Source organism: Pseudomonas sp. BIGb0381 (assembly GCF_024809815.1).
GTDB lineage: Bacteria > Pseudomonadota > Gammaproteobacteria > Pseudomonadales > Pseudomonadaceae > Aquipseudomonas.
The window spans coordinates 57,185-170,875 of record NZ_JANUEN010000010.1 but is presented as its reverse complement, the minus strand read 5'-3'; the positions used below and the strand labels follow the sequence as shown (position 1 = coordinate 170,875).

Sequence of the window (113,691 nt, the reverse complement as noted above, 5' to 3'; positions counted from 1 at the left end):
TTTTCAGCTCGTCTTGAAATGTTGCGGTCGGGCGTTGATGCCATTATTTGTTTTATGGATACGCCGTAATTATTGCCAATACATAATTCAGCATAAAGGACGAAATCTGGAGTTTTGGCGCGAAAGGTGTGATTCAACAGGTAGGGAGGTGAGGCCGGAAGGGGCTGATCGAGGATGAGTGTCCCAGAAAAAACAAAGCCGCTGCATTGCTGCAGGGACTTCGTCTTATATGGTGCGGCACCAGGAGTCGAAAAAAGAAATATTTTTCATATTTATCAATAGGATAAATGGTTGATATTTTAACTGTTACCTCCATTGCTACCCTTTTGCTTTCTCACACAGCTCGACGCCGTTACCTCTCAGTCCCGGACTCTCGCAGATCAAATCGATAAATGGCAAAAGGCTATGCTTAGGCTATATTGAAGCCATTCGATCTTTCGAAGCAGGCTCAAGGTACATTTAAAATAATATGTAAATAAAACTTTTGCGGGAAGATATTCTTGAAATTTATGTATCAAAGATATATTAACCTCCAAAGTGTTTGAAAGTGCTTAATCTTTGCTCTAAATGGATATAAGAGACCTACATGAAGATCACTAAAATCTCAGCTGTAAATTTTCGGGCTTTGCAGGATGTGACGTTAGATTTGCGGGATAGTTTATCTTTGCTTATTGGTAGAAATAATAGTGGTAAAACATCCTTGCTTGTGCTTTTTGAAAAGTTCTACGAGTCAGGTGTTGCCTTTAATTACCATGATTTTCCTTTGGCGATTCGTAAGGATCTAGTTGCGATAGATCACGGAACTGACGTTGTTCCTCTATCGATAAGTATGAGGATTGAAATTGAGTACGATGACGAAGACAATTTGCGACACCTATCAGAATTTATGTTGGATCTTGATAGTGAAGTAAACAAAGTAAATATTTTATTCGAGTGCGTTATAAACAAGGACTTATTGCTGAGAGATATAGAGCAATTCGATGGTGAGAGGGAGAGGTTTCTTCGAAAAAACCTTGATAGGTACTTACAGGTACATGTCTTTGCATATGTGAATGATGAAGATCTACTTCTGGAAAACCGGACTAGGCTTGTAAAGAAAGACATCACTTCGGTCAGGGATCTGATTAATTTCCAAATAATTCATGCTAAGCGAGATGTTGCTAGCAGCGAAGGCGGCAAGAAAATGCTTTCGAAGCTGACAACGCAATATTTCAATAAGGCCAATAAGGATGTCACGGACTTCGATCCGATTAATAACTTGCTCCTGCAAATTGATGAGAGTCTTGAAAACAGCTATAAGGATTTTTTTGAGCCATTCTTGAAGACGTCTAAAGCCTTTTTGGGGATTGAAGATATCAAGGTTGTATCCAATCTTGAATCAAATGAGGTTTTGGAGAATAGCTCGCAGGTGGTGTATGGAGAGCGCGCCGAATTTCTCCCCGAGACGTTCAATGGTCTCGGTCATATGAATATACTTTATTTGCTTTTGAGTGTTGAGATCAAGAAAGAGTCGTTTGCCAAAACCGGAAAAAATATAAATCTCCTTTTTATTGAGGAGCCAGAGGCGCATACGCATCCACAGATGCAATATATTTTTGCCAATCAAATAAAAAGTATCTTGAATGAGATTGACAATATTCAGGCCGTAATTACTACGCATTCATCTCATATTGTTTCGCAGTGTGATTTTAAAGACATAAGGTATTTGCAAAACTCAGAAGGTAGGATAAAAATAAAAAATTTCCATGCTGAGCTGAAAGTTAAGTATGGCGACGATGAAGATTCGTTTAAGTTTCTAGAGCAGTACCTAACTCTCAATTCGTGCGAGCTGTTTTTTGCAAGCAAGGTGATATTTATTGAGGGTGTTACTGAACGAATGCTCTGGCCTTACTTTGTAGAACTATTTGATAAGTCAAAGCTCCACAGTAAAGACCATATTTCATTGTTTTCCCAAAATGTTACAATTTTAGAAGTCGGTGCTAATGCCAAGGCGTTTAGGCATTTTCTAGAGTTTTTGGAGATCAAAGCTCTTGTCATCACGGATATAGATACAACCAAAAAGACCCTTGATTTAAGCAAAGATAAGCCCAAAACAACTTATCTCTCCTCCAAGGTTGTTGACGCAGATCACATTAGCAATGCCACGTTAAAACATTACTATGATGCTCCCGACTTCTCTGATGAAGCTAAGTTCGCCAGTTGGTTCTCTAGATTAGTTTCGCATGATCTAAAGCATGCTTACTCTAATATATATATTGCTTATCAGAAGGAGGAAGAGAAATATCACGCGAGGAGTTTCGAGGATGCTTTTGTGCATGTCAATAAGGAGTTGATTAAAAAGAAAATTGATAGCATAAATGGATTGAAGAACGTGCATGAGTTTGATGCAGGGCTAGATGCCTACGATTTGATTGATAAAGTATTGGATAAAAAATCTGCGTTCGCGTCCTCTCTGTTGTACTTGGCACTAACTGATGACCAAGTTACTTGGCGTATTCCCACCTATATTGAGGAGGCGTTGGAATGGATATCCGAATGACTCCGTTTGATCAGGTTTTGTCCTGCCTAGCGCGGGGGAAGAGTTTCCTACTCCAGGGGGGAGCAGGAAGTGGGAAGACCGAAACCTTGAAGAAGTTGTTAGACCACATTTCTAAAAATATGCCAGATAAGAGGGTGGCATGTATTACCCATACAAATTTGGCTGCTGATGAGATCAAGATGCGAGCAGGTGATCTGCATACCATCAGCACAATTCATTCGTTTATGAATGGAATCGTAAAAACCTTCCGGCTCGATCTGCATAAGGTCATACACGAAATTTTCCTTCTACCTGAATTCACGCGAGGGGAGGCCTTGGATGATGAGAAGGAATATAAGAAACGCGAGCATGCTCGCTATAAAAGGGCATACGAGAAATATGCCGAAAAGGCATATTTTATACTTAGAACAAAAGAGGAAAAAGTACTAGGTAAGCCTGTTTATGATAGAGACCCTGCTGCGGCAAACAAAGTTTTAAACGATAAGATTAAATATTTAAATTCCCATATATTGAAGCATATTGAAGGGGTTCCCGCTCATAAAGTTGTTTATAATGAAACCGTGTTTAATAGTCTTCGCGATCTAAGTTTCGGCCATGATGGGCTCATTAAGCTAGCGGTTTCTCTATTGGTGAAGCGCGCGAAATTGCGGAAAATTTTGTCTGACAAGTATGATTATATATTTGTTGACGAGTATCAAGATACATCTCCTGATGTGGTTAGAGCGTTTCTTAACTATGTTGCAATTGATCAAAATATAATATTCGGTTTTTTCGGCGATTCGATGCAAGGTATATATGAGGAGGGGGTTGGGGATGTAGAGTCATATGTACAAGCTGGTGCGCTAGAGAAAATTGAAAAGGAAGATAACTATAGATGCTCGGAGCAGGTTGTAAGGCTTATAAATAACTTGAGGAACGACGGATTAAAACAAAATGTTGCCTTGAGGGTTTTTGATGGCGGTCTTTTAGAAACTTTGGCCGAGCGCCAAGGTAAAGTGAAGCTGGTTTATGCGATTTGCGAAGAGAAGCCTAATCAGCAAAGCTCTCGTGAGGCAAAGGATTTATATGTCGAAAAACTTTATAAGTTGATTGAGAGAGCTCAGGGCTTTGATAACTACAAAATGCTAATGCTGACAAACAAAGCTGTAGCGTTAGAAGCAGGGTTTGGTCGTTTGTACGAGATTTTCAACTCTCGATTTGGTCAGTCAACGAATGAAAACCTAGAGAAAGTACTAACTACGTGCCATTTTTATGATTTGTATGAACTATATCAAGATGTTTCGTCTCGTAGACATTCTAACGTTATCCGCTCTGTAAAAAAATCTGGGTTTGTATTAGATTCAGTTCGTCAAAAGGATGAGTTGCTAGCCGCATTCAAGCAGGTTTTCGAATTGAACTGCTCTGGGCACAAGGCGATACTCGAATCTTTTCAGCTGAAGTTGATAAAAAGGTCGGAGTCCTACGAACGCTTCATAAAAAGAAGAGAACACTTCATTGAGCAAATGAATGGGGACGCCAGGTACACTGATTTTAAGAATCTTTACATCTCAGGTATTGACAGTTGTAGTAAATTAAATAAATCAGGATTCGATATTGATGATTATGAATTTGGAGATTTGGAGCGAGATGTAAAACGGGATTTGTTTTATGCCGATTTTTTTGGCGAAAAAATAACCTTGGGCGAGGTGTTTAATTACTACGATTATTTGTCGGAGAAAACAAATTTTATAACCATGCACAAGACGAAAGGCTCAGGGATAAGAAACGTATTAGTTGTAGTGGATGAGTTCTTTTGGCGAGACTATAAGTTTGCTAATATATTCTCAGCAGGCCCTGTGTCGGCTGAAAATCAGAAGATTATGTATGTTGCGTGCTCACGAGCTATTGAAAATTTGACCTGTGTACGGCTTATGGGTGAAGAGGAAGCTTCATCTATTGGAGACTATTTTGATGAGGTTGAAGTTGTAAAATTAGATTGATAGGTTGCAGGGGAGGTGATTAATTCTCTCCCCAATAAAATACCTAATGGGTCATGAAAGCCAACGGGGGTTTTTAAAATTTCCAAGTCTTTGCTCTTCGCGAGGCTATCAGGCGTACTGTTAATAAATAATAGTATTGAGTTGACTTGGAATGTTTTTCTAGGCCGTGGGTCAGAAACCAAGCTAAATGTTTACGCCTCCAAGACCACGGATTATTACGATGCCATCGTTCATATATCGCTCTTTGGATTTCGTTAGCTTGGCGGATGTGGCGGTTGCGTGTCGCGGGTGCGCCATTCAGAACTCCAGATAGAAAAAGCTCCATATTATACTCGCCTCTCATACTACACTTCCTATATAAGCCGAAGCCACGTCGATTCGACCGTGTCCTAGTTCATAGCTGAGTTGTAAACGAGCATGAGCTTGAAACTGCACAAGGTGCTGGCCATAAACGGCGAACCCGTTGCCCTGGTTAAAGAGGATGTCCGCTTGGAGCTGCGAAGCCCCGGCCGGGCATCTTTCACAGTCCAGGCATCGGCGCCGCTCAAGGGCCTGGTGACGCTGGACATCGGCTACAACGACAGAACGCTGCAGCGCCACTTCATCGGCTACGTGGAACGTTGCACGGCGTCGAACTCCCAGCAGCAGGTTCTGTTCTGCCGCGAGCTGGCCGCGATCCTGGCCAAGCCACTGCCGCTTAACCTGCGCCACGTCGATCTGCGCGCCGTGCTTGAAGAGATCAGCAAGCACACGGGGTTGAAGTTTCGAGTGCCGGACAGCTCATACACGCGGGTGAAAGCGCCGTTCTTCTACAGCCTGGCCACCGGTTACCAGGCGATGGACAGCCTGGCCCGGGTTTTCTCTATCGACGACCTGATCTGGCAGCAACAGGGCAACGGCGAAGTGTTCGTGGGCAAATGGGCCGATAGCTTTTTCGGCGCCCGGGCGCCCCTGCACCTGCCCACCGAGCTGTTCGACGGCTACCAGGATAACCAGAGCGCCATGATCGCGGCGCTCCCAGGCATGCGCCCAGGCGCGACAATCAACCAAGGCGAGCGGGTCACTTCGGTGACGCTGGCCGGCACTCAGATGGTATTGAAATGGAAGACGCAATAAAACGAGCGGTAGAACGCCAGTTTCCTGAACTCACTGGTGGCTATCACTTGCCACGATTCGCCAAGGTGATAGCCGTGCCTGATGCACCTGCCGGCGCTGGCGTCTGTGACGACTTCCGGCCGCGCTTTGGCGTTGATCTGCAGATGCTTGGACCGGATGGGGAGGTGGACTCCAGCCTGCCGGTGCTGTCTGGCGTTCCGCTGCCTGTGCCGGTCGGTGGCGATGAAATGGGCTTCTATGCCTTCCCGGAGGAGGGCTCCACGGTTGTGGTGTGCTTTGCGTACGGGTTGCCGCACAAGCCCTATATCCAGACAGTGCTGCCCCACGGTCTGACTCTGCCAAGCGTGCCGAAAGGGGACCAGGTGTGGCAGCACAGCGAAGCCTGCCAGCAGCGCGTCGATGCGGACGGCAACTGGCTACGCCAAACAGACGGCAAGATTCAGGACAGGGCGGTCCAGCGCGAAGTGGAGGCGATGGAGAACACTGAGAGCTTCCAGAGCCACACCAGAACGGTGGACGACCATTCAACCGAGTCAGTGGGTGGTATTAAGAAGATCGAGGCGTTGGGCGCACTCAAGCTGCTTTCGGGCGGATCTGCGAGCCTGGCGGCGGTGGCTGATCTGCACCAGGCGACCGGGCGGGATTTGAACTTGGTTGTGGGGCAGAAGCATAACGCCACGGTGGGTGGAGATATGGAGGAACGGATTGATGGACTGCGCAAGAGCTTGGTGGGAGTCAGCCTGCAGATGTTCGCACCAAAAAACCATGTTGGGTCTGAGAGTGTGAACATCTTTCAGGTGGTCTGTGATCTGCTTGACCTAGTGCAACACATGAACGTCCAACTAGCTTCTCACACTCACGGGCCAACATCGGTACCAGGAAATGCGTCGCTATTTTTAAGCAATTCTGGCATAGCCACTCGACTGGGAGCAGATCTCAAGCACATTACGTTCTGACTAAGGTAACCCGACACTGCTGCCTAAATTCAATGTGGAAGTTAGTCGTTTTTAGGTTCTAGAAAGTACGAGGGTCGGCCAAAAGCAGTCGGTCAATACTGGTCGATTGAATCAAGTGCAATTTAGACGGTTTTCCCTGTTTCTTATGAATCTCCTGAATACTTATCAGTCCATGTAGCCGACAAGCAACTCGCCGAGTTCCATATCATCCAATATGCACCAGCGGATAAAGGCAGAGTAAGGCGCAGATCTATGAATAAGCTTCTGCATTCGCTCCAAGCTTAGCTCTTTTTCCATGTCTGTAGCGACTGGGTTGTAATAGTTGTTAATCTGATCTAGTAACAGGTTGTATTGGTCAAAAATTTTTCTGCGGAGAAACGCCCCTGAGACTTTTTTGTTAACGGTATGATCGCTATTGTAAACGCGATCTAAAAGCCTCCTGCTTAGTTCGACCTTTGGGTTGGGGAGCATTGATAGCAGCTGTACAGATTTAGCGTATGGGGTGATAGGCGGGACATGTCTGATCGCACGAAATACATCAAGCTCGATATCGCAGCAATCTATAATGTCATCGAACTCCACGAGCTTTATATTGTTGCATCTGCTGCAAGCCAAATACAGATTTTGCCAGTCGAATTTTTTACTTTCATCACCCTTGTGAGGGCGAAAATGTTCTACGTTTATGTCGTGGGGCTCTTTTGTTTCGCAAATGTAGCACTTGTTAAAAAAAATGTTACATAGCTCCAAGTAAACATCGCTCCCGTCGTACTTTTGTTTCGCTGCAAGTGAAGCTGGAGCCGCCGATGCCCTCACGGTATTGAACATTTAAAATTCTCCCTTTTTGCTTTTGTTGATAACTAGTCTAGCTTTCTTAATGAAGAACGCCGATTCGCTATCCAAATGCTGTTCATGCTCGCCGATTTCACGAACGTAGTGCTCTAGCTTAGTGACGTCGATATTGGGCGACTGCATCATTTTGCTCAAGTCTACTATCATGTTCTGAAGTACTTCAGAAATAGGTGTGGTGTTGAATAGGCCGGACAAAATAGACTCGTATGAATACAAGGATAAGTCTTCGACTTGTTCAAGAGTTGATAGGTCATATATCACAGCGTCTCTTACTGAGGACACCACAAAGGGGGAGTGTGTAGAGACGATGAATTGAATGTTTGGAAAGGATTTAGTGAGAAATGAAAGAATTTTACGCTGAAGAGAAACGTGAAGGTGAGCGTCAATCTCATCGATTAAAACTACTCCATAGATTTCGTTAGTTGAATTTGAGCTCAGCTGGATTTTCGTGAGTAGCGTAGCGTAGATTGAAAAGATCGAAGAAAATCCGGATGACAGTTGCTGAAGGCTGTATGGAGATTTACCTTCTTGTTTAATGTAGAACGACTGGGACTCGTAAGCAAAATGTAATTTTAGACTAGGGTCTTCGAATAGCTCTTGAAGATCATCTTGAAGTTTTTCAAACCACGCCTTAATAGAGGCCGCCTCACTTGGGTTGTTGCCTATGTTAGGTGATTCGGCAAAAGCCTGGGCTGTTTTCTGACTCACCAAGTAATCCTCAAATAGCGTTGAGGTGTCATGGGTCGTAATCGCTTCTTGCCTCAACATATCCTTGCTTTTTGATGAGTTGCAAGGTCTTATACTAGCTTGGCGTGTAGCTTCAAACTTTAACAATACAGCGCTTTGCTTGTGGTAATCGATCGTAAATTTTTCATAGTTGTCGATTAGCGCTGGGGGGGATTTTGATATTTCTAGTTCCTTTGTGAGTCTTTCCAGTTCTCTTGCATAATATTGGTAGTTTGAATCTGCTTCGCTGCCCAGGCTAACTTGATGGGTATAGGATCTTATGGAGTTCTGTAAGTTTTCCTGTGAAGCGTTCTGTCTCGCAATAATTCTATTGGATAAGTAATCAAAAAGTCCGTTGATGAATTGTGTTTTGCCACAGCCGTTCACGCCGGTGATAATAAGGTTTCGATTTTTTAGATTTATCGATGCCAGTTTTCCGGAGCTTGGTATTATTGCGTTTATTTGGTAAACATTATTCGGCATTTTCTTCCATCTCTATATTGCTAAAAGTGGCCTAGAGCACATTCCCTCTGTCAGAGTGGGTCTAGGGTTGATATGTGAAATGAGTTTGATTGAACCTGCAACTAGATTCGATATCTAGCATAGTCGTCTTTAGCATGCAGCAGAACTCCCTTTCTTGACAATCACAGATTGCAGCTCCTTCACACACTCGACTCGAATTGTTTTATTAACACGGTCCTTGGACACAACGTCGGGACGTTATTTCGGAATCACAAGCAATTGTTCGATTCGCCCTGTCGGGACAGGCCGCAGTGCAGCACCTACCTACGATCGTTGCTGAAATCTAACCACCCGGTAGCTGAAAGAGTGCGGGCCAAGGAAAAATATGTCTAAAAACCACTTATCCCCCTCCCGCCGACGGGGTTTGCGTCCTTTTTTTGTGCAAACCCGGATGTAGTGCAAACGAACCCGCAGCCCAGGCGGGCTGGCGCTCTCTGCGGGCGACCGGCAGTTTCACAGATTGCAAAGTTTTGAAGAGAAGTGCAGTGCGGTTGCACAACGTTGCAGCAGACGACCACGAACGGGGCAGGGCTGGAGGCCCCGGTTTCATTGGGTCGAAAATTTAAAAACATTCGAACCAGGCGGTTTTCAGAATACCAACCGTTCGAAAGTGCACGTCATTGCAGGTACAGAGCGTGTCTCAGGCTATGCAGGGAGTTGCCCGCCGGCTGGGCCTGGGCAGGCTGATCGCATGGGGGAAAGGGGTTTCAAACTTTTGCAGCGGCGCCGCGTACATGAGGAAGGGCGGCGAGGCGCTCCAGGCGGGCGAATTCCGCTTCTACCAACGGGACCAGCAACTGGTTCAATGCTCCATAAAGTGTGTCGGCCTGATGTTGAGTCAGTCGTTTTACCGTGCCGGTCACGCCGCTGGCGCAGCACACGCAATCGGGGTCAATCCCAAGGATGTCCAGCGCACCATCTATATAGCCACGCAGGTAGTCAGCGCGGTTGAACAAAATCAGGCTGGCCGTTCCTTCCTGGTAGTCCCAATGGACCTCCCACAGGGCGCCTTTCTTGATGACTTCAATTTTTGGAATGGGAGCGACGGAGCTGGGCTTTGTCATGGTGTTCTCCGGATTAAAGTCACGAGGCGAGAGCAGTCTGGTGGGGCGTGCCTGAACGGCTGCTGAAAACATTTTCCAGGTCCACCCCCTCCTGACACGTAAGTGGCGTCAGCGGGTCGAGAAACGGCTGAAAAGCCCCGGATTCATTGGGGGGCGTCACTTACAGTCCCGTCGTCAAAAAGTGTAAGTCAGGAAAGGGTCTTAAAAAAACCCTTTAAAAACAGTAGGTTGAGGTCGGCCTCACTTACAGTCACAAACTGTTCGGCGCCGACACTGATCTAACAGTCTACTTACGGTTTAGAAATGGTTCTAAACTATTGAAATATAAGGGATAGAGATAGATAAAAAATCTCACTTACACTTCTTACGCACTTTTGATGGGTGCACCGGAAAAAAATCCCGTGTGTCGTAGGAGGGACACTCGACGTGTGCAGACACTTCCTTGGCGCTAGATTTTCGGGCTATTGGATATCCATACTTGTCGATCGCAGCCCGCGTGGCTCGGTGCAGATCTGTGCGCTGAAACCGATATAGAAGCTACAGCAGGTGACCGCCCAGGATTACTCGAGAGCTTCTGTATGGAGGCTCTTTGGATACTTGCGCCTATTCCAGAACCTGCTGTTGAGCCACATACCCACGACTACGCCCAGAAACGAGTAAAAAAGAAGCAAGGTGTCTGGGTTAGCAAGGAACGAAGGGCGCGGTCCGTAGATCGCGGTGAGAAAGCCAGATAGGGCCACACCAATCGGGAGTAGAGTCGAGCCGAGCGGATGCAGTTTCCCTGGCTTGCTCTTTTGGGGTTTAGGGCGAATGAATTGGCCAAGATTTCGAAAACCCTGTGGAAGACCTTTCAAGGTGCCTTTAACGCGAGGTTTCCGATCAGTACTGGTATGCAGAATTTCCACCACGACTCCATCGTCTTTATCGAGGAAGTTGAAGCTAAACGTGATTTCATTAGCGCCTATGTCTGGCGTCTTTAGGATCGAGAAGTCATTTACTGCCCGACTCGATTTCAGTATCGCAGCAGATAGGATTTGACCGTCGTCTCCTACTTGGAAGCGGAGCGGATCCTTCGCGACGATATCTTCACCATTGACTGTGTTCTCGCCGCTGTTCCAGAAAATCAGTATTGATTTGGTTAGGCGGGGGATACTGATGCCGTTGTACTGCACGACTATCTGCGATGGCAGAGCATCCGAAGCGCTCCCCAGAAGATGCTCTCCCAGGTGTACATACGCCAAGCTAGTTCGTTTGCGGGTCCATAGGTACGTACAAGCCGCGAAAACGATACCTGCGATTCCAAGCAACGTGCCCAGCCAGCTCTTGTCCAGGAGGCCCTGCGCATAGTCGATCCACGACATTACCGTATCCCTACAGATGATGAGGAAGCGAAAACTGGTTGCTTGTTACGTGCCTTGTTACGTATGACACAAAAAACAAAGGCCTGCATCGCTGCAAGCCTTTGTTTTTAAATGGTGCCGGCACCAGGAGTCGAACCCGGGACCTACTGATTACAAGTCAGTTGCCAAACTCAGTATTCTCAAGCCCTGAGGCGTTTTTTTTGTACGTCACCGCTCATAAGCAGGGGGTAAGAAGGTTGAGCTTGATCTTTTTTTGTACGTAGCTCTAGGCGGCCTCACCTCGACTGCTCTATAGTCAAACGCATGATAGATCTCGTGTTGCTATGAACGTTTGCCATCTGGCGCATGTCACAAGGATGTGAAAGAATGTGCACCCCATTTTTTAGCTGGTCTGGCTGGGTCCAAGGATGATTGAACGTTTCGATTCTTCGCCGCTGATAGAGCTAATCGCTGAAGTGCGTTGGTCGGTTGATGCTGTCATGGATTCTGGCGTGCCTTTTTTCCAAGGCGCAAGCGCTGAGTCCTCGGAAGAGTTTTTTGTCCGACTTCATGCGAGGTTATCGTCTCTTGGCTATGGCGCTGCTGAGCGAATGACGCCTCCAGGCTTTCCTTTGATGAATCAGGTAGCCGCATTTCGATACAAGAAAAACTCATCTGACGCATCGTCAACTGACCATACAGCCTCTACGATATTTCAGGCGGGTGCCGGTCTTTTCTCGGTTCATGCAGTTCAACCATATAAAAGCTGGGATCAGTTCAGGCCGGTTGTACAAAAAGGGATCGAGGCTCTAATCGGCTCGAATCCTCCTGCAGCAGGTGAGTTTGATCTGGTGCTAAGGTACGTTGATGCTTTTAAGGATGACTTAACCGGAGGTCGACCTCTCAAAGAGTTCCTTTCTGAGGTTATGGGGATCAACGTTACCGTGCCTCGTGCCTTAACTGAGTTGTCGGCAGACGGTACATCAATCGTTCCGATGATCCACGTGGTGATTCCACTTGCTTTTGGTTCTTTTCAGATCCAGATTGCAGAGGGGGAGTTGCAAGGTGAAAAAGTTTTCCTTATGGAGAACACCGTTAGCATCGCAGCAAGCCATGTCGCGAATGTTGAGCAGATGCTCGCATCGCTGGACCAGGCTCGCGCAGTGCTTCACAAAAGTTTTATAGAATTGACGCAACCCATCCATGCCGCGATGGGTCTTTCGGAGGGTACATAAATGGCGACTCTAGCAGCTAGCTTTAGCCCCAAGTATCAGTCATTCAACACTTCTACTCGGACCTCGATTGATCCTTTGGATTTCGACTTTAAGGCCCTTGTACAGTGGATAGCATCCTGCAGCGCCGAGGCCTTTCGAAGCGTTCAGGATCTGATTGAGCATCTGAAAGGTAAATGCGTCGAATATTATTTCCGTCCGACTTACGGAATGTCTCCGCCATCCGCCACCTTGGGAATGGCCGAACTTCATGAAGCTTTGGCTAGAGAGGCCTACATCGGTGCTATTGGACGTGCTTTGCATGAACAAGCTGCCGGTCGTCTTCGTATCCTTGCTGCATCTGACTATGGCTGGGACGGACACGATGCAGAGCCTATGTCGGTCGATTCTTTGGCGTGTATGCAAGAGTTTTTTGAGAGGGCAGGACCATTCGCTGAAGACTTTGGGTTCTTCTTGGGTTATGAGGGAGAAATCCTGATTAGCTGGACCTCTAAGTCTGGTGAGTTGATGGACATGGCCTTCTTCGATGGTCGAGCTGAGCTGTCTAGCGATGGTGGAGAGCTTGCGTTTGCCATTGATGATCCTAAACTTTACGTGATGCTTTCTAGCAAGTATTAAGGCTTAGATCAGGTGAAAGTTTGAGCGAAGGGATTCTGCTGGACTTGGTGAGGTTAACTGCGGTTGATGAGGGCGAAACCGTGGCGCGTGCGCTTTATCCGCCGGAGTGGGACGAGGCTGTGCGCCGCGGTAGTCCTGGGTGTTTTAAGCGTAATAATACGTCCGTCACCCGTAACGGGCATATGAAATTTGACCAACTTCTGGCTCGCTTGAAGAGCGACGTCGAGCGTCCAGGATCTGGAGTTTTAATCCGGGCGATTGGTTTAATTACTGTGGGAAACATCAAAGAAATCGGCCGTGCTAATCCGAAGCCTGTTCATTTTGAGGTTTGGGAGAAGGCTACGGACGGTAATCCTGATCATGCAGAGATTTCTCCTTACGATTGCGCGGCACAAGCTCATCCTAATAAAACCGTGCCTAGAGGGCTGAGCAGCCAGCTTTCTAAGGCTTTGAGTCTAGTTTTAGTTACTCCGGATGGAGAAATAGAAGCTCTTAGTCCACCCGTCTTATGATCCTGAGGGATCCACCAGCGGCAGGCTTAAATCGTAAACATCCATCATGGATTCGTCTTTATGGCCAGATGCTTGTTGTTTGTCTGCCCTGTTGCCCACCGTATCGGTGATGCCCTTACGCTTGAAGTCGTGCATTCCAAACCTCTGCTCTTCAGTGAGCACCTTCTTCTCAATCGCCTGCACTATCAGCCGTTGAAAGGCTGTATCAAGCCCTGACTTCGACAACTGCCGGCCGGTTGCGGCAATGATCAGAAAGCGCTGGTCTGCTCGGATCGGCACTGGCACACGCTTTCGTTCCCACGTCTCTGATCGGACGGCCTTGGCCGCATCCCAGGCGGCACGCAGCCGAGGAGTCCACCGGACGATATTGTCCCGGCTACCTTTACGGCGATTGGTGAGGACCCCTTCGTTGAGTTCGTTCTCGTCGGTGAGTGTGATCGTCTCGATCCCGCGCAGGCGGCATAGGTATCCAATCTCCATCACATACCACAGGTAGGGCGAGCAGGCCCCCGGCTGGCCGCTCTTGAGCTGGCCTTGCTGTTTCGCGAAGCTGATCAAGTTGACCATGGCTGTGTCTTCGGGCAGTCGGCGCTGCTTGCGCTCTTTAGGCGACTCAATGCCCTTGGCCGGGTTGTCCTTCACAAAACCACGGTTACGGCCCCACTGCATCACTCTGCGCAGGTAGCGCAGCGAGTGGGCGGCTTTGGAGGGGGTGCCATCTTGGGCTATCCTGTCGATGATCCGCTGGACCAGCGCCGGCGTGAACTTGAGCACCGCCAGTTCGCCCAGCGGCTTGCCAAGCTTCGTCGGGAACGCCAGAAGCACGTCGCGGGAGTAGACATAGTCGTCGTGGGTTTTCTCGCTGAGGACCTTGTACTGGTCGCTCTTGTGGAACTCATCACAGAGGTATTGCAGGCTGTCGCGGTCTACACCGTTACGCTCTTCGATGAGGCGGTGAAGCTCTGAAAGCGTCACGTTACCCGCGCAAAGGTTCTGACGCTGTCGCCGCCCGGCCTCATTGAAATATAGGATGTACCAGCACCCGGCGCCCCTATGGTCGAAATACACCGAGCGCGGCAAAGCCGCCTGGTCAATGTGCCTTGGGATGTTTGGATTGTGTTGGCGCTTTCGACCGCGTTTCATACGATGTCCGCACTGTAGCTATCGGTATCCACGGGTTTTAGCCCGCCCGCCTGGTTGATCAAATCCACTGTAGTCCAGGGCCCCTTTCGTCCACTAAAAATTCGAATGCCTTGGGAGCGCAACGCTTTTTCAACGTCTGCCCGGCGGCTATATCCGGTTACGCGTTGTAAGTCTTCAAACTCTAGTACACGGGCTGCGCTCATGCTGCCTCCACGGTTATTGGCTCCCAGGCCGATTCGCACAGCCCGTAGGCGCTGGAGCAGGCGGACGCGTCAGTAGCAATCAGTAGGTCGTATTGGATGCCGCCTCGGGCTGTCTTGGACCATTCAACGGCCTGGCGAATGCTTGCAATCTCCATGACTTCAATGGCAGTCATGTCCGCGATCGTGCCTTTCGGATGCTTGGCATTTGATCCGGCAAAGAACGTGGCAGCACCGCGCTTGCTGGCCTGCTGGACAGTTCGCTCCCAGCGATCGATACGGTCAATCGCTTCAGGGAATCGAAGGGCAATTTCGCGTAATTCATCCTTGCGGCAGTTGATGCAGGGCATGCAGCCGACGCGCCCCATGCCCTGGGAATAAAGCGGATTCGGTTTGATACCCATGTAGCGGTGAGCCTCGAACACTGCTGGAATATCCCACTTTAAGATCGGCCGGTAGTTAAATAGGCCGCCGCCCACTTCGTCACACTCGGGCAAATATCGCCTGTTAAGCGATTCTTCAGCGCGTACACCTTGCCAGCTCAGGGTCATGTCGCCGGCATCCATCAAAGGCATGACTACTTGTTCAAACATAGGGTCGCGTTTCAGCTCCATGGTGCAGAACTGGGCTTTGCGGCTAGGGAACCGGCCTTTCCAAATGCACAGGTCTAGGAACGGGTTACCGGTTGGCTGCAGCACGTCCAACGCTGCCAGCACTACCTCCTCTGCTATGCCTTGCGCCCGCCATTTCGATTCGATGAATCGGCGCTTGCCTTCAATACGCTGGGTGAAATCAGCACGCACGCGAGTTATTTTCGTGCGTGTAGCTTGTTCCAGGTAATCCAGGTACTCGTGGGTCTGTTGGTGCTCGTTGCCGGTGTCCGCGAAGACGGCCTGCAGGTTGGGTGCTTCTAAGGCAATTGCGACCAGTAGCGTCGCCGTGCTGTCTTTGCCGCCGCTTAGGCTGATGATGTTGTGCGTAGTCATTGATGCACCTCTTCCTGTTACATCCGAAACGATTGATGAGCGCGCGATGGCGGTAACTTCTGCTGGGTGGTTCGTGCGCCGTCGGACTGAGTTTCACAAACGAATCTGTGTCGTTTCCGGTTGGGCGCAGTCAGCGCCTTGGTCAGATCTTGCAGGACCTCAATGCATTGTTCGTAGGCATGAGGCCCCTTCCAGCTATCAGCCTTCACCACCTGGCAATCTGTACGGGTCGCGTCCGTGCACAGGTACAGCAGAAGGAAAACGGTCATACGCCAACCTCCTGCTGGCCCACACTCAGCGCAATCGCCACCGGCTGCACCCAAACCGAAATGTTGCTGAGCATGAACGTCTCTCCTGCCTCGGAAAGCAGCAGCGTCATGCCGAACACATCCGCCATTGCCCGTGCAGCTGCGCGTGGTACGGCGTTGCCAATCCGCTCCCGGTGCTGGCCGTCGTTGATTCCGTCCAGACGGAAGACTCCCGCCTGTTCAATCTTGCGAACGCGCTGCATGCGCTCGATCTCATGGGCGGTCTGTGGATCTGGTGACCAGTGATCTTCCGGGTCGAATAGTGATTGCAGCGCGGCCAACTCCAACGTGGTGAACGGCCGGTGCCAGGTCCCGTCGAGGCTGGTGATCATGCAGGTCAGTCGATCGTTGTGCGCCGGCATGCGCTGATCGGCAACTGACCAGCGGCCGTTATCGTGGCAAGCACTGGCAGATACGGCGCCGGCCGGTGCGCTGTATTCGACCACGCCGTAATGCCCGCCAGTCAGGTACGCATCGCCTTTGCTGCGCGACATTCCTGGGCGAGGATCTGCGATCGATAACGCGCCGCTGGCAACCTGTTGCGAGCCAGTCACGGTCTTGGCGCTCTCGCACCAGGGCGTGATCCGCAACTTTTGCGTGCTGGCATTCGGGTGCCATGTTTTATAGGCGGGATCTGCCACGGCGAAAGCGCCTTGCCCGGTGGTGCTGCCGGCGATGACGGTGCCGGCCGGCTTGCTGTAGTCGGTGACCAGGTACTTGCCGAAACCCTTGGACGGTTGCCGAGGGTCGGCCGCGGCCTGCCCGCCAGAGCTCGGCCCGTGTCCTGCAGTGACAGTGCCGGCGGTTTGGTCATTGCGTACCACGCGGAACACATTATTGTGGCGCTCGCCGGTCATGCGCGGGTCAGCAACGCTGAACGTCCCTTGCCCCGGGCTGCGCTGACCGGTTACGACACCGCAGTGGCGGTCATAGGGCAGTACGCCGAATTGGGTGTACTCGAATTTGTTGGTGGGTCGGGGATCTGCCACGGAAAACTTGCCGTTCATTGGGCGGCTCGCACCTGCAACCACCCCGGCTGTATCGTCCCAATCGACAACCCCGAGTACGCCGTTGTGGTAATCAGGCACGATCACAAAGTCGCGCAGGTGCCCGTCCTCGATCGCAAACCGGCTCAAGCTGCGCCAATCCTTCCCGGCCTCGACCAAGGCCAGGCGTACCCATGTTTTCCACTGCAACGCCGGCACGCGGTGCATCGGCCCAGCCTGATCTATATCGCCTGCCAGGGGCATGCGGCTCAGCACGTCACCGACGGCACGCAGGCTGCGTTTCTCTGGTTCGTACAGGAACGCCGGTACCTTCTCGACGTGCCTGGCCACCAGCAAGAAGCGCTTACGGCTCTGGGCTAACCCGCCAATTTCGCCACAGTCGTGGGTGGTTTCAGCCACCGCGTAGCCGTAGTGCCTTAGTAGCTTGGTGATCTGGTCCAGCAAGTACCGGCCACGAGTGGCCAAGCGCGGTACGTTTTCGAACACGATCAGCGACACCGGGTTGTGCTTCCAGGCTTCGCACATCAGCCATACGCAACGCAACGTCAGCTCATTGAGCGCCCGGTATTTGGGCGTCTGGCTCATGGTCTCGGACAAAAGGCCCGAGGCACCCTTGCAGGGACTGCTGATGAACACTGCATCCGGGTCTTCGTTGCCGGCAGCGCGGCGCAGATCCTCGGCGGTGGCTTCCTTCCAGCCGGCGGGAGGCTGCTGGCCGTGGAACGCCGTGAATTGCTCGCGTGTGAACAAGTCCATCAGCGTGCCAGGTACGCCGGTCATCATTTGGAAATCGCGTAACCCGGCGGGGTCGACGTCGACGCCGCCGAGGCAGCGCCATTCAGCTTGCACAGGTCCCAGGACCGGTTTGGAGTCGCTGAAACCAGCAGCGCCGCTGCCGAGGCCGCAGCAAAGATGGAAGTGGGTGAGGGTGCGCTTAAGCATGGGAGGCCTCCCGCGCGGCAAAGGAGCAATTTCCCAAAACGTGCATATACCCCACGACAGGCTGCGCGGGCGGGCGTCCCGAAGCGGTAAGCGTTGCATCACTGACCGCTGCCCCGCGCAGCTTTTCGTGGGGTATACGTGCCTCGGCAGTGGCGCTGGAAGGAGCAATAATGCCTGCTGCTGCGCAGCAGAGACTGTTTGTTTCTGACGTGTCGACACCACTGGTGCTGCGGAGCAAAGCGGGCAGGGCGCAGGTGTTTTCCTGTTGGTTCTTCATGCCGCTTTCCTCCGATGTTCGACAGCGAGTTGGTCCATCAGGCGCTGGTGGTAGGTGAGTCGGGCTTCTGCGGCAGGCCATGGACGGATGATTTCGGCCATAGGTTGTATGCTGACCAAACAATCCCAGATAGCCGGATCGGTTGGCATGAGGTCGCGACGTTCGGTGGCGAGCGCAATCAAGTCGGCCTGGTGAACGCAAGCAGGAAGTTCTGCAGCGATGTCGAAGCGCTGGCACACGCGTTGCCATACCCAGTCTTCGAAGTCTTGGTATGCATGTATCCACTGCTTAAGTGGCTTGGTCATGTCGCCCAGGTACGCCTCTGGCGCGTCGTGGAGTAAGGCGGCGAGCTTGTGTTCTTCCGGCACCAGCTCGGCGACTATGCAACTGTGTTGCGCCACGCTGTAGAACTCGCGGGTATGCCCGTTGAAGCGGCAGAGGTGTGCTAGTGAGTGGGCGATGTCCCGGGGATCGATCATGTCGGCGTCAGGCTCGAACAGATCAAAACGTTTGCCGGTGTGGGTGAGGATCCAGTTCATGCGGCCTCCTTCACGAGATCTGCCAGCAACAGGGCATTGTCAGCTGCCTTATGCAACTCGCGCAGGGCGTCGTAACCGATCAGCGCTTTCAACTGCCGGTCGAACTCTTTGTTATGGCGAGTCACTGCGCTCAGTTCCTTCATGGCCTTGGTGTACTGCTGTTGCAGTGTTCCGGCGGCCTGGGGCGTCAGACGCAGCACTGGGATTGGGTGGCTCATGCTGGATCCTCCTGGTGAAAGGAATCCAACTCGGCAGCCATGCTCAAAGCGTGGTCACGCAAAACGAGTGCTTGAGTGGCGTGGCTTTCCGATTTGATCGCTTGAAAGAAATCGGCGGCGAGTTTGAGTTTTCCCGCGATGGCCGTCAGGATCTGACGGTCCTGGGGTTCCCTGATCAAAATCAGTTCCAGGCGTGCGCATCGGCGCGTGGCCTTTTCAAGAGCGGTAGCACTCGACGACTCGCCCTCTTCAATGCCCTCGATGTAGCCATTAGTGTGGCCATCGTCGTAACCTTCGCTCCAGCCATCCTTCAGTCCGCCTCGATACCCGACCCAGTACAGAATGGCGAGTGCGATTACGAAGCTGATCAGGGCGAAAATTTCAAATGCTGTCATTTGGTTTGCTCCTTGGGTTGTATACCGCTTGGCTGGTGGTGCAGCGGTTGCGGTGGTGCAACTGTTATCGACGTGTGTCGGTCAAAAAGTCATCGCTCGTCTGGCTGGGGTTGAGTGTTTGTCAGCTCCTCGTCCGCAGCATCTGCCTGTGTATCAATGAAGATGGCCAGATGGCGGATGTCGATAAAGCGTGGGCGCTTGGCGCTGGTATCCAGAGTGGTGATGGGTAGCGCTACACGGCCGCTTGTCAGTGCACGAGTGAAGTTGTCCTGGTTGAGATTGCTGAAGTAGCGTTCACGTACCTGTTCGACGGGTACGAGCAGATCCCCGAGCGTTCGGTACAACAGGTCAACGGTCTGACTTCTGGGCGCTATCGGCAGGCGCAGTTCGCGCTGTACGGAGGCCGTCATGCTGCATTCGCCTTATCTACTTGCGCCTTGAGCGTGCCGAGCGTCAGCTTTCCAGATTTACGTTGCGTCGGTTCTTTAGTGCGGGGTTGGTGGCTCGCTCGAATGTCTCGGTTGATGGCTGCCAGTGCTGTACGTGCCGTGCTGGCAAACGCTACGAAACGCGGTAGTGGTGAGGTACTGTCTAGCGGTTCGAGAACGGCACCCAGTTCAACGCCTTCAATGCCATTGCCAAGGCGCAGCATGGCTCGAGCACGGTAGTTGGGGCCGAGATCGATCACGAGTTGGTCGAGAGCGGCCGCCAGTTGAAGGTGCTCGATTTGCAGCGGTGCGCCGGTGATGGTGAGGGAAACGTCGGCGGCAGCTGCGGCCAGGGTGAGGTTGGCAAGAATTTTCTCAGCCGTACGACGTTCTTCAGGCAGGTTCAGTAGTTCGATCAGTAGGGTGTCAATCAGTTTGCGGTCCATGTGTGTTCCCTCGGGGGTGGTTCCAGGCGATCTCAACGTGGGTACGTACCAGAGCGCGTAGGTGCTCCGGTACTTCTGCCAGCGCGGCGACGCGTTCCTCGCGGGTTCGCATCGCCGTGATCTGGCGGGCGTACTGGCGCGGCCATGCTTCGGGCTGTCTCATTACGCGACTTCTCGCGGATCAGGCACGGCGGGTGGGGCTGGGCGCTCAATACCGATCTGCCTGGCCAGCCAGGAAATGCCAACATCGGTCACGCGCGTAGTGCGCTTGTATTGCATGCCATGCTTCTCGTGAAACCAGCGACTTTCACGGGTGACCAAAAAGTCTTTGGTCAGGGCAGGGTTGGTTGGAAGGTTGCGTTGATCCAGCAGGCCTTTGTCGCGCATGCGTTTCATCAACTCGCGGTGCCCCAGGCCCAGGCGTTCGGCTACGCGTTTGAGGGATAGGCTCATGGCGGCACCTCATGCAGCGGCTGCGAGGCTATTGCGGTAGCCCTGCAGGAATTGGTTGAGGTAATCAGCCAGGATTGCGTGGGCACGCTGGTTGTCGGCGGGCAGGGTGAACAAGTAGCCGGCGTCGTCGAGTTCGAGCGTGGCGATATAACCGCCACGTGGGTTGCGCTGGATCTGAAGTGACGGCTCTAGTTCGTCGGCTATAAGGTGGTAGATGCCGCGCCCACGTCGGATAGCCAGACGTAGGGTGGCCTCTATGTCGCTGACAGCTTCATGCTCATCTACGTCGGGCACACCGGTAGGGCTGCGGCCATTGGCGATACCTTCAATAAAGCTCGCAACGCGCGTGGCGTTGTTTTTGCGGTGCTTATCAAGGGTGACGGAATTGAGCGTCCCGCAGATCTGCACCAAGACCGTGATGCCGGCATTGCACTGATCGATCTCGACCCGAGCCGCTACGGATTGGCAGCCATCACACGAATGCAGGGTGTGATTGAACGTGCCGCTAAGGTTTACCTGGGCCTGTAGACGGATGTAGGCGCTGGCATTGAGAGATAGTCTACTCATGCTGCACGCCCTCCATCGTCTGGATTGAAGGGGGCAGGAGTTGGGCTGGTGGTTGATTTGCGTTTAGTGGGGGCGAAGGCGCAGCCGTGGATTATGGCTAGGCGGCGCACCTCGAAAACGCGGCTTTCTGGGCACGTTGGTAGGACGTGCAAGGTTGCGGTTTGCATGGGAATTGCCTCGCTCTGTGGTAGGAGAGTGAGGCAATTAAAGTTCTCTTAACTTTTCAAGTCAAGCTTGCTTATGTATTTTGTTAAGAGAGCTAGAATTATAGAGATCCGGCGTGCCATACCGCCCGTCCGATGATGAGTAGATGGCCAATGCTTGTATCGGTAGCGCTCTCATCGGGATAAGCGCGCTTGTCCTCGTTGTCGCTGCGAATTATCCAACCGTTGGTGAGTGTGTGGACTAAGCGCTTGATGCTGATGTCTCCGTCTGGGCGCTGAATTGCATAAATTCTGCCGTTCAACGGCTCCCGCTGGCCTTCGTCAATCAGCAGCACATCATCGTCAGCAATGGTCGGGAACATGCTCATTCCTGTGCTGTAGATGACCTTGAGGTTCTTTTCCTTCAAGCCCATTCGGGTTAGCCAGTCCCTCCTAAACATTAGGCCGCCGAGGTCTTCTATGTGGTGGTTTGTGTGACCCGGGCCTGCACCCGCCTTGGCGGTGAATTGGGGAATCAGCACATGGCCCTCCTCGAGGGCACCGGCGTCATATTTGTCCCCTATGCCTTCGGCAAGCCACTGTGCTGAGAACCCGGTAGCGCGTGCGAATAGGAAAAGATTTTCAGCTTTGAGGCTCCCGTCTCCCTGGGCTAACTGGCTAATTCTGGCAGCACTCAGGTTGGACTCTATGGCCAAGACGCTGGCTTTCTTTCCGCACTTGGAAATGGCGTATGCGATTCTTTCTGCTGGAGTATTCATTAAGCTAGCTTAAGGCTTACTTTGTTTGGAGTCCTTCATTTGCTTGCCAAATAAGTTAAGTGTACTTACTGTATTGGGCAGGCAAACAGGAGAGCACCATGCTCACGACAGAAGTAATCGCCTTCTTCGGAGGGAAATCTAAAGTGGCTGCGGCTCTGAAAGTCTCCCCCGCTGCAGTATCGCAATGGGGTACTGAGCCGCCGCAGTCACGCCAATACCAGGTTCAAGTGCTTACAGATGGAAAGCTCCGGGCGACAGTTAAAGCGTCAACCCAGCAAGCCGCTTGAATGAAGTAAAGGGCAGAGCGGCGCGGAGCAAACCAATACCACGCGCCGTTCTACCACCCCCCTAGGGCACGGATGCCTTGGGTTGCCTGCTAACCCACCACGGTCTGCAGGCTGTAACGACAGGGCACATGCGGAGCGTGCGCCTTGCCATTGGGGTGCAGCCGGGTTTTCTACCACAGAGCAACCGGCTGCATGCGACCACCTGTGAGTGACCACGGCGCAACTGTACCAAACAGGCATGCGGCGGTCACTGGCAGAGTTTTTGGAGTTTTGCCATGAACCGTAAACAGTTCAATTCCATTGAGCGCGCACGGCGTTCGCTGTTGACTCTACCGCAAGCTTTGCTCCACGCCGCACGTGATTATCCGGGTGGCGCCACTGCCATTGCCGCTATCGACGGCGGCAACGCCACCACGCTCAATCATAAGCTGAGCCTGACCAACACCAGCCACACGCCTAACATTGGCGATCTTGAATTGGTGCTGGATGCCACGCGCGATCCGCGCATCGTAGACGCGTTGCTGCATCCCATCGGTTGGGTGGGAATCGACGTTTCCGAGTTGAGCGACACCGACACGGCGCAGTCGCTAATGGCAGGCATTGGCGAGTTGCTTTCTCGTGAGGGGGAGTTAGCCACGCATGTATCGACCTCATTGTCCGATGACAAATTGGACGATGACGAACTGGCTGAGTTTGAACTGCTGGCCGAGCGGATGGTGCAAGCGGTGTTCAAGTTGCGCGCAGTGCTCCGCAAGATGCATGCGGAGGATCCGCACTATGTCTGACAACGCAGATGTGGCTGATAACGTCATTGCTCTCAATCTCGCAGTGGCCATGGCCGCCCGACCTATTGCCAATCCAGGTCAATGTGCGCTCGAGTGCGTGGACTGCGGGGATGTCATCCTAGAGGCTCGACGATTGGCAATGCTTGATCGCGGCTGTACGCGCTGCACTGACTGCCAGGAGCTAGCAGACCGGCGTGGGGTACGGGCATGACCAATCACGAACTACTCGATGATGTGTTGGCCCAGTTGCAGGACTACGGGCTTAAACCAGAAACCCCATTGGTGATTGGTAAGCGAACGCGTTGCGAGTGCGACGGTGACAAGGCCCCGGAGAAAACGGGTTGGTATGTGATCTATGAGCATCTGACGGGGGATGGAAAAACACTGTATTGCGGCGCGTTTGGCGATTGGCGTCAGGGTGAAAAAGGCAGCTGGCAGAAGATCAAGCCTAAGGGCGGGCGGCTAAGCGCTGAAGATCGAGCAGTGATGCGCGCCAGGGCCGAGGAGGGTCAGCGCAAGGCCGCCTTGGCTGAGCACCGAAAGCACCGCACTGCCGCCCGGCGCGCTGCTGGTATGTGGAAACACCTATCTGAAAAGGGTGGTTCGCGTTACTTGGATACCAAGCGGGTAGTCGGTATTGGTCTGCGTTACAAGGCGAAGAGCGGTACTGCTTTCGTGCCGATGCGCAATGTGAAAGGCGATATTGTCGGGCTACAAGTGTTGTACCCGGAAAAGCAGGCTGCTACGGGTCGGAACAAAACCTACTGGCCGTACGGTTTGGCGAAGGAAGGCGCATTTCACCTGATCGGCCCAGAGCCCGAACCGGGCGATGTGATTTTGATCGCTGAGGGATACGCGACCGGCGCCAGCCTGCATATGGCAACCTCACTGACGGTGTGCATTTGCTTTGATGCCGGCAACCTGCTGCCGGTGGCACAAGCCATGCGCACAAAGTATCCCGGCCGGCAGCTGGTGTTTTGCGCAGATGATGATTGGAAGACTGTAGTGAATGGGCACCCGTATAACGCGGGGGTAATCAAGGCTGGCAATGCGTCGGTTGTGGTCGGTGGGCAGGTGGTTATGCCGGTATTCGACAACGACCGGGAAGACGGCTGGACGGACTTTAACGACTTGCACTGTGCTGAGGGCATGGACACGGTGCGTCGCCAGGTGTTGGCGGTGGTTCGACCCTCTACCGATGAGGGGTGGCGTGAGAAGCTGCAGTACTCTGAAAAAGGAGGATTGATCGTACACCCGTTCAATGTGGCATTGATTCTGGGTAATGATAAACGCTGGGTCGGAGTAATCGCCTGGGATTCGTTCAGTTCGAAGACGCGCAAGCTGCGTACACCTCCGTATGGCGGGGGAAAGGGGGACTGGACCGATCTTGACGACATCCGGGTAGCACTGTGGCTTGCTGATGTTTACGGGCTACGGGTGAAAACTGCCCACGTTGTTGAGGCTGTAAGTGCGGTGGCGAATGACAACGCCTACCACCCGGTGCGTGAGTATCTAGAAAGCCTTGAGTGGGATGGCGTGCGACGCCTTGAGCGTTGGTTGCAGGATCGGCTGGGTGTTATGGATAGTTCGTACACCCGCAAGGTGGGCAAACGCTGGCTGATTTCTGCGGTGGCACGCGTGTGTCGGCCTGGCTGCAAGGCTGACTCAATGTTGATTTTGGAAGGCTCGCAGGGCGAGGGGAAATCCACCGCTGCGCGGGTATTGGGCGGCGAGTGGTTCATGGATACGTCATTTGATCTGAGCAGCAAAGACGCCTATCAGGCGATCCGGGGCAAGTGGATTGTGGAGATGGCCGAGCTGGACTCACTGAACAAGGCAGAGTCGACCAAGGCCAAGCAGTTCGTCTCATCGCCCATCGACACCTACCGCGAGAGCTATGGCCGGCGGATGCTGGATGTTCCCCGGCAGAGCGTTTTTATCGGCACGACCAACCAGGATGAGTACCTGAAGGACGATACGGGCAACCGCCGTTACTGGCCGGTGATGTGTACCAAAGTGGATCTTGAGGGCTTGCGAGCCGACCGTGATCAACTCTGGGCCGAAGCGTTAGCCTGTTTTCGCGCGGGTGACATATGGTGGGTGGAGCGCGATGAGGCTGATGTTTTTGCCGCTGAGCAGGATCAGCGTTATCAGGCCGATATGTGGGAAGACCTTGTGGTCGGCTACCTGGCCGACAAGCATATTGGCGATACGGTGACAGGCGCGCACTTGCTTGAGCATGCGCTTAACATCGATCCAAGCCACTGGGGTAGACCCGAGCAAATGCGCATCGGCAAGATTATGCATCGGATGAATTGGCCCCGGCGGCGCAAGGGTAACTGTGTGCGTGGTGTGCGCAGCTATGAGTATGTGAAACCGCCGGAGTGGAAGCGAGGGTCGGCGGTGCCCAGACAGGAGACTGCATTTTGATCCCTGAAATGGATGAGATGTTGAAGCTTTGGGCGCTCGATATGCACGGTGGCGGCGGCCCTGACGGATCTGCCAGCAGCATGTTGGGTCAGTTGATCGATTGCCGGGGGGAATTGATTCGTGGCTCACGCGGCGGTTCAAAAATGCTGTTGCCATGGAGTGCAGACATTGAGGTGATCGTAAACAAACATCTGTCCTGGCATCTGGCCCAAGTGGTGCAGGAGCATTACCTGAACCGTGAAAGCGTGGAACGCCAGAAATGGGCGCACTGCGGGTGTGGTCGGACGCAGTTCTATGCGCGCTTGCACTCGGCACATCTGGAGATCGCAGGCATGCTGCTTGAGCGCGTAGCCTGATGGCGCGGCGCGTCCCTGTACGGCCTGCTAGTGTTTTGGCAAGTGGGCCATCTGCGCGCCGCGTGTTAATTGATGATGGCCCACCGTCCCACCTTTTTTGCATCTTTCCCCCATGCCACATACGCGCGCGCGTACGCGCAGCGTTTATTAATTCTCCCTTTACATGGAGAAAGTAATAAATAGTAGGACGGAGGGGCACCGCTTTGATTTATCGGTGTTTCAGACGTCGCGCCTGTCTTGTGATCAGTGGGACAAGAGGGTCCATGCCTGCGGCGCTAGAGCCAGTTACGTTATATGTCCGTTGATTGCCGGTGTATTGCCGTTGATTGCCGGGTGGCAGCGCCGAGCTCTTGCTGCCACCGGACTGGAGGGGTATAAATCAGTCATGTTCAAAGAGGTACGCAAACAGCGATCTCACCAAAAACCCGGCCTTTGCGCCGGGTTTTTTCATTTCTCCTCAGACGTACTACTTCGTACAGATAATTTTTCCTTTGGAGCTGAGAAATGGAACGAGATCAGAAGCTGTTGGTGAAAATCTTAGACGTCTGCATCAAGGACTTCGATGACTGGAAGCTCAATTTATCGGCGAAGGATATTCGCAGCAAATTCTCCAGCGCCGAGTGTGTCCATTGGTCCGGTGTAGTCGTGGATGGCCATATCGAGCTGCTTGTAGATTTGGGTTGTATCAATGTTGAAGGTGAAGCTCCGGATATACGTATCCAGCGCGTCACCAATGCGGGATATAACTATCTCGACAGAAGCAGAAGGTTGAGTTCGCGTAGCAGTGAACTCCCCATCCACTAGACAACAACGCTTTTGAGCCCTGCCTAGCGCAGGGCTTTTTCGTTTACGGAGTAGGCCAATGACGAACGAACAGCAAGCGCTGGCAGAAATGCCGATCTGGTTAGTGATCGTCCTGGCCCTGGTGGGCGGCGTGTCGGGCGAGATGTGGCGAGCGGACAAGGAGGGTGCCCGGGGTTGGGCATTGATACGGCGGCTGGCCCTTCGTTCCGGCGCCTGCGTGGTGTGCGGGGTATCGGCGATCATGCTGCTGTACGCGGCGGGCATGTCGATCTGGACATCCGGCGCACTGGGATGCCTCACCGCAATGGCAGGGGCAGACGTTGCCATCGGGCTGTACGAGCGCTGGACTGCCAAGCGCCTGGGCCTGCAGGAAGCAGAAGCCAAGGGTGAGGCCGGACCTTAAACATCCAGGGGCAATGAACATGATGCGACTTGAGATGCGTGACAACATCGACAAGATCGTCAGGGAGATGCGTGGGCTCAGCAAGTCGAAGGTGCCGATAGCCGCTGCCAAAGCGCTGACCTTCACCGCCGAGCGCGTCCAGGCAGCTGAGAAGGCCGAGCTTGAGCGAGTCTTCGATAGGCCCACACGGTGGACGCTTAACTCGGTCTTCAAGCGCAGTGCCACGACCAGCCGCCTGTTTGCCCGGGTGTGGGTCAAGGACGAAGCCAGCTCAGGTGTGCCCGCGTCCAAGTACCTGCCGGTGCATATTGACGGTGGCAACCGACCACACAAGCGATTTGAGAAAGCGCTGATCCACTACGGCTTGATGCCAGCGGACATGTACGCCGTCCCTGGTCGGCGCGCTAGGATGGATGGCAACGGCAACATCAGTCGCGGCCAGATCGTACAGATCCTGTCCGCACTCGGAGCAGCTGAGCGGGTGTCGGGCTTCATGGCCAACCGCACTCAGCGCAGCCGGCGCCGTAACCGCAACGCACCGGACTATTTCGTGGGTCGACCTGGCAACGGCACCGGCCCTTTGGGTATCTGGCAGCGGATCGGTAACGGGGCACGGCCCATCCTGATCTTCGTCAAGCGCCCGACGTATCGGCGGCGTTTTGACTTCTACGGGGTAGCCAATCGCGTCGCCGAGGCCGAGTTCGAGCCGCTGTTCCGGCGTGCCCTGGCACGGGAGATGGAGCGAGGCTGACCTCTTGTCGGCTTCGTGCATTTCTCCTCAAAAAATGGCGATTTTTCAATGATTTGTCGGGGTTTTGGCTTGACAGGTCGACCTTCGACCCAAAATCAATGGGTCCTTCCAGGCAGCGGGGCCATCGGGGTAATTCGAACCCCGACTTTTTTGCAGATTCAACCCGACATGGGGGGTTCCGCTTCCCTCCCAGCAACAGGACCAGACCATGCCAACCCAACATGAAATCGCCGAGCACCTGGACATGAGCGAGCGAAATGCCCGCGACGTGCTCAAGGGTCTGACTCTGGATTGGCAAACGGCAAGCATGGACGAGATCCGAACGGCCTACATCCGCGATTTGCGCGCGAAAGCCGCTGGGCGCGGGGGCAGCCAACTTGAGGAGCTCAACAGAGCGCGGATCGATGACCTGCAGCAGAAGTCAGCCAACGGTCGCCTGCTGTACCACGAAAAACTGCGTTCATTGATTCCCGCTGGCGAGGCCGATCGAGTGCTCATCGCCTGGGCCAGTTTCGCAAACCGGGAATACCTGGGCGGCCTTGAACGCATCATTCAGGAAATCGAGAACGTGCAGAAAGTCACGGTTGATCGATCAGTGGTGGCCAAAATTGCTGGACCTACAACCGAGCGAATTGCAGGCTACGCGCGAAAACTTGGCGAGAGGCTTGTTGGCAGCAGCGGGGGAATTCAACCCCCCGCGTGACATCCCGACCGCGCACTACCTGAGCTCCGAGTTTTACCTGCCGGCTGAAAGCGGCGTGCTGCACGGCCTCTACGATTTCCACTACACACCTTACTTCCTCGGCGTTGCCGCTGCCCTGGATGATCCCCGGGTGAGTGAGGTCGACCTGATGAAGGCGGCGCAGATCGGCTGGACATGGTTCTTGATCGGCTACCTGTTCAAGTTCATCCATCACCTGCCGCGCCCGATCATGATCCTGTTCGCCAAGGAAAAAGACGGCAAAAACTTCCACGATGAAAAGCTCAAGTTCGGTGTGACGGCGAACACCGAAGTCGCCAAGCTGATGCCGGTCGACGTCAGCCGCACCTCGGGCAACCGATGGGACCACAAAACCTTCCCGGGCGGGTTCCTAAAACTGGTAGCGTCGAACTCACCCGGCAACGTTAAGTCCACGTCGTCGGTGGGTTTGTCGGTGGTGGAAGAACCGGACGACACGAGCGACGACGTGAAGGGGCAGGGTGATGCGATCGCCCTACTGGAGGAGCGCGGCAAGCGCTACCCCGGCTCCAAGATGCTGGTGGGCGGTACGCCCGCGATCAAGGGTGCGAGCAAGACCGAAGCGCGCCTGGCCCAGACCGATTGCCGGGTGTTGCCGATCATATGTCACGCGTGCGACAAGTCGCATGTGCTGGATTTCGCCCATATCAAGTGGCTCGACATTGAAGAGGACGCCCAGCCACACGAGATCTACGGCCGTGCGGATCCTGAGACCGCCGGCTACGGTTGCCCGCACTGTGGCGAGATTTGGGACGACTACCAGCGCAAAGAGAACATCCGCAATACGGTGTTCAACGCGATTGACGCGGGCGACCCTTATTGCGGTTGGGTGCCCACCAAACCCTTTGCCGGTCGTGCCGGATTCATTGAGCTGAACGAACTATACGCGTGCCTGCCCGGTACCAGCCTGGCCGACATCGTGCGGGAGAAACTCAACGCCGAACACCAGGCGTCGATTGGCAATCTGTCGTTGCTGATCAAGTTCGTGAACCAGAAACAGGGCCGTGCCTACGAGTACAAATCCGACCTGCCTGAGGCCGATAAACTGGCTGAGCGAGCGGAGGACTACCCGGAAATGTTTGTGCCCATGGGGGGCCTGGTGATCACCGCCGGGGTCGACGTGCAGCACGATCGTCTGGCGGTGGTGATGCGGGCCTGGGGCCGAGGCGAGGAATCCTGGCTCATCTACTGGGGCGAGATCTACGGCGAGGTGGTGCTCCCTGACCAAGGCGTCTGGCTGGATCTGGAAAAGTTGCTGTTTGCGCCGATTTCACACGCCTGCGGCGCCAAGCTGAGAGTACTGGCTACTTCGCTGGATACCTCGGACGGCACCATCACTCAAGACGCGGCGTATGCGTTTTGCCGTAAGCATCAGCGCAATGGTGTGATGGCGATCAAGGGCGCGAGCGAGCGCGGCAACACACGCGACGATGAGCGTCGGGAGATCTTCAGCGCACCTCGGCAGGGCGTCGATACGGACAAAGAGCAAAAGGCCTCGAAGTACGGCCTGCGCCCTTACATCGTCGGCACCTCACGGGCCAAGGATCTTTGGATTGAGGGCCGTCTGCCATTGACCGGTGATGGTCCTGGTCGGATGCACTTTTACAAAACGGTGCGCCCGGATTATTTCCGGCAGATCACCGCCGAAGTGAAGGCGCCCAGCCGGCGACACCATTACCGCAAGGTCTGGCAGAAAAAGGCCGGCCAACCCAACGAAGGTACCGACTGCGAGACGTACGCGTTGCACGCGGCCCGCTCTCTGAAAACGCACTTGATGCGGGAGCAAGACTGGGCAGGGCTTGATGCGCAGATCCGTCAGGGTGCCTTATTTGACCCACCCGAGCAGGATCAATCTGAGGCAGAACCCGCTCCCGAAACGGACGGGATCAGTCCGGCCCCCGAACCACCAGTCGAACCACCCAATCTCCCGCCCTCTGGCGGGAGAGTTGTTTCTGGGCGCCGTAGTGCAATGCGCGTGCTCTCCCAACGCAGGAATTAATCAATGGCTATCACCCTGGAACAAGCGCAGGGCCAGCTGCAAGCCTGGCTCGATGCGAGCATGAAGGTCAGCCAAAAGCAGAGCTACCGCATCGGCACCCGGCAATTGGAATACGCCGACCTTGCCGAAATCACCAAGACGATCGACTACTGGCAACAGCAAGTTGATCGCCTGGAAAGTGGCCGTCCCCGGGGGATCGTGCTGCGTGGGATTACGCCGCGATGAGCCGCGCACCGAAAGTGCCAGAGCCGACGCTACTAGATAAAGCCATCAACTGGCTCAGCCCCGAGCGCGGCGCCAAGCGCATGCACGCCCGGTTGACCATGACCGCCTTGGGTGGTTACAGCGGCGCGTCGAAGTCCAAGCGCACGTTGAGCGCCTGGACCCCGACGGCAGGCAGTGCGGCAGCAGATCTGCTGCCCGACTTGCCCACGCTTCGCGAACGCTGCCGAGACCTTGAACGCAACAACCCCATCGGTGGTGGTGCGATCAATACGGTGACGACTAAAACGGTCGGCACCGGCCTGGCGCTTAAGTCAGTGGTCAATCGCTCGATTTTGGGCTGGGGCGAAGACCAGGCCAGGGAGTGGCAGCGCAAAACCGAATCGCTGTTCAAGTCCTGGGCGGAAACCACCAGCTGCGACATCACCCGCGAGCAGAATTTCTATGGCCTGCAGGACCTGACCTGGCGGTCGGTGCTGAGCAGCGGTGACGTCTTTACGTTGCTCACGCACAAAGAACAACCCGGCCAGCACTACTCGGCGTGCATCCAGCTGATTGAGGCTGACCGGGTTTGTAACCCTAGCAACAAGGCCGACACGGAAGCCCTCACCGCCGGCATTGAACGTGACGCTGATGGGGCGCCAATCAAGGCTCACATTTTGCGCAGCCACCCGGGGGCGCTGGGCGTTAAAGAGCGCGTCTGGGATGACCGCCCGTTCTTCAACGAGCGCGGCGGTCGGGTGCTGCTGCATGTGTACCGGCGTCGTAGGGTGGGCCAGCCACGCGGTGTGCCGTACTTGGCGCCGGTGATCGAGAAGCTCAAGCAGTTGGACCGTTATACCGATGCCGAGCTGGAAGCGGCGGTAGTGTCTGCGTTCTTCGCCGTGTTCATCAAGCCGGGGCAGGGCGGCAATCTGAGCCCTCTGGCATCGGCCGTCACCGGCAACACCCCGGTGGGTGGCGATAAACCCGCCGGGCGCGACCAGGGCGGTTGGGACGGCTCACTCAGTGGCGGCATTGTCGCCGAGCTGGACGACGGTGCGTCGATCGATACCGCATCACCTGGCCGCCCGAACATGGCGTTCGATCCGTTCGTGCTCGCCATGCTCCGGCAGATCGGCATGGCCCTGGAGCTGCCCTATGAGGTGTTGATTAAGCACTTTACCGCCAGTTACACCGCCGCGCGTGCTGCGGTGATGGAGGCTTGGCAATTCGTTCGCGGTTGCCGTGACTTCCTGGGCCAGCATTTCTGCCAGCCCGTGTACGAGCATTGGCTTGAAGAGGCCGTGGCACAGGGAGACATCGAGGCTCCCGGGTTTTTCGACCACCCGTTGCTGCGTTATGCGTACAGCGGGTCGCTATGGGTGGGTGATGGTCCTGGCACCGTTGATCCGCTCAAAGACATCAATGCCGCCGAAAAGCGCATCGATATTGGCGTCAGCACCCTCGCCAAGGAATCCATGCTTTACGACGGCAGCGACTGGGAAGAGAACCACGAACAGCGTGCGCTTGAAGTGAAGCGTAGGCGCGATGACGGCCTATCCGTCTCACCAACGGCTCGCCCCGAGGATGAGCCTGCGGCTAATCCTGATCTTCCTGAACGGACCTAACTATGAGCGACAACCCAACCGATGCACCTCCCGTGCACCGGGTGACGGCGTTCGACCTGGTATCACGCGAGCCCTGGGCCATCACCCCGGACATGCTGCAGACCATCACCGCCATCGCCCGCCGGGAGCATGAAGGCCCGGAAGCCTTGGAGGCTAGGCAGGGCAAACCCCTACAGAACAGCCGCGCGGTGACCCAACGCGGCAATGTGGCGTTGCTGCCCGTCACCGGCCCGGTGTTCCGCTACGCCAACTTGTTTACGGCGCTGTCCGGTGCGACGTCGCTGGATGTGCTGGCCAAGGAGTTCACCACAGCCGTCGACGATCCGCGCACCGACACCATCATCCTGGTGATGGACACGCCGGGCGGGATTGCCAGCGGCATCGCTGAATTCGGCCAGATGATCCGCGCCTCGCCCAAGCGGGTGGTTGCGTATGTGTCCGGTAATGCGGCCAGTGCCGGCTACTGGATAGCCGCAGCAGCACACGAAATCGTCATGAGCCGCACCGGCGCCGTGGGCTCCATCGGCACGGTGCTGACGGTGCGCAAAAGCGACGACGACGGCAGTTTCGAGATCGTCAGCAGCCAGAGCCCGAAAAAACGGCCTGACTTCGGCACCGAGTCAGGCCGAGCGGTGGCCCAGGCCCATGTCGACCGGCTGACTGACATCTTTGTCGAGGACGTCGCCAATTACCGTGGCCTCAGTGTTGAAACCGTTTTGGCCGACTTCGGCCAGGGCGATATGCGCATTGGCTCCGATGCCGTGGCATTGGGCATGGCCGACCGTGAATCCACCCTTGAACAACTCATCGCCGAGTTCAACAGCAGTTCTTCTGGAGAAAGACCTATGTCTACTACCACCAACAGTAACGCACCCGTTCCAACTGCAGACAAACCCGTCATTAACCGTGAATACCTGGCCGCGAATCATGCCGAGCTGCTCGCCAGCCTGGAACATGACGCGCACGCCGCTGGTGCCGCCGCCGGTGCCCGCGCCGAATGCGAACGCATCCAGGCGGTGGAAGCCGCCGCGCTGCCCGGACACGAAGAGTTGATCGCCACGCTCAAGTTCGATGGCAAAACCAGCGGCGCCGAAGCGGCGGCGCAGGTTATCGGCGCCGAAAAAACCAAACGTGCCGGTGCTCTGGCCGACATTCGTGCCCAGGCACCTGCGCCGGTGCCCAACGCGCTGACGCCACCGGCAGCCCCTGAGGCTGTGAAGGAGGATCCAGAGGCGCCGCTGGAGGAACGGGCCAAGGCTACCTGGGACGGTGACAAGGAGCTGCGCGCCGAGTTTGGCACCTTCGAGGCTTATCACGGCTACCGCAAGGCAACCGAGCGGGGCCTGGTCAAGGTCCTGAAAAAGTAAGTACCTGGTAACCCCTTTTCACCCATGGCTCCGGAGAATCCTATGCCTCTTACACTCGACACTCCCCGCGCTTATGAGATCGGGGACATCAACGATTTGTCGGTTGCGGCCGGCGTGCAAATTTTCGAAGGTTCGGCGGTCGGCATTGTCGCGGCCAACGGCCTTGCGCGACCTCTCGCGGCAGGCGATCTGTTCGTAGGCTTCGCCGATCGCGGCGTCGACAATCGAATCGGTGCCGCTGCAGCAGCGCGTGTGCGTCTTCGCGAAGAGGGCAAAGTTGAACTGCCCGTCACTGCGCTGGCAATCACCGACATCGGCAAACCGGTGTATGCCAGCGACAGCGGCACGTTTCTGCTCACCGCCGCCGGTAACAGCCTTATCGGGCATGTTCACCGGTTCGTGCGCACCGGCGTTGGCATCGTCAAGTTCACCGCCCAGGCCGTCCCTGTCGCGGCGTAACCCATCACTCAATCCGTTCTTTTTTTTGACCGTATCCTTCTTCAGGAGAATCACCCATGGGTGCTGAAGTACTTTCCAGCCGTGCCATCATCGGCATGTTTTACGAACTGCTCGAGCAGAATGTGGGGTCGAACTGGATCGACGCCGTGTCCAACCTGTTCGACTCCGACCAGGCCAAAGAAACCTATCCATGGATCGGCATGGTGCCGACCTTGCGTGAATGGATTGGTGGTCGCCACGCCAAGGGCTTTATCAGCGCTGATCTCGAAATCGAAAACCTGCATTTTGAGGCCACCCTCGAAGTGCTGGTCACCGAGCTGCGCCGCGACAAAACCGGACAGTTGCGCATCCGCCTGGGCGAACTGGCCGACCGCACCAATGCCCACTGGGCGCGACTGCTGTCGGTGCTGTTGCTCAACGGTGAAAGCCAGACCTGCTATGACGGCCAGTACTTCTTCGATACCGACCACGAAGAAGGCCAGAGCGGCGTGCAGTCCAACAAGATCACCACCGACATCTCCGAACTGCCAGCAACACTTCACGGGACGCCCAGTCGGCCGAGCGTTGAGGAGTTTCAGCAGGCAGTTGCCCGGTCGGTCACCCAGTTGACCAGCTTCAAGGATGACCAGGGCGAACCCATCAACGAACTGGCACGCGAGTTTCTGGTGATGGTGCCGTTCAACCTGCTGAGCGTTGCGCAGACGGCGCTCAGCGTGCCGCGCGGTACCAACATCAGCGAGATCGTCATGCCGGACAACGTGGTTGTCCGCGTGGTGGGTAACGTGCGCCTCAACGCCTGGGTCGACAAGTTCGTGACCTTCCGCACGGACGGTCGATTGAAAGCGTTCATCCGTCAGCAAGAGACCGACGTGGCCATGAAGGCCAAGGCCGAAGGCTCGGAGTTCGAGTTCGACAACGATGCCCATCAATACGGTGTCGACACCTGGCGCAATGTGGGTTTTGGGCGCTGGCAGTACGCCGTTCTTAACCAACTGGTGGCGTAAGCCTTTCGGCCTGACACCTCACTGAGGGCATTGATATGCCGAAATACCGTGTGGAACAGACGATCACCCTTTATGGCGGTGAACTGATCCTGAATGCGGCCCAGGCCAGTGCGCGTGCGCACAACCTGGAGCCGGTCGCAAACAAGAAGGGCCGCTACACCATTGTGTCGCCTGTTCAGTTCAAAGCCGGGGAAGTGATTGTGATCCCCGGCGAACCGGACAAGGCGTTGGGGCAGCGGTTGACGAAATTGGACAGGGTCGCAGGAGAGCGCAATGCCGAATAAATCCTACACGGTGCTATCCGGCTCCTTTCGCGGGCCAGATGACAAACTGACCGGTGCGGGGGGCGTGATCGAGTTGCCTGATGACGTGGCCCAGCGCTTTCGCCACCAGTTGGAAGTGTTGGTGGTCGAGCCAGCACCGGCACCTTCCGCTGCAGGTGAGGGCGGACGCAAGCCCGTCAAGGTGAGCCCCGATGCTTGACGAAGATCTCAGGGGCTTCCTTGAGGACTTCGACGTCGGCGGGATGGTTGATGGTCAGCCGTTTCTGGCCGCGCGGGATATGCCGGACGAGATCCACGGTATGGGTGGCACCAACAGCCAGTCCACCGGCTACGAGATCCTGATCATCACCGCCGAGGCCGAGCGCCTGGGCATCGACAACCCCAAACTGATCACCGTCGCCGGCGTGAATTTTCGCGTCCGTGACCGCCGAATGATCGATGACGGCGCCTTTAGCCTGGCCTCCCTCACCAAGGTTTAAGCCTCATGCCCTCGATTCAAGAACGCATCGTCGCAAAGGCGCAGGCGCTGATTTTGGCCGCCGGTACCTTGGCGGCAGACCGGGTGTATCGCAGTCGTACTGAGGCGATCAAACGGGACATGACGCCCGCGATAGTGCTGCGCCCTGACCTTGAAACCTGTGAGCGCGAAAGCGCGGCCGTGGATCGCAACCAGTTCGAGCTGACGGTGGAAATCATCGCCCGGGAGGACACGGTCACAGGTGCTGCCTGGGATCAGGTCGCCGACTTGGTCAAGGTTGCCGTGCATGCGGTCCTGATGGCAGAGGACGCCTTTGAGGAGGCGGATCGGGTGCAGCGCTTCTATATCGACTGGATCGAAGACGAGGGCGACAACACCGCCGGCAACTGCATGGTGCGCTACCGCTTCACCTACCTGTGCAACACCGGCGACCTGACGGCCGGACCTACCTTTTACTGAGGAACACATTATGCAAATCGCATTCGGCAGCGGGTTGTTTTACGCCACTCCGCTGATGGACGCCTATGGCAATGCCATTTCCGCGCCGACCCCCATCCTGCTGGGCATCATGCAAGAAGCATCGGTGGATCTGTCGTTTGATTCCAAGGAACTGTTCGGCAGCGAGCAGTTTGCGGTCGACGCGGCGCGGGGCCAGGGCAAGCTGACGGGCAAGGCAAAGTCCGCCCAGATCAGCCTGCTGCAGTGGAATCAACTGGTGTTCGGGCAGACCCTGACCAGCGGCCAGGTGTTAGTGCATCACTCCACGGAGCCCACAGTGGTGCCGGCAGGGGCCACCATCACCGTGGAGCCTCCAGCGGGCGGGACGCTCTCGGGCGATCTTGGGGTACGGGGCGCCGGTGCGATCCCGTACGTACGGGTACTGAGCGCGCCGGCAGTTGGGCAGTACACCTTTGATGCCGCCACGGGGGAATATGCATTTGCCGCTGCAGACGTGGCCAAGTCGGTGTTCATTGATTACCGCTACGCCGTTACGACGGGTAAAAGCCTGTCGGTGAAAAACCTGCCCATGGGTGACATGCCGGTATTTCAGGGCGAGCTCGTCCTGAAATACAAGGGCAAGACTGTGTACGTGCGCGTGCCGAACTTTGTCAGCAACAAGCTCGGGATCGCCACCAAACAGGACGACTACACCATCCCGGACTTTGAATTCACCGGCTACGCGGATGAGTTCGGAGAGGTGTGCTATTGGAGTGCCAACGAATGACGGTCGTGAATGTTCCCGGCGTTTCGTTCCCGTTTCCAGGGAAAACGCTCGTCATCCCACCCCTGGCGCTGGGGGATCTGGAGCAGCTGCTGGAGCGGATCAACGCGGTGATGGCCGGCAACATGGACCGGGACAGTATCGCGACGGTGATCGATGCCACGCACGCGGCATTGCGTCGGAACTACCCCGACATAGAACGTGCGGAAGTGGCCTCGCTGCTGGATCTTCGCAATATGCGTGAGGCGCTTGATGCGGTTATGAGCGCCTCGGGCCTCGAAGTTACGGAGCCGGCACCGGGGGAAGGCCAGGCCCCTTCGACTGGGGCCAACTCTACGCTCACCTGATCGCCAGTACAGGCCAAAGCCCAGTTACGCTGCGGCGTGATTGGGATATGGTCATGGTAGGCCATATGACCGATTATTGGCGTAGCCATCCACCAGTGCACATCCTTGTTGCCGGATACATGGGCTACAAGCCAAGCCGAGAAGTTACTGATGCACCTGACCTGGCCTGCAACCTAGAAGCAATAGCTGCAGATCTACGGAATGATTTGCCCGATCACCTGCGCAGTGCACTGGACGCCTTTATTGTTTCTGAGTGAGTAGACGGCGTTTCGTCTTGCAGGTAATTTCCTCCATATGACTAAGGAGGGTTCAAAATGCGTTTTATTTTTCTATGTGGTTTTTTGATGATTTCTTCACCTGCGTTTTCAGCAGATGAGTGTGTCGCTCTTACCGATGATAAAAAAAGGCTTGCTTGCTACGATATGAAGTATAAGCCTATCGAAAAGACCGAAAGAGTAGGTAAATGGATTGTGAGCAATGAGGTTTCGAAAGTTGATGATAGTCAGGCCGTATATCTGCAAGTTGTATCAAATGAAAGTATTGAAAAACGCTCTGGCGGTTCTGACACAGCAACGCTGACGCTTCGATGTCAAGAACGTGAAACTTCACTTTTGATCAATTTGGCGGGGGAGTTTTTAGCGGATATTAGTGGGTACGGTGATGTAACTTACCGCATTGATAACCAGAAGGCAGAGACACGAGCATTTACGGCATCTACCAATAACCAATCGCTAGGTCTGTGGTCGGGTAAGAAGGCTATACCCATGATCAAATCTCTGTTGGATCATGACGTTATGTTAGTGAGGGCAACCCCCTATAATCAGTCGCCTGAGACTGTAACATTTCCTATCACCGGACTTAAGGGGGTGATTGAACCTTTGCGAAAGGCCTGTGGATGGTGAATTTTTAAGTGAAAAAAGCCCCGTATTTACGGGGCTTTTTATTGCGTGTTATTTGGTGGGGTTGGTATGGATAGGAACATTGCTTACCAGTTTACGGCTGGCACTCAGGGTTTCGACCGTGCGGTTGAGAGTATTGAGCGCAATATGCGTGACGCTCGCACGACGTTCAGTCGCGAGCTTAGGGCGATCAACACTGAGATGGTCGGCAGTCAAACCCGGCTCGCTCGTTTTGGTCCGGCGGTGAATGAGGCGTTCTCCGGCGTCAGCACCATCATGCGCTCGGGCCTCGGTGGCGTGGCGGCAGGCATTGCGGGTGTGTTCGGTCTGGGCGCGTTCAAGCTTGGTCAGATCGTTAGCGATAGCAAGGACGCGGCGATCCAGCAAGAGGCGGCTTATCGTGGCCTGGAAGCGGTGGCCAATCATGCCGGCGTCGGCATCGGCCGTGCCATGGATGAGGCCAACAAGCTCGCGTCCGATGGCTTGCTCAGCGTCGGTGACGCGGCCAAAGCCCTGCAAAACCTGCTTAGCCGTGGCTACAACGTCGACCAGGCGGTGGCGGTGATCAATCGCTTAAAAGACGCTGCAGCATTCAACCGGCAAGCCAATCTCAGCATGTCGGAGGCTGTGGTGTCGGCCACCGAGGGCTTGAAAAACGAAAACTCGGTGCTGGTGGATAACGCCGGTGTCACGAAAAACGTTGCCAAAATGTGGGACGAGTACGCCAAGAGCATCGGCACCAGTCGTGACAAGTTGTCGGACTCGCAAAAGATCACGGCCGAATACAACGGCATCATGAAAGAGACCGAGGCCCAGGTCGGCAACGCCGCCAAAGCGGCCGATGGGTTGACTGGGAGCCAGGCCGAGCTCGACTCCAAAAGCAACCAGCTGCAGGTCACCATCGGCACCATCCTTGAGCCTGTCTTCATCAGCCTGAACAAGCGGCTTTCGGAGACCGCCAGTTGGTTTAACAACTTGCTGAAAAGCATGACGGGGGTTGGGGTGACCGTTGATGAGGTCGCTGCCAATGTCGCCCGCTACGAACAAATGCTGGCGAATTTTACGGCAGGTCCGCGTGCTGGAGGCAGTAAGGCACCGCTTGAAGCAACACTGGCCGAGGAACGCCTGCTGCTGGAAAACATGCAGTTGGTGTCCAACAAGCTGGAAGAAGTCGACGCGGGTATGCGCTCCCGTTCCGCTCGCATCGAAGAGCAGCGGCGCAAAGTGGCCGAGATGGCCGCGACCGGCAATACAGCCCTGACCAAGGCGCCACAGCAGGGCAGAGTCAGTCCTACGGCTTATGGCATTGAGATCGCCCAACTGACCAAGCTGGAGCAGGCTTACGCGGCAGCCGTCGAACATCGGAAAAAAGTGGTTGAATCCACTACTCCACCAAAAAAGACCGAAGACCCGGTAACCCCTCCAGCTAAGACCGCCTCGCGTGTCAGCCAGTGGGCAGAGGCATTGGACGCGCAAAAGGTCGCTCACGCCCAGCAGCAGGCCGAGCAGGGTACCTTCCTGCAGTTTTCTCAGCAGCAGGAAATGCAGTACTGGCAGGGCATTCTCAAACGTACGGATTTGAGCGCGGCCGAACGCTTGAGTGTTCAGCGCAATTACCTGGCGTCACTGAATGCGTTGCGCCGGCAAGACGAAGGCCAAGCCTTTGCCGATCTGCAGGCCCAGGCGCAGCAGTACCGCAACAATATGGACGCACGCCTGCAGATTGCTCAGCAGACCCTGGAGCGCAGCCGGCAACTCTATGGCCAGGACAGCCAGGAATACCGCAAGGCTGCGGCCGAGGTGGTTGCTGTCGAGCGCGAAAAGCAGCAGCAAATCACCAACATGAAACAGCAGCAGCTGGCTGCCGATCAGCAGGCGCGGCTTACCGATGTTGCCCATGCCGAACAGATGGCCCAGCTGGATCTGCAAGCCAACCTGATCGCCCAAGGCCAACTGTTGCAAGCCCAGGCTGAGTTTGAAAAGCAACGGTATGCGATTGAAGCCCAGGCATTGGCCGAGCGTAAAGCGCTGCTGGAGCAGGATCCTGACCGCAACCCGGTCGCCCTGCAGCAGGTCCAGCAGCAGATCCTGGCGCTGGAGCAAACCCACCGCAACAGCATGGCGGTGATTGGCAGGCAGCAAACCTTCGAGTCGCAAAGCAACTGGACGGGCATGGTCGACAGTCTACGTACCAGTTGGTCTAGCGGGCTTACTGGAATCATCAGCGGCACCATGAGCACTCAGGGCCTGTTGCGCGGGATCTTCACCAGCATCGGGACCGCGTTCGTTGAGAACATGGTCACCAAGCCGTTGATGGCCTGGATGTTCGGTGAGACGGCTAAAACCGGTGCGACGGTGGTGGGTGTTGGCGTTCGAACGGCTGCAGAGGCAGGCGGTGCGGCCATGTCCGTAGCGATCTGGGGCGCAGCCACAATCAAAAACATCATTGCCAGCGCCTGGCAGGCCATGGCCGGTGCCTTTGCAGCCATGTCGGCCATTCCGATCATTGGTCCGATCCTCGGCGCGGCGGCTGCAGTGGCTGCCGGCGCATTCGTATTTGGCTTGGTGAAAAACGTCGCCTCGGCCGAGGGCGGCTATGACATCCCTGCCGGTACCAATCCCGTGACGCAACTCCACGAGCAGGAAATGGTGCTGCCCAAGCAATACGCCAACGTCATCCGCCAGGCAGCCAGTGGAGAGGGGCAGTTGGGAGGGGCCGGTAACAGCTATCACTACCACGACAGCAGCGGCCGGATGTCACCTGCGGATATTCGGCGTGGCGCCCGGGTGCTGGCCGAGGAAATGCAAAAAATGCGGCGCAACGGCGCCATCAAAACTTAGGGGGCGAGATGTCGTTAGGACCTTTTTGGCCGGCGCGCTGGATCGCCAGTTACCCCGATATGGGCGCGGCGGTTGAAGGCGTTCTGCCGCGCCTGCCCGGGCAAACCCTGCTTTCAAAAAAGGCGCCTGAGTGGAGTACTGGTGTGCAGAAAGCTGCCAGTGGTCGACGCCGGACAACGGCGTACTACCCGGCACCGCTGTGGTCTTTCCAACTGAGCTACAACGCCGTGCGCAAGCGCCCAGGCTTGGATGAATGGTCGAGGCTGATTGAGTTCTTTAATCAGCGCAAAGGGCAATTCGGCGAGTTCCTGTTCTTCGACCGCAGTGATCACCTGGTAACGCTTCAGCGCTTTGGCACCGGGGACGGCACCACGCGAACATTTCAGCTTTCCCGGGAGATCGGTCACTGGGTGGAGCCGGTGTACGGCGTCGTCAATGTGGACGTCGTCACTGTCAGTAGTGCTCCTACTTCAGCCTTCACTGTGGATGAGTTGGGGCGCATCACCTTTACGGTGGCCCCACCCATCAATGCGGCGCTGGTGTGGAGTGGGGCGTTTTACTTTCGCTGTGCTTTCGAGGCCGATTCGCTCGACGGGGCTCAGCCTTATCGCGCGATCTGGGAACTCAAAAACATCGCGTTCTCGAGTATCAAACCATGATTGATGCCACACCTGAACTGAAAGCTTTTCTGGCCACGGCGCGCAGTTTCGTCATGGCGGATCTGTACACGATTGCCCTAGCCAGCGGCCAGGTGCTGCGTTACACCGATGCGGGTTTGCAGATTTTTTATGGCGGACAGAACTACTCGGCCAGCGGGCCCCTGATCAAGCGCACCGGCGTGCGTGCGGTGCGCGGGATTGAGGTCGACACGTTGAATGTGACCTTTACCGCCGGCATGGACGACACGGTGTTCGGTGAGCCCTTGCTGCCATTCATTGCCGGCGGCGGTTTTGACGGGGCCACGCTGAACCTTGTGCGAGCGTTCATGGCGGACTGGCGGTCGCCCGTGGTGGGCACGGTCACACGTTTTATCGGGCGTGTCGCCGAGGTGGATCCTGCCGACCGCGAGCAGGCGACGGTGACGGTGAAATCGCCGATCGAGCTGCTGGATACCAAGGTGCCCCGGGGCGTCTATCAGCCCTCCTGCCTGCGCACGGTGTACAGCGCCGATTGCGGAGTGAATCGCGCCCTGTTTGAAACTGTGGGTGTGGTCCAGGGCGCCAGCACGGCCCTGCGTGTGAACTCCAATGTGCCCGCCTCTCAGGGTTGGTTCGACCAAGGCGTGATTCGTTTTGTGAACGGTGCCAACGCGGGAGTGACAAGAACCGTACGCCGTTTCACGGCAGATGGCGCCGTGACGATGATCCTGGGACTGCCAGGTGTGCCAGTGGCGGGTGATCAGTTTCTGATTTACCCGGGTTGCCCACGGACGCTGGATGCCTGCACCAACAAATTCGGCAACCGAGCGCGGTACCGAGGGATGCCGTTCATTCCCGTTGCGGAGACATCGGTATGAGCCCGTTCGAAGTGCTGCAGCGTGATGCCGTGATCGCGCAGGCCGAGCGCTGGTTGTGCACGCCGTACCAGCACCGGCAGCACCTGCTAGGTGTTGGTGTTGACTGCGCCTGGTTGCTGATTGAGGTGTATCACGCCGCCGGGTTGATTCCCTCGATCGATCCCGGGGCTTATGCCCAGGACTGGCACCTGCATCGCAGTGAGGAGCGTTATCTGGGCTGGCTGGAGTTGTATGGCCGGCAGATCGATACGCCACAGCGTGGCGATGTTGCGGTCTGGAAATTCGGCCGCACCTTCAGCCACGGCGCGGTGGTGGTCGATGAGCACCGCATCATTCACGCCTATCGGGACATCGGCGTCGAGTTTGCAGACATGCGCGAGGAGCGGCTCTCCAGCCACACCGTGCGTTATTACACACTTAACCGATATGGAGTCAGCGATGGGGGGCAGCAGTAGTACTATTTCCAACAGTGCAACGCGCATCAACGCTCTGCAGATCCAGAGCAGTGCGAGTGGCAAACCGATCGCCTGGATCGCCGGCCGCAATCGCATCAGCCCTAACCTCATTTATTACAGTGACTTTGAAGCGGTCGCCAAAACCACGACGAAAAAGTCGGGGGGTAAAGGCGGGGGCGGCGCTACTCAAAAAGACACGACCTATACCTACTACGCGGCCATCATTTTGGCCGTCGGGCGAGGCCCGCTGGGTGCGATTCACCGCGTATTTCGTGACAAAGAGGTGTTTTCCTCACTGGCGCAGATTGGCTTGAACTATGCCAATGGCACTCATGATCAGGCGGTGTGGGGGTTTCTTCAGACTCGTCACCCGGCTGAGGCCATTGCCTATTCCGATACGGCCTACGTGTTTTCCAGCAGGTACCTGCTCAACGATAACGCCGGCGTCCAGAATCATACCTTTGAGGTGGACGGTCGTTATCAAGTGCCCGGGCTGCCGGATGCCAACCCGGGCGATTTCCTGCCCGGGTTGTTGCTCGATCCGTTGGACGGAATCGGTTTTACCCCGGCATGGGTCGCGGATATGTCGAACTACCGCAACTATTGCTTGGCGGAAAACTTACTATTGAGTCCGGTACTCGACGAGCAGTCGCCGGCGAATGAGGCGATCGCGCGCTGGTTGCAACTGACCAACAGCGAGATGGTGTGGTCCGCTGGTCAACTCAAGGTGATCCCCTACGGCGATCAGGCCGTCACGGGCAATGGCGTGACGTGGTTTCCGAACATCACGCCAGTGGCGGATCTGACCGATGACGATTTTCTTTCTGAGGACGGTGAGCCTCCGGTCTCGCTCAAGATCAAGAGCCAGGCCGACAGCTACAACGAAGTGTCGCTGGAGATCCTCGATCGCGACCATGAGTACAACACCGACGTGGTGCGTGCGCCTGATCAGGCTGCCATTGAGCAGTTTGGCTCCAAGCCGATGGACACTATCAAGGCGTACGAGATCTGCAATATCGCCATTGGAGCCCATGCGGCGCAGCTGTTGGTGCAACGCAAGCTGTATGTGCGCAATGAATACGAGTTCTCCCTCGGTTGGCAGCATGTGCTCCTCGAGCCTATGGACCTGGTCACGATCACTGAGCCTGGCTTGAACCTACACCAGCGCCTGGTCCGGCTGATTTCGGTTGAGGAGGACGAGCTGGGTAAGTTGGCGATTGTGGCCGAGGACGCGTTGCTGGGTGTCGGCAGCGCCCCCAACTATCCAGTGCAGAGCAAAAGCGGTTATCAGGGCAATCAGAACGTCGCGCCTGGTCCTGTTCTGGCGCCCATCATGTTCAACCCACCCGAGAGCTTGCTGCCCGCCGGCACATTGCAGATCTGGGGCGGTGTTGCCGGTGTGGGTGAAGCCTGGGGCGGTTGTGAGATCTGGATCAGTGCTGATGGCGACAGCTACCGGTTAGCGGAGACGATTTACGGCAGGGCGCGCATGGGGCAACTGACGACGGCGCTGGCCGCTGGAAGCGATCCCGATACGGTCAACACCTTGTCGGTGCAACTGGCAGCCGCGACCGAACTGGCAGCCGCCACTACTGCAGAGGCGGACAGTGGTGCCACGCTGTGTTGGGTGGCCGGTGAGCTGCTGAGTTACCGCGACGCAGTGCTCACCGGCGTCGGAGGGTATGAGCTGAGCTATCTGAGACGCGGGCGTCTGAGCACGGCCATCTCCAGTCACTCGGCCGGTTCACCCTTTGTGCGGTTGGATGATGCGGTCTGGAAGTACAGCTACACATCCGATCAGGTCGGCAAGACTGTTTGGGTCAAGTTCCGCTCATTTAACGTGTTCGGTCGGGCGCTTGAGGATCTAGCGGATGTCACGGCCTACAGCGTCACGTTATCGCCTGCCCGGGTAGCCCCCGATTCCGCGCAGAGTCTTGCCCTGGTGGGGGCCTTCGAGGCGCCGTACTTCACCGTCAGCTGGGTGGCCGGAGCTCGTGCCGAGGATCGCTTGGTACGTGTTCGTCACGCGGGCAGTAATGCCCTCCTGCGAGAGGTGGCGACCACCAGCACGGCATTCACGTACCAGCGTGAAGATGCGCTGGTGGATGGCGCGCTCATTCGCAGCTATCGGGTGGAGGTCATCGAGCGCAACGCTGCAGGCCAGGCTCAGTTGGTGTCGTTGTTGGTCACCAATACGGCGCCGGCGCCCGTTACGGGAACCGCCGCCACGGTCACTGGCACCACCGCGGATGTCAGCTGCGCCGCCAGTGCAGCTGCAGACGCCGCCGGCTATGTGTTTGTGTATTCGACAGAGGAGGACTTTGATCCGGCAACCGAAGGAACGGTCGGGTATCAAGGCGTATCACGCACCGGCCAGATCACGGGACTGACGCCAGACACCACGTATTACCTCTGCGCTGCAGCGTACGACACCTGGAGCAGTGTACGCAGTCAACTCAACTTCGCCCCGGCGATCACCTTCAACACCTGATAGAGACTCATCATGCAACCTATTCAATTCTTTGCCGCAAGGGCTGAAGACGGCGTGCTATTGCCCGGAGCAACGGTGAGGGTGCTTGTCTCAGGGAGTGAGACCTTGGCGCCGCTGTTTTCCGATGCAGCGGCGACCGTTGTCCTGGCCAACCCCATGCATGCCGATGCCAGTGCGCGGGTGTTCTTCTACACCACAGCGGCCCGCATCGATATTCAGATTGGTTACGCGGGGTACCGAGCGCCGCTGCTGCAGGGCATCGGTACCAGTGATCCGGTAGATATGATCAATGCGGAAATTGATCGCCTCAACCGCGATATGGTCGATGGAAAAGTGCATGCCAGCGTAGCCGCCGGTTTGTTGGCCACCGTCGACGGCCAGTCCTTTTACGTGGAACCCACCTCGCCAGATATATCGCGCAGTCTGTATGTGCGGGTCAGTGCCACGGAGGCCAGACACGTCTCCGATGACCCCTCTGTGGGTTACATCGCAGAGATAGACGTGCGCACCGCTGCGGTTGAAAGCGGCACGTTTAACGGTTTGGAGCTGCGCTTTGTTCGATTGGCCGTAGAGTCCGGTTACACCTGGGCGCTGGTGGATTCGGTTGGGCGCATGGCGCTGGGGTGCCGGGTGGATGGTTCACTCGTGGGCAAGTTCATGCTGCGCGACGGCACTGTCGATCGCAACACGCTGAAACTCGACCTCGACGGATTCATCGCCAAGGCGTTGGACCCTCAGTCGGGATACGCGTGGGCAGTGATCGATACCCTGGGCCGGATTGGGCTGGCTCTACGTGTGGACGGGACCGTTACCGGAAAGTTCTTGCTCGGCACCGGGGCTGTACCACGCAAAGCGCTAGGAGCCGATCTGTCGGGCTTCATTGCCGTTCAACTGAGTCCAGAGTCCGGCTATGTCTGGGCCGTCGTCGATGCGGTTGGCCGAATTGCCCTTGGCATCACCACAGCCGGCAAAACCGTGGGTAACTTTGATATTCATATCCCCGATGTCACAGGGATCGAGTACCTCAAACCGGTACACGACCTGCTCTGTGTGGGAGATTCTCTGACAGCCAACAGCAGCCAGGTCACCTGGCGGGAGCAACTGGCGCCACTGATCAGTGCGCGGACCATTGTGAATGGCGGAATTGGCGGCCAGACGTCTCGCCAGATCGCCGCGCGCTTCGGCGCCGGCAGTGCGCTGCTGACCGTGACAGACAATCAGATCCCAGCCTCGGGGTCAGTGACGGTTACAGCCTTGAGCACCTTGCTGTTGTCCACGCCTGCGACCAACTCGGGGACCTTCACGTTGACAGGTACCTTGGGCGGCATCCACGGCACGTTGACGTGCACGCACAGTGAGACAGGGGACTCGTCTGACGTTTACACGTTTGCTCGGGATACCGCCGGAGACGCCCGATACAGCGCGCCCAAGTCGCCGTTTGTACCCGACGTGCCCGGTGACGGGTTCTACACAGAGATTATCTGGATGGGTCGAAACAACCTCGACAACATCGAGCAGATCAAGGCCGACATTCGGGCGATGGTGGGTGTGCAGAAAACCGTTGAAAACCGCTACCTGATCATCACGCCGCCGCTTGGCGGCAACCCGACACCGGGCACGTCGACGGGGGAGGGGGTTGGTACCGCCACCTACAACAACTGCGTCGCGCTGGAAGATTGGGCCACCACCGAGTATGGCGATCGCGTGATCAAGATCCGCGAGTGGCTGATGCAGTTCAACGACGGCAGCGCCGATGATCTCGACGACGTGGCCAAGGGCGTGGTTCCGCGTTCGCTGCGGCTGGACATCATTCACAACACCACGATCAGCAACGGGCATATCGCCCGTCGCATTGCCTATGAAATTAACCGGAGGTCCTGGTAATGGCCGGACAAAAAACCGTACTGGATGGCATCACCTTTACCGATACGACGTTGCCCATTCTGCGTTCCGATGCGTTGCTGAGTGCGGGGTCGCTGTATCTGTTCGACTTGGGGCATAGCTTGGGTGGTGTGAGCGGAGTGCCGGCAGCGGGCGCTGTTATCCCCAATATCGCTTACGCCGAAGCGGCAGCGGTGCTTGGTGCGGGTACCGAGAGCAGCTTGGCGGGGTCGTTCAGCAGTAATGCGGTCGCAGCTGACGCTCTGTTCGAGCGGACGCCCAAGAAGGGCCTGCACGCCATTTACAGCCAGGTTAACAACACCGTGAGTGGCCATGGTTCACAGATCAATGTCGCAGCTGCGATCCGCGACTACATCATCGCTAACAAGACCCACCTGTTCTATTTCTCGGTGTGGGCGCACCGGACACGTGCAGCACTCGCAACCGGTCACCGATACATGGAGATCGGCAGCGGCGGCAACTTCCTGGGGTACATGAGTGGAGCCGGAAATACAGGCAAGGCTTCCGGGCTTTACAACGTCGTCGGCGGGGCCAACGCCGTGGCCAACCGATACTCCTCGATGCGAGTGTCTGCGGGTAGCGGTGATACGGTCGTGACAGCGGCCGGGAGCATCATTTTCGGTAATGGTGGATCTGGTTCCGCGCTGACCAATCAATGCCCCTCGGACATCTTCTATCGCGGCTACTGCGAGGATCTGACCGTGTCGGGGCGAACTTATGCAGACGTCGACGCCCTCGACAAGGCGCTATGGGATGCCGCTTTCGCGGCAGGTGGCCGGTTTGCTGGTGACACCTTTACGGCGCCGTCGACCTTCCCATAGCTGGCCAGGTAAATCTATGAACCCGCCGAAACACATGGTTAGCGGCGGAAGCGGAATTTTTCCCAGCCGTTTTTGAATCGGAAAGTTCCTGTATCTCCTGTGAGAACGTAACGGGTTGCTCTGTAACAAGCAGTAAACCGAGAGAATCCAAAGCGTCTGATTTTCTTATAGACCCAAACCCATCCGTGGCGATTGGTAGTTTTGGCGGGCCTTTGCACCATTTACGCGTTCCTTCGTGGCGAGATTTGGCGCAGATGATAGCGATGTGCTCCAGCGCAAAGGCTGTCATTTAATAACGGGGCGGAACTTCCTATCACAACGGGGTTTCTGGCCCCATTCGTTTGAGTACAGCACCTTATCCACCTCAGCCTATTGAGTTGGTTTTTACCTCTAATTCCCGCCGTTGTGCGGGTTTTTTTCGTCTGGAGAAAAGGCTATGGCACGACTTTCGACCATCCAGGCAGGCAGCCGCAATGCGCTGGCCTTCCTAGATATGCTCGCTTGGTCCGAGGGGACCAGCACATCGCCGGCCACTGCCCTAGATGGCTACGACGTCATCGTGACGGGCATCGACAGAAAGCCTGAGGTCTTCACAGATTTCAGTGATCACCCCTTCGCAAAGGGACGCCGCTCGAAGGTCATCAACAGCAAGGGCCTGACATCAAATGCCTCGGGCCGTTACCAGCAGATGCTCAAGGACTGGCCGTATTACCGAACGTTGTTGGCCTTGCCTGACTTCAGCCCTATCAGCCAGGACTTGCTGGCTCTGCAGCACGTCCGTGAGTGCCGCGCACTACCGGATGTGCATGCCGGCCGGCTCGAATCCGCAATCGCAAAGTGCCGGAATATTTGGGCAAGCCTGCCTGGTGCAGGGTATGGCCAGCGTGAACACCGGCTTGATGATCTGATCCAGCAGTACCGCTTGGCGGGTGGAGTGCTGTCATGACGGTATTACGGAAAGTGTCACGCTGCCTGGCTCAAGCCGAAGCAGATCGGCTGTATTTCGAATGCCCGGGATGCGGCATCGCGCATGGTGTTTCACATGGGAATGGACCAGGGCCACGGTGGGGGTGGAATGGCAATGTGGAGGCGCCGACGTTCACGCCGAGCATTTTGGTTCGATACAACTGGTCGGACGGCCCCCGGGTTTGTCATTCCTTCGTGACTAGTGGGCGCATTCAGTTTCTTGAGGACTGCACCCACCAGTTGGCAGGGCAGACCGTCGACCTACCCGATTGGGAGGATGATTAATGCTGACCACATCACAGAAACTGGCAGTCTTGTTGATTGCTATGGCCATCGCGTTCGGCGCGGCCTGGCAGGTGCAAGCATGGCGTTACGCTGGAAAGCTCGCGAGCCAGACGGCGCTGCAGGCAGATGATCTGAACAATCTGACTCAGGCCGCGCTACGCCAGCAGCAGACCGAACAGGACAAGCGCCTGGCCACAGAGCAACAACTCGCCGTCTCCGATCAACAGCACATCCGAGAACTGTCCGATGCCAAACGTAATCAAGCCCTTTTGCGTGACCGCCTTGCTACTGCTGATGTGCGGCTGTCAGTCCTTCTCGACTCCAAGGCCCCAGCCAGTGGTTGTAACGTGTCTGCCACCCCCGGCACCCTCGGCGTGGTTCATGCAGCCCGTCGAGCCCAACTTGACCCGGCGCATGCTCAACGAATTATCGGCATCACCGACGCCGGTGACCAGGGATTGATCGCGTTGCGGGCGTGTCAGTCGTACGTCAGATCTACTAATCGATGATATGCGTTACGATCAAAAAAATAGGTTTAATAGAAGCGGTAAGCTGTTAAGAGGCTCTATATAAATTGGAACAATAATTTCTGGTCTAGACTTAAAGCTATAATGTTATGAATTGTCAGTGTAATGAATCCCGATTGTTTGGCGCGGAGATATATTATGCTCATCCATAAAGGGCTGGCTCTACAGCTTGCCTAATTATTTATAGCTGAGTGGGCCGACCGTATGGATATTTCTGCTGATAAAAAGATTAGGATTCTACATGTAATACCATCTGCGAATCCTAAGGGAGGTGGGCCGATAGAAGGCGTAAAGCAGCTTTTTTCACAGTATTCAAGCTTGGGTATTGAAGCAGAATTGGCATGCTGCGAAGCTCCCAACAGACCATGGCATGATGATCCGGGTCTTCCAAAGGTGCATGCATTAGGTCCAGGTAAAACTAGCTACGCATACACTCCAAAACTAACAGAGTGGTTAATCGCTCATTCCACAGATTATGATGCAGTGGTTGTTGATGGTCTGTGGCAATATCATAGTCGGGCGGTTCATCTTGCTTTATCGAAAACAAGAGTACCTTACTTTGTTTTTCCACATGGAATGTTAGATCCATGGTTTAAAAAAACATATCCGCTTAAACATATCAAAAAATGGCTTTACTGGCCTTGGGCTGAATACAGGATGTTACGTGATGCCCAGTCAGTAATTTTTACATGTGAAGAGGAACGATTGTTAGCTAGGCAGTCTTTTTGGTTGTATAAAGTACGAGAATCTGTGTCGACTCATGGTACAGGTGTTCCGCCGGAAAATAAAAAAGAGTTGTCTGATGCATTTTTGACTAAGTATCCTGAGCTGCAGAACAAACGTATCATTTTGTTTTTGAGCAGGCTGCATGAGAAAAAGGGATGTGACTTATTGATTGAGGCTTTTGCATTAGTTGCTGCTAGGGATGAGCGATTACATCTGGTTATGGCTGGCCCCGATCAGGCTCTATTGCAGGAACGTTTGCAGGCAATGGCTAAAGAGTTAGGTGTGGATAATAGGATAACTTGGCCTGGAATGCTTCAAGGACGCGATAAGTGGGGGGCATTTTATGCATCTGAGGTTTTTTGTTTACCTTCACACCAAGAGAATTTCGGAATAGTTGTAGCCGAAGCTTTGGCGTGCGGAAAACCCGTGCTTATCAGCAATAAAGTGAACATTTGGCGAGAAATTGAAAAGGATGGTGCAGGTTTTATTTCTGATGACACGATTGCTGGTACTGAGGAAAATTTGACGCGTTGGTTGAACCTCACATTATCTGAGTATGAAGCTCTGAGCCAAAGATCTCTGCAGTGCTTTGATAGTCGCTTTCACATTCGGCGCGCAGCTGCGAGGTTGGCTGAGATTATAAGAGGTAGTGCTGAATTATCCGGTGCGAAGTCTAAATAGTTTCCCGAAAAAGGCTTATATGTGGATTTGCTAGTTTTCAGGATTCTTGATTTTGTGAGGTAGTATCGGGGTGCGTACTTCAGTCGCTGTTAGATGTTTTAGGGTGTGATGAATATCAATGGTCGAAAGCTGCTCGATTTTTGTGCTGGCTTTATGCAGTCTCTACTCTAAAACAACTATTAGCTTTGTGGTGTAATAACCGTAATTCCTGATTGAAACAAATAGGCGTTCATCATTAGTTGAGGTTTTGAATTTATTTCTTAGTCTGCTAATGCACATGGGTAGCCCTTTGTAGGTGTTTGGTTGTTTGTTTATCTGTCTGATAAGGAAATCAGTTTTTGCTTTGCGTTCGGGCTCTTGTGCAATTGCTTCAATTAGCTTGAGTTCTATTTTGCTCAGATTGACTCTGAATTCACCGTTAGTTAGTAATTTTGATTTCTTTACTAGTGTCCAAATTTCTAGTTTCATGTTGTGAGCAGCTTGTTGTCTTGGATTATACTAATTGCCTAGGAGGGGAATACTTTGGGGTGAGGATGCTGTTTCGCCCTCCTTGTCCAGCCACATCGCTATTTCTTCGAACGCCTCGCCAATCATCATTTGATTCAACTGAAGACTGGCAAGTACCGCCGAGATGAGTTTTGGATGTGACATGACTCGCACCTCAATTAATATTAATCAACAAGTCGTAATTTGTGAGGGTGTTTGTCCGTGCATTTTATAGCTGTGGTTGTATTCAAGTCGACGATCGTAAGACGGTGAAGCCCGCAGCACCCTGATTGAGATCGGAGAAAGTGCTAACTGACTCAATTTCGAGCGCTTGCAATTTTGTCTCGTTAGAGTTGGACATTTATTTTCTCGGCTTTCGCTTAAAAATGTATCGAAACACAACTGAGGGGATTTTGATAGATGGATACAGTCTATCCCTGCTCGAGGAGGAAAAATGCGTGACACGAGGATGGTGGAGTAGCAGGTAGCAAGTAGGCAATGAGTGAGCTATAAGCCTTAAAAATTGGTGCCTTCGAAGGTAGGGTTCACTTAAGTGTCTTCACAGTGCTACCGTTTAACTGGTGGGTCGATGAACCCTAAATTTCAATCACATGGAGTACGACATGGATATCAAGGTTGTCAGCGTCCACGGCCACGGTAAGGCTGATGAAGAGTATGTGCTACTGAAGGTAAGTAGTGACTGTGATTTGTCCTACTATGCGCTCGTTGACACCACGTATGCTGGTGAGAAGATCACGGATAAAAATAGACACGTATTTTGGTTTCCAAAACACGATGTCAAATCTGGGGACGAGATCGTTCTGAGGACTGCTGTGGGGAAAAACTCATGGTCCACTTCGACTACAAATCGCAGACATACGCTCTACTGGAACCTGAAGTCAGCGGTGTGGAATGACACTGGCGATGCGGCGACGCTGCTTAGGTTGGCTAGCTGGAAAGCCACAAAAGTGAAGTGATACATCTTCATATGCGGGTCAATTCTAATGTGAGCCTGAGGGTCTAGCCGTCGGCCCTGCATTCTTCCAGATGTCTTGCGGTCTCAATTCGTGGATCTGCGAATGCGATTCTGAAGTAGTGCTGTGCCCAGCGCGATGGTGTTGAAGGGTAGGGCGCGCCTACCTAATTGTACGTCTGTTTGTACGTACAACAGAAATAACAAGGCCCCGCATTGCTGCGAGGCCTTGTTTTAAATGGTGCCGGCACCAGGAGTCGAACCCGGGACCTACTGATTACAAGTCAGTTGCTCTACCAACTGAGCTATACCGGCGTGTTAGGGCGACGATTATAGCGATTGGCAACGTTCTGTAAACCCCTGAATTCTGACTATTTTTGCAGAGACCGAGCTTTTTCCACCAACGCCCCTTTTTCCGGCAAGCGCGGGTAGGATTCTTCCCTCGTCGCCGAGCGGTCTGGCCGGCGCGATCTTGAATTCATCTCTATCTAAGGAAGCCCCACGTGAAACGGACTCTCTCCCTGTGCTTCATCCTCCTCACCGCTGCTCTCAGCGCGTGCTCCACTACCAAGCCCGGCAACGACTCCGCGCTGGTCGGCACTTGGAAAGGCCTGCGTACGGAAACCGGCAAATGTCAGTTTCTGTCGTGGACCAACAACCTCAAGCCCGATGGCCGTTTCACCATTACCTTTTTCCGCGATGCGCAGCAGACGCAGGTGATTCAGACCGAGCAGGGTTCGTGGTCGGCGGCCAACGGTAAGAACGAGTTGCGCACCGATGGGGTGCGTTCGCCGGATGTGTACACCTATCAGCTGGTGGATCCGGACACGGTGCATTACGTGAGTGTCGCGGCGGACCCTACCAGCGATTGCCAGGATGGCTACGAATTCACCGAGCGGCGGGTTCGTTAACAAGCTTTACGGTGATCAGGAAGTCCCGTTCAGGGGGCGACCCCCGAGGAGCTACCGGGTGGTGTGGGCTCTCTCCTCTATCTATAGAAGCTGCCTCTATAGAAGCTGCGCAGACATACACCGGCCGTGCCTTTACGGGCGACCGCCGGGCGGGTTTTGCCTTGAATCCCGCCGCGGTTTGCGTATTCTGTCGCGCGATATGAATAGTAGGTTTAATCGCAAAATCGTGTAGGCAAATTTTCGAGACAGGTTTGAGCCAATCGATTATCTGTTTATGGGCATGTCAGATTTGTGCCGTTTCTGACCACTAGGCCAACAAAAATCACGATAAATCAGTGCAAGTCCATGTTCTTACGAGGGATGCATTTTTCTCGGCGAAATAGTCATAAAAATGGCGCCATGCCGTTCGTCGGATAATGACCGGGTAAAATCATCAAAATACTGACACTATCATTGTGATATCACAGAATACCTCGGCCAACACATAACTATAAAAATACAAGGTCAGCCCATTGCTGACCTTTTTATCGCCTTTAAAGGGCAAACCAGGTGGGGAGGGGCAGTGAGTGAGTCGAGCAGATGACATTTCAAAACTATTCAACAAGCTGGGTGCCAACCCGAATGGCTACCGCGAAATCGACTTTATCCATGAGTTCATCGAGGACGAAGTAGAGGTCCTGGAAAGCCCGGAGGTTGTTGCTCCCCTGCCTGCATTGGCAGCTCTTTTAGATGAAGCCCCATCGGCTCCGTTGTTGCGTTTGCTCGAAGAGCTGAACCATGGCGACGCCGACCACCTGCCCCTGCCCGAAGTGGTACAGGGGCCGCAAGGCGAGGTGTATTCGGAGCCGTCCACGCCGAAAGTGGTGGTGGTGGTTTCGGTCAAAGGCGGCGTCGGCCGTAGCACCTTGGCTGCTGCGGTTGCCAGTGGCTTGCAGCGCCAGGGTCACCCGGCGCTTGCCCTCGACCTGGACCCGCAAAACGCCCTGCGTCACCACCTGTGCCTGGGCCTCGACATCCCTGGCGTCGGCGCCACCAGCTTGCTTAACGAAGGCTGGGAAGCCCTGCCCGAGCGCGGCTTTGCCGGTTGCCGCCTGGTGGCCTTCGGTGGCACTGACCACGAGCAGCAGCAGAGCTTGAATCGCTGGTTGGGCCAGGATTCCGAGTGGCTTGGTAAGCGTTTGGCCAGCCTTAAACTGAACGGCCAGGACACGGTCATCATCGACGTACCGGCCGGTAACACCGTGTACCTCCGCCAAGCCATGTCGGTCGCCGACGCGGTGCTGGTGGTGGTGCAGTCGGATGTGGCGTCGTTCAGCACCCTGGACCAGATGGACAGCGTGCTGGCGCCATACCTGCAACGCGCAAAACCACCACGACGCTTTTATGTGATCAATCAGTTGGACGCCGCCCACCGGTTCAGCCTGGACATGGCCGAGGTGTTCAAGACGCGCCTCGGTACTGCCCTGTTGGGCATCGTCCACCGCGACCTGGCGTTCAGCGAAGCCCAGGCCTGCGGGCGTGACCCCCTCGACCCTACCGTCAACAGTATCGGCTGCCAGGACGTCCACGCCCTGTGCCGTACCTTGCTCGAACGCATCGACTCGGACCTCCCATGACCGACAATACGTCTTCCACGCCCTTCGTCGAAGGGCGCGCTGAACAGCGCCTGAATGGCGCCATCGCGCGCTTCAATCGCTGGCCTGCGGCGCTGCGTACGGTGCTGGTATTTGCCAGTTGCGTGCTCGGTGCCCTGCTGCTTATGGGCGTTATCAGCGCGCCGCTGGACCTCTACAGCCAATGCCTGTTTGCCGCCGTGTGCTTCATGGCGGTGCTGGTGCTGCGCAAGGTCCCGGGGCGCCTGGCAATCCTCGCGCTGGTGGTGTTGTCGCTGGTGGCCTCGTTGCGCTACATGTTTTGGCGACTCACCTCCACCCTGGGTTTTGAAACCTGGCTCGACATGTTCTTCGGCTACGGCCTGGTCGCCGCCGAGTTCTACGCCCTGATCGTGCTGATCTTCGGCTACGTGCAAACCGCCTGGCCGCTGCGCCGCACGCCCGTATGGCTCAAGGCCGAGCCGGAAGAATGGCCGACGGTGGACGTGTTCATCCCCACCTATAACGAAGCGCTGAGTATCGTAAAACTGACCATCTTCGCCGCCCAGGCGATGGACTGGCCCAAGGACAAGCTGCGCGTCCACGTGCTCGATGACGGTCGCCGTGACGAGTTCCGCGACTTTTGCCGCAAGATCGGCGTGAACTACATCCGCCGCGACAATAACTTCCACGCCAAGGCCGGTAACCTCAACGAAGCATTGAAGGTCACCGACGGCGAATACATCGCGCTGTTCGACGCCGACCACGTGCCGACGCGCTCCTTCCTGCAAGTCAGCCTGGGCTGGTTCCTCAAGGATCCGAAGCTGGCGATGCTGCAAACGCCGCACTTCTTCTTTTCCCCGGACCCGTTCGAAAAGAACCTCGACACCTTCCGCGCCGTGCCCAACGAGGGCGAGCTGTTCTACGGCCTGGTGCAAGACGGCAACGACCTGTGGAACGCCACCTTCTTCTGCGGCTCGTGTGCGGTGATTCGCCGTGAGCCGCTGCTGGCAATCGGCGGGGTGGCCGTCGAGACCGTGACCGAAGACGCCCACACCGCGCTCAAGCTCAACCGCCTGGGCTACAACACGGCGTACCTGGCTATCCCGCAAGCCGCGGGTCTGGCCACGGAAAGCCTGTCGCGCCACATCAACCAGCGGATTCGCTGGGCGCGGGGCATGGCGCAGATCTTCCGCACCGACAACCCGCTGCTGGGCAAGGGCCTCAAGTGGGGCCAGCGCATCTGCTACGCCAACGCTATGTTGCACTTCTTTTATGGTTTGCCGCGTTTGGTGTTCCTCACCGCGCCGCTGGCCTATTTGGTCTTTGGCGCGGAGATTTTCCATGCCTCGGCGCTGATGATCGTCGCTTATGTACTGCCGCACCTGGTGCATTCAAGCCTGACCAACTCACGCATCCAGGGCCGCTTCCGGCACTCGTTCTGGAACGAGGTGTACGAGACCGTACTGGCCTGGTACATCCTGCCGCCGGTGCTGGTGGCGCTGGTCAACCCCAAGGCCGGTGGCTTCAACGTCACCGACAAGGGCGGCATCATCGATAAGCAGTTCTTCGACTGGAAGCTGGCGCGCCCTTACCTGGTGCTGTTACTGGTGAACCTGGTCGGCATCGGTTTCGGTGTGCACCAATTGATCTGGGGCGATGCGTCCACTGCCGTGACGGTGGCGATCAACCTGACCTGGACCCTCTATAACTTGATCATCACCAGTGCGGCCGTGGCCGTGGCGTCCGAGACGCGGCAAGTGCGTTCCGAACCGCGGGTGAGTGCGAAATTGCCGGTCAGCGTAATCTGCGCCGACGGTCGTGTACTCGCCGGTGTCACCCAGGACTTCTCCCAGAATGGCTTTGGCCTGATCCTCGATGAGGGCCACTCCATTAGCCAGGGCGAACGGGTGCAGCTGGTGCTGTCGCGAAACGGTCAGGACAGCCTGTTCCAGGCGCGGGTCGCATTCAGTAAAGGTTCGCAGATCGGAGCACAATTCGAATCCCTGTCGCTGCGAGAACAAAGCGAGCTGGTCCGCCTGACGTTTTCCCGTGCCGACACTTGGGCAGCCAGTTGGGGGGCCGGCCAGCCCGACACACCGCTGGCAGCCCTGCGTGAAGTCGGTGGCATTGGCATTGGTGGCCTGTTCACCCTGTGCCGCGCCACACTGTATGAACTGCGAATGGCCTTGCGCCGCACTCCCTCACAACCGCTCGACACGTTGATGGACAAGCCATGACTTCCACACCAATTTTTGCGCGTGCCCACGTACGTGCGGCACTCGCGTTGATGACTGCCTCGCTGCTGGGCCTGAGCCCGCTGCTGCAGGCGGCCGAAAAACCGCCTGCCGCTGCGGTGGCCGTGCAAGGCGCCGACGATGGCTACAACCTGACCCTCAGGCAGTTGGGGCGTCGCGACGCCATGAACCTGCAAGGTGTGGAGTCGTCCGACAGCGTCAACTTCGATATCCGCGCCGACCAGGTGGTCACCGGCGCGCAAGTGCTGCTCAACTACAGCTACTCGCCGGCCTTACTGGCGGATCTGTCGCAGATCAACGTGCTGGTCAATGATGAAGTGGCCGCCAGCATCCCGCTGACCAAAGCAGGCGCGGGCACTGCGCAACAGACACTGGTGCAGATCCCGCCGCACCTGATCACCGAATTCAACCGCTTGCGGGTGCAGTTCATCGGTCACTACACCATGTCCTGCGAAGATCCGTTGCACAGTAGCTTGTGGGCAAAAATCAGTAACAGCAGCGAGCTGAAACTGCAGGTGTCGCAGATCCCGTTGAAGGACGACCTGTCGGTGTTGCCGCTGCCGTTCTTCGATAAACGCGATGCTCGCCAGGTCCGCCTGCCGTTCGTGTTTGCTACCGCACCGGACAATGCCACGCTGGAAGCGGCGGCTACCTTGTCGTCGTGGTTCGGCGCGCTGGCCAGTTACCGTGGCGCGACGTTCCCCACCACCTACGGCACGATACCGGCCAAGGGCAACGCCATTGTGCTGGTGCTGAGCCCAAGCGCGGTTGACGTCAACGGCATCAAAGTGGCGCAAGCCACCGGGCCGACCCTGAACCTCATCACCAACCCCAACGACCCGCAGGGCAAGCTGTTGATCGTGTCGGGCCGTGATGGCGCCGAACTCAAGCGCGCCGCCACCGCCGTGGCACTGGGTAGCCCGGTGCTGGCCGGCAGCAGCGTGGTGATCGACAAGTTCGAAAGCCTGGCACCGCGTCGCCCTTATGACGCGCCGAACTGGGTGCCCAGCGATCGTCCGGTGCGCCTGGGTGAATTGGTCGAGCTGAAAAAACTCAGCGTTTCGGGCTACAACCCAGGTGCGATCAGTGTCGACTTCCGCCTGCCGCCCGACCTGTTCAACTGGCGTGAAGAGGGCGTGCCGCTGCATCTTAAATACCGCTACACACCGCAGCAGGTGTCGACTAATTCTTCGCTGCTCGTGGGCATGGATGACCAGTTCATGAAGTCCATGCCGCTGCCGTCGATCACCAGCCTGGCGGACGGCAAGACCCTGCTGAGCATGATGCAGAAAGACAACACGCTGCCGCGCGAAGCCACTGTGCTGCTGCCGATCAGCTCGGCGTCGCCGATGTCCAAGCTGCAGCTGCGCTTCATGTACGACTACATCAAAGAAGGTGAATGCCGCGACATTATTGTCGACAACATGCGCGGCACCATCGACCCGGATTCGAGCCTGGACATCACCGGCTACCAGCACTTTATCGCCATGCCTAACCTGGGTGTGTTCAACGATGCTGGCTTCCCGTTCACCCGCCTGGCGGACCTTTCCGAGTCGGCCGTGGTATTGCCGGACACCTTCGGCACCGATGAGCTGAGTGCCTACCTCACCATCCTTGGCCGCTTCGGCGAGTCCACCGGCTACCCGGCCACCGCGGTCAAAGTGGTACAGGCCAAGGACGTGCAAAGCGTTGCCGACAAGGACCTGCTGGTGATCGCCACCGGTGCTGACCAGCCGTTGTTCAAGCAGTGGCAGCAGTATCTGCCGGCCAACGTTGACGGGCCGCGACAGCACTTCAAATTGTCTGACCTGCCGCGCTACGTGAGCAACTGGGTGAGTCCTGACGCCGAAGCCAATAAGCATGCAGCCAACGCCGCGCTCAGCTTTAATAGCTTGGCAACCAGTACCTGGTTTGCCGGTTTCGAGTCGCCACTCAAGGCTGGGCGCAGTGTGGTGTTGATCTCCAGCGTCAAGCCCGAAGGCCTGCAGGCCGCGACAGCCGTGCTGATCGGCGGTGACCAGTTCAAAGACACCATCCAGGGCAGCCTCGCAGTGGTACAGGGTACGCAAGTCAGTTCGCTGGTGGCTGACCAGCAGTACTACGTCGGCAAGCTGGGCCTGTTCAAGCAGGTGCAATGGCAGTTGTCACAGAACTTGGGCTGGATGCTGTTATTGACCTTCCTTGGCCTGGCGATTGTCACTTGCCTGATCTACCTGTCCCTGCGGGCACGTGCAAAACGGCGGCTGGCATGATGCGTCCGGCCGGTTGGGTTGCGCTGGGCATCGCGCTCTTCGCCGGCGCAGCCCAGGCGCAGACGTGCGACGCGCAGTGGCCACTGTGGCAGAACTACGCGAAGCGGTTTGTGCAGGATGACGGGCGGGTGCTGAATTCGTCCCTGAACCCCAGCGAAAGCAATTCTGAAGGACAGTCCTACGCGATGTTTTTTGCGCTGGTGGGCAACGACCGCGCGCGGTTTGACAAGCTCTGGACCTGGACCAAGGCCAATATGGCCGGCAACGACATCAGCCGCACCCTGCCGGGTTGGTTGTGGGGCAAGACCCAGAGCGGCGAATGGGGCCTGATCGACGCCAATTCCGCCAGCGATGCTGACCTGTGGGTCGCCTACGCGCTACTGGAAGCGGCACGTGTATGGAATGTGCCGCAGTACCGCGCCGATGCGCAGTTGGTGTTGGCCAATGTCGAAAAGACCTTGATCGTACGCGTGCCGGGCCTGGGCAAGATGCTGTTGCCGGGGCCGGTGGGTTACAGCTACCCAGACGGTTTGTGGCGTTTCAACCCCAGCTACCAAGTGCTGGCGCAACTGCGACGCTTCCACAAAGAACGCCCCAATGGCGGCTGGAATGAGGTGGCTGAGAGCAACGCCAAAATGCTCGCCGACCCCAAGAGCAACCCCCATGGCATCGCCGCCAACTGGGTGGGTTACCGCGCCACGGGTGCAAACACCGGGGTGTTTGTGGTCGATCCGTATTCCGATGACCTGGGCAGCTACGACGCCATCCGCACTTACCTGTGGGCTGGAATGACCGCCAAAGGGGACCCGCTGGCGGCGCCGATGCTCAAGGCGTTGGGTGGTTTTTCGCGTGCTACGGCGGCGTCTCCCAATGGCTTGCCACCGGAGAAGATTCACGTGCTCACCGGTGTGGCCGAAAAGAACAACGGCTATTCGCCGCTGGGGTTCTCGGCATCTGCTCTGGTGTTCTTCCAGGCACGCGGCGAAACCGCCCTGGCTCAACTGCAAAAACACAAGCTGGATGATGTGCTGGGCAAGGCTCTGGTCGCATCAGCGGCCGACGGCGATCAGCCGGTGTATTACGACTACATGCTCAGCCTGTTCAGCCAAGGCTTTACCGATCAAAAGTACCGCTTCGAACAGGACGGTACGGTCAAATTATTCTGGGAGGGCGCATGCGCCGTCACACGCTAGCCCTCGCGATACTGGCCACCCTGGCGTCCAACGTCAGCCTGGCCGCAACGACCGACCCACAAGCTTTGCTGATCGAGCAGGGTTACTACTGGCAGTCGAAGAAAAACCCGGAGCGGGCCACGGAATCCTGGCAAAAACTGCTGGGCCTGAGCCCCGAACAGCCGGACGCGCTGTATGGCATGGGACTGATCCAGGTGCAGAAGCAGCACCCGGAAGAGGCACAAAAATACCTGGCCCGTCTGCGCGCACTTTCGCCGCTGCCGCGCCAGGCGTTGCTGCTGGAGCAGGATATCGCGGTCAGCACGCCCACCAATGCCAAATTGCTGGAGCAGGCTCGTGAGCTGGGCGAGCCGGTCGAAGAACGCGAAAAGGCCGTGGCGCTGTATCGCCAGATTTTCCAGGGGCGCCCGCCTCAAGGCTTGATCGCCCGTGAGTATTACAACGCCCTGGCCTTCACCCCCAAAGGCACCGCAGAAGGTATCGCCGGCCTGCAACGCGTAACCCGTGAGCGGCCGGATGACGGCATTGCCGCGCTGTTCCTGGCCAGGCATCTGGCGCGTAACCCGAGCACCCGTGTCGAAGGTATCCGTGCCATGGCACGTCTGGCGACCAACAACGAAGTCGGCGGCGCCGCAGACGAAGGCTGGCGCTTCGCACTGGTCTGGCTGGGGGCACCGAACCGTGATCAGGTGCCGTTATTCCAGGAATTCCTGACCAAGCACCCGGATGACAGCGAGATCCGTGCGCTGATGAACAAGGGCATTGCCCAAGGCAAGGGGGAGGGTGGCTGGCAGCGTGATCCGAAGCTGGTCAAGGCCTTCAAGGCCCTCGACGACGGCGACCTGAAGACCGCCGAGCCGTTGCTGGCGGCACGTCTGGCGGAAAAATCCAACGATGTCGATGCCCTCGGCGGCATGGGTGTAGTCCGCCAACAGCAGCAGCGCTTCAGCGAGGCGGAAAATTACCTGGTCCAGGCCACCCGCTTGCCAGGCGGTGCAGCCTGGCAAAAAGCCCTGAATGACGTGCGTTACTGGAGCCTTTTGAAGCAGGCTCGGGATGCGCAGACTGCCGGCCGCAGCAGCCAGGCCCGTGACCTGGCGGCGCAGGCTGAGCGCCTGAACCCGGGCCGCGCGGATGCTACCGTGGCCCTCGCCGGTTTCCAGGCCCAGGACAATCAATTCGACGCCTCCGAAGCCAGCTACCGCAAGGTGCTGGCGCGCAACCCTGGCGATGCGGATGCGTTGAACGGCCTGATCGGTGTGCTGTCGCAATCCGGCCGCCCGGAAGAGGCCTTGAAGCTGATCGATTCGGTGTCTGCCGCAGATCGCACCAAGCTGTCCTCCAACGTGAAAATCAAAGCCTTGCGTGCCACCCAGATGGGCAAGGTGGCCGACCAGCGTGGCGACTTGAAAGCCGCGCAGGCCGCTTACCAGCAGGCGCTCGACGCCGATCCGGAAAATCCCTGGACCCGTTTTGCCCTGGCGCGTGTTTACCTGCGCGACGGGCAAATCCGCAACGCCCGCGCTTTGCTCGATGGCCTGCTCAAGAGTCAACCCAACCAGCCGGACGCGCTGTACACCAGTTCGTTGCTGTCAGTCGAACTGAACGAATGGAAAGCCGCAGACGCGACGCTGTCGCGCATTCCGGCGGGCCAGCGCACGGCGGATATGAATGAGCTGGCGAGTGACATCGCCCTGCACAAACAGACCGACATCGCCATTGAGAGCGCTCGCCGTGGCCAGCGCCCGGAAGCCCTGGCATTGCTGGGGCGCAGCGCGACCCTGGCCGGTAAAAAGCCGGAGCGGCTGGCGGTACTGGCGTCTGCCTATGTGGACGTCGGCGCACCGGAAGAGGGCCTGCAGATCATGCAAGGCGTGCTCGACAACACCCCCAACCCGACTGCCGACCAGAAGCTGCTCTACGCCGGTGTGCTGCTCAAGGCCAACCACTACACCGAGGCTGGCGACATCCTGCGCGACATACAGGGCCAGGCGCTGAGTGACGCCGGGCGCCAGCGCTACGAAGACCTGATCTTTCAATATCGGGTCAAGCAAGCCGATGCGCTGCGCGAGAAGAACGACCTGGTGGCCGCCTACGACATGCTCTCACCGGCATTGGTCCAACGGCCCCATGACACGTCGGCCATTGCGGTGCTGGCGCGCATGTATGCTGACGGTGGCGACGGCAAGAAAGCTATGGCGCTTTACGAGCCGCTCGTGCAGCAGAACCCGGATAACGCGCGCCTGCAACTGGGCCTTGCGGGGATCGCCTTGAAGGGCGGTAATCGCAGCCTGGCTGAGTCGGCTACCGACAAGGCGCTGCGGCTGGACCCGACCAGTGCCGAGACCTTGACGGCCGCCGGCCAGATCTACCAAGGCCTGGGCCGCAATGCCGAAGCGGCCGAATTGCTGCGTCGCGCCCTGGCCATCGAAAACACTCAGCGCGTCCAGGCGCGCTCGGCCTTGGCGGATGCGCAAGGTGTGGCGTACAACCCGTTTGTCGGGTTGCCTGGCCAGCGTCGACAGATTACTGATTTGGCCGTTGACCGCGGCGCAGTTCCGCCACCGATCGATGCGCCGGCCAATGTGATGCCGGCGCCGGTATCGGCGCCCGGGAATACCCTGGTGACTGCCGGCTTCGCACCCTCGAGCAAGCTGAGCGACCCGTTTGTACCGCCTACCCGCATTGCTGCGCTGGATAACCCGACCTTGAGTCCGGCACGTCGTGCCCTCGATGGTCTGCTGCGTGATCGTAGCGGCTACCTGGTGCAAGGTTTGAGCGTGCGCAGCAACAACGGTGAAAGTGGCCTGAGCCGAATCACCGACGTGGAGACGCCGTTCGAGGCACGCATGCCGGTGGGTGACTACAACGTCGCGTTGCGTGCTACGCCGGTCAGTTTGAGTTCCGGGACGGTCAAGGCCATCTCGGCAGCGCGCTTTGGTGCGGGCACCGGTACGGACGGTTCCCAGAGAGAGAACGGTGTCGGCCTGGCCGTCGCCGTGGAAGACCCGGCGCAAGGCGTCAAGGCCGACGTCGGCGTCAGCCCGCTGGGCTTCACCTATAGCACCGTGGTGGGTGGCGTGAGTGTGAATCGACCGTTCACCGAGGGCGGCAATCTGCGCTATGGGGTGAATGTTTCGCGGCGTCCGGTCACCGACAGCGTGACGTCGTTTGCCGGTTCGCAAACCACGACCGCCAATGGGGAACGCAAAAAATGGGGCGGCGTCACCGCCAACGGCGGGCGTGCCGAACTGAGCTATGACAACCAGGAAGTGGGGGCCTACGGCTATGCTTCGCTGCACCAGTTGCTCGGCAATAATGTTGAAGACAACACGCGTATGGAACTGGGCAGCGGCGTCTATTGGTACCTGCGCAACACGCCAACCGACACCTTGACGCTGGGTGTCAGCGGCATGGCCATGGGCTTCAAGGACAATCAGGGTTTTTACACCTATGGCAATGGCGGCTACTTCAGTCCGCAGCGCTTCTTTTCCCTGGCTGTACCGGTTCGCTGGGCGCAGAGCTTCGACCGCTTCAGCTACGAGTTGAAAAGTTCGGTGGGCGTGCAGCATATCGCGCAAGATGGCGCCGACTACTTCCCTACGGACAGTACGCTTCAAAGCAACGCAGCCACCAAAAAATACGACAGCAGCAGCAAGACCGGCGTTGGCTACAGTCTCAACGCGGCCGCCGAATACCGTCTTACTTCACGCTTTTACCTGGGGGGCGAAGTCGGAGTCGACAACGCCCAGGACTATCGCCAGTACGTTGGCAACGCGTACCTGCGCTACCTGTTTGAAGACCTGAGCGGGCCTATGCCCTTGCCGGTCAGCCCTTACCGTTCCCCTTATTCGAATTGATTGATAGGAGTCATCCATGCCTGTTTCTGCAATTGCCGGCCTGACCCTGCTGGTACTGGGCGAAAGCCACTTGAGCTTCCCGGACCATTTGCTGGACCCGCTGCAAGCCAACCTCACCGCGCAAGGCGCCAAGGTTCACACCATCGGTGCCTGCGGTGCCGGTGCCGCCGACTGGATCGTGCCGAAGAAAGTCGACTGTGGAGCCGAGCAATTGCCCGGCGGCAAGCCTCAGGTGTTCGGCAAAAACGCCATGAGCACCACGCCGGTCAAGGACCTGATCGCCAAGGACAAGCCGGACCTCGTCGTGATCATCATCGGCGACACCATGGCCTCTTACCCTGATCCGCAGTTCCCGAAAGTTTGGGCGTGGAAGAGTGTGACTTCGCTGACAAAGGCTGTCAGCGAAACCGGCACCAAATGCGTATGGGTCGGCCCGGCGTGGGGCAAGGTCGGCAGCATGTATAAGAAGGATGACGCGCGTACCAAGCTGATGTCGCAATTTCTCGCGACCAACGTGGCGCCGTGCACCTATATCGATTCGCTGACCTTCTCCAAGCCAGGTGAATGGATCACCACTGACGGTCAGCATTTCACCATCGATGGCTACCAGAAGTGGGCCAAGGCCATTGGCGGTGCACTGTCGACATTGCCGGCAGACGCTGTGAAGGGAGCCAAGTGATGATGCGCATCACCCTGGGTCTTGCGACCTTGCTCGCCAGCGTCAGTGCCTGGAGCGCCGACATTCCGCTGTACCCCACCGGGCCGGAAAAGGACTCGGCGTTCCTGCGTTTTGCCAATGGTACTGACAGCGAATTGAAACTGGTCGCCGAAGGTTCCAAGGCCAGCCTGGTATTGGCGGGTGACAAGCGAGTTTCCGATTACCTGCCTGTGTCGGGCGGCAGTGCGCCCATTAAGGGCGTGTTGAGCCAGGGCGGCAAGACCGCCGACCTAGCGGTCACTGTGGCCCCGGGCGAATTCGCGACGGTGGTGGCGGTGGCTGATGCCAAGGGCGGTCTTCGCCAGGTGGTGATCCATGAGCAACCGGACGACTTCAACGCCTTGAAAGCCTCCCTGGCCTTTATCAATGCCGACGCCGCGTGCGCCGACGCCAGCCTGGAAGCCGTGGCGCAAAAAGCCGAGCTGTTCAAGAAGGTGGCTGAAGGTGCGGTGCAGCGCCGCATGATCAACCCGGTGGAGCTGTCGGTGCAGCTCAAGTGCGCCGGTGCGTCGGTCGGCCAACCACTGACCTTCAGCCTCAAGGCAGGCGAGCGCTACAGCGTATTGGCACTGCCATCCGCAACGGGCTCACGGTTGTTGTTCGCGCCTGATTCGCTCGCTAACTGATCGGGCCCGACACCACCATGGTCTTTGCCTCACTCGAATTTCTCACGCTGTTCCTGCCGGCCTTCCTGTTGATTTATGCCCTGGCTCGTCCGAGCTGGCGCAATGTCATCCTGTTGATCGGCAGCTGGTTGTTCTATGGCTGGCTGAGCCCGCTGTTCCTGTTCCTGCACATGGTGTTGACCGTGGTGGCATGGGTCGGCGGCCTGCTGGTGGACCGCTCCCGTGAGGACGGCAAAGGCCGGGTGCGCCTGTTGATTGCGTTGATCGTGTTCAACACGGCGGTGCTGTGTTGGTACAAGTACGCCAACATCGTCGCCGGCACCGTGAGCGAGGTGATCACCTGGTACGGCGCCATGCCGCTGGATTGGCAGCGCGTGGCCTTGCCGGCCGGTCTGTCGTTCATCGTGTTGCAGGCGATTTCCTACCTGGTGGACGTGCACCGTCATACGGTGCCGGTGGAGCGCAGCTTCATCAATTACGCCACGTACATTTCGATGTTCGGTCACTCGATTGCAGGCCCGATCATTCGTTACGACTGGGTCCGTCGCGAGCTGAACCAGCGTTATTTCAACTGGCCGAACTTCTCTCTGGGCGCGCGTCGTTTCATGATCGGCATGGGCATGAAAGTGCTGGTGGCTGACACCTTGTCGCCGTTGGTGGACATTGCCTTCCACCTCGAAAACCCGAGTCTGGTGGATGCATGGGTCGGTTGCCTGGCCTATTCGCTGCAACTGTTCTTCGACTTCGCCGGCTACAGCGCCATGGCTATCGGCCTGGGCCTGATGCTGGGCTTTCACTTCCCGGAAAACTTCAACCGGCCGTACCTGGCCAGCAGCATCCAGGACTTCTGGCGTCGTTGGCACTTGTCGTTGTCCAGTTGGTTGCGCGACTACCTGTATATCGCCCTGGGCGGTAACCGCGACGGCGTGTGGCGCACCTATCGCAACCTGTTCCTGACCATGGCGATCGCCGGGTTGTGGCACGGCGGCGACAGCTGGAACTACCTGTTGTGGGGGGCGGCACATGGTATCGCGCTGTGTGTGGATCGCGCCTGGTCGCGGTCGAGCCTGCCGCGCATTCCGCCGGTGCTGTCGCACATCCTGACGCTGCTGTTTGTGTGCCTGGCCTGGACCTTGTTCCGCGCGCCGGACTTCCATTCGGCACTGACCATGTACGCCGGCCAGTTCGGTATGCATGGCGTCGCCCTGGGTGACGCAATGGCCGTGGCCATGCGCCCGGCCCACGGCATGGCGGCGTTGCTGGGCCTGGTGTGCATCATTGCGCCGATCTGGCAGGTGCGTTGCGAGCAGCGTTTCGGTACCCAGCCCTGGTTTGTGGTGGCTGCTTCGTTGTGGCCGGTGGCCGGGTTTTTGTTGTCGTTCGCGCTGATCGCCAGCCGCGACGCTGTACCGTTTCTGTACTTTCAGTTCTAAGGACGCCCGACCATGCCCGCTCCTACCGCGCCGACTCCTCCGAGCGATTTGGCCGTTCGCACCAGCCCCCTGGCGGCCTGGGTGCTGGTGCCCTTCCTGGCGGCGGGGCTGCTGTCCTGTGCCTGGCTGATGGTGAAGGGGCCGATCAGCTTCTTGCCCGCCAAGATCGACAGCGACATGCTGCTGCACGGTGAGTTGACCCACCGTTTCGCCAAGGAACTGGCCAAGGCGCCGATGGCGATCCAGGCTGCCAACCTGGAGCGTGGGACCAGTTGGCTGGCGTTCGGCGACACCGGGCCGCGTGTGCGCCAGGGTTGCCCAGGCTGGCTGTTTATCAGCGATGAACTGCGCATCAACCGCCATGCCGAGGCCAATGCACAGACCAAGGCCCAGGCGGTGATCGCCTTGCAGCAGCAACTGGGCAAAAAGGGCATCGACCTGCAAGTGGTGGTGGTGCCGGACAAGAGCCGTATCGCCGCCGCCCAACGTTGCGGTCTGTACCGTCCTGCGGCGCTTGATGGCCGCATCCAGGCTTGGACCGCCACGTTGCAGGCGGCTGGCGTATCAGCACTCGACCTGACCGACACCCTTAAGCCGCTGGGCCCGGAAGCGTACCTGCGTACCGACACCCACTGGAGCGAAATCGGCTCAAACGCGGGGGCCAAGGCCCTGGTACAACGCATCCGGCAACGTGGCATCCAGGCCACGCCCGAGCAAGCCTTCGAGATTACCCAGGCGCCGCTCGCCGTGCGCCCGGGAGACCTGGTGCGCCTGGCCGGTCTCGACTGGTTGCCACCCAAGTTGCAGCCGCCAGGGGAATCGGTCGCGGCCAGTTCCGCTCACGAAAGCGGCGGTGCCACCAGCAGTGCCGATGACCTGTTCGGCGACGCCGGCCTGCCCAATGTGGCGCTGATCGGTACCTCGTTCTCGCGCAATTCGAACTTTGTGGGCTTCCTGCAAAAAGCTCTGAATGCGCCGGTAGGCAATTTCAGCAAGGATGGCGGCGAATTTTCCGGCGCGGCCAAGGCGTACTTCGACAGCCCAGCGTTCCGGCAAACCCCGCCTAAGTTGTTGATCTGGGAGATTCCAGAGCGCGACCTGCAAACGCCGTATGACATCATCACGCTTGGTCAGTAATTTGACGGCTTGCCGTCTGTCTAAAAAATAAACAGCGAAAGGATCAAAATAATGACACCTTGGCGAGCTTGAAGCAGACTGCTCGCACAAGGGCGACCACAAAAAGACCTGCGGTAAGCAGTCGTATCAGCTGACCTTTTCACGTCTTTAAGCTTCGCCGTGATGAGGATTGCGCTATGAGCTTCACCGACGGTCTTCTGGTTCTGCTGGGCAAAGACGTCAGCCTCGATCCCCAAGGGCTGAATGCGCGAATGCACTTTTTCGGCAGCGTCCCCGTGGATGACGGCACCCCGTTTCCTCCACCAACTTCCGGTGTCAATGAGCAGTCCCATCCGTTGAATAAGGCTGCGCGGCATCCGTGTGTGGTTGCGTTGGTGTCGGTCAATGGTGGGGTCGGACGAAGCACCTTGGCGGCGGCCTTGAGCAGTGGCTTACAGCGCCATGGCGAGTCGGTGGTAGCGGTGGACCTGGACCCTCAGAACGCCTTGCGTTTGCACTTCGGGGTCAGCCCTTGCGTGCCGGGTATCGGCCTGACCAGTCTGCGACATGGGCAGTGGGAGAACATCCAGCAGCCCGGTTTTTTCGGCAGTCGCGTGCTCCCCTTTGGTGAAACCGACATGCAGCAACAGGAAGACCTGCAGCGCTGGCTCAAAAACGAGCCGGACTGGCTGGCCCAGCACCTCTCGACCATGGGCTTGAGTGCCCGGCATACGGTGATCATCGATACCCCCGCCGGTCATAACGTTTACTTTCATCAAGCCCTCAGCGTGGCCGATGTGGTGTTGGTGGTTGCGCAGCCTGACGCCGCTTCCCTGGGCACTCTGGACCAACTTAATGGGCTGCTGGCGCCCCACCTTGAGCGTGAGCGCCCGCCGCACGTTCACTTCTTGATCAACCAACTGGACGAGGGCAATGCCTTCAGCCTGGATATGGTCGAGGCGTTCAAGCAGCGTCTGGGCGCGAAAGAGCCGCTGGAGGTGCACCGCGACACATCGATCAGTGAAGCGCTGGCATTCGGAACCGACCCATTGGACAGCCAGGCATTGGGCTTGGCTGCGGACGATATCAACGACCTTTGCCGACTACTGATTGCTCGCAAAAAATGTCTGTAAATGGCGGTTTAAAGGCTTAGCGCCAGATGCTTATGCACAATCGGTTGAATGCCTGGGTCATGAAACAACTTTTTTGTGGAGCCGTTCTCAACTCGCCGCAACTGCCTGTTTTACGTGCACTTTATTTTGTGAGTAAAAAATGAACAGCATGGCATTTGGGCTGTAGCGTAGGTGGATACAGGCTCCGTACAAAATTCATCAACAGAGTTATCCACAGGTTGGGGTGCGACAATTTTGCCCCCTAATCGCGCTCGGCGAGCACCAACAAGTTGCGCGGTGTCAGTGTCGTTTCGCAGAAGATCCCAACTTCTACCCTGTAGCCGTGCTCGGCCAAAAACAGTGCCCGATCCAGCACCAGCCATAACTCCAGCGGGCGCCGAAACAGACCACGCACCAGTTCCAGGTTTCTGACTTCGGCCAAGCGCTGCCAGCCATAGGCTTCCAACACCGGCCAATCCTGCTCATCTGTGGATAACCCTTTAACACCCGCCAGCTCCCGGCAGTAATCAGCAAAGGGTTTGTCCAGCCAGCTGGCGGGCAGGGACGGTGTGGGCAGGTAGTCGTCGCAGCCGCGTAACTGGCGTTGCAACTGATCGAAACCCAGGCGGCGGGCCATCGACATGTCCCGTTGCCGGCGCACGCGTTTACCCGCGGTGACGGTTTCGCTCAGCGGCAGGCCAAGGTCATCAACCGATAGTTGCAAACGTGAAGCACGGCCCGCATTGGAAAGCGGCTGGTAAGTCGACGCGTTGATGCGGTTATAGCAGCAGGGCGCCAGCGCCAGCTGTTTGCAGCCGACGGCACTGGCTACTTGCAGCAGACGCACGTGCAGGTCACCGCAGGCGTGCAGAGCGACAGGCGTGTGTTCGGGGCCGAGCGCCACATCGGCCATCACGTCTTGCAGGCGATGGGTGACGGGCAATCCATGCTGGTCGCTCAAGGCCTGGCCTGCCGCGATCAGCGCCGGGTCGTATTCCAGGCAGGTCAGCTGTTGGCCTGTGTGCAACAGGCGGCGGCCGAGGTGGCCCTTGCCGGCGCACCAATCCAGCCAATGCCGGGGTGTTTGCGCAAACTGCAGCGCGGCGCCGAAGGCTTCGATTTGCTGCCATTTGCGCCCGGGTACGTCGACATTCAGGCGGTGCGCAGCTGGTTGCAGGGGCTGCGTCGGTAACTTATCCACAGCACTGAGACGCAAGGCTTCGCGGGCCAGTGTGGGAAACGGTGCGGGCGCCGGCAGTGTGTGGGGGTGGTTATGGCTGGTTTCTGCGTCGGATAACGAGCGTTGACGCAGCCACCGGGCCAGTTCCGGATGCTCGGTTTCCCAAGGCAATTGCCGATGAATAAAGGGCCGTGGTCGCCACAGCCCTTGGTGCTCGATCAGAAACGCATCCAGCGCCTTGAAGCGGGCTTCAACGTCCCTGGCAGGCATCGACGCGCAGCCAGCGTTCCAGCAGTTTGAAGCCGCGCACCAGCAGGAAGGAGATCAGCAGGTAGAACACGCCGGCGGTGAAGAACATCTCCACGGTGAGGTAGTTGCGCGCGATGATCGTCCTGGCCATGCCGGTCAGCTCCAGCAGGGTCACGGTGCTCGCCAGCGAGCTGGCCTTGAGCATCAGGATGACTTCGTTGCTGTAGGCCGGCAGCCCGATGCGCGCGGCCCGGGGCAGGATGATGTAGAACAGCGTCTTGGGCCTGGACATGCCCAACGCACGGGCTGCTTCGATTTCCCCCGGCGGAATGGCCTGGATGGCGCCCCGCAGGATCTCGGCGATATAGGCCGCCGTATGCAGCGTCATGGTGGCGGTGGCACACCAGAACGGGTCGCGCAGGTACGTCCACATGAAGCTTGAGCGGATGCTTTCGAATTGAGCCAGGCCGTAATAGACCAGGAACAATTGCACCAGCAGCGGCGTACCGCGAAAGAAAAAGATGTAGGCGTAGGGCAGGGCGCGCACAGACAGGTGCCTGGACGAGCGCGCGATGCCCAGCGGGATGGCCAGGATCAGGCCGAGGATCACAGCGATGCTCACCAGTTCCAGGGTCAGGATGGCGCCCTGGATAAACTTCGGCAGCCACTTGATGATGACTTCCCATTCCATTACGTCGTCCTCACGAAGCCGCGGGCGGCGCGTTGTTCCAGGAAGTGCATAGCCACCATCGACAGCGACGTCAGGGCCAGGTAGATGAACGCGGCGACCATATAGAAGGTGAAAGGCTGTTTAGTGACGGTTACGGCGATCTGCGCATGGCGCATGATTTCTTCGAGGCCGATGACCGTGACCAGCGCGGTATCTTTCATCAGGATCAGGAACAGATTGCCCAGCCCCGGCAGGGCGATGCGCCACATCTGCGGCATGATCAATCGGGTAAAGATACGAAACTTCGACAGGCCCAGCGCCACACCCGCTTCGCGGTGGCCTTTGGGAATGGAGATGATCGCGCCACGCAGCACTTCCGTGGCGTAGGCGCCGAAACACAGGCCGAGCGCGATGACGCCAGCGGCAAAGGCGCTGAGGGATAGGTCGGGAATGTTGAGCAACTCACCCAGTGATCGCATGGCGTTGATCGTGCCGAAGTAAATCAGCAGCACCCACAGCAGTTCCGGCACACCGCGAACGATTGTCGAGTAAGTACCGCCCAGCCATTGCAACGGCTTGTACGGGGAAGTCTTGGCCAGGGCACCGGCGAGGCCGAGTACCAGCCCCAGGCATAATGCCGTGAGCGCCAGTTTGACGGTCATCAGCGCGCCGGCAGCGAGCGCCGGGCCGAATCCGTAGAGATCGAAATTCATGGTGTTTTCATATCGCGGCAGGCATTGCTGAAAGCCGGCGCGCTCAAAGGCGCGCGCCGGGCAGGCCGTTCAGATCATTCGATGCTGAACGGGAAGTACTTGTCGTTGATCTTCTTGTAGGTGCCGTCTGCCTTGATCTCTGCCAGGGCTTTGTTCAGGCGCTCGCGCAGGGGGTCGCCCTTGCGTACGGCGATCCCGATCTTGTCGCTCTCTACAACCGGGTCGCCCTTGAACTCGTAGGCCTGCCCGTCTTTGCTCTTGAGCCATTCGTACTGCACGTACTTGTCGGCGAGGATGCCGTCGAGGCGGCCGGACGTCAGGTCGAGGTAGGCGTTTTCCTGGGTGTCGTAGAGCTTGGCTTCGGTGTCAGGCAGCTTGTCTTCCAGGTACGTGCCGGCCAGCGTTGCGCGCTGTGCGCCGATGATCTTGCCCTTCAGGTAGCCGGCGTCAGTCTTGAAGTCTGCGGTGGCTTTAGGTGCGATGAACTGCAGCTTGTTGGAGTAGTACGGGTCGGTGAAGTCGACGGCTTGCTTGCGCTCGTCGGTGATCGACAGCGAGGACACCAGGAAGTCGAACTTCTTGGCATTCAGGGCCGGGATGATGCCGTCCCAGTCGGACACATACACGTCGCACTTCTCGACTTTCATCTTCGCGCACAGGGCGTCGCCGATGTCTTTGTCGAAGCCGACCACGTTGCCGCTGGCGTCTTTGTTGTTGAACGGCGGGTAGGCCGCTTCGATCCCCATGGTCAAGGTTTCTGCCATGGCCGTGGCGCTGAACGCCATCGAGACGGCCGCGGCCAGAAGGAATTTTTTATAGTTCTGCATGCATGTTGCTCCGTTAGCGGTTGCTGGACATGAATTGTTTGCAGCGCGCCGAAAGCGGGTTTTCAAACACCTGCTGTGGCGATCCTTGCTCTTCGATCAGGCCCTGGTGGAGGAACACCACTTCACTGGAGACCTGACGGGCGAAGCCCATTTCGTGGGTGACCAGCAGCATGGTGCGGCCTTCTTCGGCCAGCGCGCGGATCACATTAAGTACTTCCTGGACCATTTCCGGGTCAAGGGCTGAAGTGGGCTCGTCGAACAGGATGACCTTGGGCTGCATCGCCAGGGTGCGCGCGATGGCGGCCCGTTGTTGCTGGCCGCCGGACAATTGCGCGGGGTAGGCGTGGCGCTTGTCGGCGATGCCGACCTTGTCCAGCAGGGCTTCGGCCACTTCTATTGCCTCGGCCTTGCTTTGGCCGAGCACGCGACGAGGGGCCTCGATGATGTTGTCGAGGATGCTCATGTGTGGCCACAGGTTAAAGTTTTGAAACACAAAACCGATTTCGCTGCGCAGGCGGTTGATCTGCTTGCCGTCGGCGGCCATCAGCTCGCCGTTTTTCGCGGCCTTGAGCTTGAGTTCTTCGCCGGCCACGAGGATCTGGCCCTGGTGCGGGTTTTCCAGCAGGTTGATGCAGCGCAGGAACGTGGACTTGCCGGAACCGGAGGAACCCAGGATCGAGATCACATCGCCGTCGCGAGCGGTCAGCGAGATACCTTTGAGTACCTCCAGCTCACCATAGCGTTTATGCAAGTTGCGGATTTCAAGCGCGGGCGTGGCCTCGGCCATGTGGGGTCCTCATTGTGTTCATTGCGATCTTCGCTGTTGGGCCGCCTTCCTGGCGAGGCGCCAAGCTAGCATAGCGTCTTGATGGCGGCCAACAGCGCGGCGGGCGGTAAACGGGCGGTGTGCGGCAGGGTGTCGCATCGGTACAGCAGGGTGTCGCGCCATCAACAACCGAACAACCGTTTGAACCCGTGAATCCCGCAGGCTTCGCGTAAAAAAGGGCGCGATGGTGCCAGCTTTGGACGGGTGTTGGAAGGGTTAAACGGGCAAACGGTACCTATCGGCCCTTTTATGGCGCGCGGTGTACTTTTTGTGTGTGCTTTTGGTGCGTTTGTTCGTGTTGAAAGTGAGTCGCACGGTAACGCTATAGCGAAATGCCATTGTTCTCAATGACTTGCGATGACTGTTGAATCGTCCTACAGGCCGCGTCAATCGCGGTCTTGTAACATTTTGGCGCAAATCTTGCGTAAAAAATAAAGAACGCCCTGTTGGTTTCTTTTCACGAGGAAGAGCCCAGGCCGGGCGGACCGTTTTCGCAATTCCTCGCAAAGGTGTGTCAATGAGTAGTACGCAAAGCTCCAATGACCTCGAACAGGGGCTCAAACCGCGTCACGTCACCATGCTGTCGATTGCCGGCGTCATTGGTGCCGGTTTGTTTGTCGGCTCCGGCCACGCGATTGCTGCCGCCGGCCCTGCGGTCCTGCTGGCGTATGCCGCAGCGGGTACGCTGGTGGTATTGGTGATGCGCATGCTGGCCGAAATGGCCGTGGCGTCGCCGGACACCGGTTCGTTCTCCACCTATGCCGACCGTGCGATCGGTCACTGGGCCGGTTTTACTATCGGCTGGCTGTACTGGTGGTTCTGGGTGCTGGTGATTCCGTTGGAAGCCAACGCCGCCGCGACCATTCTCCACGCCTGGTTCCCGGATGTGGCCATCTGGGCCTTCACGCTGATCATCACCCTGCTGCTGACGGCTACCAATCTGTTCAGCGTGAAGAACTACGGTGAGTTCGAGTTCTGGTTTGCGTTGATCAAGGTCGTGGCGATCGTAGGTTTTGTGATCCTCGGCCTGGCGGCGATTTTCGGCTTCCTGCCGACCAGCCAGGTCAGCGGCGTTTCGCACCTTTTCGACACCCAAGGCTTTATGCCCAACGGCATGGGCGCGGTATTAGCGGCGATCCTGACCACCATGTTCTCCTTTATGGGCACCGAGATCGTCACCATCGCTGCAGCCGAATCGAAGAACCCGGGCCAGCAAATCACCAAGGCCACCAACTCGGTGATCTGGCGGATTGGCTTGTTCTACCTGTTGTCGATCTTCATCGTCGTGTCCCTGGTGCCTTGGAATGATCCGACCCTGGCGGCCGTAGGTTCCTACCAGACCGTGCTGGAACGCATGGGTATTCCGAACGCCAAGCTGATCGTCGACCTGGTGGTCTTGGTTGCCGTGACCAGCTGCCTGAACTCGGCGCTGTATACCGCTTCGCGCATGCTGTTCTCCCTGGGTCGTCGCGGCGATGCACCGGCCGTGTCCAAGCGCACCAACAAAAGCGGCACGCCTTACTGGGCGGTGTTGCTGTCCACTGGCGCGGCGTTCCTGGCAGTATTTGCCAACTACGTGGCACCGGCTGCGGTGTTCGAATTCCTGCTGGCCAGCTCCGGCGCCATCGCGCTGCTGGTGTACCTGGTGATTGCAGTGTCGCAACTGCGCATGCGTCAGAAACGCATGGCTGCGGGCGAGAAAATTGTCTTCAAAATGTGGCTGTTCCCAGGCCTGACCTACGCGGTGATGGTGTTTATCGTCGGCACGTTGACCATCATGCTGTTCCAGGAAGCGCACCGGGTCGAGATCATCGCGACTGGGGTCTTGAGCTTGCTGGTGGTGGCGGCGGGGTTGTTTGTGTCGAGCCGTCGCAAGGCGCAGAGAGCAGGCGCTGTGGTGCTGAATTGATGTGATGGAATGCGGTGCTTGATTGCGCCGCAGTTCAAATGTGGGAGGGGGCTTGCCCCCGATAGCGGTGCGTCAGTCGACATCTAATTGACTGATACCACGCTATCGCGGGCAAGCCCCCTCCCACATTTTGTTTTGCGTCAGTCTTGGGAGTTGGTGAGCGCCTGGGATGCGGCGACGTAATCGGCCTGGAACTGCGGCGATTCAATCCACGCCAGTGCGGCGGTTTCATCGTCGCTGTCCGTGGCCCACTGCCGATACTCGATCAGTGCCGCCAGGATAAAGTCGGTGGCTTCTTCTTCGCCTTCCTGCTCCAGCACCAGCGCGAGCAGGGGGTGGGCCAGGAATACCGCGCAGAGGGCCTGCTGGCTGGTCTCGCCGGCGGTGCGCATCTCGACGAACAGCTCGGTCAAATCCACCGACTCAAGGTCAATCCGGTCGTCATCGCCGGAAAATGCATCCGGCTTGCTCGCGACGGCGCGTTGGGTGCGGTTCTGCTTGGCCTTGGCCTTGGCCCGGTGGGCACGTTTTTGCTGTTTGTTCGGCGAGGCCATGGGCTCACGTCCTTGGGTCAGGATCTGGGTGGGGTATTGAAGCGCAGGTTGAGGGAAATCCCAAGGGTATCCGCCGTTAATTGGCCGTGTTCAAGCCATGCCAATGCAATCGGCCACAACCGATCCTGATACTCGCTGCGAAAGAACGCGAAATGTCCGACCTGTTTTTCGCCGATATCTTCCGGGGCGATGCGCAGATGGGTGCGCTCGCTGTTTGCGAAATAGCCCAGCAATCGCTCAATCGCCGCCACGGTGCCGAACGGGTCGTCGGTGATGCTGATCGCCAGCACCTGCGCCTTCACACGACTGAATGGCACGTCGGCCAGGGCACGCCCGCTGGGTCGCGTCTCATACCTGGGCGTTGGCGTGCTCCAGTCACGCACCACGCCTGCCGGCGTATCCTCCAACCAACCCAGGCGCTTGCCGGGGAAATACCCGCAGAGTGCCGTGACCAACGGCATTACCACATGCCATTTGGCAAACATCTGCCAGCGCCCGGCGGCGGCGTAATCGCGCCAGTAGGCGAACTGCGCGCCCACGGTCACGATTCGCCGGATCACCGCGCCGGATGCGCCCAGCCCCGCCGCACAGCCGCCAAAACTGTGGCCGACCACATCAATCGGTTGGCCTGGAAACTCCCGCTGTGCCCGCAGCAGGATCGCTTCGAAATCCAGCGTGCCCCAATCCGACCACGACGCCTTGAAACCGCGCAACGAACCGCTGCGCGACTCGCCGATGCCGCGATAGTCGTAGGTGATCACGTTGAAGCCGTTGGCGAACAGGTAATCGGCGAACCGTGAGTAGTGGCGGCAGCGCACGGAGGTGGCGGCATTGATGATGACGACCGGGCGTCCAAGGTCGGTGCGCGGGTGGCGCCAGGTGAAGCCGCCGAGGAGGTGGCCGTCTGCGGCGGATTCTTTGAAGGATTCGCTTTGGCTATTTCTGGGTGTAGTTGCAAGTTCTACTGAAGAGGCGTCATTCAAATTCATCGTTTCGAAGCCCCTGCCTGGATTATTATTTTTTAGTAACAGTTAGCCAGTTTGCCAGCACTTGTCTGCCCTTTGATTGGCTCATTAAGCTTCGGCGCTCGCAAAGCGTGCAGAGCCTCGGCGAAAGCCATACATCCGAGAGAAACGACAGCAAACCATGGACAGATTAGACTGGCAGGCACCCATTCCGGAGGTCTCCATGAGCATCCCACGTTCTCCCATCGTTTCAGAGTTTGAAACTGAAGAGCAGGCTGCCAGCTACGACCGTTGGTTTCGTGCCAAGGTACAAGCTTCAATTGATGATCCTCGCCCAAGTATTCCACATGATGAGGCAATGGCCGAAGTCGAGAGGATGCTGGAAGAGAGGCGCAAGGCTCGCCGTGCTGCTCGTTAAATGGCGACCTGAGGCTATCGTCGCCTTGACCGAAATTATTGATTACATCGAGCAGTACAACGCCGCTTCCGCCGCTTCGTTGCACCATACGATTGTGGCGGCCACTGAGGGTTTGTCGTCAATGCCATACGGATTCAGGCAAGGGCGCTTGTCCGGCACTCGTGAAATGGTCGTTCATCCAAACTATCTGGTCGTCTATCGCGTTATGGAACAGGTCGAGATCCTGACCGTATTGCATACGCGCCAAGAATATCCTTCAGAGGCGACCGGTCCGCTTCACTCGACCTCGTGCCAGTAGACGCATAGGCTTGCACCTCTGCGATCCACCAGAGCGTTTTCATGACCCGCGACACCCTCGAACACAACCAGATCCCCCTCTACTTCGCCGCTGTCCTCCTGGCTGCCGCTTTCGGCCTGCTCGCGCCTTCGTTGGCCCATGGCCTCGGCGTGCTGGTCACGCCCGCCATTGCGGTGTTGATGTATGCGATGTTCCTGCAAATCCCCTTTCTGGATCTGCGCCAGAGCTTGAGTCACAAGCGCTTTCTGTCGGCGTTGCTGTTGGCCAATTTCATCCTCGTGCCGTTGCTGGTGTGGGTGTTGACCCGTGGCCTGGTGGAGCGCCCGGCGTTGCTGGTGGGCGCATTGCTGGTGTTGCTGACGCCGTGTATCGACTACGTGGTGGTGTTTACCCATATCGGTAAAGGCGATTCACGCTTGATGCTGGCGGCGACGCCGGTGCTGTTGTTGCTGCAGTTACTGCTGTTGCCGGTGTACCTGGGGTTGATGCTGGGGGCGCAGTCCGGGGTGGTGGTAGCGGTGGGGCCGTTTATAGAGGCGTTTGTATTGTTGATTGTGGTGCCGATGGTGCTGGCGGTGATCACTGCATCCCTGGCGCGCAGATCGGCGGTTATCAATGCCTGGAACAATGCCTGGGCATGGTTGCCGGTGCCGGCGATGGCGGGGGTGTTGTTCGTGGTGATCGGTTCGCAGATCACTTCGGTGGTACGTGACATCAGCCTGCTGCTGCCGGTGATCCCGGTGTATATCGGCTTTCTGGTGCTGGCGCCGTTAATGGGGGCGCTGGCGTCGCGGCTGTTCGCGCTGCCGGCGGTTACGGCCCGGGCAGTGACGTTCAGCGCGTCGACACGGAATTCGCTGGTGGTGCTGCCCCTGGCGCTGGCCTTGCCCGACGATGTGCGTGGGCTGGCGGCGACGGCGGTGATCCTGCAAACCCTGGTCGAATTGGTGGGCGAGTTGATTTACGTGCGCCTGATCCCGAGGCTGGTGTGGCCTGCAGGTCGTTGAAATGTGAATGTTCAGGTTTGTTCAGGCGCTATTAGGGATACGTTCGGCACCCTAGGTCGGCGCTCCCTACCTGACAGGCCAACCCATGGATCACAGCAACCGCTTCCGCCTGGAGTCTCTGGGCATTTTCCTGTTCGCGCTGTTGCTGTTCACGCTGGGTATCTGGGACCAGCAACCTCAGGGGTTTGACGGGCGCTGGGCGCTGTTCCTGCAGGAAATGTTTCGTCATGGTGCGAGTCTTTTCCCCACCACCTATGGGCAGCCTTACGCGGACTACCCCGGTACCGCGACCTTCTTCAGTTACGTATTTGCCCGGCTGTTCGGTGCGCCCAACCACTTGGCCAATGTGCTGCCCACTGCCCTTGCATCCGCCGGGGTCGTGGCCTTGATCTATCGCTTGCTGGTCCCGGCGAGTCGCCCATGGGCGCTGCTCACGGTGCTGCTGACGTTGCTCACCACCCAACTGCTGGAAAAGTCGCGCTCGGTCTGTCTGGACCAGATGGTGGCTTTGCTTTGTGTGGGCAGTTTCTACCTGCTGCACAGCGGTGAGCGCCTCGGCTCGCGATGGCGCCAGCTCGCGGTGTTCCCGCTGTTCATCCTGGGGTTTGCGATACGCGGGCCATTGGGCTTGATCGAGGTCTGTGGCGTGGTGTGCGTGTATTGGGTGCTGGGTCGTCCCGGCGAGCGGGTCAAGCAGGTTTTAGCTCACGGAATCGTGGGCCTGGTGTTGCTGGCGGCATGTTGGTGGCTGCTGGTGAAGCTGGCGCGTATCAGCGGTGGCGATGCGTTTGCAGATGAGGTGTTCAAGATGCAAGTGGGCGGGCGCCTCGATGAAGCCGGCGAGCCGTTATATTTCTATTTCCAGCTGAGTTTGTACCGCTATTTCCCTGTGGTCCCGTTGGCGTTGGCCACATTGGTTGCGCTTCGTCATCGCTGGAGTGAACGGTTCGATGACCCTGTGCAACTGGTGATGCGGCTCGGTGCCTGCGGCTTGATGATCTTGATCGGGTTGTCGGTGCCGCACTTCAAACGCGCCTATTACATTCTGCCCATGGTGCCGATGTTTGCCGCTGTCGCTGCCTATGGGCTGCTCCAGGCGCAAGGCTGGCTCGCCGGGGTGCGTCGATGCTACGAGGGGCTTGTCGCGGCGCTGCCGGCGTTTTGCGTGGTTGCGGTGTTTGTCTGTCGACATGGGTGGCAGAAGCATGGTTACTGGCCTGGCGTCTCGTTGCCGTTGTTGATTAGCGCGCTGGTGGTGCTGCAAGTGGCGGCGCTGATTGCCTGGCGACGCATTGAGCGGCTGGTGTGGCTCAGCGTATTCGCGCTGGCTGCACAGTGGCTGGTGCTGGTGACGGTGGTGGAGCCCGCCAAGGATTTGCAGTTCGACACTCGGCAATTCGTCCGTCAGGTGGAAGCACTTCGCGTATCGCAGCCTGGGCCACTGGTGTTCCTGAATCTCGGCAGGGACACCTGGGCGGTGCGCTACATGATGAATCTGGATCATGACGAGCAGCCGTCGTTTATCAGCGCTGCAGACATCGAACGATTGAGCGCGTTACCGCGACCTTCGTGGGTCATTGTGGCGCGCAAGGAAACCGCGTTGCTCAAGGGCACGCCTCTGGAGCATCAGGCGCCAAGTTTTGAAGGGCGTTTGAATGACAACCCACTGATGGTGTTTCGGCTGGAATGAATCAGCCGCCTCATCTCAAAATTGCGACTTGGCTAGTTCAAATTGCAGGCAACAAAAAACCCGCACTAGGCGGGTTTTTTGTGTGTTTCAGATGACATTTGCACCACCTGAAACTAATGAGTGGTGCCCAGAGACGGAATCGAACCGCCGACACGGGGATTTTCAATCCCCTGCTCTACCGACTGAGCTATCTGGGCAACGGGGCGCATTAAACGGGTTTTTCAGGGGGTCGTCAAGCAAGTTTTCAAAAAATATTTAATTATTACCGTCGCTTACGTGCTGACCCCGGTTTTTGATCAATTATTGAGCAGGTGGCACGTAGCCGTCGGCCTTGGCGTAATCCTCGCCGGAAAAGAACTTGTCCATTTCGCCTGACAGGTATTTACGGTCTTCGGCGTTCATCATATTCAGGCGTTTTTCATTGATCAGCAGCGTCTGGTGTTTCAGCCAGTCGCCCCATGCCTGGGCGGAGATATGATCGAAAATGTCCCGGCCCTTCGCACCTGGGTACGGAGGGCGTTCCAGGCCTGGCAATTCTTCGTTGTACTTGCGGCACATTACGGTGCGGGTCATGACGACTCTCCTGCGTTCAATACATCGGACGCGCGCTTCAGCAGTTTCTTTACCGGGGCGGCAAGGCCCAGGCGCGGCGGGGTGGCGAGGTTATACCAGAGCCAGTCGGCCTCGGCCACGTGATGGGCAGTTTCCTCGACCTGGACCAGCCAGGGTTCGATGGCCAGTTGGAAATGACTGAAAGTGTGGATCAGCCCTGGCAGTGCCTGGTGCTTGCCCAGTTCGAGCGCGTGCTGGTTGGCCAGGTGTTCGAGGTCTTGCAGGTCGTCCAGCTCGGGCAGGCTCCACAAACCGCCCCACAGGCCCGTGGAAGGGCGACGGTAAAGCAGAATCGCCCCTTCGGCATTGGCCAGCAGCGGCATCAGCGTGCGCTTCTGCGGGATGGTCTTGCGCGGCTTGGGGATCGGGTAGCGGGTCTCCAGGCCGAGCATATGGGCTTCGCAGTTTTTTTCCAGCGGGCACAGCAGGCAGCTGGGCTTGCTGCGGGTGCAGAGGGTGGCGCCCATGTCCATCATCGCCTGGGTGTAGGCATTAACGCGATCATGGGGGGTGAAGCGTTCTGCGGTGGCCCACAGCTGCTTGGCCACCTTCGGTTCGCCTGGGTAGCCCTCTTGCGCGGTAAAGCGTGCCAGCACGCGCTTGACGTTGCCGTCGAGGATCGGCGCGCGCAGGCCCATGCTCAGGCTGGCAATCGCGCCGGCGGTGGACAGGCCAATGCCGGGCAACTCAGTGAGCTTTTCGACATCCCTGGGAAACTCGCCGCCGTACTCCGCCACGATGATCTTCGCGGTCTTTTGCAGGTTGCGTGCTCGAGTGTAATAACCCAGGCCGGTCCACAGGTGCAGTACCTCGTCTTCCGGCGCGGCGGCGAGGGCTTCGACCGTTGGCAGCGAGGCCATGAAGCGGTCGAAGTAATTGAGTACGGTGCTGACTTGGGTCTGTTGCAGCATGATCTCCGAGACCCACACCCGGTAGGGCGTGATGCCCTGTTGCCAGGGCAGGTCATGGCGGCCGTGGCGGTCGTACCAGTCCAGCACCGCCGTTGAAAACTGCTCGTTTCTCATCGTTTGAACAGGCCTTTCAAAGCATCTTTGAGCTGCGGGTTGACCTTGTCGAGCTTCTCTTCCAGCTTCTCGCTGAGCTTGTTGCCGGCCGCCTTGATCGCGACCTGGCTCAGGCCGTCCTTGTCCAGGCGGCAAGCTTTGGCGCCGAGTTCCAGCGGGCCACGGCAGCGCAGCGGCACTTCGATGCCCTGGAAGTTGGCGCCGACTTCGCAGGCTGGGTCCGGTACTTCGCGCTGGTCGCCTTCGACGATGATGCCGACGCGGTAATCCATACCCAGTACGCGCAGGTCGACGTCACCGTTGCCGTTGACCGCCAGCCCTGGGATGCGCACTTTCAGGTCGGGGTTGTTGGCGACGCCATTACGGAAGGTCAGGTTGCCCTTCAACTCCTGGAACGGTGTGTCCTTGCCGCGTTGTTCGCCGCTCAAGGTCTTGCGGTTGAGCAGGGCGATACCGGTGCACAGTTGCTGCTCGAGATTGGCGTTGAGCAGCACGCCGTTGTTGATCACAAAGCTGGCGGTACCGTTGAGGCTGTCGATCAGGGCTTTCTGGCTGTTGCCGCGGCCGCTGAGGTTGCTGTCGAGGGTGACCTGGCCTTTCACCGGTGGCGTTTGTCCCTGGGCCTGCAGGATGCGTTCGACCGGTACCTGCTTGATCCGGCTTTGCAGGGCCAGCAGCGGAATGTCCTGGCGTACGTCCAGGCTGCCGTTGGCCTGGAAGGTGCCGTTGTAGAGCCCGCCGCTCAGGGTGTCGAGCTTGAGTTGGCCGTCGACGCCGGACGCCTTCAGCACGGCATTCTGGATCGGCAATTTACTCAGGGTCAGTTGGCCGAAGGCAAGGTCGGCATTGACATCCAGCTTGCGCAGGTGGGCCAGTGGCAGCAGTTTGTCCGTGCTCCAGGCGCCTTTGGTCGGTGCTTCCGGCAGTGGAGTGGTGCCCCCGGCCGCCATGGCGCCGGCTTCGCTGTTCTGCACTTCGGCCTGGCGGGCGGCGGTTGCGCCCTTGGCGGATTCGGACTTGGCCGGCAGGTAGTTGTCGGCGTTGAAGGTATCGCCCTTGAGCTGCACGCGTAGCGCTTGCTTGGCAAAGTCGTCCACGGCGACGCGGCCGGTGAAGGTGCTGCCATCGAGTTTCAGGTTCAGGTCTTCCAGCGCCAGGCTGGTCGGAGTGCCCTTGAGGCGGCTGACCAACTCGACCTTGCTCAGGCTGCCCTCGGCCATGGGCGGCAGCGGGTTGCCGACGCTGTCGAGGAACTTGGCCAGGTCAAACTGGGCGATGGACAGCGCGCCGCTGAGCTGCGGGGTCTTGTCCAGGTCGTTGACCTTCAGCTCGCCCAGGGCGCGCAGTTGGTTGGCCGAGAGTTTCAGGTTGGTCCATTCGGCGATATTGGCCGCCTGGTCCACCAGTAACTGGCCCTGGGTGGAGAAGGTCACGGTCTTGCCTTGCAGCGGCTCGCCCGTGGCTTCGCCGGTAACTTTCATGTCTTCGAACTGGTAGCGCTTGAGCGCGCGCTCGATACGCAGGTTGCCGTTGAGTTCGGTCTTGACGCGCATCACCGGCTGGTTGCTGCCGAAGAAGGCGGTGAGTTTCACCGGGATGCTCGCACCTTCGTGCACGGCGCCGGTGCTCAGCTGGATACTTTCGGCGCTGAATTGCTTGCCGGTCTGTTCATCGTTGTATTCGACGCGGGCGTTGTTGACCGTCAGGCTGTCGATGTCCAGGCGGATCGGCTTTGACGGTTTTTCCGCTTCGGGCTCAGCAGGCGCTTGCGCTGGCGCGGGGGTTCCGGCAGTTGCCACCGGCGCGTTCTTGCCGATGTCTTCCCAGTTGCCATGGCCCTGCTTGTCGCGGTTCAGGCGCAGGTTGAGGCCTTCGACACGCACATCGCTCATCTGCACCTCGCGACGCAGCAGCGGCAGCACGCGCACCGACAGGCCGAGCATTTGCAGGTCGGCAAAGGGTTGGGTCGGCGTGGTCAGGGTCGCCACGCTGGCCTCGTGCAGTTCCAGGCCGAGCCAGGGGAACAGGCTCCAACCGATATCGCCATTGAGTGTCAGCTCGATGTGGGCCTTGTCGCGGGCAATCTGGCGAATCTCGTCTTTATAGTCGTTGGGATCGAAGAGGTGGGTCAGGGCAAAGCCCAGAGCCACAATGATCAGCAACAGCCCGAGAAGTACCAGACCCAGGATTTTGCCGAACGCTTTCATGGGCGAGTCCTTGTATGTCGATTTCAAAATTTAGCCGCAGAGTATAACGCCCGACGGCCTGCGTCAGGTCACCGATCGTTACATTGTATCCATGGCGGCGAAAGCGGGTTTTTGACGTCAATAAAACCGAAAAATCGCAAAAAGATGATGTCATTTTGGTTTTTCTGTCATCCGCTAATGCTAATCTTCGGCCGTTCGTTCGCCTTCTGCGACTTATCGTCGCGCCAAATGGAGCTTCACTCTACAAAAACGGCCACGCTTTGCGTGCAAGGCCGAGGGAGAGAGCGCCTGACGAACGCATACTAATAACTGGGGGATTCATCAATGAGCACTAGCACTGTGGCCGGCACTACCGCCGCACAGCCTGCGTTCCTGTCCAAGGAGCGCATTATCGCCAAGCCCGGGTTCAACCGCTGGCTGGTTCCACCGGCCGCCCTGGCCATCCACCTGTGCATCGGCATGGCCTACGGCTTCTCGGTGTTCTGGTTGCCGCTGTCCAAGGCGCTGGGTATCACCAAGCCGGTCGCCTGCGCACCGGACATGAGCTTCATCGCCCAAGTCTTCTCGTCCCAATGCGACTGGCCCATCTCCATGCTGGGCTGGATCTACACCCTGTTCTTCATCTTCCTGGGCTGCTCGGCAGCGATCTGGGGTGGCTGGCTGGAACATGCCGGGCCACGCAAGGCCGGTGTTGTGTCGGCGCTGTGCTGGTGTGGCGGTCTGCTGATCTCGGCATTGGGTATCTATACCCACCAGATCTGGCTGATGTGGATCGGCTCCGGGGTCATTGGCGGTATCGGCCTGGGCCTGGGGTATATCTCGCCCGTATCGACCCTGATCAAGTGGTTCCCGGACAAGCGCGGCATGGCCACCGGCATGGCGATCATGGGCTTCGGCGGCGGCGCAATGGTGGGCGCCCCGCTGGCTGCTGCGTTGATGGGGCACTTCGCTTCGCCGACCAGCGTGGGCGTATGGCAGAGTTTCCTGGTGATGGCCGCGATCTACTTCGTGTTCATGATCGGCGGCGCGCTGTCCTACCGCGTCCCACCGACCGGCTGGAAGCCTGAGGGCTGGACCGCACCGGCGAAAAAAGCCAGTAACGCGATGATCACTCACCGTCACGTGCACGTGAATGTGGCGTGGAAAACCCCGCAATTCCGCCTCGTATGGCTGGTGCTGTGCCTGAACGTATCGGCCGGTATCGGCATCCTCGGCATGGCTTCGCCGCTGCTGCAGGAAGTGTTCGGTGGCAAGCTGCTGGGTGTTGATGTGCCGTTTGGCCAGTTGGACGCCGGGCAATTGGCGTCGATTGCTGCCATCGCTGCGGGCTTCACCGGTTTGTTGAGCCTGTTCAACATCGGTGGCCGGTTCTTCTGGGCGTCGTTCTCCGACTACCTGGGCCGTAAAAACACCTACTTCGTGTTCTTCGCCCTGGGCTTTGCCCTGTATGCGCTGATCCCGAACCTGGGGCACCTGGGCAACGTGGCGCTGTTCGTCGCGGCGTTCTGCATCATCCTGTCGATGTACGGCGGTGGTTTTGCGACCGTCCCGGCCTACCTGGCCGACCTGTTCGGTACCCAGATGGTCGGCGCGATCCACGGTCGCCTGCTGACCGCATGGGCAGCCGCGGGCGTATTGGGCCCGGTGCTGGTGAACTACCTGCGTGAATATCAACTGAGCATCGGCGTCGAACGCGCTGCGGCCTATGACATCACCTTGTATATCCTCGCGGGTCTGCTGGTGCTGGGCTTTATCTGCAACATGCTGGTCCGCCCTGTGGCCGACAAGTACTTCATGACCGATGCAGAACTTGCCGCAGAGCAAGCGCTGGGCCATGACAAAGGGGCTGATGCCACCACTTCCCTGGAGTGGAAAGCCGCGTCCGGCACCGTGCCATTGGCGATCGCCGCTTGGTTGGTGGTGGGTATTCCGTTGGCGTGGGGTGTGTGGGTGACCCTGCAGAAGACGGCGGTACTGTTCCACTAAGTTGACTGCAAGCGGGCGCACCATCCTGGAGCGCCCGCTTGTATGCACATGTCTATCCCCGACACTCCCCGCTTCAACTCGTCAGTCTTATCCCCTTCGATGTTTCTGTTTAGCGCCCGCGCCCCTATAATGGCTGCCTTTTTCGCCCAATGATTTTGCGGAGCTGGTGATGGCCGAACGTAAGGCGTCCGTCGAGCGCGACACTCTGGAAACCCAGATCAAAGCCTCGATCAACCTGGATGGCACCGGAAAGGCCCGATTTGATATCGGTGTACCTTTTCTTGAGCACATGCTGGACCAGATCGCCCGTCACGGGCTGATCGACCTGGATATCGTCAGCAAGGGCGACCTGCATATCGACGACCACCACACGGTGGAAGACGTAGGCATCACCCTCGGCCAGGCGTTTGCCAAGGCCATCGGCGACAAAAAAGGCATCCGTCGCTACGGCCACGCCTATGTCCCGCTGGACGAAGCGCTGTCGCGTGTGGTCATCGACTTCTCCGGCCGCCCAGGCCTGCAGATGCACGTGCCGTACACCCGCGCCACCGTGGGCGGCTTCGATGTCGACCTGTTCCAGGAGTTCTTCCAGGGCTTCGTCAACCACGCACTCGTCAGCCTGCACATCGACAACCTGCGCGGCACCAACACCCACCACCAGATCGAAACCGTGTTCAAGGCTTTCGGCCGCGCGCTGCGCATGGCCGTGGAGCTGGATGACCGCATGGCCGGGCAAATGCCCTCGACCAAGGGCGTCCTGTAATGCAGACGGTCGCGGTTATCGATTACGGCATGGGTAACCTGCACTCGGTGGCCAAGGCCCTCGAGCACGTAGGGGCCGGCAAGGTGCTGATCACCAGCGATGCCAATGTGATTCGCGAAGCCGACCGCGTGGTGTTCCCCGGTGTAGGTGCAATTCGCGATTGCATGGCCGAAATTCGCCGCCTGGGCTTTGACAGCCTGGTGCGCGAAGTCAGCCAGGATCGCCCGTTCCTCGGCATCTGCGTGGGCATGCAAGCCTTGCTCGACAGCAGTGAAGAGAACGACGGCGTTGACTGCATCGGCCTGTTCCCGGGCAAAGTGAAGTTCTTCGGCAAAGACCTGCATGAAGACGGCGAACACCTGAAAGTCCCGCACATGGGCTGGAACGAAGTCCGCCAGACCGTGGATCACCCGCTGTGGCACGAAGTGCCGGACATGGCGCGTTTCTACTTCGTGCACAGCTACTACATCGCCGCCGGTAAACCGGGCCAGGTGGTGGGGCGCGGGCACTACGGCGTCGACTTCGCCGCAGCGTTGGCCGAAGGTTCGCGGTTTGCCGTGCAGTTCCACCCGGAGAAGAGCCATACCCATGGCCTGCAATTGCTGCAGAACTTCGCCGCCTGGGATGGACGCTGGTAAATGGCCAGGAAGCCGAAGCTGCCAATCTTGAACCTCACGCCCGAACAGGAGAGTGAGGCTACCCTCAAGATCAAGCGCTTCATGGAAGACCGCTTCGAGCTCAAGCTGGGCTCGTTCGAGGTCGCCGAGATTCTTGAGCTGTTCACCACCGAAGTGGCTCCGCATTATTACAACAGGGCGATTTTCGATACGCAGACGCTCCTTAAAGAAAGGTTCGAAAGCATCGAAAGCGACCTGTGGTCGCTTGAGAAACCCTGATTTCCAAGCATTGCTGAATATCGAATAAGGTTTGCCAGATGCTGATTATCCCCGCTATCGATCTCAAGGACGGCGCCTGCGTACGTCTGCGCCAAGGCCGTATGGAAGATTCCACCGTGTTCTCCGATGACCCGGTGAGCATGGCTGCCAAATGGGTGGAAGGGGGCTGCCGTCGTCTGCATCTGGTGGACTTGAACGGCGCCTTCGAAGGCCAGCCGGTCAACGGCGAGGTGGTCACCGCGATCGCCAGGCGCTACCCGAACCTGCCGATCCAGATCGGCGGCGGTATCCGCTCCCTGGAAACCATCGAGCATTACGTCAAGGCCGGCGTGAGCTACGTGATCATCGGCACCAAGGCCGTGAAAGACCCGGCCTTCGTCGCCGAAGCCTGCCGCGCGTTCCCGGGCAAAGTGATCGTGGGCCTGGACGCTAAAGACGGTTTCGTCGCTACCGACGGCTGGGCTGAAATCAGCACCGTGCAAGTCATCGACCTGGCCAAGCAGTTCGAAGCCGACGGCGTGTCCGCCATCGTTTATACCGACATCGCCAAAGACGGCATGATGCAGGGCTGCAACGTGCCGTTCACCGCTGCGCTGGCCGCTGCGACCAGGATCCCGGTGATCGCTTCCGGCGGTATTCACAACCTGGGCGACATCAAGTCGCTGCTGGACGCCAAGGCGCCAGGGATCATCGGCGCCATCACCGGCCGTGCGATCTACGAAGGCACCCTGGACGTCGCCGAAGCCCAGGCTTACTGCGATGCCTACAACGGCTGAGGACTGACCATGGCGCTGGCCAAACGCATCATCCCTTGCCTGGACGTCGACAACGGTCGCGTGGTCAAGGGCGTCAAGTTCGAGAATATCCGTGACGCCGGCGACCCGGTGGAAATCGCCCGTCGCTACGATGAGCAAGGTGCCGACGAGATTACCTTTCTCGACATCACCGCCAGCGTCGACGGCCGCGACACCACGCTGCATACCGTCGAGCGCATGGCCAGCCAGGTGTTTATCCCGCTGACCGTGGGCGGTGGCGTGCGCACCGTGCAAGACATTCGCAACCTGCTCAATGCCGGTGCGGACAAGGTCTCGATCAATACCGCTGCGGTGTTCAACCCGGAGTTCGTCGGCGAAGCCGCGCAGCACTTCGGCTCGCAATGCATCGTGGTAGCCATCGACGCCAAGAAAGTCTCCGGCCCGGGCGAAACCCCGCGCTGGGAGATCTTCACCCACGGCGGTCGCAAGCCGACCGGCCTGGACGCGGTGGAGTGGGCGATGAAGATGGAAGGCCTGGGCGCCGGGGAAATCCTGCTGACCAGCATGGACCAGGACGGCATGAAGAACGGCTTCGACCTGGGGGTGACCCGCGCCATCAGCGATGCGCTGGGTATTCCGGTGATCGCCTCAGGCGGTGTCGGTAACCTGCAACACCTGGCCGACGGCGTGATCGAAGGCCATGCCAGCGCGGTGCTGGCGGCGAGTATTTTTCACTTTGGCGAATACACCGTTCCTGAGGCCAAGGCCTACATGGCGGCGCGCGGTATCGTCGTTCGCTAAACGTTGCTGGACACCATGGCAGGCGCGCGGCACTCTCTGCGCTTGCCATGGATTCCGGTAGCCTTCATGTTCAAACAACTGCTTCTTGCTGTCGCCAGCACGTCCATTCTCTTGGCCGGCTCGGCCCATTGCACAGAGGAACCGTCTGACGCCTCCCTGGTGTTGCTGACGGAAAATTTCCCGCCCTACAACATGGCCAGGAACGGTAAGAACTTCGCCAAGGACGAGAACATCGAAGGCATCGCCGTGGACATCGTGCGCGAGACCTTCAAGCGTGCCGGCATTTCCTACAATCTCACCCTGCGTTTTCCCTGGGAGCGAATCTACAAACTCGCCCTGGAGAAGCCCGGCTATGGCGTGTTCGTGATGGCGCGTCTGCCGGATCGTGAAGCGCTGTTCAAGTGGGTCGGCCCCATCGGCCCGGATGATTGGGTGCTGCTGGCCAAAGCCGACAGCAAGATCCAGCTCGATGACCTGGAGCACGCGCGGCGCTACAGGATCGGCGCCTATAAAGGCGACGCCATCGCCGAGACCCTGGAGAAGCAGGGCCTTAACCCGGTGGTGGTGTTGCGCGACCAGGACAACGCGCAAAAGCTTATGGATGGCCAGATCGATCTGTGGGCCACCGGCGACCCGGCCGGGCGTTATCTTGCGCGCCAGGTCGGTGTGACGGGGCTCAAGACCGTGCTGCGGTTCAACAGTGCTCAGTTGTACCTGGCGCTGAACAAGGATGTGCCGGATGAGACGGTAGCCAAGCTGCAGGCGGCGTTGGATCAGTTGCGCTCTGAAGGGCGGGTGGAACAGATCATGGCGAACTATTTGTAGCGGTAGGTGCCGTTCTTGCCGTGCCCAGCCATGGCTTGATTGCTGCGCACACTGATCATCAACTTGATATCTATCCAGTCGATGCCCAGGGCCTTGAGCTTGGGTAACTCGCGCTCCAGCACTGCCAGGGTTTGTGGGTAAGGGTGGCCGATCATCACCACCGAACCCTGTTTGTGCGCCAGTTTGATCGCGGTTTGCAGTTGCGTGGTGATCGCCGCTTCGGTGCGTTCGTCATCGAGAAACACATCCCGCGAAACATGCGCCAGGCCAATCTTCTGCGCTTCGGCAGCGGCTACGGTCTGCGCGCTGGTGCGGCTGTCGACGAAGAACTTGTTGCGCCGTTGCAGCTCGGCCATCAGCCAGGCCATGGCGGCCGGTTGCGCGGTCATGCGGCTGCCCATGTGGTTGTTGATACCGGCGGTATAGGGCACGGCGTTGAAGGCCGCGTCCAGGCGTTTGCCCAACTCTTCGATAGGCAGCTCGGGGTGCCAGGCGAACGGGCCGGTGGCGGGGTCCATGGGCATGTGCAGGATCACGATCTTGCCGGCCTTGTGCGCTTCGCGGGCGAATTCGGCGGCGTGGGGCGTGTCGGGCATGATCGCCGTGGTCACCGGCCCAGGCAGGGCCAGCACGCGACGATCCCGGGTCAGGTTTTGCCCCAGGTCGTCGATGATGAGGGTCAGGTAGGCTTTGTGGGATTCGCTGGCAGGGGCCGCGTGGGCGACCCCTGCCAGGCTGCATAGCACAGCGATGATCAGGGCAACACGCATATCAACGACTGCGTGTAATGCTCAAGCCCTTGAGCAGGCTCAGCGCCTGGGCCAGCTGGTAATCATCGTCCTGCGGCATCGGCTTGGCTTTCTTGCTGCTGCCGGTTGGCTGGTCGGCACCGCCGTTGCCATTGCCCAGGTGACCTTGCAGGTCCGCTTCCTTGTAGTACTCGCTGTCGATTTCGTTGGTGATCTTGGCCTTGCGCACTTCGATGTCCGGCACGATGCCTTGGGCCTGGATCGAGCGGCCGTTCGGCGTGTAGTACAGCGCGGTGGTGATCTTCAGCGCACGCTCGTTGTTCAGCGGCAACACGGTCTGCACCGAGCCTTTGCCGAAGCTGGTGGTGCCCATCAGCACGCCGCGTTTCTGGTCTTGCAGGGCGCCGGCGACGATTTCCGACGCCGAGGCGCTGCCGCCGTTGATCAGCACAGCCAAGGGTACGTTTTCGCTGAGGTCGTTGCCGGTGGCCGAGAAGCGCAGCTCGGAGTTGGCGATACGACCCTTGGTGTAGACGATCAGGCCCTTGGTGATGAAGTGGTCGACCACTTCCACCGCCGACTGCAGCACGCCGCCTGGGTTGTTACGCAGGTCGAGCACGATGCCGCTGAGTTTCTTGCCGTTGTCCTTGCGCAGCTTGGCCAGGGCCTTGGCCACTTCGTCGCCGGTCTTGACCTGGAATTGGGTGATGCGGATGTAACCGTAGCCCGATTCCAGCAGCTGGCTCTTCACACTCTTGACCACGATGGTCGCGCGGGTAAGCGTCACGTCAAACGGGTTGCCGCCGTCGCGCACCAGGGTCAGGGTGATTTTCTGGCCGATCTTGCCGCGCATCTTGTCGACGGCTTCGGTCATGGTCTGGCCACGGGTCGGCTGGCCGTTGATCTTGACGATAAAGTCACCGGCCTGGATGCCGGCCTTGGACGCCGGGGTGTCATCGATTGGCGAGACCACCTTGATATTGCCGTCTTCGGCGCCGACTTCAATGCCCAGGCCCCCGAATTCGCCGCTGGTGCTTTCCTGCAGCTCGGCGAAATCTTCCGGACCGAGGTAGGCGGAGTGCGGATCGAGGTTGCTGAGCATGCCCTTGATGGCATTTTCCAGCAGGGTCTTGTCGTCTACAGGTTCGACATAGGCTGCCTTGATCCGGTCCATGACCTCGGCAAAGGTGCGCAGCTCGTCCAGCGGCAACGGCGCCTTGGTGGTCGCGGCCGTGGCGGCGGGTGCAGCCGGGGCGGCCTGGTCGGCAAAAGCCAGAGGCGCGCCGATCACCAGGGCGATCGTCAGGGCCAGCGAAGTGAGGCGGGACAAATGCAGCATGTCGAACGAACTCCTAATGTAGATGCGACCCTATCCTTGGGACCGGCACCATTGTGCGGGATCGCTCGGGCGACCCTGCTGACGAATAGCGAAGTACAGCGCTGGGGTGTCCTGGCCGCCACTGTTACCGACAGTGGAGATGGATTCACCGGCTTTTACAACATCACCTGCCGACTTGAGTAACGTCTGATTGTGGCCATAAAGGCTTAAATAGCCATTACCGTGGTCGAGAATCACCAACAAACCGGCGCCCCTCAGCCAATCGGCAAACACCACGCGCCCACCGTGTACGGCATGAACCTGGCTGCCGGCAGAGGCGCTGATCATCACCCCGTCCCACTTGGCGCGGGTGTCATCGCCACGGGTTTCCCCAAAGCGTGCCAGTAGTCGACCATCAACTGGCCATGGAAGTTTGCCGCGCGCTGAAGCAAAAGGTCCGCCGAAGGACTCGCCAGCACTGGAAACCAGCGGGCCAGGAGCGGCATGCGCCGGTTTGCGGGGCGCCGGGGCATCGGTGGTGGCTGCCAGTTCGGCCTCACGCTGGCGCTTTTTTTCGGCTTCCTGCTGGGCTATCAGCGCTTTCTGTCGCGCTTCTTCGGCCTCACGTGCCTGGCGTGCCAGGGTTTCTTCAATGGTCTTGAGCACTTTGGCCAGGTCGGCCTGGTCTTGCTCGCGGGCCTGGAGCTTGGCGTCGCGGGCCTTCACGTCGTCATTGAGCTTGGCCAGGGCCAGCTGGCGCTCCTTGCGGACCTTGTCCAGCTCGTCGCGCTGGGCGTTGAGGCTGGCTTTCTGGTCCTCCAACTGCGACTGCTGGTTGGCGATTTCCTGTTCGACGTTGACCAACTGGCGCAGGGTCTCGTTGAAGCTTTTCAACTGCTCCAGTCGGGCCTTGCTCAGGTAGTCGTAGTAGGTCAGGGTGCGCGCGAATTTTTCCGGGTTCTGCTGGTTGAGCAACAGTTTGAGGTATTCCTGGCGGCCGCTCTGGTAGGCGGCGCGGGCCTGGATTGCGATCAAACGCTGCTGTTCAACGCGTGCGCTCTGGAGTTTTTTTTTCTCAGCGTCGAGTCGCTCCAGTTCCGACTCGCTCTTCTTTAGTTCTTTTTGCAGCTCCTGGACCTGCTTCTCCAGCTTGCCCATTTCGGTTTCCGTGCCGCGCAGGTCTTTCTGCACCCCGGATTTTTCTTCCTGGAGCTTGCCGAGCAGTTTTTTCAGCTCGGTAATGTCCTGACGCGTAGCGTCCAACTGTTGTTGAGTTTGTGCACGCTCGTCGGCAAACGCCGGTTGGAGCAGGCAGACAAGAGCAAGGGTAATCAAGGCGCGAAGCATAGAGGCGGGCGACACCAGGGAAAGGGACGGCCTAGTATGCCCGCCAAGCGCCGCAAAAAAAACGCCCAATTCGGACTGGAAGGCAAGATAGGTGCCGAGTGGTGGCGGTATGGCAAAAAGACATCTACCAAACACCGCGAAGCTAATGTGGGAGGGGGCTTGCCCCGATTGCGGTGTGTCAGCTGAATAGGTGTTGGCTGACCCACTGCTATCGGGGGCAAGCCCCCTCCCACACTGTTGTTTGGATCAGACCAGGATCGAGGTCCCGGTCATCTCTTTCGGCTTCTCCAACCCCATCAGCATCAACATGGTCGGCGCCACATCCGCCAGCACGCCGCCATCACGCACTTTGAAGTCGCGCTTGCCGACGTAGATGAACGGCACCGGCTCGGTCGTGTGGGCGGTGTGGGCCTGGCCTGTGGATTCGTCGGACATCTGCTCGCAGTTGCCGTGGTCGGCGGTGATCAGCGCCTCGCCGCCGACTTTTTCCAGGGCGTCGACGATGCGGCCGACGCACAGGTCCAGGCATTCCACTGCCTTGGTCGCAGCTTCCAGGTTGCCGCTGTGGCCCACCATGTCACCGTTGGCGTAGTTGACCACGATCACGTCGTAGCGCTGGTGGTCGATGGCGTCGACGATCTTGTCGGTGACTTCCGGCGCGCTCATTTCCGGCTGCAGGTCGTAGGTGGCGACTTTTGGCGACGGGATCAGGATGCGCTCTTCGCCAGGGAACGGTTCTTCACGCCCGCCGGAGAAGAAGAAGGTCACGTGGGCGTATTTCTCGGTTTCGGCAATACGCAGCTGGGTCTTGCCGTGCTTCGCCAGGTAGTCGCCCAGCACGTTGTCCAGGCTGCCGGCAGCAAAGGCAGCGGGGGCCGGGATGCTGGCGGCGTATTGGGTCAGGCCGACGTATTGGACTTTTGGCTGGCGCGCACGCTCGAATTCCTTGAAACCGTCTTCGACAAACACACGGCTCAGCTCGCGGGCACGGTCGGCGCGGAAGTTCATGAACACCACGGCGTCTCCGTCTTCGACCTTTACCGGCTCGCCGATGGTGGTGGCCTTGACGAATTCATCGCTCTCGCCACGGGCGTAGGCAGCTTCCAGGCCTTCCTGGGCGGTGGCGGCGTGGAATTCGGCCTGGCCGTCGACGATCAGGTTGTAGGCCTGGGATACGCGGTCCCAACGGTTGTCGCGGTCCATGGCGAAGTAGCGGCCCACCAGGCTGGCGATGCGGCCCTTGCCCAGGGCGGCGAAAGTGGCGTCCAGCAGCTCGATGGAGAATTGCGCGCTTTTTGGCGGGGTGTCGCGACCATCGAGGAAGGCGTGCAGGTAGATCTTGTCGGCGCCGCGCTTGAAGGCCAGCTCGGCCATCGCCACCAGATGGTCCTGGTGACTGTGAACGCCGCCGTCGGACAGCAGGCCCATGAAGTGCACGGCCTTGCCGGCGGCCACTGCTTTATCTACCGCTGCGCAGATAGTCGGGTTCTCGAAGAACTCGCCATCGCGGATCGATTTGGTCACGCGAGTGAAGTCTTGATATACCACTCGTCCGGCGCCGAGGTTCATGTGGCCGACTTCCGAGTTGCCCATTTGGCCGTCCGGCAGGCCCACGTCCATGCCCGAGCCGGAGATCAGGCCGTTGGGCACCGTCGCGGTCAGACGGTCGAGTACCGGCTTCTTGGCCGCGTACACCGCGTTGTCGTGGTGGCTTTCACTGTGTCCGAAGCCATCGAGAATTATCAGGACCAAAGGTTTAGGCGTGGTAGTCATAGATCCTCTCGCGGCGGTAATAAAGGAAGGCAATTGAAAAGGGAGTGGCAGTTTAAAGCGAAGTTCCGACCACGTCACCGCTTTACGGGGGTTGGCCCCCCCTGACGGCTGTGTATACTTACCGCCATTTTAACGCCCTGGAACCTCCTTGATGGTTGATCACCTGATTGCATTTGCCACTGCCCACTATCTGCTCGTGGGTGCCTTCGTCATCCTGCTGGCGCTGCTGATCGCTCACGAATTGAGCCGTGGTGGCCGCAGCCTGAGCACGTCGGAGCTGACCGCGCTGGTTAACAAGGACGAGGCCATTGTGGTGGATATTCGCCCGGCCAAGGATTTTGCCACGGGCCATATCGTCGGTGCCCTGAACATCCCTCAGGACAAGCTGATCGCGCGCCTGCCCGAGCTGGAAAAGCACAAGGCCAAGACCATCATCCTGGTCGACGCTCAGGGCCAGCACGCCGGCACCCACGCCCGCGAAATGCTCAAGACCGGTTTCATCGCCGCCAAGCTGTCCGGTGGCATCAGCAGCTGGCGCGCCGACAACCTGCCGCTGGTGAAGTGATATGAGCCAGGTCGTCGTATATTCCAGCGATTGGTGCCCTTACTGCATGCGGGCCAAGGCCCTGCTGGAGAAGAAGGGCGTTGCCTTCGAAGAAATCAAGGTCGATGGCAAGCCCCAGGTGCGTGCCGAAATGGCCCAGAAGGCGGGGCGCACGTCCGTGCCGCAGATCTGGATCGGCGCCAGGCACATCGGTGGGTGCGACGACCTGTTTGCCCTGGAGCGCGCCGGTAAACTCGATGCGCTGCTGCTCGTCTGACTCCTAACCCCTAAAAGACCCCAAGATCAAGAAGGATCTGCGATGACTGACCAACAGAACACCGAAGCAGCAGAAGCCCAAGGCCCACAATTTTCGCTGCAGCGTATCTATGTGCGTGACCTGTCGTTCGAAGCGCCGAAAAGCCCGGCGATCTTCCGCCAGGAATGGACTCCAAGCGTTGCCCTGGACCTGAACACCCGTCAAAAGGCACTGGAAGGCGACTTCCACGAAGTCGTGCTGACCTTGTCGGTCACCGTCAAGAATGGCGAAGAAGTGGCCTTCATCGCTGAAGTGCAACAGGCCGGTATCTTCCTGATCCAGGGCCTGGACGAAGCGTCCATGAGCCACACCCTGGGTGCGTTCTGCCCGAACATCCTGTTCCCGTATGCCCGCGAGACCCTGGACAGCCTGGTCACCCGTGGTTCGTTCCCTGCGCTGATGCTGGCTCCGGTGAACTTCGATGCCCTGTACGCTCAAGAGCTGCAGCGCATGCAACAGGAAGGCGCGCCGACGGTTCAGTAATCTCGAACCCGACGCAGAACCCAATGTGGGAGGGGGCTTGCTCCCGATAGCGGTGGATCAGTCACCTAGATGTCGACTGACACTCTGCCATCGGGAGCAAGCCCCCTCCCACATTTGTTATGTGTGCTATTTGAAGCCGAGTTGGCGCCAGCCTTCGTAGACGGCAACGGCGACGGTGTTCGACAGGTTCAAGCTGCGGCAGCCTTCGCGCATCGGCAGGCGCAGGCGATGGCCGTCGGGCAGGGCGTCGAGTACCTCGGCTGGCAGGCCACGGCTTTCCGGGCCGAACAGGAAGGCGTCGCCCTCGGCAAAGCTGGCATCATGAAACGGCCGCGAGCCTTTGGTGGTGAACGCGAACAAGCGCGGGTGTCCGAGGCTTTCCAGGCAGCTGACCAGGTCGGCATGGCGCTGGAGGGTGGCGTACTCGTGGTAGTCCAGCCCGGCACGACGAAGACGCTTGTCGTCCATGTCGAAGCCCAGGGGCTCGATCAAATGCAGGTGGCAGCCACTGTTGGCGCACAGCCTGATAACGTTGCCGGTATTCGGCGGAATTTCTGGTTGAAAAAGGATGACGTGAAACATGCACGGCTCCGAAGGCAAAGATGCGCTGCATTCTACCCCTGAAGAAGACCCAAGGCCGAAGCTAATGCCGAGGGTCATGGGCTCATTGGCGATTGTCGGCCTGATGGTTGGCCTGATGATCGGCCGCCTGACCACTCCTGACCCGGTCGAGTTGCAGCAGGTAGAGACGGCTGCGGACGGTGTGGTGGTGTGGTTCAACAGCGAACCCAAGCTGCACGGCGAGCACATCGACGGCACCGTGGCGCTGTTGTTCGACGCGCAAGGCAAGGCCGCCAGTGGGCAGCTCAAGGTCAACGACAAGGATGTGAACTGGCGCGTGCGCAAGACCGATGCGGGCTTGCTGCTGAACCTGGTGGCGGCTCGGCCGTTGCGCGGGGAGTGGAAAGGGGAGAAGGCCGATGGCCGCTGGCGGCTGGAGATCCATCTCCAAGAGCAATAAAAGAGGGAATCCCCGGCCTGCCTGTACCAAGGTTCCCAAAACGGGCTGGAGCTATGGGCGCTGAGCCACATAAGCCCCGGGTGTAAAGAAGGGAGTTCCCGGCCTGCCTGTACCAGGGCTCCCAAAACGGGGTGAAGCCAAAGGCTTCGGTGTTAAAGAGGGAGTCCTCGGCCTGCCTGTACCGAGGTTCCCGAAAGCGGTGTGGAGCGCGACGCGGTTCGCATCAAGCACCCCGGGTGTAAAGAGGGGATTCTCGGCCTGCCTGTACCAAGGTCCCCGAAACTGGGTTGTACTGGGGTTATTGCAGGGCGCGTGCCAGAGTGGCTAAGTTGTGGCGAAAAATTTCTCCAGAAAGCGAAAAGCCCCGGGATACGGGGCTTTGGTGTTTTCGAGGTTCAGCATTTTCTTAACAAAACGTTTGTTTCGGGCGTGGAACGTGTGCGCGATGCTAGAACAGGGTGCATTGAAGCGGTGCACGATTCTGAGTCCGTGTGGAGGTCCAAATGTGGGAGGGGGCTTGCTCCCGATGGCGGAGTGTCAGTCAGATAGATATCGACTGACACTCCGCCATCGGGAGCAAGCCCCCTCCCACATTAGATCTCGGTAGATTGGAGATCAGGCGTCGTCGCCCTCATCGTCATCACCACCATCGACCTTCATGCCCAACTCCTTGATCTTGCGCGTCAGGGTGTTGCGACCCCAACCCAGCAACACGGCGGCATCGCGACGGCGGCCGGCGGTGTGCTTCAGGGCCGTTTCGATCATGATCCGTTCGAACGCCGGTACGGCGCTGTCCAGCAGGTTCGACTGGCCGCGTGCCAGGGCCTGGTCGGCCCACTGGCGCAGCGCCTGCTCCCAGTTGGTCACGGGGGCCGAATCCTGCGGCAGGCTCAGCAGCTCCGGCGGCAGGTCGCCGATGTGCACTTCGCGGCCGGACGCCATCACGGTGATCCAGCGGCAGGTGTTCTCCAGCTGGCGCACGTTGCCGGGCCACGGCAGGTTTTTCAGGTATTCCTCGGTCTCGCTTTTCAGCAACTTCGGCTCGACGGCCAGCTCCTGGGCGGCGCGGCTGAGGAAGTGGCGGGCGAGGGTCGGAATATCTTCGCGGCGGTCCGACATCCGTGGGATGTGGATGCGGATCACGTTGAGACGGTGGAACAAGTCCTCACGGAACTTGCCTGCGTGCACCAGGGTTTCCAGGTTCTGGTGAGTCGCGGCGATGATGCGCACATCGACCTTGACCGGTGTGTGCCCGCCCACGCGATAAAACTCGCCGTCCGCCAGTACGCGCAGCAAGCGGGTCTGGGTGTCGGCCGGCATGTCGCCGATTTCATCGAGGAACAGCGTGCCGCCGTCTGCCTGTTCGAAACGCCCGCGACGCAGGTTGGCTGCGCCGGTGAACGCGCCTTTCTCATGGCCGAACAGCTCGGACTCCATCAGATCCTTGGGAATCGCCGCCATGTTCAGCGCGATAAACGGCGAGGCCGCGCGCGGGCTGTGACGGTGCAGGGCGTGGGCCACCAACTCTTTACCGGTACCCGACTCGCCGTTGATCAGCACGGTAATGTTGGAGTGGCTCAAGCGACCGATGGCGCGAAACACTTCCTGCATCGCCGGCGCTTCACCGATGATTTCCGGGGTGCGGGTCAGGGTCGGTGGGGCTTCCTGGTTCTGTTGTTCCTGGGCGTGCTGGTTGGCGCGCTTGACCAGCGCCACGGCCTCGTCCACGTCAAACGGCTTGGGCAGGTACTCGAAGGCACCGCCCTGATAGGACGCGACAGCGCTGTCCAGATCCGAGTGCGCAGTCATGATGATCACCGGCAGGCGCGGGTGCTGCTCGCGAATCCTCGCCAGCAGGTCCAGGCCACTGGCGCCGGGCATGCGGATGTCGGAGATGATCACGTCGGGCTGCTGACGCGCCAGGCGGCTCATGACCCCGTCGGCGCTGTCGAAGCTCTGGGTGGTCATGCCTTCCTGTTGCAAGGCTTTCTCGAGGACCCAGCGGATAGAACGGTCGTCATCGACGATCCACACAGTTTCACTACGGCTCATGTCGATGAGGCTCCTTGTTCCAGAGGCAGAAAGATCGAGAATGTGGTGTGGCCGGGATGGCTCTCACATTCGATCAGACCCTGGTGCTGGCTGATGATGTTCTGGGTAATGGCCAGGCCCAGCCCGGTACCGTCCGGGCGGCCGCTGACCATGGGAAAGAAGATGGTTTCCTGAAGTTCCGCAGGGATGCCTGGGCCGTTGTCGATGATCTCAACCTTGGTCACCAGGCGATGGCGCACGTGGCCGATGGTGAACTGGCGCAGGGCGCGGGTGCGCAGGCTGATGCGGCCCAGGCGCAACTCGTTCTGGCTGCTGATGGCCTGCATGGCATTGCGTACGATATTGAGCACCGCCTGGATCATCTGCTCGCGGTCGATCAATACGTCGGGAATGCTCGGGTCGTAGTCGCGCACCAAGGTGATGCAGCCCTGGCTTTCGGCCTCGACCAACTGACAAACGCGCTCCAGTACTTCGTGCACGTTGGTCATCGCCAGCGACGGCAGCTTGTTGGAGCCGAGCATGCGGTCCACCAGGTTACGCAGGCGGTCAGCCTCTTCGATGATGACGTTGGTGTAGTCCTTGAGGTGCTCGTCCGGCAGCTCGCGGGCCAGCAACTGCGCCGCGCCGCGAATGCCACCCAGCGGGTTCTTGATCTCATGGGCCAGGCCGCGTACCAGCATCTTGCTGGTTTCCTGCTTGGACAGCTGGGCTTCTTCCTTGGTGATTCGCAGCAGGCGGTCGCGGGGGTGCACTTCAAGCAGCAGCAGGGTGGCGCCGTTGCTCAGGATCGGGGTCACGGCGTAGTCGACGGTCAGCGTCTGGCCGGTCAGTGCCGTGAGCATCGCTTCACGCTTGGTGAACGGATGTGCCTGCTCCACGGCTTGGCGCAACGAACTCAAGGCTTCGGCCGACTCGGTGAACAATTCGCTGATGAACTGCCCATGGCTGCGCTGGCCACTGATGGCCAGGAGCATTTCCGCCGCCGGGTTCATGTACTCAAGGCGCAGGTCGTCATTGAGCAGGATGGTCGCGGTGGTCAGGTTGTCGAGTAGCAAACGGTGCAGTGCATCGCTGATGGTCATCGGGACCTCTTTTGGAGCAAGGCGCGGGCTTGAGGCACACGCTGATACAAGGAAAATGCAAAAACCAAACCAAGGCTCCGAAAAGAAGCGTTAAACCCCTGAAATAGGGGTTTAAGGCGCGAAACTGTGGCGTTCTGCCAGCTTGATCGGGAAGTTTCGAACCAAAATGGTGTGAGGCAGTGGGAAGGGTGCAGGATGTCGCACCAATATAGTGCGGTTTTGTGAAGGTTGTTCAGGAAGTGCCGAAATCACACAAATCAAATCAGGGAGGGGTTGCCCCTCTCCCACATTTTTGGATCGGGTTTACAGTTTTAGTCTTTGTAGATACACAGCTCGGCCGTAGCGCGGATCATCGCCAGTTGCCGCAGTGGGTCGTTCAGCGGCTCATGCACTGCTTCGGCCAGCCATTGAGGGCACTGCGGGTCGGTACGTTGTGGGGTGAAGTCCGCCAGTTGTTGCAGCAGGCGTTTTTGCAATTGATCCAGTTGCGGGCGAATCTGCTTCACCAGGTCCGGGCGCGGGTCGTCGGGTGCCTTGCCCTGGAACTGCCAATCGGATAAGTGGGTGTACTGCACCAGCTTGTTTGCCTCGATCTGTGCCGAGAAAAATTGCTCGGCGGCGGCGGGGGCCAGTTTGTAGCTCGGCGCCTGGGCGACGACACTGGCGATCACCTCTTGTTCGCGCTTCTTATCCTCTACAGGTTTTTTGCTGTCCCATTTGCTCAGGGCCACCTGGTCGGCGATCTCCAGGCGTTCGGCGATGCTGTTGAGCAGCGGCTCAAGAGTGGGTGGCGCAGCCAATGCGCTGGCGCTGAAAAACACTAAAGCGAACGCAAGTCGACGTTTCAATACTGATCTCCTTGTGGGAGGGAGGGGGGGATTCGGGTTAATTCCCGGGCAAAAAAAGACCTCCCGAAGGAGGCCTTTTTCTTCACGCTGCGTCAAGCAGCGCTACCGGATCAGCAGCTGTAGTACAGCTCGTATTCCAGTGGGTGTACGAAGGTGCGTACTTTGATTTCTTCTTCGCTTTTCAGCTCGATGTAGGCATCGATGAAGTCGTCGCTGAATACGCCGCCTTTGGTCAGGAACGCACGGCCCTTGTCCAGCTCTTCCAGGGCTTCTTTCAGGCTGCCGCACACTTGTGGGATCTCTTTGGCCTCTTCAGGCGGCAGGTCGTACAAGTTTTTGTCGGCGGCGTCGCCAGGGTGGATCTTGTTCTGGATACCGTCCAGGCCGGCCATGACCAGGGCAGCGAAGGCCAGGTATGGGTTGGCTGCCGGATCCGGGAAGCGGGCTTCGATACGGCGAGCGCGCGGGCTGGACACGTAAGGAATACGGATCGAGGCGGAACGGTTGCGAGCCGAGTAGGCCAGCATTACCGGTGCTTCGAAACCTGGGACCAGACGCTTGTAGGAGTTGGTCGACGGGTTGGTGAAGCCGTTCAGGGCCTTACCGTGCTTGATGATGCCGCCGATGAAGTACAGGGCGGTGTCGGACAGGCCGGCATAACCTTCGCCAGCGAAGGTATTCTTGCCTTCTTTGGCGATGGACAGGTGAACGTGCATACCCGAACCGTTATCGCCGTACAGCGGCTTAGGCATGAAGGTAGCGGTACGGCCGTAGGCATCAGCCACGTTGTGTACGCAGTACTTCAGGGTCTGGACTTCGTCAGCCTTGGCAACCAGGGTGTTGAATTTCACACCGATTTCGTTCTGGCCGGCAGTCGCCACTTCGTGGTGGTGAACTTCGATGACCAGGCCCATTTCTTCCATGGCGTTGCACATGGAGGTACGGATTTCGTGGTCGTGGTCGAACGGCGGAACTGGGAAGTAGCCACCTTTGATGCCTGGACGGTGGCCTTTGTTGCCGCCTTCCACGTCCTGGTCGGACATCCACGAACCTTGTTCGGAGAAAATCTTGAACATGGAACCGGAGATGTCGGACTTGAACTTGACCGAATCAAAGATGAAGAATTCTGGTTCCGGGCCTACGAATACGGTGTCGCCGATACCGGTCGACTTCAGGTATTCCTCGGCACGCTTGGCGATCGCACGTGGGTCGCGGTCGTAGCCTTGCATGGTCGAAGGCTCGATCACGTCGCAGACGATGATCAGCGTTGGGTCTTCGGTGAACGGGTCGAGGACGGCAGTGCTGTCGTCCGGCATCAGGATCATGTCGGAGGCTTCGATGCCTTTCCAACCAGCGATGGAGGAACCGTCGAACATTTTGCCTTCTTCGAAGAAAGCATCATCCAGCGCGTCGCGAGCCGGCATGGTCACGTGGTGCTGAGTGCCTTTGGTGTCCGTGAAGCGCAGATCAATCCATTTAACGTCATGATCTTTGATGAGTTGAACCGACTTCGACATAGTGTCCTCCGGGTGGCTTCGGGCTGGGGTAGTGGAGTTAGCCCTTAGAATGTGGGTGATGCCGGCGCGGATAGTCCGCCATGGCAACCTGCCTCACAAGAGAGCAAATTGCATGCCAGTGCGCCAACATGGGTTTTTTGCTCCAAAAACGCCCTATAAAAGGTACATAGCGACAAAAGCCCGAAATTCGAGCACTGAAATGTGGCGCCTGGCGATGCAAATGCACCTCTTTAGTGCGTGACGAGTGTTGTGCATATTAACTGGTTAAACCTTGAGCGATTTCCGCTATAATCCGCGCCCCCCTTTTTCGGCAGGCCCTGCGCGCGCTGTTTCCATGAAATTAATCGTTAAAGTCTTCCCCGAGATCACCATCAAGAGCCGACCGGTACGGATGCGTTTCATCCGTCAGTTGGCCAAGAACATCCGTGCCGTGCTCCGCGATCTGGACCCGGCTGTGGTGGTGAACGGTGTGTGGGACAACCTCGAGCTGGAAACCCGCCTGACCGACGCCAAAGCCTTGAAGGACATGACCGAGCGCCTGAGCTGCATGCCGGGTATCGCGCATTTCCTGCAGGTGGATGAGTACCCGCTGGGCGACTTCGACGACATCACCGAAAAATGCAAACGGCACTTCGGCGACAGCCTTGAAGGCAAGATTTTTTCGGTGCGCTGCAAGCGTGCCGGCAAGCACCCATTCAGCTCCATGGACGTCGAGAAATACGTCGGCAGCAAGCTGCGTCGCGAGTGCGGCGCCGCCGGAATTTCCCTCAAGGCGCCGCAAATTGAAGTGCGCATGGAAATTCGCGACCAACGGTTGTTTGTGATTCACAGCCAGCACGACAGCATCGGCGGCTATCCGCTGGGCGCCCTGGAACAGACCCTGGTCCTCATGTCCGGCGGTTTCGATTCCACGGTGGCGGCCTACCAGATCATGCGCCGCGGCCTGATGAGCCACTTCTGCTTCTTTAACCTGGGCGGACGTGCACACGAATTGGGCGTGATGGAAGTTGCGCACTTTATCTGGAAGAAGTACGGCAGCTCCCAACGCGTGCTATTTGTGAGCGTACCGTTCGAGGAAGTGCTGGGCGAAATTCTCGGTAAAATCGATAACAGTCATATGGGCGTAGTTTTGAAGCGTATGATGTTGCGCGCCGCGTCCCGAATCGCCGATCAGTTGCAGATCGACGCACTGGTGACCGGTGAAGCGATTTCCCAGGTTTCCAGCCAGACGCTGCCGAACCTGTCGTTGATCGACTGCGTGACCGAGAAGCTGGTATTGCGCCCGCTGATCGCCAGCCACAAGCAGGACATCATCGACTTGGCAGAAGCAATCGGCACCGCCGACTTTGCCAAGCACATGCCTGAATACTGCGGGGTCATTTCGGTGAACCCCAAGACCCACGCCAAGCGCAACCGCGTGGAGTACGAAGAACAACAGTTTGATATGGCGGTTCTGGAGCGTGCGATCCAGAACGCCAAGCTGGTCCCGATCGATCGTGTTATCGACGAGTTGGGCCAGGATGTGCAGATCGAAGAAGTTGGCGAAGCCCTGGCCGGTCAGATCGTCATCGACATCCGTCACCCGGATGCCGCTGAAGATGAGCCGCTGGAAGTCGCCGGCATCGACGTACAAACGCTGCCGTTCTATGCATTGAACGCGCGTTTCAAGGAACTGGATAACAGCCGTCAGTACCTGCTGTATTGCGACAAAGGCGTGATGAGTCGCCTGCATGCCCACCATTTGCTCAGTGAGGGGCATGCCAATGTGCGCGTTTATCGACCGAGCTAAGAGCCCGGGGCTGTTTGCCTGTGGCCTGCGTCACCGGCCCCCCGACTCTGCCGTCAAGCTGTAACGGCAAGGCCTGACTCTACTGTTAATCGCTGCCACGACCTGTCAGCACACCGAATCCTCTGATCGAGATACACAAGTGATCGAAAATCTACGTAACATCGCCATCATTGCCCACGTTGACCATGGTAAAACCACCCTGGTAGACAAACTCCTGCGTCAATCCGGCACCCTGGAGCGCAACGAGCTCAACGACGAGCGCGTGATGGACTCCAACGACCAGGAAAAAGAGCGCGGTATTACCATCCTGGCTAAAAACACCGCTATCAACTGGAACGGCTACCACATCAACATCGTGGACACCCCGGGCCACGCCGACTTCGGCGGCGAAGTAGAACGCGTAATGTCGATGGTTGACTCCGTTCTGCTGCTGGTTGACGCTCAAGACGGCCCTATGCCGCAAACCCGTTTCGTGACCAAGAAGGCTTTCGAAGCCGGCCTGCGTCCGATCGTGTGCATCAACAAGGTTGACCGTCCAGGCGCGCGTCCGGACTGGGTTCTGGACCAGATCTTCGACCTGTTCGACAACCTGGGCGCCACCGAAGAGCAACTTGATTTCCAAGTGATCTACGCATCGGCCCTGAACGGTATTGCCGGTCTGGAACACACCGCCATGGCGGAAGACATGACCCCGCTGTACCAGGCGATCGTTGACCACGTTCCACCACCGAAGGTTGACCGTGACGGTCCGTTCCAGATGCAAATCTCGGCACTGGACTACAACAGCTTCCTGGGTGTTATCGGCGTTGGCCGTATCGCCCGTGGTAGCGTCAAGCCGAACACCCCGGTTGTCGCTATCGGCGCCGACGGCAAGAAGCGTAACGGTCGTATCCTGAAGCTGATGGGTCACCACGGCCTGCACCGTATCGACGTTGAAGAAGCCTTCGCCGGCGACATCGTGTGCGTCAGCGGTATGGACTCGCTGTTTATCTCCGACACCCTGTGCCAGCCGGACACTGTCGAGGCGATGAAGCCTCTGACCGTTGACGAGCCAACCGTTTCCATGACCTTCCAGGTAAACGACTCGCCTTTCTGCGGTAAAGAAGGCAAGTTCGTGACTTCCCGTAACATCAAGGAACGTCTGGACAAAGAGCTGCTGTACAACGTTGCACTGCGCGTTGAAGAAGGCGACTCGGCTGACAAGTTCAAGGTTTCCGGCCGTGGTGAGCTGCACCTCTCGGTACTGATCGAAACCATGCGTCGCGAAGGCTTCGAAATGGGCGTTGGTCGTCCAGAAGTGATCATCCGTCAGGTTGACGGCGTGAAGCAGGAACCGTTCGAAAACGTCACCATCGACACCCCTGAAGAATCCCAGGGCAAGGTCATGGAAGAGATGGGCCTGCGTAAGGGCGACCTGACCAACATGGTGCCGGATGGCAAAGGCCGTGTGCGTCTGGAATACAACATCCCTGCTCGTGGTCTGATCGGTTTCCGTAACCAGTTCCTGACCCTGACCAACGGTGCTGGCATCCTGACCTCGATCTTCGATCGCTACGACACCATGAAGTCCGGCGACATGTCCGGCCGTCAGAACGGTGTTCTGGTCTCGGTAGAAACCGGCAAGGCACTGACCTACTCCCTGGAAACCCTCCAGGCGCGTGGCAAGCTGTTCGTTGAACACGGTCAAGAGATCTACAACGGTCAGATCGTTGGTCTGAACAGCCGTGACAACGACATGGGCGTCAACCCAACCAAAGGCAAGAAGCTCGACAACATGCGTGCTTCGGGTAAAGACGAAACCATCGCCCTGGTTCCACCTGTTCGCTTCACCCTGGAACAGGCCCTGGAATTCATCCAGGACGACGAGCTGTGCGAAGTGACGCCGAAGTCGATCCGCCTGCGTAAGAAGATCCTGGACGAAGGCGAGCGTACCCGCGCTGCCAAGAAATCCAAGAACTGAGTTAACTCAGGCTGAATGAAAAACGCCCCCGGTCGAAAGGCCGGGGGCGTTTTTTTATGCCTGCAGTTTTGGTGGTGGTTGTACTGGCCTCATCGGGGGGCAAGCCTCCTCCCACCTTTGAATGTGTTCACAGATCAAATGTGGGAGGGGGCTTGCCCCCGATGAGGCCCTTGAGAGCCCCGCAAAACCCGAATCAGAACTTATCGAGGGTCTTGAATTTGGTCTCGCGCACCACTTCCTTCGGCTTGTACGCGCAATACCCCGGCCGCGGCCCGATTTTCGGGTGGTTGCGGCAGGTATCCGGGCGCTTGTCATAAATAGTGCAGAAGCGCGTCTTACGATCCAGGTACAGGCAGTCGTTGTTGCTCATGCGCTGCAGGGTAAAAATCTCGGATTTGTTGTTGTAGCGCTCGACGATGCCTTCCTTCTGCAACCGCTTGGCGATGTTCTTCGGCGGGTCGCCGCGCTCGAACTCATCGACGATGCCAATGCGGATCAGGTCCTTGATCTTCACCTCAACCGGCAGTGTGCAGCAGCTGGACACGCAGCCGCCGCACATGTGGGCGGAATATTTCTGCCAAGTCTCGAGACGGTCGAGTTCCGCGGCGGCGATCAGTTGAGGCTTCATCGGGGTTCCAAAAGGTGGGGCTGTATCTGGGCGCGCGATAATACCGGGATTGGTGTTTTTTTGAACAATATTTTGCGTATTTCAGCTCAAAGGCTTGGACATGGGCAGATCGGGCACGACCCCTGCATCAAATGCCTGTAAAGGTGAATGAGTTAAAAAACTGCCGAACCAGAGCGTCTACCGTCTGTCAGACCGACTAGGCTCTAGCAACTCCTTCAATCTCGCCCGAGGTCGCACCGATGTCTCAGGAACCGCTTGCACGAGAAGCAGAGGTAGCCGCATTCCGCGATGCTGTCTTGACCAAACTCACCTACGCGGTGGGCAAAGACCCGGACCATGCCTTCGACCACGACTGGTTCGAAGCCATTGCCCTGGCCGCCCGCGACCAGATGGTCGACCACTGGATGGACCACACGCGGCGTATCTACCGCAAAGGCCAGAAGCGGGTTTATTACCTCTCCCTGGAATTCCTTATCGGCCGTCTGCTCTACGACAGCCTGAGTAACCTCGGCGTGCTGGAGATCGCTCGCGAAGCGCTGTCTGAGCTCGGTGTGGACCTCGAACGCATCCGCCTGCTCGAGCCCGACGCGGCGCTTGGCAACGGCGGCCTGGGCCGTCTGGCGGCGTGCTTTATGGAAAGCATGTCGACCTTGGGCATCGCCGGCCACGGCTATGGCATTCGTTATGAGCACGGTTTGTTCCGTCAGGCGATTGTCGATGGCTGGCAGCAGGAGCAGACCGAGCGCTGGCTGGATTTCGGCAACCCGTGGGAATTCGAACGGGCCGAGGTGATTTACCCGATTGGCTTTGGCGGCAGCGTCGAAACCCTGCCGGATGCCTCCGGCAAGCAGATCCAGGTGTGGACGCCCAACGAAACCGTGCGCGCCGTTGCCTACGACACCCCGGTGGTCGGCTGGCGCGGCGCCAGCGTCAATACTTTGCGCCTGTGGCGTGCCCGTGCGGTGGAAGACCTGCACCTGGAGCGCTTCAACGCCGGTGACCATTTGGGCGCCGTCGCCGAAGTGGCCCGCGCCGAGAGCATCTCCCGAGTGCTTTACCCGGCGGACAGCACCGAAGCGGGGCAGGAACTGCGCCTGCGCCAGGAATACTTTTTCGTCGCCGCCTCCTTGCAGGACCTGTTGCGTCGCCACAAGAACATGCACGGCTCGGTCCTGAGCCTGGGTGAACACGCGGCGATCCAGCTCAACGACACCCACCCCTCGATCGCCGTGGCCGAGTTGATGCGCCAGTTGGTCGACCTGCACGACATTCCGTGGGAAGCCGCGTGGGATGTCACCGTCGAAACCCTGTCGTACACCAACCACACCCTGTTGCCCGAAGCCCTGGAAACCTGGCCGGTCGGTCTGATGGAACGCATGCTGCCCCGGCACATGCAGATCATCTACCTGATCAACGCGCAGCACATCGATGCGCTGCGCGCCAAGGGTATTCATGACTTCGACGTACTGCGCGCCGTCTCCCTGATCGAAGAAGACAACGGCCGCCGTGTGCGCATGGGTAACCTGGCGTTCCTCGGCTCCCACAGCGTCAACGGCGTGTCCGGCCTGCACACCCAACTGATGCGCAGCACAGTGTTCTCCGAACTGCACAAGCTCTACCCGGAGCGCATCAACAACAAAACCAACGGCATTACCTTCCGCCGCTGGCTGTACCAGGCGAACCCCAAGCTCACCGATATGCTGGTGGACGCCTTGGGCCCGGACATTCTCGACAACATGGAAACCCGCCTGGGCGAGCTGGAAACCTTCGCCGAGAAACAGGCCTTCCGCAAAGCCTTCGCCGACCAGCGCCTGCACAGTAAGCGTGCACTGGCCGAGATCATCCATGAGCGCCTGGGCATTTCGGTGAACCCGGCGGCGATGTTCGACGTGCAGGTCAAGCGTATCCACGAATACAAGCGCCAACTCCTGAACCTGCTGCACACCGTGGCGCTGTACCAGGCGATCCGTGCCGAGCCGGGCACCGACTGGGTGCCACGGGTGAAGATCTTCGCGGGCAAGGCGGCGGCCAGTTATCACCAGGCCAAGTTGATCATCAAGCTGACCAACGACATCGCGCGCACCGTCAACAACGACCCGACCGTGCGCGGCTTGCTCAAGGTGGTGTTCCTGCCCAACTACAACGTTAGCCTGGCAGAAAGCATCATCCCGGCGGCGGACTTGTCGGAGCAGATCTCCACCGCCGGCTTTGAAGCATCGGGCACCAGTAACATGAAGTTCGGCCTCAACGGCGCGCTGACCATCGGCACCATGGACGGCGCCAACGTGGAAATGCACGAGCGCGTAGGGGCCGATCACATGTTTATCTTCGGCCTCAGCGCGCAGCAGGTCGAGGCGCGTAAACATGCCGGTGAATTCAACGCCGGGCCCGACATTGCTGCGTCCCATCGTCTGAACGACGTGCTGCAAGCGATTCGGGGCGGGGTGTTTTCGCCGGATGATCCGGGCCGCTATGTGGGCTTGATCGACGGGTTGATCGACTACGACCGCTTCCTGGTCTGTGCCGATTTCGATTCCTACTGGGATGCCCAGGCGCGGGTCGAAGCGCATTGGCATGATTCCAAGGCGTGGTGGCGTTCGGCGGTGCTCAATACCGCACGGATGGGCTGGTTCTCGTCGGACCGGACGATCCGCGAGTACGCAACCGAAATCTGGAAAGCCTTGGACTAAACACTGCGATAGCAAATGTGGGAGGGGGCTTGCTCCCGATAGCAGAGTGTCAGTTTGCAGATATGTCGACTGGTACACCGCTATCGGGAGCAAGCCCCTCCCACATTGGTTGCGCGTCGATATACTGAGCGCCGGTTTGCTTAGGGAATATCGACCATGCAATGGATTTTCATGCTGATTGGCCTGGTGCTCGGCTGGACGCTCGATGAGTCGTTCTACGATGCGGGTATCGGTGCGCTGTTGGGGTTGGGCATTGGCCAGGCGATTCGCCTGTCCAAGCTGGCGACCCAGGCGCAGCAGCAGGCTTCTCAGTTGGAAACCACGCAGAAGGCGCTGATCGCCCTGGGTGAGCGCCTGCGGCAACTGGAAGTACCCACGTCGACGAGCCCTGTCATTGTCGAAACACCTGTCTCTGAGCCGGCACCTGTCGCCAAGGCGCCCGAACTGGTGTGGGAGCTGCCGGCTGAATTGGCGCCTGTCGCGATGGTCGCCGAACCGAGCCAACCACTGCCGGACGACGTCTGGGCGCCAGCCCCGACGCCACGCCCGCCTCAAGAACCTGTCGCTCCCCGTGACCCCAACCTGATCGAACGCGCCATCAGCGGCGCACGCAACTGGCTGTTTGGGGGCAACACCGTGCTGCGTGTCGGCGTGGTGCTGCTGTTCCTCGGCCTGGCCTTCCTGCTGCGCTACGCCACCGAAGGCATGGTGGTGCCGATCGAGCTGCGTTACGCCGGGGTTGCTGCAGCGGCCCTTGGCCTGCTGGGCCTTGGCTGGTGGCTGCGGCTGCGCAACAGCAACTACGGCTTGATGCTGCAAGGCACCGGGATCGCGGTGCTGTACCTGACGGTGTTTGCCGCGATGCGCCTGCACCCGTTGATCGACCCGAGTGCGGCGCTGGGCCTGCTGGTGGCGGTCACGGTCTTCTCAGCGATCCTGGCGATTACCCAGGATGCGTTGGGACTGGCCTGTGCGGCAGCGCTCGGCGGTTTCGCGGCGCCGATCCTGACGTCGACCGGCGCCGGCAGCCACGTCGCGCTGTTCAGTTATTTTGCCCTGCTCAACGCCGGTATCCTTGCCATCGCGTGGTTCAAGGCCTGGCGCTTGCTCAACCTGATCGGCTTTGTCGGCACCTTCGGTATCGGCTTTGCCTGGGGCATGCGTTCCTATGCGCCGGAACTGCTGTGGAGTACCGAGCCGTTCCTGATCCTGTTCTTCCTGATGTACCTGGCTATCGGCCTGTTGTTCGCCCGGCGCAAGTTGCGTGAGATGGGCGATGCACCCGAAGGCCGTGATGCGTTGTTGCGCTGGTCGGCATCCAAAGGCGATTACGTCGATGGCAGCATGCTGTTCGGCCCGCCGCTGGTGGGTTTTGGCCTGCAGTTCGCGCTGGTGCAGCACCTTGAGTTCGCCGCTGCGTTCAGCGCACTGGGCCTGGGCATCCTCTACATGGGCCTGGCCCGCGTGCTCAGTGGCGGGCGCGCTTTGCTGCTGGCGGAAACCTGTCTGGCCCTGGGGGTGATCTTTGCCAGCCTGGCGATTCCCCTGGGCCTCGATGCACGCTGGACCGCAGCCGCCTGGGCGGTGGAGGGCGCCGGGATCTTCTGGCTCGGCTTGCGTCAGCAGCGGCCGTTGGCGCGGGCATTTGGCCTGTTGCTGCAATTGGGCTCGGCGCTGGCGTTTCTCAGTGAACTACGCATCGGCGAACACACGCTGTTGGAGGGGGCGCCCTTGGGGGCGCTGTTGTTGGGCGCGGCGTTGTTGTTCAGCTTTGACCAACTGCGCAAGGCCGCGATGGAACAAGCGGCAGACTGGGAGCGCAAGGGCCTGCCGGTTCTGGCCAGCCTCGGCCTGACCTGTGTGTACTTGCTCGCGCCGCTGCTGTTGCTGACTCAAGGCGTTGCCATCAGTTGGGCGCTCGCGGGTC

Annotated in this window: 112 protein-coding genes and 2 tRNA genes (1 of these 114 running past the window's edge); 72 read left to right on the top strand and 42 right to left on the bottom strand. The window is 58.1% G+C overall.

Features of this window, described 5'->3' with window-relative positions:
• Window positions 1–586: 586 nt before the first annotated feature.
• The 4 genes from M2397_RS24085 (at window position 587) to M2397_RS24065 (ending at window position 6,590) form a co-directional block, all read left to right on the top strand.
• Window positions 587–2,539, top strand: coding sequence for an ATP-dependent endonuclease (locus tag M2397_RS24085; RefSeq protein WP_259244596.1), 1,953 nt, complete (start codon window positions 587–589; stop codon window positions 2,537–2,539).
• Complete coding sequence (locus M2397_RS24080; protein ID WP_259244595.1) at window positions 2,524–4,518, top strand: UvrD-helicase domain-containing protein; 1,995 nt, start codon at window positions 2,524–2,526, stop codon at window positions 4,516–4,518. Before M2397_RS24085 ends, M2397_RS24080 begins: the two co-directional genes overlap by 16 nt.
• A 417-nt stretch (window positions 4,519–4,935) precedes the next feature.
• Window positions 4,936–5,634 carry a hypothetical protein gene (locus M2397_RS24070; RefSeq protein ID WP_259244594.1) on the top strand — a complete coding sequence of 233 codons (699 nt, stop codon included), beginning with the start codon at window positions 4,936–4,938 and terminating at the stop codon, window positions 5,632–5,634.
• A complete protein-coding gene (locus M2397_RS24065) occupies window positions 5,619–6,590 on the top strand; it encodes a phage baseplate assembly protein V (RefSeq protein WP_259244593.1) in 972 nt (323 codons plus the stop codon). Before M2397_RS24070 ends, M2397_RS24065 begins: the two co-directional genes overlap by 16 nt.
• Before the next feature lie 165 nt (window positions 6,591–6,755).
• Here M2397_RS24065 and M2397_RS24060 read toward each other — a convergent pair whose 3' ends face one another.
• From M2397_RS24060 to M2397_RS24045, 4 genes are all read right to left on the bottom strand, one after another.
• Window positions 6,756–7,415 carry an HNH endonuclease gene (locus M2397_RS24060; protein ID WP_259244592.1) on the bottom strand — a complete coding sequence of 220 codons (660 nt, stop codon included), beginning with the start codon at window positions 7,413–7,415 and terminating at the stop codon, window positions 6,756–6,758.
• On the bottom strand, window positions 7,416–8,648 hold the full coding sequence (locus M2397_RS24055) for an AAA family ATPase (RefSeq protein WP_259244591.1): 1,233 nt from the start codon (window positions 8,646–8,648) through the stop codon (window positions 7,416–7,418).
• A gap of 746 nt (window positions 8,649–9,394) precedes the next feature.
• Window positions 9,395–9,751: a hypothetical protein gene (locus tag M2397_RS24050; protein ID WP_259244590.1), complete on the bottom strand. Its 357-nt coding sequence runs from the start codon at window positions 9,749–9,751 to the stop codon at window positions 9,395–9,397.
• A 560-nt stretch (window positions 9,752–10,311) separates the two neighbouring features.
• Window positions 10,312–11,112: a hypothetical protein gene (locus M2397_RS24045; RefSeq protein WP_124419061.1), complete on the bottom strand. Its 801-nt coding sequence runs from the start codon at window positions 11,110–11,112 to the stop codon at window positions 10,312–10,314.
• A gap of 407 nt (window positions 11,113–11,519) precedes the next feature.
• On the opposite strand from M2397_RS24045, the gene M2397_RS24040 reads away from it, so the two are divergent.
• Genes M2397_RS24040 through M2397_RS24030 form a run of 3 tightly spaced genes read left to right on the top strand, consistent with a single transcriptional unit; the run spans window position 11,520 to window position 13,453 of the window.
• Window positions 11,520–12,326: a TIGR04255 family protein gene (locus M2397_RS24040; RefSeq protein WP_259244589.1), complete on the top strand. Its 807-nt coding sequence runs from the start codon at window positions 11,520–11,522 to the stop codon at window positions 12,324–12,326.
• On the top strand, window positions 12,327–12,941 hold the full coding sequence (locus M2397_RS24035) for a hypothetical protein (protein WP_259244587.1): 615 nt from the start codon (window positions 12,327–12,329) through the stop codon (window positions 12,939–12,941).
• A 20-nt stretch (window positions 12,942–12,961) separates the two neighbouring features.
• On the top strand, window positions 12,962–13,453 hold the full coding sequence (locus M2397_RS24030) for a hypothetical protein (RefSeq protein ID WP_259244586.1): 492 nt from the start codon (window positions 12,962–12,964) through the stop codon (window positions 13,451–13,453).
• Here the strand turns inward: M2397_RS24030 and xerC are convergent.
• The 14 genes from xerC to M2397_RS23960 all read right to left on the bottom strand — a co-directional run bounded on the left by xerC (window position 13,448) and on the right by M2397_RS23960 (window position 22,284).
• On the bottom strand, window positions 13,448–14,596 hold the full coding sequence (xerC, locus tag M2397_RS24025) for a tyrosine recombinase XerC (RefSeq protein ID WP_259244583.1): 1,149 nt from the start codon (window positions 14,594–14,596) through the stop codon (window positions 13,448–13,450). The genes M2397_RS24030 and xerC overlap by 6 nt on opposite strands.
• Complete coding sequence (locus M2397_RS24020) at window positions 14,593–14,799, bottom strand: DUF4224 domain-containing protein (RefSeq protein WP_259244581.1); 207 nt, start codon at window positions 14,797–14,799, stop codon at window positions 14,593–14,595. The genes xerC and M2397_RS24020 overlap by 4 nt, the downstream gene beginning before the upstream one ends.
• A complete protein-coding gene (locus M2397_RS24015) occupies window positions 14,796–15,782 on the bottom strand; it encodes a phosphoadenosine phosphosulfate reductase family protein (RefSeq protein WP_259244579.1) in 987 nt (328 codons plus the stop codon). Before M2397_RS24015 ends, M2397_RS24020 begins: the two co-directional genes overlap by 4 nt.
• Before the next feature lie 17 nt (window positions 15,783–15,799).
• Complete coding sequence (locus M2397_RS24010) at window positions 15,800–16,051, bottom strand: hypothetical protein (protein WP_259244578.1); 252 nt, start codon at window positions 16,049–16,051, stop codon at window positions 15,800–15,802.
• Window positions 16,048–18,039 carry a DNA cytosine methyltransferase gene (locus M2397_RS24005; RefSeq protein WP_259244576.1) on the bottom strand — a complete coding sequence of 664 codons (1,992 nt, stop codon included), beginning with the start codon at window positions 18,037–18,039 and terminating at the stop codon, window positions 16,048–16,050. The genes M2397_RS24010 and M2397_RS24005 overlap by 4 nt, the downstream gene beginning before the upstream one ends.
• Window positions 18,032–18,316, bottom strand: coding sequence for a hypothetical protein (locus M2397_RS24000; protein ID WP_259244574.1), 285 nt, complete (start codon window positions 18,314–18,316; stop codon window positions 18,032–18,034). Before M2397_RS24000 ends, M2397_RS24005 begins: the two co-directional genes overlap by 8 nt.
• The gene (locus tag M2397_RS23995; RefSeq protein WP_259244572.1) at window positions 18,313–18,855 is read right to left on the bottom strand and encodes a phosphohydrolase; all 543 of its coding nucleotides are present in this window, start codon (window positions 18,853–18,855) and stop codon (window positions 18,313–18,315) included. Before M2397_RS23995 ends, M2397_RS24000 begins: the two co-directional genes overlap by 4 nt.
• Window positions 18,852–19,073: a hypothetical protein gene (locus tag M2397_RS23990; protein WP_259244570.1), complete on the bottom strand. Its 222-nt coding sequence runs from the start codon at window positions 19,071–19,073 to the stop codon at window positions 18,852–18,854. The genes M2397_RS23995 and M2397_RS23990 overlap by 4 nt, the downstream gene beginning before the upstream one ends.
• Complete coding sequence (locus tag M2397_RS23985; RefSeq protein ID WP_259244569.1) at window positions 19,070–19,468, bottom strand: hypothetical protein; 399 nt, start codon at window positions 19,466–19,468, stop codon at window positions 19,070–19,072. The genes M2397_RS23990 and M2397_RS23985 overlap by 4 nt, the downstream gene beginning before the upstream one ends.
• An 89-nt stretch (window positions 19,469–19,557) precedes the next feature.
• Window positions 19,558–19,878, bottom strand: a complete 321-nt coding sequence (locus M2397_RS23980; RefSeq protein ID WP_184744335.1) for a pyocin activator PrtN family protein — start codon at window positions 19,876–19,878, stop codon at window positions 19,558–19,560.
• Window positions 19,875–20,342: a hypothetical protein gene (locus M2397_RS23975; RefSeq protein WP_259244568.1), complete on the bottom strand. Its 468-nt coding sequence runs from the start codon at window positions 20,340–20,342 to the stop codon at window positions 19,875–19,877. Before M2397_RS23975 ends, M2397_RS23980 begins: the two co-directional genes overlap by 4 nt.
• Before the next feature lie 162 nt (window positions 20,343–20,504).
• Entirely contained in the window at window positions 20,505–20,795 is a 291-nt protein-coding gene (locus M2397_RS23970) for a phage antirepressor KilAC domain-containing protein (RefSeq protein ID WP_259244567.1), read from the bottom strand.
• Window positions 20,796–20,804: 9 nt separating this feature from the next.
• A complete protein-coding gene (locus tag M2397_RS23965) occupies window positions 20,805–21,362 on the bottom strand; it encodes a hypothetical protein (RefSeq protein ID WP_259244566.1) in 558 nt (185 codons plus the stop codon).
• 265 nt (window positions 21,363–21,627) lie between these two features.
• A complete protein-coding gene (locus M2397_RS23960; protein ID WP_259244565.1) occupies window positions 21,628–22,284 on the bottom strand; it encodes a LexA family transcriptional regulator in 657 nt (218 codons plus the stop codon).
• 98 nt (window positions 22,285–22,382) lie between these two features.
• Here M2397_RS23960 and M2397_RS23955 point away from each other — a divergent pair, with 98 nt between their 5' ends.
• From M2397_RS23955 to M2397_RS23795, 33 genes are all read left to right on the top strand, one after another.
• The gene (locus M2397_RS23955; protein WP_083221312.1) at window positions 22,383–22,571 is read left to right on the top strand and encodes a Cro/CI family transcriptional regulator; all 189 of its coding nucleotides are present in this window, start codon (window positions 22,383–22,385) and stop codon (window positions 22,569–22,571) included.
• Between the two features lie 275 nt (window positions 22,572–22,846).
• Window positions 22,847–23,356 carry a phage regulatory CII family protein gene (locus M2397_RS23950; RefSeq protein WP_259244564.1) on the top strand — a complete coding sequence of 170 codons (510 nt, stop codon included), beginning with the start codon at window positions 22,847–22,849 and terminating at the stop codon, window positions 23,354–23,356.
• Window positions 23,357–23,563: 207 nt separating this feature from the next.
• Complete coding sequence (locus M2397_RS23945; RefSeq protein ID WP_259244563.1) at window positions 23,564–25,786, top strand: VapE domain-containing protein; 2,223 nt, start codon at window positions 23,564–23,566, stop codon at window positions 25,784–25,786.
• The gene (locus M2397_RS23940) at window positions 25,783–26,142 is read left to right on the top strand and encodes a hypothetical protein (RefSeq protein ID WP_259244561.1); all 360 of its coding nucleotides are present in this window, start codon (window positions 25,783–25,785) and stop codon (window positions 26,140–26,142) included. Before M2397_RS23945 ends, M2397_RS23940 begins: the two co-directional genes overlap by 4 nt.
• A gap of 504 nt (window positions 26,143–26,646) precedes the next feature.
• Window positions 26,647–26,946, top strand: coding sequence for a hypothetical protein (locus M2397_RS23935; RefSeq protein WP_259244560.1), 300 nt, complete (start codon window positions 26,647–26,649; stop codon window positions 26,944–26,946).
• Between the two features lie 58 nt (window positions 26,947–27,004).
• The gene (locus M2397_RS23930) at window positions 27,005–27,349 is read left to right on the top strand and encodes a phage holin family protein (RefSeq protein ID WP_053130823.1); all 345 of its coding nucleotides are present in this window, start codon (window positions 27,005–27,007) and stop codon (window positions 27,347–27,349) included.
• A 19-nt stretch (window positions 27,350–27,368) separates the two neighbouring features.
• Window positions 27,369–28,100 carry a hypothetical protein gene (locus M2397_RS23925; RefSeq protein ID WP_146476225.1) on the top strand — a complete coding sequence of 244 codons (732 nt, stop codon included), beginning with the start codon at window positions 27,369–27,371 and terminating at the stop codon, window positions 28,098–28,100.
• 208 nt (window positions 28,101–28,308) lie between these two features.
• Window positions 28,309–28,803 (top strand): hypothetical protein, encoded by a 495-nt coding sequence (locus M2397_RS23920; RefSeq protein ID WP_259244557.1) that lies wholly within the window; start codon window positions 28,309–28,311, stop codon window positions 28,801–28,803.
• Window positions 28,766–30,838, top strand: coding sequence for a phage terminase large subunit family protein (locus M2397_RS23915; RefSeq protein ID WP_259244556.1), 2,073 nt, complete (start codon window positions 28,766–28,768; stop codon window positions 30,836–30,838). Before M2397_RS23920 ends, M2397_RS23915 begins: the two co-directional genes overlap by 38 nt.
• Window positions 30,839–30,841: 3 nt before the next feature.
• Window positions 30,842–31,063, top strand: a complete 222-nt coding sequence (locus tag M2397_RS23910; protein WP_065899722.1) for a DUF6148 family protein — start codon at window positions 30,842–30,844, stop codon at window positions 31,061–31,063.
• Window positions 31,060–32,670, top strand: a complete 1,611-nt coding sequence (locus tag M2397_RS23905; RefSeq protein ID WP_259244555.1) for a phage portal protein — start codon at window positions 31,060–31,062, stop codon at window positions 32,668–32,670. Before M2397_RS23910 ends, M2397_RS23905 begins: the two co-directional genes overlap by 4 nt.
• 2 nt (window positions 32,671–32,672) lie before the next feature.
• The gene (locus M2397_RS23900; protein WP_259244554.1) at window positions 32,673–34,037 is read left to right on the top strand and encodes a S49 family peptidase; all 1,365 of its coding nucleotides are present in this window, start codon (window positions 32,673–32,675) and stop codon (window positions 34,035–34,037) included.
• A gap of 42 nt (window positions 34,038–34,079) precedes the next feature.
• Window positions 34,080–34,496: a hypothetical protein gene (locus tag M2397_RS23895; protein WP_259244553.1), complete on the top strand. Its 417-nt coding sequence runs from the start codon at window positions 34,080–34,082 to the stop codon at window positions 34,494–34,496.
• A 56-nt stretch (window positions 34,497–34,552) separates the two neighbouring features.
• The gene (locus M2397_RS23890; protein WP_065927361.1) at window positions 34,553–35,500 is read left to right on the top strand and encodes a Mu-like prophage major head subunit gpT family protein; all 948 of its coding nucleotides are present in this window, start codon (window positions 34,553–34,555) and stop codon (window positions 35,498–35,500) included.
• A 35-nt stretch (window positions 35,501–35,535) separates the two neighbouring features.
• Complete coding sequence (locus M2397_RS23885) at window positions 35,536–35,784, top strand: hypothetical protein (RefSeq protein ID WP_259244552.1); 249 nt, start codon at window positions 35,536–35,538, stop codon at window positions 35,782–35,784.
• On the top strand, window positions 35,774–35,983 hold the full coding sequence (locus M2397_RS23880) for a hypothetical protein (protein WP_231808685.1): 210 nt from the start codon (window positions 35,774–35,776) through the stop codon (window positions 35,981–35,983). Before M2397_RS23885 ends, M2397_RS23880 begins: the two co-directional genes overlap by 11 nt.
• Window positions 35,976–36,263 carry a hypothetical protein gene (locus tag M2397_RS23875; protein WP_053130790.1) on the top strand — a complete coding sequence of 96 codons (288 nt, stop codon included), beginning with the start codon at window positions 35,976–35,978 and terminating at the stop codon, window positions 36,261–36,263. Before M2397_RS23880 ends, M2397_RS23875 begins: the two co-directional genes overlap by 8 nt.
• A 5-nt stretch (window positions 36,264–36,268) precedes the next feature.
• Window positions 36,269–36,721, top strand: a complete 453-nt coding sequence (locus M2397_RS23870) for a hypothetical protein (protein ID WP_090407981.1) — start codon at window positions 36,269–36,271, stop codon at window positions 36,719–36,721.
• 10 nt (window positions 36,722–36,731) lie between these two features.
• Complete coding sequence (locus M2397_RS23865) at window positions 36,732–37,487, top strand: hypothetical protein (RefSeq protein WP_259244550.1); 756 nt, start codon at window positions 36,732–36,734, stop codon at window positions 37,485–37,487.
• A complete protein-coding gene (locus tag M2397_RS23860) occupies window positions 37,484–37,831 on the top strand; it encodes a hypothetical protein (protein ID WP_206361341.1) in 348 nt (115 codons plus the stop codon). The genes M2397_RS23865 and M2397_RS23860 overlap by 4 nt, the downstream gene beginning before the upstream one ends.
• 65 nt (window positions 37,832–37,896) lie before the next feature.
• A complete protein-coding gene (locus tag M2397_RS23855) occupies window positions 37,897–38,088 on the top strand; it encodes a hypothetical protein (protein WP_259244549.1) in 192 nt (63 codons plus the stop codon).
• A gap of 57 nt (window positions 38,089–38,145) precedes the next feature.
• Entirely contained in the window at window positions 38,146–38,733 is a 588-nt protein-coding gene (locus M2397_RS23850; protein WP_259244548.1) for a type VI secretion protein, read from the top strand.
• 144 nt (window positions 38,734–38,877) lie between these two features.
• Window positions 38,878–41,571, top strand: a complete 2,694-nt coding sequence (locus tag M2397_RS23845) for a hypothetical protein (RefSeq protein WP_259244547.1) — start codon at window positions 38,878–38,880, stop codon at window positions 41,569–41,571.
• Between the two features lie 8 nt (window positions 41,572–41,579).
• Window positions 41,580–42,230: a DUF2460 domain-containing protein gene (locus M2397_RS23840; protein ID WP_259244546.1), complete on the top strand. Its 651-nt coding sequence runs from the start codon at window positions 41,580–41,582 to the stop codon at window positions 42,228–42,230.
• Window positions 42,227–43,087 (top strand): DUF2163 domain-containing protein, encoded by an 861-nt coding sequence (locus M2397_RS23835; protein ID WP_259244545.1) that lies wholly within the window; start codon window positions 42,227–42,229, stop codon window positions 43,085–43,087. Before M2397_RS23840 ends, M2397_RS23835 begins: the two co-directional genes overlap by 4 nt.
• Complete coding sequence (locus tag M2397_RS23830; RefSeq protein ID WP_259244544.1) at window positions 43,084–43,542, top strand: NlpC/P60 family protein; 459 nt, start codon at window positions 43,084–43,086, stop codon at window positions 43,540–43,542. The genes M2397_RS23835 and M2397_RS23830 overlap by 4 nt, the downstream gene beginning before the upstream one ends.
• Complete coding sequence (locus M2397_RS23825; protein ID WP_259244543.1) at window positions 43,526–46,033, top strand: phage tail protein; 2,508 nt, start codon at window positions 43,526–43,528, stop codon at window positions 46,031–46,033. The genes M2397_RS23830 and M2397_RS23825 overlap by 17 nt, the downstream gene beginning before the upstream one ends.
• 12 nt (window positions 46,034–46,045) lie before the next feature.
• Window positions 46,046–47,917, top strand: a complete 1,872-nt coding sequence (locus M2397_RS23820; RefSeq protein WP_259244542.1) for a hypothetical protein — start codon at window positions 46,046–46,048, stop codon at window positions 47,915–47,917.
• Entirely contained in the window at window positions 47,917–48,756 is an 840-nt protein-coding gene (locus M2397_RS23815; RefSeq protein WP_259244541.1) for a hypothetical protein, read from the top strand. The genes M2397_RS23820 and M2397_RS23815 overlap by 1 nt, the downstream gene beginning before the upstream one ends.
• Window positions 48,757–49,192: 436 nt before the next feature.
• Window positions 49,193–49,702, top strand: a complete 510-nt coding sequence (locus M2397_RS23810; RefSeq protein ID WP_259244539.1) for a glycoside hydrolase family 104 protein — start codon at window positions 49,193–49,195, stop codon at window positions 49,700–49,702.
• Window positions 49,699–50,007, top strand: coding sequence for a DUF6527 family protein (locus M2397_RS23805; protein ID WP_259244538.1), 309 nt, complete (start codon window positions 49,699–49,701; stop codon window positions 50,005–50,007). Before M2397_RS23810 ends, M2397_RS23805 begins: the two co-directional genes overlap by 4 nt.
• 2 nt (window positions 50,008–50,009) lie before the next feature.
• On the top strand, window positions 50,010–50,516 hold the full coding sequence (locus M2397_RS23800; RefSeq protein WP_259244645.1) for a lysis protein: 507 nt from the start codon (window positions 50,010–50,012) through the stop codon (window positions 50,514–50,516).
• A 222-nt stretch (window positions 50,517–50,738) separates the two neighbouring features.
• Window positions 50,739–51,941, top strand: coding sequence for a glycosyltransferase (locus M2397_RS23795; protein WP_259244537.1), 1,203 nt, complete (start codon window positions 50,739–50,741; stop codon window positions 51,939–51,941).
• Between the two features lie 162 nt (window positions 51,942–52,103).
• Here the strand turns inward: M2397_RS23795 and M2397_RS30595 are convergent, their stop codons facing one another.
• Window positions 52,104–52,409 (bottom strand): winged helix-turn-helix domain-containing protein, encoded by a 306-nt coding sequence (locus M2397_RS30595; protein ID WP_390897259.1) that lies wholly within the window; start codon window positions 52,407–52,409, stop codon window positions 52,104–52,106.
• A 30-nt stretch (window positions 52,410–52,439) separates the two neighbouring features.
• Window positions 52,440–52,592 (bottom strand): hypothetical protein, encoded by a 153-nt coding sequence (locus M2397_RS23790; protein WP_259244536.1) that lies wholly within the window; start codon window positions 52,590–52,592, stop codon window positions 52,440–52,442.
• A 458-nt stretch (window positions 52,593–53,050) separates the two neighbouring features.
• Between M2397_RS23790 and M2397_RS23785 the strand changes: the two genes are divergently transcribed.
• Complete coding sequence (locus M2397_RS23785; RefSeq protein WP_259244535.1) at window positions 53,051–53,404, top strand: hypothetical protein; 354 nt, start codon at window positions 53,051–53,053, stop codon at window positions 53,402–53,404.
• Between the two features lie 235 nt (window positions 53,405–53,639).
• Here the strand turns inward: M2397_RS23785 and M2397_RS23780 are convergent.
• Window positions 53,640–53,715 (bottom strand) — tRNA-Thr (locus tag M2397_RS23780).
• A gap of 188 nt (window positions 53,716–53,903) precedes the next feature.
• Between M2397_RS23780 and M2397_RS23775 the strand changes: the two genes are divergently transcribed.
• From M2397_RS23775 to bcsQ (M2397_RS23725), 11 genes are all read left to right on the top strand, one after another.
• Complete coding sequence (locus M2397_RS23775) at window positions 53,904–54,311, top strand: hypothetical protein (RefSeq protein WP_184745544.1); 408 nt, start codon at window positions 53,904–53,906, stop codon at window positions 54,309–54,311.
• Between the two features lie 566 nt (window positions 54,312–54,877).
• On the top strand, window positions 54,878–55,927 hold the full coding sequence (gene bcsQ / locus M2397_RS23770; protein ID WP_405046497.1) for a cellulose biosynthesis protein BcsQ: 1,050 nt from the start codon (window positions 54,878–54,880) through the stop codon (window positions 55,925–55,927).
• Complete coding sequence (gene bcsA, locus M2397_RS23765; protein ID WP_167655956.1) at window positions 55,924–58,143, top strand: UDP-forming cellulose synthase catalytic subunit; 2,220 nt, start codon at window positions 55,924–55,926, stop codon at window positions 58,141–58,143. Before bcsQ (M2397_RS23770) ends, bcsA begins: the two co-directional genes overlap by 4 nt.
• Window positions 58,140–60,413: a cellulose biosynthesis cyclic di-GMP-binding regulatory protein BcsB gene (gene bcsB, locus M2397_RS23760; protein ID WP_167655955.1), complete on the top strand. Its 2,274-nt coding sequence runs from the start codon at window positions 58,140–58,142 to the stop codon at window positions 60,411–60,413. Before bcsA ends, bcsB begins: the two co-directional genes overlap by 4 nt.
• Window positions 60,410–61,606 carry a cellulose synthase complex periplasmic endoglucanase BcsZ gene (gene bcsZ / locus M2397_RS23755; RefSeq protein ID WP_167655954.1) on the top strand — a complete coding sequence of 399 codons (1,197 nt, stop codon included), beginning with the start codon at window positions 60,410–60,412 and terminating at the stop codon, window positions 61,604–61,606. Before bcsB ends, bcsZ begins: the two co-directional genes overlap by 4 nt.
• The gene (locus M2397_RS23750) at window positions 61,588–65,466 is read left to right on the top strand and encodes a cellulose biosynthesis protein BcsC (protein ID WP_259244534.1); all 3,879 of its coding nucleotides are present in this window, start codon (window positions 61,588–61,590) and stop codon (window positions 65,464–65,466) included. Before bcsZ ends, M2397_RS23750 begins: the two co-directional genes overlap by 19 nt.
• A gap of 16 nt (window positions 65,467–65,482) precedes the next feature.
• Window positions 65,483–66,145 carry an SGNH/GDSL hydrolase family protein gene (locus M2397_RS23745; protein ID WP_167655952.1) on the top strand — a complete coding sequence of 221 codons (663 nt, stop codon included), beginning with the start codon at window positions 65,483–65,485 and terminating at the stop codon, window positions 66,143–66,145.
• Window positions 66,145–66,810: an alginate O-acetyltransferase AlgF gene (locus M2397_RS23740; RefSeq protein ID WP_167655951.1), complete on the top strand. Its 666-nt coding sequence runs from the start codon at window positions 66,145–66,147 to the stop codon at window positions 66,808–66,810. Before M2397_RS23745 ends, M2397_RS23740 begins: the two co-directional genes overlap by 1 nt.
• Window positions 66,811–66,827: 17 nt before the next feature.
• Entirely contained in the window at window positions 66,828–68,243 is a 1,416-nt protein-coding gene (locus tag M2397_RS23735; RefSeq protein WP_131696933.1) for an MBOAT family protein, read from the top strand.
• A 12-nt stretch (window positions 68,244–68,255) separates the two neighbouring features.
• The gene (locus M2397_RS23730; RefSeq protein ID WP_131696932.1) at window positions 68,256–69,380 is read left to right on the top strand and encodes an alginate O-acetyltransferase AlgX-related protein; all 1,125 of its coding nucleotides are present in this window, start codon (window positions 68,256–68,258) and stop codon (window positions 69,378–69,380) included.
• Window positions 69,381–69,556: 176 nt separating this feature from the next.
• On the top strand, window positions 69,557–70,492 hold the full coding sequence (gene bcsQ, locus M2397_RS23725; RefSeq protein ID WP_167655949.1) for a cellulose biosynthesis protein BcsQ: 936 nt from the start codon (window positions 69,557–69,559) through the stop codon (window positions 70,490–70,492).
• A gap of 241 nt (window positions 70,493–70,733) precedes the next feature.
• Here bcsQ (M2397_RS23725) and M2397_RS23720 read toward each other — a convergent pair whose 3' ends face one another.
• The 5 genes from M2397_RS23720 to M2397_RS23700 all read right to left on the bottom strand — a co-directional run bounded on the left by M2397_RS23720 (window position 70,734) and on the right by M2397_RS23700 (window position 74,897).
• Entirely contained in the window at window positions 70,734–71,921 is a 1,188-nt protein-coding gene (locus M2397_RS23720; RefSeq protein ID WP_184745535.1) for a methyltransferase, read from the bottom strand.
• Window positions 71,902–72,591 (bottom strand): ABC transporter permease, encoded by a 690-nt coding sequence (locus tag M2397_RS23715; RefSeq protein ID WP_131696929.1) that lies wholly within the window; start codon window positions 72,589–72,591, stop codon window positions 71,902–71,904. Before M2397_RS23715 ends, M2397_RS23720 begins: the two co-directional genes overlap by 20 nt.
• Entirely contained in the window at window positions 72,591–73,283 is a 693-nt protein-coding gene (locus tag M2397_RS23710; RefSeq protein ID WP_259244533.1) for an ABC transporter permease, read from the bottom strand. Before M2397_RS23710 ends, M2397_RS23715 begins: the two co-directional genes overlap by 1 nt.
• Before the next feature lie 74 nt (window positions 73,284–73,357).
• Window positions 73,358–74,110 (bottom strand): ABC transporter substrate-binding protein, encoded by a 753-nt coding sequence (locus tag M2397_RS23705; protein ID WP_259244532.1) that lies wholly within the window; start codon window positions 74,108–74,110, stop codon window positions 73,358–73,360.
• Between the two features lie 13 nt (window positions 74,111–74,123).
• A complete protein-coding gene (locus tag M2397_RS23700; RefSeq protein WP_065925764.1) occupies window positions 74,124–74,897 on the bottom strand; it encodes an ABC transporter ATP-binding protein in 774 nt (257 codons plus the stop codon).
• Window positions 74,898–75,453: 556 nt separating this feature from the next.
• Here M2397_RS23700 and gabP point away from each other — a divergent pair.
• Window positions 75,454–76,845, top strand: a complete 1,392-nt coding sequence (gene gabP, locus M2397_RS23695) for a GABA permease (protein ID WP_259244531.1) — start codon at window positions 75,454–75,456, stop codon at window positions 76,843–76,845.
• A 140-nt stretch (window positions 76,846–76,985) separates the two neighbouring features.
• Here gabP and M2397_RS23690 read toward each other — a convergent pair whose 3' ends face one another.
• Window positions 76,986–77,399 (bottom strand): hypothetical protein, encoded by a 414-nt coding sequence (locus tag M2397_RS23690; protein ID WP_259244530.1) that lies wholly within the window; start codon window positions 77,397–77,399, stop codon window positions 76,986–76,988.
• 17 nt (window positions 77,400–77,416) lie between these two features.
• Complete coding sequence (locus tag M2397_RS23685; protein WP_259244529.1) at window positions 77,417–78,388, bottom strand: alpha/beta fold hydrolase; 972 nt, start codon at window positions 78,386–78,388, stop codon at window positions 77,417–77,419.
• 199 nt (window positions 78,389–78,587) lie between these two features.
• Between M2397_RS23685 and M2397_RS23680 the strand changes: the two genes are divergently transcribed.
• The 4 genes from M2397_RS23680 (at window position 78,588) to M2397_RS23665 (ending at window position 81,777) form a co-directional block, all read left to right on the top strand.
• Window positions 78,588–78,782, top strand: a complete 195-nt coding sequence (locus tag M2397_RS23680) for a stability determinant (protein WP_081744416.1) — start codon at window positions 78,588–78,590, stop codon at window positions 78,780–78,782.
• Window positions 78,783–78,807: 25 nt separating this feature from the next.
• Window positions 78,808–79,080, top strand: coding sequence for a type II toxin-antitoxin system RelE/ParE family toxin (locus M2397_RS23675; RefSeq protein ID WP_405046496.1), 273 nt, complete (start codon window positions 78,808–78,810; stop codon window positions 79,078–79,080).
• A 41-nt stretch (window positions 79,081–79,121) separates the two neighbouring features.
• Complete coding sequence (locus M2397_RS23670; protein WP_167655945.1) at window positions 79,122–80,087, top strand: arsenic resistance protein; 966 nt, start codon at window positions 79,122–79,124, stop codon at window positions 80,085–80,087.
• 85 nt (window positions 80,088–80,172) lie between these two features.
• Window positions 80,173–81,777 carry a glycosyltransferase family 39 protein gene (locus M2397_RS23665; RefSeq protein WP_259244528.1) on the top strand — a complete coding sequence of 535 codons (1,605 nt, stop codon included), beginning with the start codon at window positions 80,173–80,175 and terminating at the stop codon, window positions 81,775–81,777.
• A gap of 121 nt (window positions 81,778–81,898) precedes the next feature.
• Here M2397_RS23665 and M2397_RS23660 read toward each other — a convergent pair.
• From M2397_RS23660 to M2397_RS23645, 4 genes are all read right to left on the bottom strand, one after another.
• A tRNA-Phe gene (locus tag M2397_RS23660) sits at window positions 81,899–81,974 on the bottom strand.
• A 103-nt stretch (window positions 81,975–82,077) separates the two neighbouring features.
• Window positions 82,078–82,350: an oxidative damage protection protein gene (locus M2397_RS23655; protein ID WP_259244527.1), complete on the bottom strand. Its 273-nt coding sequence runs from the start codon at window positions 82,348–82,350 to the stop codon at window positions 82,078–82,080.
• Window positions 82,347–83,414, bottom strand: a complete 1,068-nt coding sequence (mutY, locus tag M2397_RS23650; RefSeq protein WP_131696921.1) for an A/G-specific adenine glycosylase — start codon at window positions 83,412–83,414, stop codon at window positions 82,347–82,349. The genes M2397_RS23655 and mutY overlap by 4 nt, the downstream gene beginning before the upstream one ends.
• Window positions 83,411–85,621, bottom strand: coding sequence for an AsmA family protein (locus tag M2397_RS23645; protein WP_131696920.1), 2,211 nt, complete (start codon window positions 85,619–85,621; stop codon window positions 83,411–83,413). The genes mutY and M2397_RS23645 overlap by 4 nt, the downstream gene beginning before the upstream one ends.
• Before the next feature lie 324 nt (window positions 85,622–85,945).
• On the opposite strand from M2397_RS23645, the gene M2397_RS23640 reads away from it, so the two are divergent.
• The 7 genes from M2397_RS23640 (at window position 85,946) to M2397_RS23610 (ending at window position 91,647) form a co-directional block, all read left to right on the top strand.
• Complete coding sequence (locus M2397_RS23640; RefSeq protein ID WP_131696919.1) at window positions 85,946–87,607, top strand: OFA family MFS transporter; 1,662 nt, start codon at window positions 85,946–85,948, stop codon at window positions 87,605–87,607.
• 169 nt (window positions 87,608–87,776) lie between these two features.
• Window positions 87,777–88,370, top strand: coding sequence for an imidazoleglycerol-phosphate dehydratase HisB (gene hisB, locus M2397_RS23635; RefSeq protein ID WP_003218037.1), 594 nt, complete (start codon window positions 87,777–87,779; stop codon window positions 88,368–88,370).
• Window positions 88,370–89,008, top strand: a complete 639-nt coding sequence (gene hisH, locus M2397_RS23630) for an imidazole glycerol phosphate synthase subunit HisH (RefSeq protein WP_145335873.1) — start codon at window positions 88,370–88,372, stop codon at window positions 89,006–89,008. Before hisB ends, hisH begins: the two co-directional genes overlap by 1 nt.
• The gene (locus tag M2397_RS23625) at window positions 89,009–89,266 is read left to right on the top strand and encodes a DUF2164 domain-containing protein (protein ID WP_065925755.1); all 258 of its coding nucleotides are present in this window, start codon (window positions 89,009–89,011) and stop codon (window positions 89,264–89,266) included.
• Window positions 89,267–89,304: 38 nt separating this feature from the next.
• Entirely contained in the window at window positions 89,305–90,042 is a 738-nt protein-coding gene (gene hisA, locus M2397_RS23620) for a 1-(5-phosphoribosyl)-5-[(5-phosphoribosylamino)methylideneamino]imidazole-4-carboxamide isomerase (RefSeq protein ID WP_057010603.1), read from the top strand.
• A 9-nt stretch (window positions 90,043–90,051) separates the two neighbouring features.
• The gene (hisF, locus tag M2397_RS23615; RefSeq protein ID WP_003171107.1) at window positions 90,052–90,822 is read left to right on the top strand and encodes an imidazole glycerol phosphate synthase subunit HisF; all 771 of its coding nucleotides are present in this window, start codon (window positions 90,052–90,054) and stop codon (window positions 90,820–90,822) included.
• A 66-nt stretch (window positions 90,823–90,888) separates the two neighbouring features.
• The gene (locus M2397_RS23610; RefSeq protein ID WP_167655943.1) at window positions 90,889–91,647 is read left to right on the top strand and encodes an ABC transporter substrate-binding protein; all 759 of its coding nucleotides are present in this window, start codon (window positions 90,889–90,891) and stop codon (window positions 91,645–91,647) included.
• On the opposite strand, the gene M2397_RS23605 is transcribed toward M2397_RS23610, so the two are convergent.
• The 4 genes from M2397_RS23605 to gpmI form a co-directional block, all read right to left on the bottom strand.
• Window positions 91,638–92,417 (bottom strand): divergent polysaccharide deacetylase family protein, encoded by a 780-nt coding sequence (locus tag M2397_RS23605; protein WP_167655942.1) that lies wholly within the window; start codon window positions 92,415–92,417, stop codon window positions 91,638–91,640. The two genes, M2397_RS23610 and M2397_RS23605, sit on opposite strands and share 10 nt — an antisense overlap.
• Window position 92,418: 1 nt before the next feature.
• Window positions 92,419–93,735 (bottom strand): S41 family peptidase, encoded by a 1,317-nt coding sequence (locus M2397_RS23600; RefSeq protein WP_131696914.1) that lies wholly within the window; start codon window positions 93,733–93,735, stop codon window positions 92,419–92,421.
• Window positions 93,736–93,765: 30 nt separating this feature from the next.
• Window positions 93,766–95,061 carry a murein hydrolase activator EnvC gene (locus tag M2397_RS23595; RefSeq protein WP_145335875.1) on the bottom strand — a complete coding sequence of 432 codons (1,296 nt, stop codon included), beginning with the start codon at window positions 95,059–95,061 and terminating at the stop codon, window positions 93,766–93,768.
• Between the two features lie 246 nt (window positions 95,062–95,307).
• Window positions 95,308–96,834: a 2,3-bisphosphoglycerate-independent phosphoglycerate mutase gene (gene gpmI, locus M2397_RS23590; protein ID WP_259244526.1), complete on the bottom strand. Its 1,527-nt coding sequence runs from the start codon at window positions 96,832–96,834 to the stop codon at window positions 95,308–95,310.
• 151 nt (window positions 96,835–96,985) lie between these two features.
• Between gpmI and M2397_RS23585 the strand changes: the two genes are divergently transcribed.
• From M2397_RS23585 to secB, 3 genes are read left to right on the top strand one after another with little or no spacing between them, the layout of a single operon-like run.
• Window positions 96,986–97,399: a rhodanese-like domain-containing protein gene (locus tag M2397_RS23585; RefSeq protein ID WP_131696911.1), complete on the top strand. Its 414-nt coding sequence runs from the start codon at window positions 96,986–96,988 to the stop codon at window positions 97,397–97,399.
• Window position 97,400: 1 nt separating this feature from the next.
• On the top strand, window positions 97,401–97,655 hold the full coding sequence (gene grxC / locus M2397_RS23580; RefSeq protein WP_033896917.1) for a glutaredoxin 3: 255 nt from the start codon (window positions 97,401–97,403) through the stop codon (window positions 97,653–97,655).
• Window positions 97,656–97,697: 42 nt separating this feature from the next.
• The gene (secB, locus tag M2397_RS23575; RefSeq protein WP_014716520.1) at window positions 97,698–98,177 is read left to right on the top strand and encodes a protein-export chaperone SecB; all 480 of its coding nucleotides are present in this window, start codon (window positions 97,698–97,700) and stop codon (window positions 98,175–98,177) included.
• A gap of 126 nt (window positions 98,178–98,303) precedes the next feature.
• Here secB and M2397_RS23570 read toward each other — a convergent pair whose 3' ends face one another.
• Window positions 98,304–98,759 (bottom strand): tRNA (cytidine(34)-2'-O)-methyltransferase, encoded by a 456-nt coding sequence (locus M2397_RS23570; RefSeq protein ID WP_184745507.1) that lies wholly within the window; start codon window positions 98,757–98,759, stop codon window positions 98,304–98,306.
• Here M2397_RS23570 and M2397_RS23565 point away from each other — a divergent pair.
• A complete protein-coding gene (locus M2397_RS23565; protein WP_131696909.1) occupies window positions 98,758–99,198 on the top strand; it encodes a hypothetical protein in 441 nt (146 codons plus the stop codon). The two genes, M2397_RS23570 and M2397_RS23565, sit on opposite strands and share 2 nt — an antisense overlap.
• Before the next feature lie 615 nt (window positions 99,199–99,813).
• Here the strand turns inward: M2397_RS23565 and ntrC are convergent.
• From ntrC to glnA, 4 genes are all read right to left on the bottom strand, one after another.
• Window positions 99,814–101,250: a nitrogen regulation protein NR(I) gene (gene ntrC, locus M2397_RS23560; protein ID WP_027605069.1), complete on the bottom strand. Its 1,437-nt coding sequence runs from the start codon at window positions 101,248–101,250 to the stop codon at window positions 99,814–99,816.
• Entirely contained in the window at window positions 101,247–102,332 is a 1,086-nt protein-coding gene (glnL, locus tag M2397_RS23555) for a nitrogen regulation protein NR(II) (RefSeq protein ID WP_131696908.1), read from the bottom strand. Before glnL ends, ntrC begins: the two co-directional genes overlap by 4 nt.
• Before the next feature lie 311 nt (window positions 102,333–102,643).
• The gene (locus M2397_RS23550) at window positions 102,644–103,180 is read right to left on the bottom strand and encodes a chorismate mutase (protein WP_145335877.1); all 537 of its coding nucleotides are present in this window, start codon (window positions 103,178–103,180) and stop codon (window positions 102,644–102,646) included.
• Window positions 103,181–103,290: 110 nt separating this feature from the next.
• Window positions 103,291–104,697 carry a glutamate--ammonia ligase gene (gene glnA / locus M2397_RS23545; RefSeq protein ID WP_024072899.1) on the bottom strand — a complete coding sequence of 469 codons (1,407 nt, stop codon included), beginning with the start codon at window positions 104,695–104,697 and terminating at the stop codon, window positions 103,291–103,293.
• 334 nt (window positions 104,698–105,031) lie between these two features.
• On the opposite strand from glnA, the gene thiI reads away from it, so the two are divergent.
• Entirely contained in the window at window positions 105,032–106,486 is a 1,455-nt protein-coding gene (gene thiI / locus M2397_RS23540; RefSeq protein ID WP_145335879.1) for a tRNA uracil 4-sulfurtransferase ThiI, read from the top strand.
• 139 nt (window positions 106,487–106,625) lie between these two features.
• Complete coding sequence (gene typA / locus M2397_RS23535; RefSeq protein WP_131696905.1) at window positions 106,626–108,446, top strand: translational GTPase TypA; 1,821 nt, start codon at window positions 106,626–106,628, stop codon at window positions 108,444–108,446.
• Window positions 108,447–108,639: 193 nt separating this feature from the next.
• On the opposite strand, the gene M2397_RS23530 is transcribed toward typA, so the two are convergent.
• Window positions 108,640–109,074, bottom strand: a complete 435-nt coding sequence (locus M2397_RS23530) for a YkgJ family cysteine cluster protein (protein ID WP_024072902.1) — start codon at window positions 109,072–109,074, stop codon at window positions 108,640–108,642.
• Between the two features lie 239 nt (window positions 109,075–109,313).
• On the opposite strand from M2397_RS23530, the gene M2397_RS23525 reads away from it, so the two are divergent.
• Together M2397_RS23525 and M2397_RS23520 are read left to right on the top strand one after the other, a co-directional pair.
• Window positions 109,314–111,764 carry a glycogen/starch/alpha-glucan phosphorylase gene (locus M2397_RS23525; RefSeq protein ID WP_131696904.1) on the top strand — a complete coding sequence of 817 codons (2,451 nt, stop codon included), beginning with the start codon at window positions 109,314–109,316 and terminating at the stop codon, window positions 111,762–111,764.
• Window positions 111,765–111,920: 156 nt separating this feature from the next.
• Window positions 111,921–113,691, top strand: partial view of a DUF2339 domain-containing protein gene (locus M2397_RS23520; RefSeq protein WP_259244524.1) — the 5' portion only. It continues 1,745 nt past the right edge of the window; 1,771 of the gene's 3,516 nt are visible here — the first part of the coding sequence; its start codon is at window positions 111,921–111,923; its stop codon lies off the right edge, out of view.

Coding starts and splice junctions, on each gene's coding strand:
- M2397_RS24085 (WP_259244596.1), top strand. CDS start 587: ATGAAGATCACTAAAATCTCAGCTGTAAATTTTCGGGCTTTGCAGGAT.
- M2397_RS24080 (WP_259244595.1), top strand. CDS start 2,524: ATGGATATCCGAATGACTCCGTTTGATCAGGTTTTGTCCTGCCTAGCG.
- M2397_RS24070 (WP_259244594.1), top strand. CDS start 4,936: ATGAGCTTGAAACTGCACAAGGTGCTGGCCATAAACGGCGAACCCGTT.
- M2397_RS24065 (WP_259244593.1), top strand. CDS start 5,619: ATGGAAGACGCAATAAAACGAGCGGTAGAACGCCAGTTTCCTGAACTC.
- M2397_RS24060 (WP_259244592.1), bottom strand. CDS start 7,415: ATGTTCAATACCGTGAGGGCATCGGCGGCTCCAGCTTCACTTGCAGCG.
- M2397_RS24055 (WP_259244591.1), bottom strand. CDS start 8,648: ATGCCGAATAATGTTTACCAAATAAACGCAATAATACCAAGCTCCGGA.
- M2397_RS24050 (WP_259244590.1), bottom strand. CDS start 9,751: ATGACAAAGCCCAGCTCCGTCGCTCCCATTCCAAAAATTGAAGTCATC.
- M2397_RS24045 (WP_124419061.1), bottom strand. CDS start 11,112: ATGTCGTGGATCGACTATGCGCAGGGCCTCCTGGACAAGAGCTGGCTG.
- M2397_RS24040 (WP_259244589.1), top strand. CDS start 11,520: ATGATTGAACGTTTCGATTCTTCGCCGCTGATAGAGCTAATCGCTGAA.
- M2397_RS24035 (WP_259244587.1), top strand. CDS start 12,327: ATGGCGACTCTAGCAGCTAGCTTTAGCCCCAAGTATCAGTCATTCAAC.
- xerC (WP_259244583.1), bottom strand. CDS start 14,596: ATGAAACGCGGTCGAAAGCGCCAACACAATCCAAACATCCCAAGGCAC.
- M2397_RS24020 (WP_259244581.1), bottom strand. CDS start 14,799: ATGAGCGCAGCCCGTGTACTAGAGTTTGAAGACTTACAACGCGTAACC.
- M2397_RS24015 (WP_259244579.1), bottom strand. CDS start 15,782: ATGACTACGCACAACATCATCAGCCTAAGCGGCGGCAAAGACAGCACG.
- M2397_RS24010 (WP_259244578.1), bottom strand. CDS start 16,051: ATGACCGTTTTCCTTCTGCTGTACCTGTGCACGGACGCGACCCGTACA.
- M2397_RS24005 (WP_259244576.1), bottom strand. CDS start 18,039: ATGCTTAAGCGCACCCTCACCCACTTCCATCTTTGCTGCGGCCTCGGC.
- M2397_RS24000 (WP_259244574.1), bottom strand. CDS start 18,316: ATGAAGAACCAACAGGAAAACACCTGCGCCCTGCCCGCTTTGCTCCGC.
- M2397_RS23995 (WP_259244572.1), bottom strand. CDS start 18,855: ATGAACTGGATCCTCACCCACACCGGCAAACGTTTTGATCTGTTCGAG.
- M2397_RS23990 (WP_259244570.1), bottom strand. CDS start 19,073: ATGAGCCACCCAATCCCAGTGCTGCGTCTGACGCCCCAGGCCGCCGGA.
- M2397_RS23985 (WP_259244569.1), bottom strand. CDS start 19,468: ATGACAGCATTTGAAATTTTCGCCCTGATCAGCTTCGTAATCGCACTC.
- M2397_RS23980 (WP_184744335.1), bottom strand. CDS start 19,878: ATGACGGCCTCCGTACAGCGCGAACTGCGCCTGCCGATAGCGCCCAGA.
- M2397_RS23975 (WP_259244568.1), bottom strand. CDS start 20,342: ATGGACCGCAAACTGATTGACACCCTACTGATCGAACTACTGAACCTG.
- M2397_RS23970 (WP_259244567.1), bottom strand. CDS start 20,795: ATGAGCCTATCCCTCAAACGCGTAGCCGAACGCCTGGGCCTGGGGCAC.
- M2397_RS23965 (WP_259244566.1), bottom strand. CDS start 21,362: ATGAGTAGACTATCTCTCAATGCCAGCGCCTACATCCGTCTACAGGCC.
- M2397_RS23960 (WP_259244565.1), bottom strand. CDS start 22,284: ATGAATACTCCAGCAGAAAGAATCGCATACGCCATTTCCAAGTGCGGA.
- M2397_RS23955 (WP_083221312.1), top strand. CDS start 22,383: ATGCTCACGACAGAAGTAATCGCCTTCTTCGGAGGGAAATCTAAAGTG.
- M2397_RS23950 (WP_259244564.1), top strand. CDS start 22,847: ATGAACCGTAAACAGTTCAATTCCATTGAGCGCGCACGGCGTTCGCTG.
- M2397_RS23945 (WP_259244563.1), top strand. CDS start 23,564: ATGACCAATCACGAACTACTCGATGATGTGTTGGCCCAGTTGCAGGAC.
- M2397_RS23935 (WP_259244560.1), top strand. CDS start 26,647: ATGGAACGAGATCAGAAGCTGTTGGTGAAAATCTTAGACGTCTGCATC.
- M2397_RS23930 (WP_053130823.1), top strand. CDS start 27,005: ATGACGAACGAACAGCAAGCGCTGGCAGAAATGCCGATCTGGTTAGTG.
- M2397_RS23925 (WP_146476225.1), top strand. CDS start 27,369: ATGATGCGACTTGAGATGCGTGACAACATCGACAAGATCGTCAGGGAG.
- M2397_RS23920 (WP_259244557.1), top strand. CDS start 28,309: ATGCCAACCCAACATGAAATCGCCGAGCACCTGGACATGAGCGAGCGA.
- M2397_RS23910 (WP_065899722.1), top strand. CDS start 30,842: ATGGCTATCACCCTGGAACAAGCGCAGGGCCAGCTGCAAGCCTGGCTC.
- M2397_RS23905 (WP_259244555.1), top strand. CDS start 31,060: ATGAGCCGCGCACCGAAAGTGCCAGAGCCGACGCTACTAGATAAAGCC.
- M2397_RS23900 (WP_259244554.1), top strand. CDS start 32,673: ATGAGCGACAACCCAACCGATGCACCTCCCGTGCACCGGGTGACGGCG.
- M2397_RS23895 (WP_259244553.1), top strand. CDS start 34,080: ATGCCTCTTACACTCGACACTCCCCGCGCTTATGAGATCGGGGACATC.
- M2397_RS23890 (WP_065927361.1), top strand. CDS start 34,553: ATGGGTGCTGAAGTACTTTCCAGCCGTGCCATCATCGGCATGTTTTAC.
- M2397_RS23885 (WP_259244552.1), top strand. CDS start 35,536: ATGCCGAAATACCGTGTGGAACAGACGATCACCCTTTATGGCGGTGAA.
- M2397_RS23880 (WP_231808685.1), top strand. CDS start 35,774: ATGCCGAATAAATCCTACACGGTGCTATCCGGCTCCTTTCGCGGGCCA.
- M2397_RS23875 (WP_053130790.1), top strand. CDS start 35,976: ATGCTTGACGAAGATCTCAGGGGCTTCCTTGAGGACTTCGACGTCGGC.
- M2397_RS23870 (WP_090407981.1), top strand. CDS start 36,269: ATGCCCTCGATTCAAGAACGCATCGTCGCAAAGGCGCAGGCGCTGATT.
- M2397_RS23865 (WP_259244550.1), top strand. CDS start 36,732: ATGCAAATCGCATTCGGCAGCGGGTTGTTTTACGCCACTCCGCTGATG.
- M2397_RS23860 (WP_206361341.1), top strand. CDS start 37,484: ATGACGGTCGTGAATGTTCCCGGCGTTTCGTTCCCGTTTCCAGGGAAA.
- M2397_RS23855 (WP_259244549.1), top strand. CDS start 37,897: ATGACCGATTATTGGCGTAGCCATCCACCAGTGCACATCCTTGTTGCC.
- M2397_RS23850 (WP_259244548.1), top strand. CDS start 38,146: ATGCGTTTTATTTTTCTATGTGGTTTTTTGATGATTTCTTCACCTGCG.
- M2397_RS23845 (WP_259244547.1), top strand. CDS start 38,878: ATGCGTGACGCTCGCACGACGTTCAGTCGCGAGCTTAGGGCGATCAAC.
- M2397_RS23840 (WP_259244546.1), top strand. CDS start 41,580: ATGTCGTTAGGACCTTTTTGGCCGGCGCGCTGGATCGCCAGTTACCCC.
- M2397_RS23835 (WP_259244545.1), top strand. CDS start 42,227: ATGATTGATGCCACACCTGAACTGAAAGCTTTTCTGGCCACGGCGCGC.
- M2397_RS23830 (WP_259244544.1), top strand. CDS start 43,084: ATGAGCCCGTTCGAAGTGCTGCAGCGTGATGCCGTGATCGCGCAGGCC.
- M2397_RS23825 (WP_259244543.1), top strand. CDS start 43,526: ATGGGGGGCAGCAGTAGTACTATTTCCAACAGTGCAACGCGCATCAAC.
- M2397_RS23820 (WP_259244542.1), top strand. CDS start 46,046: ATGCAACCTATTCAATTCTTTGCCGCAAGGGCTGAAGACGGCGTGCTA.
- M2397_RS23815 (WP_259244541.1), top strand. CDS start 47,917: ATGGCCGGACAAAAAACCGTACTGGATGGCATCACCTTTACCGATACG.
- M2397_RS23810 (WP_259244539.1), top strand. CDS start 49,193: ATGGCACGACTTTCGACCATCCAGGCAGGCAGCCGCAATGCGCTGGCC.
- M2397_RS23805 (WP_259244538.1), top strand. CDS start 49,699: ATGACGGTATTACGGAAAGTGTCACGCTGCCTGGCTCAAGCCGAAGCA.
- M2397_RS23795 (WP_259244537.1), top strand. CDS start 50,739: ATGGATATTTCTGCTGATAAAAAGATTAGGATTCTACATGTAATACCA.
- M2397_RS30595 (WP_390897259.1), bottom strand. CDS start 52,409: ATGAAACTAGAAATTTGGACACTAGTAAAGAAATCAAAATTACTAACT.
- M2397_RS23790 (WP_259244536.1), bottom strand. CDS start 52,592: ATGTCACATCCAAAACTCATCTCGGCGGTACTTGCCAGTCTTCAGTTG.
- M2397_RS23785 (WP_259244535.1), top strand. CDS start 53,051: ATGGATATCAAGGTTGTCAGCGTCCACGGCCACGGTAAGGCTGATGAA.
- bcsA (WP_167655956.1), top strand. CDS start 55,924: ATGACCGACAATACGTCTTCCACGCCCTTCGTCGAAGGGCGCGCTGAA.
- bcsB (WP_167655955.1), top strand. CDS start 58,140: ATGACTTCCACACCAATTTTTGCGCGTGCCCACGTACGTGCGGCACTC.
- bcsZ (WP_167655954.1), top strand. CDS start 60,410: ATGATGCGTCCGGCCGGTTGGGTTGCGCTGGGCATCGCGCTCTTCGCC.
- M2397_RS23750 (WP_259244534.1), top strand. CDS start 61,588: ATGCGCCGTCACACGCTAGCCCTCGCGATACTGGCCACCCTGGCGTCC.
- M2397_RS23745 (WP_167655952.1), top strand. CDS start 65,483: ATGCCTGTTTCTGCAATTGCCGGCCTGACCCTGCTGGTACTGGGCGAA.
- M2397_RS23740 (WP_167655951.1), top strand. CDS start 66,145: ATGATGCGCATCACCCTGGGTCTTGCGACCTTGCTCGCCAGCGTCAGT.
- M2397_RS23735 (WP_131696933.1), top strand. CDS start 66,828: ATGGTCTTTGCCTCACTCGAATTTCTCACGCTGTTCCTGCCGGCCTTC.
- M2397_RS23730 (WP_131696932.1), top strand. CDS start 68,256: ATGCCCGCTCCTACCGCGCCGACTCCTCCGAGCGATTTGGCCGTTCGC.
- bcsQ (WP_167655949.1), top strand. CDS start 69,557: ATGAGCTTCACCGACGGTCTTCTGGTTCTGCTGGGCAAAGACGTCAGC.
- M2397_RS23720 (WP_184745535.1), bottom strand. CDS start 71,921: ATGCCTGCCAGGGACGTTGAAGCCCGCTTCAAGGCGCTGGATGCGTTT.
- M2397_RS23715 (WP_131696929.1), bottom strand. CDS start 72,591: ATGGAATGGGAAGTCATCATCAAGTGGCTGCCGAAGTTTATCCAGGGC.
- M2397_RS23710 (WP_259244533.1), bottom strand. CDS start 73,283: ATGAATTTCGATCTCTACGGATTCGGCCCGGCGCTCGCTGCCGGCGCG.
- M2397_RS23705 (WP_259244532.1), bottom strand. CDS start 74,110: ATGCAGAACTATAAAAAATTCCTTCTGGCCGCGGCCGTCTCGATGGCG.
- M2397_RS23700 (WP_065925764.1), bottom strand. CDS start 74,897: ATGGCCGAGGCCACGCCCGCGCTTGAAATCCGCAACTTGCATAAACGC.
- gabP (WP_259244531.1), top strand. CDS start 75,454: ATGAGTAGTACGCAAAGCTCCAATGACCTCGAACAGGGGCTCAAACCG.
- M2397_RS23690 (WP_259244530.1), bottom strand. CDS start 77,399: ATGGCCTCGCCGAACAAACAGCAAAAACGTGCCCACCGGGCCAAGGCC.
- M2397_RS23685 (WP_259244529.1), bottom strand. CDS start 78,388: ATGAATTTGAATGACGCCTCTTCAGTAGAACTTGCAACTACACCCAGA.
- M2397_RS23680 (WP_081744416.1), top strand. CDS start 78,588: ATGAGCATCCCACGTTCTCCCATCGTTTCAGAGTTTGAAACTGAAGAG.
- M2397_RS23670 (WP_167655945.1), top strand. CDS start 79,122: ATGACCCGCGACACCCTCGAACACAACCAGATCCCCCTCTACTTCGCC.
- M2397_RS23665 (WP_259244528.1), top strand. CDS start 80,173: ATGGATCACAGCAACCGCTTCCGCCTGGAGTCTCTGGGCATTTTCCTG.
- M2397_RS23655 (WP_259244527.1), bottom strand. CDS start 82,350: ATGACCCGCACCGTAATGTGCCGCAAGTACAACGAAGAATTGCCAGGC.
- mutY (WP_131696921.1), bottom strand. CDS start 83,414: ATGAGAAACGAGCAGTTTTCAACGGCGGTGCTGGACTGGTACGACCGC.
- M2397_RS23645 (WP_131696920.1), bottom strand. CDS start 85,621: ATGAAAGCGTTCGGCAAAATCCTGGGTCTGGTACTTCTCGGGCTGTTG.
- M2397_RS23640 (WP_131696919.1), top strand. CDS start 85,946: ATGAGCACTAGCACTGTGGCCGGCACTACCGCCGCACAGCCTGCGTTC.
- hisB (WP_003218037.1), top strand. CDS start 87,777: ATGGCCGAACGTAAGGCGTCCGTCGAGCGCGACACTCTGGAAACCCAG.
- hisH (WP_145335873.1), top strand. CDS start 88,370: ATGCAGACGGTCGCGGTTATCGATTACGGCATGGGTAACCTGCACTCG.
- M2397_RS23625 (WP_065925755.1), top strand. CDS start 89,009: ATGGCCAGGAAGCCGAAGCTGCCAATCTTGAACCTCACGCCCGAACAG.
- hisA (WP_057010603.1), top strand. CDS start 89,305: ATGCTGATTATCCCCGCTATCGATCTCAAGGACGGCGCCTGCGTACGT.
- hisF (WP_003171107.1), top strand. CDS start 90,052: ATGGCGCTGGCCAAACGCATCATCCCTTGCCTGGACGTCGACAACGGT.
- M2397_RS23610 (WP_167655943.1), top strand. CDS start 90,889: ATGTTCAAACAACTGCTTCTTGCTGTCGCCAGCACGTCCATTCTCTTG.
- M2397_RS23605 (WP_167655942.1), bottom strand. CDS start 92,417: ATGCGTGTTGCCCTGATCATCGCTGTGCTATGCAGCCTGGCAGGGGTC.
- M2397_RS23600 (WP_131696914.1), bottom strand. CDS start 93,735: ATGCTGCATTTGTCCCGCCTCACTTCGCTGGCCCTGACGATCGCCCTG.
- M2397_RS23595 (WP_145335875.1), bottom strand. CDS start 95,061: ATGCTTCGCGCCTTGATTACCCTTGCTCTTGTCTGCCTGCTCCAACCG.
- gpmI (WP_259244526.1), bottom strand. CDS start 96,834: ATGACTACCACGCCTAAACCTTTGGTCCTGATAATTCTCGATGGCTTC.
- M2397_RS23585 (WP_131696911.1), top strand. CDS start 96,986: ATGGTTGATCACCTGATTGCATTTGCCACTGCCCACTATCTGCTCGTG.
- grxC (WP_033896917.1), top strand. CDS start 97,401: ATGAGCCAGGTCGTCGTATATTCCAGCGATTGGTGCCCTTACTGCATG.
- secB (WP_014716520.1), top strand. CDS start 97,698: ATGACTGACCAACAGAACACCGAAGCAGCAGAAGCCCAAGGCCCACAA.
- M2397_RS23565 (WP_131696909.1), top strand. CDS start 98,758: ATGCACGGCTCCGAAGGCAAAGATGCGCTGCATTCTACCCCTGAAGAA.
- M2397_RS23570 (WP_184745507.1), bottom strand. CDS start 98,759: ATGTTTCACGTCATCCTTTTTCAACCAGAAATTCCGCCGAATACCGGC.
- ntrC (WP_027605069.1), bottom strand. CDS start 101,250: ATGAGCCGTAGTGAAACTGTGTGGATCGTCGATGACGACCGTTCTATC.
- glnL (WP_131696908.1), bottom strand. CDS start 102,332: ATGACCATCAGCGATGCACTGCACCGTTTGCTACTCGACAACCTGACC.
- glnA (WP_024072899.1), bottom strand. CDS start 104,697: ATGTCGAAGTCGGTTCAACTCATCAAAGATCATGACGTTAAATGGATT.
- thiI (WP_145335879.1), top strand. CDS start 105,032: ATGAAATTAATCGTTAAAGTCTTCCCCGAGATCACCATCAAGAGCCGA.
- M2397_RS23530 (WP_024072902.1), bottom strand. CDS start 109,074: ATGAAGCCTCAACTGATCGCCGCCGCGGAACTCGACCGTCTCGAGACT.
- M2397_RS23525 (WP_131696904.1), top strand. CDS start 109,314: ATGTCTCAGGAACCGCTTGCACGAGAAGCAGAGGTAGCCGCATTCCGC.